The sequence below is a fragment of the Tunturiibacter gelidiferens genome (assembly GCF_014201335.1).
Taxonomy (GTDB): domain Bacteria; phylum Acidobacteriota; class Terriglobia; order Terriglobales; family Acidobacteriaceae; genus Edaphobacter; species Edaphobacter lichenicola_E.
In genome coordinates this window covers 173015-288357 of the sequence record NZ_JACHEB010000009.1, presented here as the reverse complement: position 1 = coordinate 288357, position 115343 = coordinate 173015, and the positions used below count along the sequence as shown (strand labels likewise).

Below are 115343 nucleotides of genomic sequence, written 5' to 3'. Positions count from 1 at the left end.
ATCTACCCTGCCAAGTGCCCGATAGTCTTCTGCAATGTCATACGAAGTGCACTGATGGCCGGCCTGTGAGAGTGAATACTGGAGGTGTGCCTCGCGATAGCCCTTCCAGCCGCCCTTCTCGTACGCCGAGCGCAAAAGATCAACCTGCTGCGGAGTAGCATACCGCTCCATCCCCTTGAGTTCGGCAGCGACTGACTGATCGTACTTGCCCTCAACTTCATAGATGTTGGATACCCAACCTTGAACCGCAGCCGCCCCATCCGGCGCAATTTCACTGGCGCGAACTAGCGCTGCCAACGCTTCGTCGTAGTGCCTCGCGAAATAGAGCGTGCTCCCTAGGTACCGATTCGCGAAAAATGACAGCGGATCCAACTCTACCGCCTTTCGCATGTGGGCAATGGCCTCCTCACTGCGAGCTCGCACAGTCAAATAAATTGCATAACGGATCTCGGCAAGAGCGCTGTTTGCGCTGAGCTCGATCCCGCGGCGAAGATTCCGTTCCGCCGCGTCCCAGTCCCACAGGAAGACTGTGTCGATCGTCCCTAGCGCCGTGTAGCCTTCTCCATCGTTCGGATCCAACTCGATCGCTCGTTTCGCGGCGGCGATTGCATCCGGCATCACCTCATTCACTGGAGCTCCGCCGGCCTCGTGCATCGTGATAAGTGCTTCCGCTAGTCCTGCATGAGCTGCGGCATATTCCGGATTGAGCAAAATGGCCTTGCGAAAATAAGATGCCGCTGTCTTACCGTCCCGCCTTTCGACGAAAAATCGCCCGCGTAGATAAGCATCATGAGCTTCGGGATTGATATGCTTCGGGCTCGCCAGCTGACTCTGGACCGAGGGAGTCAGGGCAGTCTTCGTCTGATATGCGATCTCGCGTGCGACGTCATCCTGTAGTGACAGAACGTCGCTCAGGTGCCCCTCGAAGCTCTGCGCCCACAGGTGTTTATCATCTCGTGCGTCGATAAGCTGCGTCGTGATCCGAACGCGATCGTCCGCGCGAACCACCGAGCCTTCAATGATCGCGTCGACACCAAGCTCTTGAGCAATCTGCCGCAACGATTTTCCGCTTCCCTTGGCTCGCATCACTGAGGTACGCGAGACCACACGCAAATTCGGTATCCGCGCCAGCTCTGTGATCAGTTCGTCGGTCATCCCGTCGGCAAAATACTCCTGCTTCGGGTCGCCCGACAGGTTTTGCAGCGGAAGGACGGCGATGGACCGGATCGGCTTAACCGCTCTGATGCGCATTTGGAGAAACCAGGCTGCAACAACAACTACTAGCGCCAGTAAGCACGCCAGAATCCCCGCCCGCATTTTGAAGTGTCCATTTCTAGCTTCCGCGGTCGGTTCCTCCGCAGACTTTGCCTCAGCTTCGGTTTCGGCTGCGCCTTTCGCCGTTTGGGGATCAGCTAGGCCCGGTTGGAGCTGCCGGTGTAGCCCTTTCCCTGTATCGCGCACCGTAAAGACGGCTGCATAGCTCCCTTTGGGGACTTCGATGTGGAGAGAATCGTCTTGGCCCTCCCCGGCATAGTATTCGCGAAGACGACTGCGCAAACGACCCGCTTCTACCCTGACCGTTGAATCAACCGTCGGGTTATACTCGGTCCCTCGCTCAAAGACATCGACTGCAATGGCATACTCTTTGGGCGGTGAATTCGCCAACGACTTCTCGACAACATACTGAAGAAAGGCCTGGCTGCGGGCTGCAGCCCCAAAGACCTTTGACTTAAGAATGCGTTCGACCTGTTCCGTAATCAGGCTTGGATCGATTTGCGTTATCTCTGGACGCATGAAAGGTAGCCGCAAGTCGTTCAAACAACGTGATGTAACGCGTGACTCACGTCACGTAACTTCCTGGGGCCCACCTCAGAACCTCAAGATCGTTGCGGATCGCCGAGATACGGCTCCCGCGAAGAGAGGATTCTGATATGCAAAAGCGTTCTGCAATCGTTGTAGCTGTAGCCTGCGCCACAGGCCTCGCCAGTATAGTACCGGCGACGTCCCACGCGCAGGTTTCCTCCAATGTCCAGGTCTACGCGTCCGGATTTAACGGGCCGCGTGGCCTCAAGTTCGGCCCTGACGGACTACTCTACGTCGCCGAAGCAGGAACCGGCGGTTCAACCTCCACCAACGGTCAGTGCACACAGGTCATCCCACCGGTCGGACCCTACACCGGCGGTCTCACTGCCACAATTTCTAAAGTCTCCAGTGCGGGGAAACGAGTGATCGTAGCCTCCGGATTTCCTTCCGCAGTCAGCAATATGCCCCCCGACTTCCTCGGCGTCGCCGACCTCGCTTTTCTTAACGGCAAGTTGTATGCCGCACTCGAAGGCGGGGGATGCTCGCACGGGAATCCAACCATTCCCAACGCCATCGTTGAGGTCGATACCGCGACCGGCAATTGGAAGATTGTCGCTGACCTTAGTGCATTCGTGAAAGCTCACCCTGCAACATACCCCAACGAAGCGGACTTTGAGCCAGATGGTGTCCCTTACAGCCTCATTGCTTATCGGGATCGCCTCTATACGGTCGAGTCGAACCATGGCCAGCTCTTCTCCATCACTGCTCAGGGCGAAGTTCGAGAGGAGATCGATATATCGGAAGCCGAGGGTCATATCGTTCCTACCTCAATCGCCGAGAGAAATGGTGACTTCTTCGTCGGCAACCTCGGCCTCTTCCCGGCCACCCCCAACTCTTCGAAGATATTGACCATCTCACGCAATAGCTGCCCGGACCCGGCACCCGGCCTCGATCCCAGCCCCGAGTTGCAAAAGCTGAGAGTAGCGGGTTCGCGCGCGGGCTTCACCACGATTGTCGCGGTTAGCTTCGGCCCCGACGGTCTGATCTATGCGCTCGAACTCTCCCCCGCGGCTGGCTTTCCTACTCTCGGCGTTGGCAAAGTCGTTCGCCTGAAAGGAAACGGCGAGATCGAAGATGTGGCTACAGGCCTCTCCGTTCCGACAGGAATGACCTTCGGCCCGGATGGTCACCTCTACGTATCAAACTTCGGAGCAGCGTCTCCGGGAGCCGGTCAAATCGTCCGCATTACGATTCCCTAACACTAGTTCTACTCGGGCCGAGACTTTAGCCTGAGAATACTGATCTCGTTCAAGGGGCGCCTGAAGATCGAGTTGCGCGCAGAGATGCAGCACGACTCCGGATGTATCTCCCGGTGTGGCCAAAGCCTCGCCTGATACACGGGTCATCCGGCGCCCCTTATTTAATATCCTGCCTGGTTCTGGTCTAGCGACGTGTCAACGTCGCTAGACCACAGCAGGCGCCGAGAAACCGACTTGTCGGACGATGGTTGCGGTCATCGCCCATTACAGCATTCTCAATGAGCCCAAAATCGCCAATGCACTCATTGATAACCGATCACGATAAGCGGTCGTGGCGGGTGCGGTGTATTGGGCCAGGTGGCGTAGCTTATTTATCTGGGTCGCCGGGCAAAACAGGCCATGGAAATGACAGAGTATGGAAAGCATGGAAAGCCATGAAGCCGGCTTCCCACCCTTCCCACACTCTTTGGAAATCCCTTCGGGATTCCCACATTCCCACGGCCTCGACGACCGGATATATGTCTTCTCGTGCCCACCTCAACTCGAACCATCGCCACCGCAAGGGGCTTGTAACGGATGTCTCAGGTCCACAGCGTAACGCATGTCCCGGTACACTCAGCCCTGAGCGAGGTTTGGCTTCCCTATTCGTGCGCATGAGTGCACGGGATTTTCAGGCTCGGGTTGCGGCAGGAACAGGCCGCAGTGGTGGGTGGCGAAAGACGCGCCAGCGTCGGCAGACAGGGAGGAGTGAAACTCCTCCCTCAAAGCGAGAGGCGCTTCAAGTTGCGAAAAGGATCTTGCCGGCGTGCAATCGTCCCCGGGCTAGGTGGACGCACGGCGAATTTGAGAGAATGCCGAGACTGACTCTTTCAAGGATCGAATGGCGAAGCCTGTATCCAACGTCGACCCAGAGAAGCTCTTGGGAGACCTGTTTCAAGTTGATGAAGGGCTGCCATGCCCCGAGGGAACACACCTTCTCCTCGCCTTTCGAAAAGCTCGTCCCTTAGACTTCGCTTTTCTGAAGGCAACAGACCTTATCAACCTTCAGAACTCTTCCTTTGCCGGTATCGAGGAGTGGGAGGCGTTCTCACGGCACTACGGCTCTTGCGAGCTGTGCAATGCGTGAATCCGGCGATCCCGTCTTACTGGCACCGGACGAACGTCGCGCATGCTTACAGAAGCAACGATAGAGACCAAGATATTTACCGACCGCATTTCCGGCTTGGTAGACTCTGAATTATCCGGTCAGCATTAGATCCTCAGTCCACGTCCTGTTCCGTTCTTTTCGCTGCCTTTGCAGCTTTCTTGGGCGAGGCGGGCCTTTCGGCTTTGACGTCTTCCTTCGTCGGAGAAACCGCTTTCCTTGCGGCCTTTACGGTGGCCGCATGTATGGATGTGGCGACGGTCTGGTCTACCAACCCTCCGCTGATGCCACTCTTGATGGCTTTCCTTACGGCTTTATCAATCGCTTTAAGGACCTTCTTCTCGGGTTCCTTCTTAGCCATTACGCAGTTCCTCAATGGGCAGCTTGTGCCGCAATTGGGAATTGTACAGGGTGCACTTCCGGTATCGGACTGCACGGAGAGACTCAACGATTACCGGGCATTAGGCGAGAGCTAAGAAGCAAGTTGCTGCCTAACCCGCCGCTGGAGTCAGCTAACTCGCTCCGTTCCTTTTTCAGAAGGAGGAGACTATGTTTCGATTCAACCACCCGAAGCAAGAAGGTCCCCGGCGGTATGCCTGACATGCCATAGCCGGCGTATTATGGCTTCCCGTAAGCCAAAAGGATTGCGCCATGAGCAAACCAGAATCCGCAAAGCTACCCGATAAGAAGACACTCCCGCTTCAGATCCTGAAGCGAAGTAAGGACGGTGGAACGGAACTCGGTCCAAGTCCGCCGCCAGTTCCTGAGCCCAAGATTCCGAAGAAGTAAGGCTTGACTCACGGTGCCGCGCGATGACGTACATCCTGCCCAGAATTGCCCTATAGCCTCCCTGCATATTTGAGACCGTAGGCTTGCCTTTGCGTGAAGACTTAGAGTGGGCAAACTCTTAGGTGTGCCATCCAGTTACGATGTCGTGTATAGCCGCGCATCCGGTGTTCTGCGCAATTTCCGGCGGCGTTTAGCACAAGCCCTCCAAAAGACGGAGGGTGGCGAGATACCTTGCCGGCCCTTATTGTCTAAGTGTGGCCCTGACACTTAGAGATCTGTCGACCTGGACCGAGCTGATCGGTCATGCGCAATCGCGTTCTTTCGTGGATGACGATGGCCATTTCTGGCTAGAACAGAATGCTGCAAAGAAGACCAAATGGGCCAAGCTAGTTCGTGATGGACATGACGTTGCCTGGGAGTTTTCCGGACGCGACGGCTCGTACACGGGGCGAATCCTGATCGATGGTGAGATGTACACACCGTCACCTGAAGAGCTACAGATAACATGACAATCCCAAAACAACGATCAACTTGCCGCTAAGCGGCGTTTCCGTATAAGCATTGGCATGCCATATCGGTTCTCATTACTTCCGAGAAGCGCATGCAATAACCTACGGCTGGTTGAGCGATGTTTTCACTTCGCGACCTGTCAGTTGGCGGATGAGATCGACCTCATGCTGTCGATATGGAGTTCCGTCCATTCGAAATACCTCGTGAAACCATATGGTTGGCTGACTGAGAACATAGGGGCGTTGCCAAGAGTCCCATGGGAGATAGGTCTGTGTTTTGCCGGCGACGAGTCCCCAATTGATCGCTGCGACTTTGTACGTCTTCGCGATGGGTAGGCTTCCGTCGAAAGTGGAACCCGCTCCTCTAGCCATGTATTCGGTGCAGATGAGTGGTCGATGAAGCGGAAGCAACTCCTTGATGCGTGCTTCGAAGCCTTCTGGCCAATCGTAGTTGTGGAAGGAGATGACGTCGGACAGAGCGAGCTGAATCCTTGTCGTTGCACTCTCTTGTGCGTGATCAGACCAGTTTCCCTGCCAAACGCCGCTCGTCAGCGGTTGCGATGGATGGGCGGAACGTGCCCACTGGAATGTCTTCGGCAGTAGTTCGTTGACTCGTTTTACCTTAGCTGAGAGATCCTGTGTCTGGTCTCCACCTTTGTTGTCGGGCTCGTTCCATATGTCCCATCCTAAGATCCGAGGATCGTTCGCGAACGCGGTTACGACTCCCACCACATACTGCTTGAGTTCGGGTTCGACGGAAGGGTCGAGGAGTCTTGACTTGCCTGGGCTCTGGACCCAACCAGAGTTATGAATACCCGGGATAGGTGGATGTTGGGGACCGAGGTGAGGATTAGTCTCCCAGCAAGAGTCGAAGAGAACCAAGAGTGGGCGGATGTGGTGTTTTGCCGCGATGGCGAGAAATGTATTAAGCCGTTTTTTGAATCCCTCCGGGTCTTCCTTCCAGAGTTGATCCTGCAGAAAGACGCGAACGGTGTTCATGCCGATCGATTCGGCGAGGCCGAGTTCGTGATCGTTGATTTTCGGGTCGAAGGTCGCTGCCTGAAACATCTCGAGTTGATTGATCGCGTTGGAAGGGATGAAGTTTGCGCCAACCAGCCATGGCTGGCTTGCATACCAATCATTGGCTTTCTGTTCTGACCAGCGCGGCTGCTCCTGAGAGCGGAGTGGTCTTGAGTTCGCAAGGATTGTCAGAATGACGGCGAAGATGAAACGGATCTTCATAGGGATTTCCTCGGGATTGCTGCAAGTGATGACGTTAGAGTTGGCAAACCATTCAGCTTATCTGCCGACGTCGTCCTGCAGCTGATATCGAGCGGTTATCTGTTGTTTTTTGGCGTTTTCTATTCTGGCTGCTTTCAATCGTTCTGTTAACTCCTGAATACTGGCGGTGTCTCCCGATCGCCTTTTCGCTTTCAGTTCCTGGAAGAGGGCTCCTTCGTCGTTGGGATCAGTGGCCAGCGCGATCTCCGCCTCCTTGATTGCAAGTTCGGGTTGCTTTGCACGTAGATACAAAGTTGCGAGTAAGTCATGTGCAAGTTCGTAGCCGGGATCTAGTTTTGTTGCGTGCTCCGCCGCAGCTACGGCCGCTTGCAGTTGAGTGTCATTATCGTCGGTTGCGCTTTGTGAGAGTTGCTCTGCCAGAAGATATTGAAGAAGGGGGTCGTCTGGATGAACCTTTGCTTGAGATTGAAAGAGTGCGAGTGATGCTGCGTTATTATGCTGCTGGCTGTTCATGATTCCCATCGCGTCGACTGCAAAGGAGAGCTTTGGGTCGAGGCGATGTGCCTGTTCGAAGTCAGACACAGCGGCATCATTTTTTGTCAGTTGGACCTCCATTACGCCGCGGGCGAGATAGAGCGGCGCGGCGCTGGGAGAACGCTGCAGTCCGACGTTCAGCATATCAATGCCGACCTGAAAGGATTTGTGGTTGAAGGCGATGTTGGAAAAATCGAGGTAGTTGTCGATCTTGTCCGGCGCGAGTTGAATGGCAGTCCTGAGCAGACTCACAGCGCGAGGAGTATCTCCGAGTTCTTCGGAGATGTGTGCAGCAAGACCGAAGGCGGGCTCGAAGCGGCCTGCAGCAAGTAGTGAAGACAGTGTTTCAAGAGCGGCCTGGCTAGCGCCCGTCTTCCATTGCAGCAGAGCGACGTCGTAGCGGGTGATGTCTGTGGGATTTGCCTGAAGAAGATCGAGATAGCGAATGAGAGCTGATTTGAAGTCGCCCACTTGCGCGAGACAGGAGGCATAGCCTTGCAGAAGATCGGGACGTGACGGGAGGAGAGAGCTACTGGCTTCGTAATGGCTGAGAGCGTCGGGGCATCGGTCGCGGACGCGCAAGGCGGAGGCGAGCATGGCCTGAGCGGTGACGTTGGCTGGTTGTATAGAAAGAATCCGGCCTAAAGTTGGCACGGCTTCGTCACTTTTTGCAGCGTACTCGATCTGCGCGGCTCCCTCGAGGGCCGGGAGATAGTCCGGGCATTGCGTAGTTGCTTTTTTGAAAGCGCCAAGCGCGTCTGTTTGTCGGTTTAGTCCGGCAAAAGCAACTGCTTCTAGTGAGAGGACTCTACAATCCTCAGGTGCTGTCGCGAGCAGCTTTTCTGCGATCGAAAGAGCTTGCTCGTTGTCTCCTTTGCGGAGCTCTTGAACGAGGGTATTTACACTTGGCGCTGACGACTGGGCTTCTGCCGGAATGTCAAACAGTAGCAGAAGGACTACCGCAGTTGCGCCGCATAGGAACGATGCAATAGGGGACACTATTACCTTATAGTCGAAGTTCTTGAAATCCTTGCAGCACATATCTAGTAGATCAATTTTGGACGAATAATTACGCACAGGGAATATGGCATGAAGGTCCTGAGAATCAGCCTCTTCATGCCAAATCGCGCTAGAAATTGATCCTTCCTCCAACCAGCATATTGCGTGGCGGATTTGTTCCAGTACTTTGCGCGAATGATCCGTCTTGAATATTTGTGTCAACACCACCACTGACGCCTGACGCGAGATAGTTCACGCGATTAAATAGATTGAAGGTGTCGAGACGAAGCTCAAAGTTCACTCGTTCTGTAATTGCGGTCACCTTTTTGAGGGTAAAGTCTACATCGGCGTAACCAGGATTGCGAAATTGGTTGGGCGTCTCATTACCTTCAGTTCCGAGTGGAGGAAGAATGAAGTTTCCGCAAGGAAGTACTCCACTGGGACAGGCTGCAAGAACACCTTTTCCGCTGTGATATTCGCCTCTCTTGTGACTTTGCTTATAGGAGATGACGCTAGGGTAGTCATTATTATCCCCGTCAGCGTTGAAATCTCCGCTACCGGGTGCAAATGCAATGTTTGAAGCGGTCGCAGGGAGGGCTGGATTAATGAGTTGTCCTGCAAAGGCGGCGCCCGTGTAAACGGTGAAAGGCGTGCCGGTTTGAAGGACTGCGAGTCCTGCCAGTGTCCAACCGCCAAGGATTCGGCGCTCGAAGGCATTTCCGATTTGCGCGCCTGGCAGTTCGTAAGAGGCACCGACTGAGAGGCGATCCCTCACGTCATAAGGAGAGCTCGCGTAGAACTGATTTATTGGATAGGCAACGGGGTAGTTTTGCCAGTTATCGAGCGAATGGCCGTGGGTGTACGAGGCGGTCAGGAATCCGCGACCGGCGAATCTGCCTCGGGCGGACAATATCAATCCGCTGTAGTTTCCAGTGGACGAGTTGAAAGCATAATTGATGTTACCGAAGCTGGTGTTGAGTCGGGTCTGCGTACCGGTGCAGACATTCTTCGTAGCTGATTCCGTGCAGCTGATGTGCTGAATGAGATCGCCGGCGAAGGCGTTGACGTCATTACCATAGGACGTATTGCCTGTATTTCCTCCGGCAGAGATCAAGTTGTTTGAGTAAGAACCGACATAGCCGATGCTGACGACGAAGCCAGGTGTTATCTGGCGGTCAACAGCGAGTGAGAAGTTGACCGTGTAAGGGCTCTTAAGGTTGCCGTCGACACCGCCGACACCGATCTGTGAGCCGGCTATTCCACCTTTTGCGTCCAGCGGCATGCCTTGGAAGGCGGGATATTGAAAGCCGAAGGGGTAAACGTTTTGTGTCCCGTACCCGAAGATTGGTGGTGCCGTGGATCCGTTGTTGAAGAACGTAGGCCGAACGAAGCCGGGTGGGTTAGCGCTCAGACCGTTCTCTGAGTTTCCTAGCGTGAAGTAATCGTGGTATAGCCCGATGCCCGCGTGGACGAGGGTTTTGTCGTCGCTGCCAGGTGAGTAGGCAAACCCGACGCGGGGACTGAAGACGTAGTTCATATCGCTCTTGTAGACGTGGGTTTGCGCTGTCATGACACCATTTGCAACTTGTTGTTGAAAGGTCGAACCGGAACCGAGATGGAAGTTCGATAGACCCGTACCTGCAAGAGACGGATAAGCGTTGCCAAAGTTGTCGTATCGGAGTCCATAGTTGATGGTGAGTTTGTGCGAGACCTTCCATGTGTCTTCGGCAAAGACACCTGCAGTGGTCTGCGCGTAGCCATAGTTGTTGGCCTTGGGCTGGCCGGTCACTGGGTCGTAGGAGAGTCCCCCTTCAGAGTATGGGTTGTCATTGATGAGATCTATGAGGCTGTTGAACTGCAGCGTGGGCTGTGCGTAGGCGCCGGCGAAGAGAGCGATGTCGTCGCCGTGCCAGCTTTCATAGCCGAACTTGAAGGAGTGAGATCCGCGTATCAGTGTGAGAACATCCCGCCAGTGATAGCTATGCTGGATATAATCACCCAAGGCGAACCCGTCGCCGAAGTTGACTCCCAATCCCGTCACATTGACTACTGGAACTGTAAAGAGACCGCTCGATGGAGCGAAGCCTTCGATCCGGTTGTAGCCGATGAAAGCTTCGTTGAGGAGATTCGGAGAGAAGGTGTGAGTCTCATTGCCCTGGAGGGAAAAGGTGTAATAGTTGTTTGTCGTTGCGAATGCGGGACGAACGGCAGGGCCACCGGTGCTGATGGTGTCGCGGTAGAAGAGTCCGTAAACACGGTCCTTGTTGAAGTATTTGTCGATTCGTACGTCATACTGCTTGGAGTTGTTATAGCTGCTTGAGTTGAAGTTCCCCTGATCGAAGACCGGCGTGCTGCAAGGAATGTTGTCGGTGGAGGGGGTGCCGCAGCCGGTGTTGTTTACGATGTTTTGCACGCCGAATGCTTGTTCTGCAGTCTGCTGTATGTTTTTGAAAGTTATGTTTGAGGGTGTGTACTTGGTGAGCAGTTGAACTTCGGGTGAGTTAGGCCGTACGGCTGTAGCAAAGCTGGTGAACGCTGCATCTTCGTAGGTTTGTAGCGATGAGCCGTTGGATGCAAGGGAAAGATAAGGTTCGTATCCGACGTAGAAGAAGAACTTGTGGTTCGGGATCACAGGGCCGCCCACACCGAAGGAAAGGTTATTGGTATGATAAGGAGCGACCCGAGTGCCGGAAGGAATGCCGTATTCGCCTCTTGCTGAGAGCTCTTGATAGGTGTAGTACTCACTGGCAAACCCGTGATAAGAGTTCGTTCCGGAGCGGGTTGTCATCGTGGTTTGTATAGAGCTGGCGCGACCGTAGTCGACGGTGTAGGTGTTGGTTTGAACTGACGCCTCCTGGATCGAGTCAGCATTCGGCGTGAGATTAACCACTCCTGGCCGAATGCTGCTCGTTACATCGAGACCGTCAACTACATATAGGTTTCCATTGGATCCACGGCCATTCGCGCTGGCGTCGACGGAGTTCTCGGGATTGAAGTTGGTCGAAGTTCCAGCGCCAAGTCCTGTAACTCCCGGTGCAAGCGTAATGAGCGCGAGCGGATTTCTTGCCGCAAGTGGAAGGTTGCCGAGTGCCTGCGTATCCAAGGTGAGCTGGTTGCGACTGTCAGAGGTATCAAGTAGTGGCTGTTGGGCAGTGACCTGAACTGTGGCGGAGATCTGTCCGACAGACAGAACCACGGGGACGTTGCGGGTCTCGTTTGTGTTCAAGACGAAGGATGTCTTCGAGGCGTTGAAGCCCGAAGCGCTTGATGACAGCTGGTAGCTTCCAGGAGCAAGGCTGGCAAAACGATAGACGCCAGTGCCGTCAGAGACGGTCGTTTGGGCAACGCCAGTGTCCGAGTTGGTGAGAGTCACTGTTGCTCCGGGAATTCCAGCTCCGGAGTGATCTTGAACTGTTCCCTGCAGACTGCTGCTGAATTGACCGAAGCATGAGGCTGAGAGGAACAGAACCGCAGCCAGAACCGTGAAGGGTGCGAAGATCCATCGCGCGAGACGCTTCGAGCTTGAGCTAAGATACCCAATCACTGCTGTTCCTATTTTCTGCTGCACTTTTGCCTCCTGAAAGTGTTGAAATGTGCAATAAGTCAAGGATCATTGGCAGTACTGGGGAGCTTTAATTCGGCTATCTCCTGACAAGGACCGTTCTGCTCGATAAGGGCGATGAGAACTCTAAGCTTCTCAATCAAAGGGCATATCACTACATCATGCGGATTTTCGGCGTTTCAATTTAGCGCTCATTGTTGACGGTGTAACAGTAGAGATGCACGGTGGAAGCTCACATGAGTTGAATGGACCATCCGCTTATAGTTCATATGAACTACGGGTGCAAACCCTTGCTGTTGGTGCTGTTCGAGGACTAGACTGCGAAGCGCAGGTCGATGGGAATCATAATGGGAGATGACCGTCGGCGACGACGATTGAGACGATACCACCGACCACTACTAGCTGGGTCGTTTGCACTGTGCGTGTTGATTGGGTGCTTCTCAAACAAACTTGGTAAGGTCGCGGTAATTCCTCGGACGTCGGGCACTATGCTTTGGGAGCCGGAGCATGGAGGGGCCGAGGCGGCTGGACGCAAGGACGATCTCTGGGTTTACTGGAATGCGCCGACTCGCGAAGACGATACGGCGGCACAGATCGCTCTGGTCGAGCGCGTCACACATGGAAACTATCAGGGTTTGGTTCTCGCGCCGGATCAAGCACTTGCGCTGATGACACCGGTGCGACGGGCAGTCGAGCGGGGGGTATGTACTGTCATCGTCGGCTCTCCGTTGTCGATTCCGGCGAGTGATCGGCTCTCCTACATCCTCAATGATGACGAGGAGGGTGGGCGAATGGCCGCTCGGCGGGTCGCGCTGTTGCTTCACGGCAAAGGGTCTGTTGGCGTTATTGGCATCAATCCGAATATCTCGGGGATTATGATTCGGGCGCGGAGTTTTGAGAGCTATCTAGCTGAGAACTACCCTGATATTCATATTGTCGAGAAGCGAATGGGCTCTTTCAATGTGCCGCATGAGCAACAGGTGGCAGAGGAGATGCTGCGGTCGAATGAAAACCTCGATGTGATTGTGGCCTTGATGTGGCCGTCTGTTCGTGGGGCTATATCGACGATCGAAAACGAGCCCGGCAAGCTTTCGACTAAGGTGATCGGCTTCGATCCCGACGCGCTCCCTTTTGAAGCGAATAGCCTTGACTCCGTCATTGTGCAAAATACGCGTGAGATGGGATATCAGGCGGTAGATATGATCGCTGCAAGACTTCATGGAACACCTATGCCGCCGTTGGTAAAGCTGGGACCGGTGCTTGTGACACGCGAGAATGTGAATTCGAAAGAGGTAGGAAATCTAACTTCCATGGATTGGAGCAAGTCGCCTTAGATGAGGGTGCTCAGTGGAAGTCGTCGAAGGCTGACCCTAGGTCTTGCTGCAGTGTGTCTCGCTATTGCAGGCGTCGCCTGGTATTTCTATCGGCATAACCCGACGTACAACCTGCCATATCACGACTCATTCGCTAACGGCAAAGCGGGAGAGTGGAAGGCATTTGGCGGGACCTGGGAAGTAGCTGATGGTGCGATGCGAAATGATTCCGATGAGCGCGGGGCGAAGCTGATCACGGGGTCTCCCTATTGGCGGAATTACTCCATCGAAGCGGATGTGAGCTTGCTTGGTGCGGATGGAGATGCAGGCGTCGTGATACGTTCGAGCGACGAAGAGCAAGGAGTCGATTCGTATTCGGGCTACTACGCAGGAATCCGCAGCCTCGACAATTCATTGGTCCTCGGTCGTGCCAATCATGGCTGGATGGAAGATGTTCTGAAACTTAGTCCGGTGAAGCCGCGGGGGCCTCTGGTGTATCACCTTAAGCTTTTGGCTTATGACTGTCAGATTGTGGCTACGGCAACAAGCGCTTCGCATAATCCTGTCACTGAATCGGTTACAGATAAAAACTGCATCACTTCGGGTAGAGCGGGCGTTCGTTCTTATGCATCAGGAGGGGTTTGGCGCAACGTTGTAATTCGCCCGTCCAGCCGGCAGGAGCTGGCTGCGATGCTGGAACAGGGGCAGCAAAATAACTCTGCCACTGCGAAGGCGCTCTTCGATCGAGACCATGAGGTACTTGGGTTCAACTCTCCGGGGCCACAGAGAGATATGGATAAATTCCACTCGAGCCTAAACACTCAACCCATATCTAGTCTTCGTCTTGTTTCCTCGGCAAAGCCTAGTAAGGCAACCGTTCGAGGTAATGTCATCCTAACCTCGCCCGTGGTTTTCATTCAGGACACCACCGGCGGAGTATCCGTTCCTAATCCAGTTGCGTCACCACTGCTTAAAGTTGGCGACCAAGTAGAGGTTACCGGTTCGGTGGACGCTGGCGACTTCAGCTCAACGCTCGACCGGGCGATGGTTCGAGTGCTTTGGGAGGGAACGCCCGTCCCACCGGTGACAGTTACCGCATCTCAGGCCGCTACCGGCGATTTCGATGCAACCTTTATTGAAGTCGAAGGGCGACTGCATGAAAAGCAGTACGGGCCTAACAATACGCTGCTATTGGACCTTGACGACGGTTCGCAGTCTTTCCGCGCCATCATGAACCAGGGCAGAGGCGATGCCCTTTTCGGTGGCCTCAAACCGGGCAGCCTGCTCCGGCTCAGAGGTGTCAGTGTTGTCGATCCCGCCTTCACACATAATCTGACACCGTTCATTCTTCTGCTGCGCTCTACTGATGATGTCGATGTGCTCGCCGGCCCTCCGTGGTGGAGTATGGGCCATCTTGCCGCACTTGCGATCGGGTTTCTGCTGCTGGCGTTGGTAGTGAACTTTCTGTACCACCGAGTTGAAAACTGGCGGCTGCGTGCGGTTCTTGAGGAGCGGGAGCGACTTGCCCACGAGATGCACGACACACTCGCACAGAGCTTTGCGGGTATTGGCTTTCAGCTTGAAGCGATTCGCAGCGGCGTACCGGAGACCTTCCCCGTAGCCCATCAGCAACTTAATCTCGCCAGTGATCTTGTTCGTCATAGCCATGAGGAGGCTCGACGAAGCATCGCGACACTTCGCCCCGATTCGCATGGCCCGTCAGATCTTCTTGGGGCTCTGGATATCTGCGCCAAGCGCATGGTAGAGGGCGGCTCGGTTGAAGTCGTCTCCGCGAGTACGGGGGACATAGTGTCGATTCCCTTGCGAATCACCGATACACTCTATCGGATTGGGCAGGAGGCGATAGCAAACTCTGTCCGCCATGCCAACGCAACGAGACTTGAGATTTCAATCGAATTCGACTCTGGCGTAGTGCGACTGAGCATCGCCGATAATGGAATCGGCTTTGTTCAATGCAGGGATCTGAGCGGGTTCGGCGTTCGCGGAATGCGAAAACGGGCTGCAAGCATCTCGGCGACAATACAGATTGTGAGTTCAGAACAGGGTGGAACTCTCGTTCAAACAACAGCGCCATTGCCTGCCAGAATCACCTTTGCCAGCTGGCCAAAACTGCTTTGGCATTATTTACGAAGGAACACATTACATGTCGAACTCGTCGGACAGCCTAACCCGCATTCTCATCGTTGATGATCATCCCGTCGTCCGCGCCGGTCTAACGAGCATGCTCGGTACGCAGGCTCAGCTGAAGGTGATCGGCTCGGTATCGAACGGGGAGGAGGCGATCGAGACTCTCCGAAAGAACGATGTTGATATTCTTCTGCTCGATTTGCGAATGCCTGGGATGAACGGCATCGACACGTTACTTGCGCTGAAGAGCAATGGCATCAATGTGCGCGCGATTATCCTGACGAGCTTCGAAACCGATGAAGACATTTATCGGGCGGTGCAGGCTGGAGCACAGGGATACCTCCTAAAGGACACACCGTTAAAGGAGATGGTCGAAGCGATTCGAACGGTTTGTGCAGGAAAGCGGTATATCCCTCGGCAGATCGCGTCGCGGCTTGCCGAGAGGATGATGCGCACTAACCTCACTGCGCGGGAGCTTGAGATTCTCGGGATGCTTGCGAAGGGACTTACGAACAGACAGATCGGTCACGCCCTGGGCATCAGCCAAAACACGGTTCGGAACCATGCTAATAGTGTGATTGAGAAGCTTGACGTCTCGGACCGTACTGAGGCTGCAACGACGGCGATTCAGAGAGGGCTGATCTCGCCAGATGACTAGGGTGCCTGCATGCGTGGCAAGCGATTTGGGGTGATGTTCTGGGCTGATGGTTCATCTGAACTATAGACCGAAGTAGTTCCGTCAAGGAAACTAGTCGGAGCGTCATGCAGCTATTTGCTTATCTAGTCGGTCGCTCAGGCTGCCTGAAAGGTTGGCCGCATGGAGCGGCGCGTCTGTTTTCGACATCGGGACTCGTAGAGTGTTGCTACTTTCACTGTACGACTTTTGTCTATTTGAAGGATTCAAAGAACGGTTCAGTGTGTTTCGGAGTTTGAGATGAAACGGGTTTACCGCAACTCTTCAAGCCGGAGGCTATTTTTAAAGCAGACAGGAGCAGCGCTGGTCGGGTCGCTTCCACTTACTGGAGGCGTTGCGTCCGCTTTGATGGGGAAGTTGAATTCGGTCGGAGAAGAGCCTTCGTCCCGGCTTCTTAAGAATCGGGCTCCGCTGACACCGAATGCTTTCTACGTTCTGCCTTTGGGTGCAGTGAAGCCTGCAGGCTGGCTCCTGGATCAGCTGAAGATTCAGGCGACTGGTTTGGGCGGGCACCTCGACGAAACCTGGGCTGACGTCGGCAGCAATAGCGGGTGGCTGGGGGGTAGCGGAGAGTCATGGGAGCGTGGTCCGTATTTCCTCGATGGGCTGATTCCCCTCGCATATTTGCTTGACGATGCTGGACTGAAAGCCAAGGCAAAAAAGTTCGTCGACTGGACGCTTACGAACCAACGACCGAACGGGATGATCGGTCCGCGCTCTAACGACGACTGGTGGCCTCGGATGGTGATGCTGAAGGCCTTGGCTCAATACCAGGAGGCGACGGGTGATCCCCGCGTGATTCCTGCGCTTTCGCGCTACTTTGCGTATCAGCTCAGCACACTTCCAACACGCCCGCTGGTGGATTGGGGAAAGTTCCGCTGGCAGGACAATGTGCTGATCGTGATCTGGCTGTATAACCGCACGGGCGATCCAAAGCTGTTAGAGCTTGCGGAGCTGCTGCACAAACAGGGATTCGACTGGCAGGCGAACTTTGCAGACTTCAAGTACACGCAGCCGATAACTCGTGAATTTATTAGGCTGGATGAAAACCAAGGTCACAGCGATTTGTCTCTTGCCACACACGGTGTAAATAACGGGCAGGCGGTGAAAGCCTCGCCGGTATGGTCTGTGGTCTCCGGAAAAGAAGAAGACCGGCGCGCTGTTCACCAGCTTCTGAATGCGCTTGATACCTATCATGGGCTGCCGAATGGCATGTTCTCGTGCGACGAACACTTTGCTGGACGAAATCCATCGCAAGGAACCGAACTCTGCACAGTTGTGGAGACGATGTTTTCGCTTGAGCAGTCTCTTGCCATCCTTGGGGATGCGCCACTCGGCGACCGGCTTGAACTGATAGCGTTCAATGCGCTTCCCGGAACGTTTACCGATGACATGTGGGCACATCAATATAACCAGGAGCCGAACCAGGTTGAGTGTAGTTTGCACCATAAGCCCTGGACGACGGACGGTCCTGAATCGAATCTCTATGGCCTTGAGCCTCATTTCGGTTGCTGCGCTGCGAACTTTCATCAGGGGTGGCCCAAGTTCGCGGCAAGTGTGTGGATGGCGTCTGACGACGATGGTTTGGTCGCTGCTTGTTATTCGCCATGCGAAGTAAATACGACTGTGGGACGGACGGATGTGCATCTTTCAGAGGTGACCGAGTATCCGTTTCGAGAGGTCGTGCGCATTACCGTCAATCCTAAGGAGCCAGTTCCCTTCCCTTTGAGACTTCGAATTCCTGCGTGGGCGGAGAACGCGGTCATCTTAATCAATGGGAAGCCTCAGCCATCGCCTGCAATCGGCGCCTTTGCGCGAATAGAGCGGACCTGGAAGGCCGGGGATATTGTTGAGCTGCGACTTCCCATGAAGCCTCGAGTCATTACTGGCTTCAGGGAATCCGTTTCGCTGGAGAGAGGTCCTATTTTGTTTTCGTATCCGATCGGAGAGAGCTGGCTGAAGCTGCGGGATCGCGGTTTGACGGCAGATTGGCAGGTCTATCCGGCGACACAGTGGAACTATGCGCTCGAAACTACAGCACTAGAGGCGGATTCGCTATCAGTGAAGGAGACTCCGATACAGGGTGGCTCCTTCAGCCTTATAGGGGCACCGATTAAGATTGAGGTGAAAGCGCGCAAGTTGGACAGCTGGCACGCGGTTGATGGCGTTGCTGACGTTGTCCCGCAAAGTCCTGTAGCCAGTGCAGCATCGACGGAGACGATTACTTTGGTTCCTTATGCTGCGGCGAAGCTGCGAATCACGTCGTTTCCGCAGGTAAACGGAGAACGCAAGACTTGAGCGACAACTACAAGAGTGAGTGAAGCGATACGCGACCGGTGTTGATGAATTGCTTATCGCGTTTTGATTTCCTGGATTCGGAGCGCGTATGACGATGCTGGAACGCCGAGACTTTCTAAAGCTCTTGGCCAGTGCAGGAGCTGCTTCAGCCTTTGAGGCCGGTTTTGCATTCGGATTTGAAGGAAAGCCGCTGACGCCCGGCACATATGCGCCCGGACGTATCCCAAATGAGTTTTCGCTCCTGCTGCCGGGGGAAAGAGAGGCTTTGAAAAATGCTCCCACGGTCAGCGCGATTGCGAACGAGGACGTAACTGCTAAGGCGGGTGGCCATACGGGACACCTGAAGCCTGGCGACGCTCTCGATGGCTGGATGCTGATTACGATTGTCGACATGAACGGTGTGGAGACGGCCGTCTTCGAAAAACACGTGACGCATCGAGGGGCGATTGCATATGTAACGGCGGAGCGCGGCACGATTGCTTGTATCCCGAAGCAGATAGGCGATCTCTCGAAGATAAGACCGAGGCCCACTAATACGCCCGACGGGGTCAAGCTTGAGCGGACAGCGCAGTACATTCCGGGACCTGACGCGGCGGGGCTTTATTTGCTTCAATCTACCGAAGACCCGTGTTATGAGAACGTCGCAGCTCTGGGAGCTGAGTACATCGGATGGACTCTCGTTGCAAACGAGCAGGGTGGGCCAAAGGCCTCGCTTTATTTGGAGCCCGATGGCAGCTCGCGGAGGCCTGCCCAGTCGGCTTCTGCAGATGAGGTTTGGGCGCCCGACGAACTGGGAGCGTACTTTGATCCGGCCGAACTGTTAGCCGGCGACGGTCCCCAGCTCTATAAGTACAAGGCTGGCTGGAGCAAGCGCACGCTGCTAGGTGGCTACCTACCCGTAGCGGATATCGGCGTGTGGAATTCGGATCACGGTTGTGGCTATGAGACGATGGTGCTTTTGCCGGCCGGTGTCGATGCTAAGCCTATGGGCCGCGTTCGATCCATGATCCCTGAGATAGAGGTCACCCGACACGCCGGCAGACGCGAACTTCTAAAGGGTACCGACGGACGGAGCTACCTTGATCGTTATTGGAATTGCTCTCCGCAATCCTTTTACGTAGCGCTGGCTGGGATTTGGAATCGATGGTCTTCTCTTTACGAAAGCACGATGCCGATCGAGATTCCGGACGAGTGGTTATTGAATGCCGCTCGCGCTGGCATTACGCTTTCGCGTTGCAGCTATCGCGGCCTCGAGCCAACTTATCAGATAGGGGAAGGCGGTTACACGAAGATTCCGGAGCGTAGTCATGCTCTCTTCCCTGTTGCTCACTACGAATTCATATGGGCTCTGCAGTTGTGGGGCTTGACTGACGACGCCGACAGTTATTTCCAAAACTACCTTGAGAAGTACGTTTTGCCAAACGGGGACTTTCTCTACAACACACAAGATCAGGTCGAGGGACCCCTGAATATCGGAATCTTTCTTGCGAACTCAGCGCGGTCGTTCGATTACAAACGGAATCTTCAGAGCCTTGAACTGCGTCTGCCAATCCTCGAACGTATGATCGGGTTTGTCCTCAAGCGATACGAGGACTCGAAGAGGCATTTTGCTTCGACAGACAGGCGGTATGGCCTGATCTATGGTTCTCCAGAGGCTGATCTGGGTGATCCCAATAATGATTTTCCTGCTTCGCACCCTTTCTACTATCAAAATTCAGTCTGCGTTTGGCGCGGCTTGAAGGAGCATGCCCGCTGTCTTAGGCTGGCTGCTGAGGCAAAGAAGTCAGATACACTTCGCGCTGCATCCGAACGGTACGAGGCGATAGCTAGCGAGATGCGCGGAAATATTCAGCGCTCGCTTGAGGCTACTCTGACTCTTCGAGCTGCGGACATGCGCGCAGCAGGCATTACGCCGTTCACGCCGGATGATATCGATCATCGGCCGACTGAGCTGTCTAGCTACGAAAATCATCGATTCATGCAGGATTGGTTTCTTGCTGATTGGGGCGACCCTGCTCTCGATATTGGCCATCTCAGGCATCGAGAACTTGCGGGTATGCAGATCGTCGGCTTGCACACTGACGGAGCCGTAGCACGGACCTCAAATTTTATGGATCACGGAAGCTTGTCGGTAAAGATCCGCCAGGAAGACTACCGTCCATTTCTGCTGAACCTGTATGCGCTCGTCTGCTATGCAGGCGACTCCGGAAACTTCTACGCTCCAGAAGATGCCTGGATACCGGGAAGTTATGCGGGAGAGGGCAGTCGGTATGGGTGGTCCGCGGTTGTCAACAGCACCTTGCAGCCGACTGTTGGTTTGCGCTGGTTGCTTTGCTATGAGGAGACGGATGTGATCCGTTGTCATCTGCAAAAAGCAGCGCCGCGGCACTGGTTCGCGAAGGGACAAAGAATCTCTGTTGCGAATTGCCCTACCAAATTCGGCTTGATCACTTGGATGACCGAGGCCGAATCAGGCGGTGGTTGGAGAGTGACGGTTGAAGTGTCGCCCGGTTTCAGCGGGGACATCGTCGTCCACATTCATTCCCCTAGTGCGAAGGAGCTTCACACCACATCCATGGGCAGCATAGAAGGAAGTGCCATCCTCTTGCCGGCGTCCAGCTTTGCGATCAATTCTAAGGTTGTTATCAATGTGACTTGAGCGAGGCGCGATGATCCGGGAGTACCGGCAGTATGAGAGTTCCTGTGCGGTCCTCGTTGCTAAGGCTGCAGTTGCCCGGCGTACCGTGCCCCCACGATATTGCTCTGAATCGCTTCCATCGCCTGTTTGGTGGGCATCCCTTTGGTCATCACGCCCTCAAAGAAATAACCCTTGGCCCAATTGCTGTTATCGCCGCCGATGCCGAGGATGATGGCACCTTCCTGTTGCGACTTTGCCGCCGATGTATCCGACTCGTGTCTTCATTACGCCGGGAAAGCTGCGTATCAGATCCTGCATCCCCCAAAAACAGCCTCCAGCAAGGACTGCGCGTTCGTTTGATCCATCCATGTCGTTACTCCTATTTCTGCTTTTCAAATAGTTCGAGATATTTACCATACCCCGCGCTCTCCAGCTCATCGAGAGGAATGAAGCGCAACGACGCCGAGTTAATGCAATAGCGCAAACCACTGGCGTCTTTGCGGAGGACTGGAGATTCCTTCAGAGCTTTCCGAGAATGCAATTGTCCGCGAAGGCTTCAGCGAATCCTGTGCAAACGTAGCCTGTTGTCCCACGTCTCGCAAAGTGAACGTGCTGTTCGTGCAACGCCACGAGGTCCACATACTTCCGCTTCTAGGGGAGTGGCAGCAGATGTTGGCGCGGCAGCACGTCATTCTGAAAGATCAAAAAACCGATGCGCTAGATAAGCTGTTAAAGCTTTCCTGCGCCGTGCCGATGGAGGGAACTCTCTCGGTTACTCGTTGAGATCAGCGTTGTCCTCGCATCGGGAGCAATGACGGTACACACGCTCTTCGTGAGGCGGCAGCGGCTCAACGCAACTCCTTCAAAAGCAGTCAAGGGTCGCAAAGCCTCATAGATTACTTAGGGGGCCGTAACGCTCGCTGAATCTTGCGCCACAGTTCTGCTCCGCGCCAGGCGCCAGGACAACGTTCTCCCTCCTCCACTTTATGCCTGTCCCTGCCGAATCCTGGTGCCTTCATAATCTACAAAGAAGAACGTTCTATCCCTGCCTCTCGTACAGGTGAGGGATGTTGACAGGACCTCCCAGACTTCCGCCGAACTGGTTGCGGTTATAGCTCCCCATGACCGCTATCATAGGTGGTGGTTGTGGTTCCAGGCGCCAACTGCGTAAGCAATGTGTAGTTGCGTCCGTTCAGCGGCAGGTTATTCATTTCGCGCTCGCTGATCGTCTGTCCAACGGAGGCCTCCTGGGTCTGGAGCGATTCTTGCCCAGTGGTGACGGAGACTGTGTTTACATCGCCTGTGACTCCTAGAGACAGATCCAACTTAAACTCCTGCTGGATCGAGATTGAGAGATGCGTTCTTTCCGTAGATTGAAATCCCGCTGCCTGTACCTTGATCGTATAGGTACCGATCTTAAGCGCCGTGCAGAGCGGCTCTTTTACTGCGAACGGGATGAACACTGTCTTCAATAACTACCTGCTCGACGGCATTACGAACAACAACATGACGGCCGATTTTGGAAACGGAAACTCATTCACGCTCAAGCCGCCTCCAGATGGCCTCTCCGAGTTCAAGGTTGAGACAGCAAACTACTCTGCGGAGTATGGGCGCTCCGGAGGTGCCGTCATCAATGCCGTCACCAAGTCTGGACAAAACAGGTTTTCGGAGATGTGTGGGAGTACAACCGCAATGCCTACCATCCGGCATCAACAATCGGTCTATTGAGCGTCGTTGTAGAAGTGCGCAAGGTCCTGCCGGAACTCCTTCAGCGCCTCTACATTCAGGTACACCATATGGCCGGCCGGATAGTAACCATAACGCACGTTTTGCAGTAGCTTGCCATTCGTGCCCATATGAGAAAGCTCCCATTCAGTCGAGCTGAAGGGTGTCGCCAAGTCATAGATGCCATTGGCTGAGAACACCATCAGGTGAGGGTTTTTGCGAATTGTGTCACCCAGATCCCCCGCCACATAAGGCCACGCCTGCGGCCAATCGTCGTCCGTCCCGCGGTGTTTCCAATCCCAGTTCTCGTACAAGCCCGGACCCCTTGTGTTGTAGGTTTCGTCGCTCGTGTATTTCAACTCACGCTGTAGATAATCGTGGAAGGATGCGACATACGCGCCCGTTACCCCAGTGCTCGACGGATCGAATCCTGGGTACTCTCCCGCATCATTCTGATCTGGGGCCTCGAAACGCGCATCGTAGCGACCCAGAATTTTGCCCTGGTCACGCAGCAGTTCTTTCCTGAAGCGTGCCGCGCTCACGCGCAGATTTGCTTCCTTTAGATACTGAACACTCAGTCCGGTGAAGGCGCTCATTTGTATAGCGGTTCTATCCAGATCCGCCGCACTCAAAGCATTGCCTTGATAGAGCGCCTTAGTGTACGCCCCCTGCGCGAACTCTCGCGCCTGCTCGATGAAGGTCATCACGTCTGCCGGCTTGTTCGCAACCTTGTTATGGTAGTAGGCGGTCGCCGCGAAGCTTGGAAGGTCAGTGATGTAGGAATTATCAAGACCGGCCGATCCTGTGTTGAAATTCAGTAGCGAAGACAGCAGCACAATTCCATTTAGCTGTACTCCTGCATTGCTGAGCGTCGCCGACAGGCCAGCCGACCGAGTTGTTCCGTAAGATTCCCCAAAGAGAAATTTCGGCGAATTCCAGCGCTGATTCACCGTAATATACCGAACGATGAACTTCGTGAAGGCGGTAAGGTCTTCGTCCACGCCTGCCACGTCTTTTATTGTTCCTTTGCCCACCGGGCGGGAGTAGCCGGTGCCCGGCGCATCGATAAACACCAGGTCCGACTTATCCAACAGGCTGTACTCGTTTGGAACTACCTTGAAGGGGGGATTGTTGGTTGGTTCGGGGCTTTGAGAAATTACGCGCACCGGTCCGACCGATCCCATCTCCAGCCAGATGCTCGCCGTGCCCGGGCCGCCGTTATAAAGAAAGGTAACTGGGCGGTTCTTCGCGTCCTCTCCGTCTTCGGTGTAGGCAACGTAGAAAACGCTGTGATAGGGCTTGTAGTTCTGGTCGTGCTCTTCCTTCGAGATCAGCAAGTCACCAACGGTCGCCGTGTAATGGATGCCTCGGCCGCCGATACTCGCCTCATGCTGGGTAACCGCAGTCGCTTCCTTCGGAATCGAGATGCCTTGATCCGATTCTTCCTTCACCTCACCCGGAGCCTTAGTCGCCTGGCAAAAAGCCGGACCCGATAAAGTTAATCCCATCGACATGCAACTAGCAAATACGCATTTCACTAAAAAATTCAAAGCCACGCCTCGTTTTCTTAAGATCGGAGTTCATAATTCAGAGGGATAACACCTCACCTGCAGGTCTGACGCGGTCGTTCCTTGTTACGAGGACGTTGCAGGGCACTGCGGCAATATTCTCTCGGGTGTAATTGCTTGACTCACCGTTTTGTCCATTGCTAGAGGATGCGAACACCTTCGAGTTAATTCCAAGAACTGTGACAAGCGCTATTGCCGCAAGTGTAGGCAAGCTGCATCGTTTCCAAAACAAAATCATGTACATAAGCCTATGTTTCCAGTTAATCTGGATTCACTGTCCCGCCTGTCTGAATGTAGGTTTGGATAAGGGCAGGCATCTAGGCGAAAACCATCAAATGCTGGTGACTCCTGCTGGAGATCAACAGTGGTGACGAGACAAGGGCCGCAAGACGACGCGCCGCCCACAGAGTTGCTCGTTCCGGTCCTTCCAGCTGACGGAACCCAGTAGGTGAAGACATTCACTCCAAGATCCCGTCTTTGCCCAGATGTTGCTCCGTCCTAAATGGTTCTCACATCCCGCGCCTGTGCCGGCGGTGCCTCTGCGAATCTATCGAGGGCGTAGGCTTTGCAGTGATGCCCGACCGGTATCCCTGTTTTGAACTCTTCCAAATGCAAGCCCAAGGTCGAACGTTCGATAACTCTGCATAGACGGTCGAGGTCTACGTCGTAGGCGAGTCTCTGACCAATGTAGATTCCTGTCGGAGAGTGCACGGCCAGATTATTCACTGAGCGGAGGAGTGCTTGAGTAAATCGTTGTTTGTTTGGATTCTTCAGAGAGCGCAGCGTTCCGCGCGTCTCGTGATTAGTCAGTGTCATGAGGACGGTTCTTCATGGAAAGCATGCGAACGAAATACTCATCGTCAAGCGGCTGAGCCTTTCCGCATGCTTCGCAGCAAGGCACAGTCACCAACTTTGGATATGGAGACGAATCTCGGTCCTGTTTCAATGTTTTAATTGGCTGAGAGAGTGGGTGAGTTGCTATACGGAAACTCTACGTGGCGAGGCTTCGAACCAAATATCCGTTACGCTTCGGCGTTGATGGTGTGCAGAAGAAACATCACACGCTAGACGCGGCGGCGCTTCAGGTAGCGGTGCGGCGGCTTCCGTCGACGTCGCGCGGAAGGTGCGGATAAACTGCGTTTCAGACACCTCCGCGACGCGCACGCGAGGTTGATGCGGGGCGGTTTCGCAAACGTGCGATCCACCAAGTTACTCGCGCGCAGCATGCAACTATTGCAATCGTCTACTCATCGCGATCGGCCCGCACAACACTCTAAACGCATAGCAATCCAGGCGGACAAACAGCTCACATGGCTGTGGGAACTCAAAAATGGTAGGAATCGTCAAATTGTGTCGGTTTTTTCCAAGACCATTTCTTCCCCTTCCTTCCAAAATAGAGTAGATGGCGAATTCGAAAGAAGGCGCTAGCTTTTGTCTAAATCGTTCAGGAGGGCAAAAAATGTCTAATAACGAGAAAGTTGCGCTCATTACAGGGGCAACCCGTGGAATTGGTCTCGAAACGGCCCGTCAGCTAGGAAAGATGGGTATTGTGATCGTCGTCGGTGGGAGAACGCAGCATGCTGCGCACGAGGCTGCCGATAAGCTTCTCGCGGAAAGCATCGAAGCTTATCCCGTAGTAGTGGACATCACCAAAGACGCAGACCGGAAGAGAGCTGCCGCCTTTGTGGCCGAGAAGTTCGGAAAGCTCGATATTCTTGTGAATAACGCCGGCGTAGGCGGTGAAGGCGGATTGTTGAATGCCCATACAATCGAGACAACACAAGAAGAGCTTCAGTCGGTCTTCAACGCAAACCTCTTTTCCGTTGTCGCAATTACACGCGAGTTTCTGCCGCTGCTGAAGAAGAGCCCTGCAGGCCGAATCGTAAATCTGGGCAGCATCGTGGGTTCGCTTACGCTACAGGCAATGCCTGGGAGCCCCATCACGCCATTCAAAGCCTTCGCATATAACGCATCGAAGACGGCGCTGAATCAATTCACCGTTCACCTAGCGGCAGAATTGCAGTCCACTAACATTAAGGTCAACTCTGCTCATCCGGGATGGGTAAAAACCGAATTGGGTACGCAGCAAGCCCAGATGGAGATTGGTGATGGGGCCAAGACCAGCGTCGAGCTTGCGCTCATCGGTCAGGACGGGCCGAGCGGAAAGTTTATCCACCTCGGAAACGAACTGCCCTGGTAGGTGCATTCAAGTGTAGGCAACCGGCGGAAAGAGAATGATCGCGCCAAGTCACGACAGCTCGCTTGTCTTAGCCTTCCTCTGGAAGTACATCTCTTGATCAGCACGCTAAGATCGTAAATCTCACAACACTTCGAATGAATGGAAGCAGCTGAGTTCGGATGTGCCCGGCTACCCCTGATAGGTAGCTGAAACTACATTTGGGCTTTGCCCTCTAACCTGGCGGTCTCGAGTCGCCTTTCTACGGAGAACACCATATGTCTTTTTTAGTCTCAGCCTTCGTAGTAGGTGTTGCGTGTGGTCTGCGCGCTCTTGTTGGTCTGGCGGCTGTTAGCTGGGCAGCCAGCAGCGGAAACTTGCCCCTCCAAGGAACATGGCTTGCATTTTTGGGTTCTAGAGCAACACCTTTCATTACCAGTCTGCTCAGCATCTTTGAACTCGTCACCGACAAGCTGCCCAAAACCCCCAGCCGGCTTGTGCCTCCGCAGTTCGGTGCCCGTATTTCGATGGGTGCACTTACTGGCGCGGCAATAGGCGTCTCGCACGGGCATCTTCTTATGGGACTTCTGTTTGGAATCGTTGGAAGCATACTCGGAACCTTGGCAGGTTCCAAAGCTCGAGGTGCTGCTGCGCGACTATTCGGGCGCGATCTGCCGGCGGCACTGCTCGAGGACGTTCTGGCCATCGCTCTACTCTTCTTGGCGCTGCGTTGAGGCAAGCTCCACCGGCTCCGATTCGACCTGCCGCTTCACCACTGAAGATTATTGCTAAGGTGGGCCGCCTTAATTCCATTGCAGGCGATGTGGAAATAAATCACCTACCGTGGGGACCATTGATCTAAGGAACACCCAGTATGCTCGTCTCTCGCTACTGAGCATGACAAGGTAAAGAACATTCGGCGCCCAATGCCGTGAGGAGAGTAAGCATGTCGGGAAAATTACCAACGCTTCGCTCTTTCAGTGGGCAGAGAGTCCAATATCAGACTGCGCGATCCTTTGACGATGTGTTATTGAGCCTACGCAAGCACGTAGGGCATACGACAGTTAGCGAAGTAAATCAGCAAGGTGCTGGTCGTGCTCCGCGAGAAGATTTCGAAAAACGAGTCGAAGCATTCGCGGGCGATAGCGGATTCATGCTCTTCCTGGAGGTTAACCACAGTGAATGGTTGCAAACCTTCGGTATCAATCGGAAGGTCCTTCGCTGGGTATTCGGTAACCCCATCATCGCTTACACGATGATCCGTCATGACATCACGGCTGCACTCTTCGCTCCCGTCGAACTACTGTTATATGAGAACGAATCGGGAGGGGGGGCAACGATCATATATGACCTGCCTTCATCTCATGGTTCTGGGGGAAAGTCCTCCATTATTAGAAGCTGCTAAGGCACTTGATCAAAAACTCGCAGATCTGATCTCGCAAATTATTTAGATGCAAAAGTCAAAAACCGTACGCTAAGGAATGCGGATCATTCCGAGGATGTTCGCAGCGTGCCAAACTCCAGATCTCTGCAGTGGAATAAAGCGGATGTTGGGGGGTCTCTTACATGTTTGGCTGAGAAACATTATTTCAGCCAACTATCGCAGATCCGTAAAGAGAGAAGAGAGAAACAACGATGAAAATTGGCTTTGTAAGTCTGCCCCTGATGGGTCACCTGAACCCCATGATCGCGCTCGCACGCAAACTGAAGGCGCGCGGACACCAAGTGATATTTCTTGGCTTTCCGGATATTGGTCCGATCGTTCGGGCGGCCGATCTTGATTTTGCCCCCTGTGCGGAGAAGGAGTATCCCGAAGGCTCGATCGACAAGCTTTACGGTCCAATTTCAAAGCTGAGTGGCCTGGAGGTGTCGCGCTGGACGATCCGCGAGGCGTCGACGGCCCATTTCACAGCGGCGGCGGAGCACTTGCGGCAAAAACTGGTAGAGAACGGTGTTGAAGCGATGGTGATCGACATCATTCACACCTTCATCGAACTTGTACCAATGAACCTGGGTATGCCTTATGTGCATATATGGAATGTGCTTCACGTTGATTTCACTGGTGCGACCCCGCCCTGTTTTTTCGATTGGCCGCATGAGACCACATCGGAAGCGCTCGCCAGGAATATCGAAGGAGTGAAAGCAGCGGGTGAGCTCTTTGCGCCGGTAAGGCCGCTTGCCATAGCTTACGCCGAGAAGATCGGTTTGCAAGTCGATTGGAGTGTTTCCGGCGCCACCGTCTCCACCTTGGCTGTGGTGACGCAAACACCGAAAGAGTTCGATTTCCCGGGCATCCCATGCCCCCCTCAGTTTCACTACGCCGGTCCTTTTCTCGATAACGAAGGACGTGATCCGGTTGCTTTTGCGTGGGATAAGTTGAATGGGAAGCCTCTGATCTACGCCTCTCTTGGGACCCTGGTGAATGGCCTGGATCATATCTATAGGACTATTCTGGAGGCAGTGAAAAGGCTTCCAGAGGTTCAGCTTGTGCTTTCAGTCGGCAACAACATCGACCTCGACGATCTGGGACCGATTCCATCGAACGCAATCGTCGTCCGCAAGGCTCCGCAGATTGAGTTGCTAAAGCATGCAGCCGTCTGCATCACGCACGCCGGATTGAACACAGCACTTGAATCACTGGCACAGGGAGTACCCATGGTTGCCGTCCCCATTGCGTATGATCAACCGGGTGTTGCTGCCAGACTTTCGTATCATGGCGTTGGCGAGTTTCTGAGAGTAGATAATCTGACGGCAGATCATCTACTGGAGTTGATTCAGAAAGTTCTGGCGAATCCCAATTACCGCGACAAAGCGCGTTATTTCCAGAAGGTGATTGCAGAGATCCAGGGACTGGACTTGGCGGCTGATGTGGTGGAGCGGGCGTTGCAAACCGCACTCAACCAGGAGCCGTCAGCACAGAGTGTCTTCTAACGCCAAATGCCTACAAGTTCTAGTCACACGGACTTTGTTAGTGGACACTGCCTGTCGACCTGCCAGCTCGGACCAATTGCAAACCTCCGGGGAATAACCGCGGGCCAAAGGTTTTCATCAACAAGGACAATATCCAATGAAGAGGTTACTGACGCTGATGCAACAATCGATTCCAAGGCCGTTCGAAACTATGCGTTTATACCGGAGGGCTCTGGCCTATCGCCAGATCCGGTTTGCCACCTTCCTTATGGGTGTTCTTGCAGTATTTTCCGTTGCAGCGAGCGCGGCGGAGCTTGGTGTGGCCGTGCCACCGCCCGGCTCCGTATTTGCGCAATGGAGCTACACGCATGAGCAACTCGAGGCGATGGTGCCCAGGGCGCGACCGGAAGATGTAGCTACGCCCGAGGCCATTGTGAGAGCACTTCACGAATCAGTGAATGGCCCTAAAGGTCCGTGGAACAGCGACCGGTTTCGCTCCTTGTATCTACCCAATGCCTTGCTCGCTGACGTTACAAAGAACAAACAGGGCGCGGTGATGATAGGTAATCATCCCTTAGTTAGCTTGCTCAAAGATGTCCAGGATGTCCACGATACTTCTGGGTGGTACGAGACGGTCACCAAAATAATACAGATATCCAAAACCGAGAAACATGGCGGCGGACTCGCTGTTGTTTACTACCACGGAGTCGCGTCAACTACACCAGGAGGCAAGGCGAAAGAGGACGGCGACTCTATGGCAATTCTGATGTGCGACGGTAAGCGCTGGTGGGTGGTCAGTGATACGTGGTGACGGTTATTTTGTTAAAATGCTCTGCAAAAAGAGCTACTGTGCTGAGTGTTGCTCTTCCGCAAAGTAATCATCGCCTTTCGAACGGTCCCGGCGTACCACTGCGATCCTTTGGGTGTCCGTAGCCCTAACCCGTTGAGCTGAGCGACAATGGCTCGGAGGGTCATGCCCACGGCTCGATGGCGGCGCATCATCTCAATCAGCTGCGGCGCGGGAGGAGTAGAGTCTTTGATCTGCCCTGCTTGGGAGATGGATCCAACCCAGCGTGGATTGCCCAGCCGGGTAGGGGGATGGCAACGATTCGGTACAAAATGGGCCATTTGGTCTTATGCGGCTGAGGTGGCCCGTCTGAGAGTGTAGCCGTAGTCTGACTGGGGCGGTTTTCGGGCGAGATTGAGGGTGTAATCGCCGAAGCGGTTGATGTGCTCGGTGAAGGTAGGGACTGATCGCGGCGATGGCGTCTTCAGGCACGGTTTCTCCCCGTTGTTCCAGGTCTTGGACAAGCCGGGTCAGTGAGCACAGGTTATGGAAGATCAGGCAGTTCGCCACCAAGTGGTTGTATTTGATGGCCTTTCGTTGCTCATCTCAATTGTTCTCTGCGATGATGCCTTCGCCGCCGAAGAAAGTCCACTTGAGGAAGTGGTTGAGGGCTTCGCTCTCATTCGTGGCACCCTGGATGGTCGACCGCAACTGCGCGTCCGAGATGTACCGAAGCAGGAAGCCGGTGCGGATGACTCGTCCAAGCTCGCAAAAGGCTTACAGAGGTGGTTCTTGCGGCTGTAGGTTCCCAGCCGGCGAAGGATCGTCGAGGCGCTGATGCGGCCGGCCTTGATGGAGAGAATGACGCGCAACATGTCGGCGAGATGCGTCTCTATTCAGGTTCCAGTCGACGTTCTCGATGAAGATAGAGCCCTCTACGCTCGCGTCTCCAGTCATGACCAGCAAACACTCCCGCTTCAGATCAAGACGATGCGGGAGTATGCTCTTCGCCGCGGTTGGCAGACTACCACCGAGATTTAGGAGATCGGCTCGGGCGCTCTGCAGCGGGCAAAGCGGGAGGAACTTCTCGCCGCCGCCCGCCTCCTTGAGAACTCATGACCGCTCAATACACCCCAGTGCAGAGAATGCCTGAGGAGCTTGTCGAGATGAGAGGCTGCCGACATCCGACTAGCTTACCTTGGCCACCAGACTATTGGTGAATATCGGCTTTCTTGAAAGTCTCGGTGTGAAGTTGAGCCAGCCACTTGCCGCCCTCCTTGACCCAAACCGTGGAGGTCAGCGCTTCGCCCGACATCGGATGGTTGTCGAGCGTGCCCTCAAACTTAACTCTGGCGACGATTAAAGCCGACTTTGACGAGATCTTTCGGACCTGTGGGTCCTGAATTTTGTAAGAGGAGAAGGTCATACCTTGAAGTTGGGCAACGTTCTCCTCGGTGGTCATAAGGACGCCTGTGGCTTCAATGCAGAGATAGCCCGGCGCAGCCAACCGCCGAAAAGCTTCGATATTGGGCCGAGTCCCGACAAACGTATCCCAAACTTTGGTCTCGTTGGCCAGTGTGTCCTTGTTTAGATCCTGCGCTTGTACGACTGAATATGCAGACAGGAATACCAGTGTGGCGGGGGCAAGTTTCAGCTTCAAAGTAAATCTCCGGTGAGGAATTTGCTTTTCTGTTCTATCTGAGGGTAGTTTCGGCCGGGGGAAGCATCTAGGCGAAAGCCTTCGCGAGTTGACCATTCATGCTGGAGATTTAGGAACCCAGCCACTCTGAGATAAGACAAGAGCGCCGCAAAGATGCGAACAATTGGATGTTTTTGCCGCGCCTACTAGCGCGCTCGCTAGTTGTGACCGATCCTTAACATGCTCAAATGTCACGACCCCTTAACTGTCGGGGCGATTCATCCAGGAGTTGTAGTGCGTCGCCACACCCCGGGAGCTACGCCGCAAATTCGTTTGAACGAACGGTTGAGCGCAGATTGATCTCCGAATCCGCACCGAATGGCTATGTCTGCAAGCGGCAGACGGGAGTCCATCATAAGTTGTTTGGCCTTATCCACGCGACGCTCAATCAACCACTTATAAGGTGGCCTGCGAAAGGTTTGTTTGAAGGCTCGAGCAAAGTGGCTTACTGATAGATCGCATACTTCTGCAACCTGTTGAAGGTCAATGTTGCCGTCGAGATTGTCTTCCAAAAAATCGGTTGCTCGTCGCATCTGCTGGGCGGAGAGTCCACCCCGAGAGGGCGGAGACGATACTCTTACACCCCCATAGGAGTAGACAAGATGACTGGTCAAAGCGTGTAAGACGTGACCCACAAAGATCTTCGAAACGTAATTGGTTTGCGCAAGCGAAGCGACGAGAGTTTGCCCGAGGTTGTATACGACAGGATCAAAATGTCCAAATGGCCAAACCAGTGGCTCCGCTCTTGGCATACGGTGCTCATAGGCGACTTCGTTGAGCGCAGCCTGGGTGACATGCAGCACTAATGTGTCGAAGGGATTTCGAAATGCAACTGCGGGCCTCTCTTGTAGGTTGAGGACACTAACGCCTCCAACGGGGTAAAAACCGCTTGATACTTTTTGGGGGCCGAGGAACTGCTCGATAAAGGGTATAGCGTTAAGCTGCAGCGTAACCATGTAATCCCTCGGACCACCCGACCCACCTGAAATTTCCGGCGGACCTTCGTCGGCCTGGACTCTTCCAAACAACGGGGAAAGTGGGGACAGGCTGAGCTTTGCTGATGGAATGTCATTGAGATACATGCCTTCGGAGATCAAATTCCAGAAGCCGGGGACTTTGGTGGCCGTATCCATGTATGCCGAATCCTAGCCTTTCCTGAATTGACTCTGGGTTAACGTCTCCTCACCCTATTTAGAGTACGTTTGTATTGTAAATTGCCAGAATTATGTCAGATGTGAGAATGCGCCTGTCGCCCGCACGGAAGCCTCCCGGGAGATCGCAGAGTTTAAGAATTAACAACACGCCTAGCGCTACGGCGTGCGATCCTCCCAGTCTACCCACTCAATGGGATAGGCCCAGAGGTAGCTGGTTACCGCTTCACCGACGGTTGCGAAGAAGGTCTGCTCGCCGAAACGGGTGAAGAGCCCAAAGCGCTTCAGCTTGCCATTGACGGGGTCCTATTGTAGAGTCAGGCATCGATTGCAGATTTCTTTTATGTAAGTGAGGGTGTATGAGTCGTGAGTACTTTAGTGCAGATCCTTCGCGGCCCTTTGCGGATGCAGTGCTGGTGGATGGAAGGACCTTGTATATCTCCGGGCGCATCGGGCTGTTTGCGGGGACGACGAAGGTGCCGGAGACGATGGAAGAGGAGGCGCACCTAGTCATGCAGGACCTGCAGCAGGTTTTGGCCATAGCCGGGATGTCGCTGGACGACCTAGTGTCGCTGCAGGTGTTTGCGAGTGACGTGTCGCTATGGGAGCGATTCAACGCGGTCTATCGAGGCTACTTCAAAGGGCAGTTGCCGCCGCGAGCGTTTCTGGGTTCGGGGACGCTGCTTTTTGGAGCGCGATTCGAACTCCAGGGAATAGCCGTCAAAGACTGATCACGCCGCCTATGAGGGTGGACGGCGTGAGCTTATCGCAGCGAGCTTGATAAAGGGTTGCGGCTCCGGTCGAGGTTTCACGGATTGGCGTGGCGGCGACAAGAATCCCTCCATTGCGCTCTAAGAGTGCCCAGAGAGTTCCTGGTTCATCACTGAGCCTACATAATGCGCCATTGCTGAAGGCCTTTATGTAGGTGGTAGTTTGGGTTTCAGCGCGGTGCGTGTCTCGCCGGACGCGTAGTCCTAGTCGCCAGAGATAGTCTCTTCGATTTGGACCTTGGCTATCGGGACAGCGGTCGGGGGATGAATGTGAGGAGCTTGTCCGCGGGGGGATCTGGCTCCGTGGCAGATTCGTCGGCCTACAGAGTTCTGGAGGTAAATCTACAGGGCGACACTTTCTCATGAATCCGAGGCTACCGAATGTGAATTACCTATCAGTCATTTTGCCCCCGTTCTAAAAGACTCTTGGACGGCCCCCTATCGTTGGTCGTCGAACGTCTAGCCATATGGCAAAAGCATATCTCCTGCATTCGGATCTTCCTCTCCCCGACATTGCGTTTAGTTCGGTTTGGGATCAGTCCGCACTGAATAAATCGTTTAGAGGAACTCTCAGAACCGAGTCCCGGTGAGTGGCTCCGCTCTAAAAGCAAGGTCTCTATTTGATGTTCCTGAATGTCCAGCAAGAATGGCCAAACTGCAATGGTTTTCACCTAGATGCTTCCCCTCGGCCGAAACTACCCTCAGATAGAACAAAACAGCGAAATGTCAGAGTGGCGCTTCGCTGAACGAGATTGGTAGTTTTCCTTTGCTATCGCTCTTTGGTAAACAACTCGCAATTCTTCCTCCCACTCGGCTATGGGTCTGTCGCTGGTTTGTTTCCTTGTCACGTCGATAGCTGACTCGTATCGCTAACTTTGCGTTGCCAAAACCTGCTCCGATTTCTCCCACTAGCTCAGAAAGGTTTTATGAAAATTCTTATAGCCTCTACGTCCGTCCCCGGACACCTCAATCCACTGCTGTCCATAGCCTCGTTGTTCCTGAAATATGGCCACGAGGTCGCCGTGCAGGTGAGCGATGACCTGCATACCGAAGTCTGGGCTGACGGCCATCGCGTCCTCCCGGAAATTACCGACGCTCAAACGTCTCTAGGCTATTTTTTTGACACTTACCCCGAGCGTATGAAGAAGTCTCCTGGCATGGAGATGATCGGTTACGATCTCGTCCACTTCTTTGCGCGAAACATTGCCGCCCAGTCCGCTAGCCTCAACATGGCGCTTTCCTACTTCAAAGCAGACCTCATCCTTGCTGACTCCATGTATTGGGGGACGCTCCCTATGCTTGTCGGACCTCGTGATAAGCGCCCCGCCATCGCACACCTCGGCGTATCCGTCGTCGATCTCGGGAGTGGGAAGAACATACCCCTGCGACCTGACGAGACTCTGGGGCAACGCACGGAAGAGGTGCTGCTTCGTGAGCGCTTCATGCTTCAGCCCGCTCAACATGCCGTCAATGCTGCCCTGGCCCGTCTCGGTTGTTCCGCGCTTTCATGTCCCATCCTCGAAGCCCTGACCCAACTATCCGACCTTTACCTCCACCCCGGCATCGAGAGTTTCGAGTATCCGAGGCGCAACTCGAAGGTGCGTTACATCGGTGCGCTGCCCACACGAGCCGGCCAGCCCAAGTTGCCCGGTTGGTGGCAGCAACTCGAGTCCACGAAGCGCCTGGTCCTGGTGACGCAGGGCACCATCGCCAACCGTGACTTCGGCCAGGTTATCGCGCCGGCGCTCGTCGAGCTCGGTGGCAGGGACGACGTGAACATCATCGTAACTACAGGCGGACAGCCAGTCGAGTCCATTCCAGTTGCTATCCCCTCAAACGCCCGAATCGCATCCTTTCTGCCCTACGCGCAGATCATGCCAGAGACCGACCTACTTATCACCAATGGGGGCTATGGGACCGTCAATATGGCGATCTCCCACGGCATTCCGGTCATCTCCGCGGGCCTTACCGAAGATAAGGAGGAGGTTTCCGCACACGTTCAGTGGTCTGGAGCAGGGATTGATCTGCGCGTCAATCAGGCAAGCCCTGAGGCTATTAGGCATGCCGTCGACGATATCTTTACTCACTCTGGATACCGTGAACGCGCAAAGCAACTCTCGATCGAATTCGCCAGCCATAACGTCGAAGCTGAACTACTCAGCCTCATAGAGCAATGCGTCCCCCACAATGTCAACGCGTAGCTTAGCGCCAGATGTGGCTTCTCCTCGTCGAACGGAAGATGCGCACACAGCTTGAGGTTGCTCTGAGAGCCGGTGTAAACCGCACTAAGTGCGAATAATACCCATTTCTGACGCCAATCCGCATTTCGCTATTCTGTTCTGTCTGAGGGTAGTTTCGGCCGTGAAGAAGCATCTAGGCGAAAGCAGTCGCAAGTTGACCATTCATGCTAAATATTTAGGAACCCAGTCATCTTGAGATAAGACAAGAGCGCGACAAAGATGCGAACAATTTAAATGCTTTTTCTCTACTTACGAACGCGCTGGCTAGTTTTACCCGAATCGTAAGATGCTCAAACGTCACGACCCCTTAACTGTGGGGGCGATTCATCCAGGAGTTGTAGTGCGTCGCCACACCCCCGGAGCTACGCCGCAAATTCGTTTGAACGAACGGTTGAGTGCAGATTGATCTCCGAATCCGCATCGAATGGCTATGTCTGCAAGAGACAGACGGGAGTCCATCATAAGTTGTTTGGCCTTATCCACGCGACGCTCAATCAACCACTTATAAGGTGGCCTGCGAAAGGTTTGTTTGAAGGCTCGAGCAAAGTGGCTTACTGATAGATCGCATACTTCTGCAACCTGTTGAAGGCCAATGTTGCCGTCGAGATGGTCTTCCAAAAAATCGGTTGCTCTTCGCATCTGCTGGGCGGAGAGTCCACCCCGAGAGGGCGGAGACGACACTCTTACACCGCCATAGGAGTAGACAAAATGACTGTTCAAAGCGTGTAAGACGTGGTCCACAAAGATCTTCGAAACGTAATTGGTTTGCGCCAGCGAAGCGAGAAGAGTTTGTCCGAGGTTGTATACGACAGAATCAAAATGTCCAAAGGGCCAAACCAGTGGCTCCGCTCGTGGCACGCGATGCTCATAGGCGACTTCGTTGAGAGCAGCCTGGGTGACATGCAGCACTAATGTGTCGAAGGGATTTCGAAATGCAACTGCGGGCCTCTCTTGTAGGTTGAGGACACTAACGCCTCCAACAGGGTAAAAACCGCTCGACACTTTTTTGGCGCCGAGGAACTGCTCAGCAAATAGTATCGCTCTTAGCTGCAGCGTAACCGTGTAGTCACTCGGACCACCAGACCCACGTGAAATTTCCGGCACACCTTCGTCGGCCTGGACTCTTCCAAACAACGGGGAAAGTGGGGACAGGCTGAGCTTTGCCGATGGAATGTCCTTGAGATTTAGTTTTTTCGAGAACATATCCCAGAAGACGGGGACTCTGGTGGCCTTATCCATGTATGCCGAATCCTAGCCTTTCTTTTGACTCTGGGTCAACGTCTCTTCACCCTTAGCTAGAGTACGTTTCTATTATAAATTGCTAGAATTATGTCGGATGTAAATTGCGCCTGTCGGTGATGACGCCTTCCACACCGAAAAGCTGCAAGCGATGATGTCATAGCCGTGCAAAGCTAAAGTGTCGCTGCCCCACTTTGGAATCCAGCCGCTGCTGTGCAGGTATCGAGATGGTGGTGGAGCTGGTCTGGCAGCATTTCCACGACTTTGGTCCAGCGCTTACTGCCGAGGCCTTGCTCAAGCGACATGGTGTTGAGCTCTCATGTGAGACACTGCGCAAGTAGATGGTCGCCGATGGTATATGGCTGTCGCGCAAGCAACCAGCCGCAGCTGAGACATGAAGCTGTAAATCTGGGCTGCGGGGAACACATGGGCTCCTTCTACTAACCCAAGAGATGAGTTTCATTCGAGCGAACGGCGAGTAACGTCCGGGCTCCTTCAGGTTGCCTCCCGCGAGTTTAACCTTAACATTTACAGAGTCTGGAGGTACGCCGACGGGTCGCTGCGATCTTGCGAAGACAGGTCGGTCGCCGCTCCTGGAATATTGTCCTCGCGTCCGTGTTTTTTGAATGCAGTGACATTCAGATTTCCTAAACGATGATTCAACGAAACAACCAACGGTAAACAAGCCTTTGTGAAAAATTTTGCTCCTGGAACCCACTAAGTCAATTCATGAATAGCGCGTGTCTTTCGTTGACATTGATGGGTAACCGTACTCAATTCGCTATCTTGAGGTTAAGTTAATATGACGCCACTTACTATGGATCCTGTGGTTACGCGCCGCATCCGCAAGGCATGGCAGTCGCTGTCGCCCGCGCATCAAGCGCAAAGCCACCATCGCAATCGTGATTTGGTTGTTCGTGGATTCTCTGCGGCCGGTAGCGATGACCCCCTCCTAAATATCCAGCATGAATGGTCAACTTGCGAAGGTTTTCGCCTAGATGCTTCCCCTTGGCCTAAACTACCCTCAGATAAAACAGAAGAGCGAAATGTGAGATTGGCTACAAGAAATGGTTCTGTTTCTTCCTTTCGCTCTGGAGTCATCAAATAAGAGAGAGACTTTGCCCTTCGTTACCACTAAGAAGGAAAAGAACATTGCGCATTTTTGGACAAATTATTTTGCACTAGCATTTAATATTGCTCTGGTTTTCCGAGTCATATTTTGTAGGACTTGTTTGTCGTCGCTGAGATTCGTTTCGATCGCGGCGGCAGTGTACGCAGCCTGATGGCTTAGATAAGGAAGTGCATGTCTAATTTTGTTTGGTTCATGGTGGATGGCGCGGCGGATGGATTTGGAAGCGGGTTGCTCAGTTGCTTCGTAAGGAGGGCCACGAGATCTACGTTCCAACGCTCACCGGTTTGGCGGATCGCAGTCATCTCCTCCACGCGAATATCAGTCTTTCTACCCATATTTAGGAAATCATCAACCTAATCAAGTTTGAAGAGCTCAACGATGTCGTCCTCTGTGGTCATTCTTATTCCGGAATGGTGATCAGCGGCGCTGCCGATCAGATAACTGCAAACATCTCTTCACTTGTCTATCTCGACGCCTGGTATCCCAAAGATGGAGATTCAATCATGACGCTCTCTCCCGAGGCGTATCAACTGATGCATATTAGGGATTCTGGTCAGCATGGAGGGATCGCGTGTTCGCCCATCCAAGCAGCGATGCTCCACGTAAACGAGAAGGAGCGCGCCTGGGTCGATGCGATGTCCACGCCTCATCCACTTGCGACCATGACCGAAGCGATTCAGTTGCAGGGCAATCATCTCAACGTAACGAAGAAGATATACGCTCTGGCGTCTGCGTGAGAGCCCAACCCATTTAAACAGTTCTACGAACGCTTACGGGGAGACTCTACGTGGATAACGAGGACAATTGAGTCCGGCCATGACGCTATGCTGGACAATCCAAAGGATGTCGCGAACCTTCTTCGCACAGCGACCTCCATCTAGCTTACCTAACCTGCAAGGAACATATGAATCTGAATCATCGCGTCGGGTTTGTGTCTGACCCCTTCGCAGTTTATTTTGAATGTCTGACACCAGACGGGTCGCAGCAACATCCGAAAGTGGTAATGGTGCATGGAGGAAACCACACCGGCAGTTGTTATATGAATACTCTGGAGGACAAACCCGGTTGGGCATACCGTTTTGCCGAACACGGTTATGAGGTGCTGATTCCAGACTGGCCCGGCCATGGGCTCAGCGGCGTACTTGATCTAAAAACTCTTACCAGCGAACAGACCTGCGAAGCTTTGGCGGCACTTATTTCAACAGTCGATGGACCGGTAGTGCTCCTGGCCCATTCCATGGGTGTTGCCTTTGGCTGGCGGATCGCTGAGCTGTGCGGAAATAAGATTGTTGCCATTGTGGGTATCGCACCAGCTCCACCCGGTAATATCCAGCCCGAACCTGAGATTCTTTCCGAAAGTGAAGAAGGGCTTGTCCTTCGTACCCAGTTCCGCACTTTGACGTTACGCAATGAAGGCGCTGTCCTAGCCACCTCGTCGTTCGTTAAAGATAAATTAGTGGGAAACAGCACACAGTTCCCGCTCGACAGGCTAGACGCTTATACCAAATTGCTCACATATACAGGGTCGCGGCTAATATACGAGCGGCTTAACGTGCGAGGATCGCAGGTACGGGTGCAAGAGCCTGCCTGTTTCAGGGGTGAACCGGTGATGATTGTGACAGGCGGTGAAGATCTAGAGCACCCTCGCCACGTCGACGAGGAAGTGGCCGATTGGCTGTTGGCACAAGGGGCTACGACTACGTTCGTCTGGCTACCTGATCAGAGGATAATCGGCAATGGCCACATGATGATGGAACGCAACAGTGATCAGGTTGCTGATCTCATCCTGAATTGGCTGGATCAGCAGAAGGCATCGACAAAGCAGTAACTGCGAGGCACGTGGCGGGCGCAGTAGGCGCGCACGAGAAAAGCGGTCAACGGGATGAAGTATGTACTTTCGTAGCACGCTATAACGATCTAAAACGGAGAAGCAAACGGCGATGAACGAACCACGGATGGATCAAATCATGCAGACAGGTCTTGGCTTTTGGGCCTCGAAGACCTTGCTCAGTGCAGTCGAATTAGAGCTCTTCACCGAGTTGGCACAAGCCCCCGGAACCCTGCCCAAACTCAGAGACCGGCTTCGCCTGCATCCGCGCTCTGCACACGACTTCCTCGACGCCCTCGTCGCCCTCAACTTTCTCGAGCGCCGCGACGGCACCTACTACAACACGCCCTCAACAGACCTCTATCTCGACAAGCGCAAGCCCTCCTACATCGGCGGCATACTCGAGATGGCCAACAACCGCCTCTACCAATTCTGGAGCGGCCTTACAGCAGCCCTCCGCACCGGCGAGCCGCAAAGCGAAATCCTGACAGGGGAGCAGGGCTTCTTTGAGCTCATCTCCACTGACCCGGAAAAACTCGGCGGCTACCTTCAGGCCATGACGGGCCTCAGCCGTGGCTCCAACATCGCCATCTCCCAGAGGTTCCCCTGGTCTGAATTCAAGACCGCCGTCGACGTCGGCACCGCACAAGGCGACCTCATCACCCAGGTCGCCCTCGCCAACCCGCACATCGCCGGAATCGGTTTCGACCTGCCCCAGGTTCGCCCCGTTTTCGAGGACTACATCACAGGCAACGGCCTCTCAGGCCGCGTCCACTTTCTCCCCGGCAGCTTCTTCGACTCACCCATCCCCAGCGCCGACGTCGTCATGATGGGCCACATTCTCCACGACTGGAACCTCGAAGAGAAGAAGATGCTCATTCGCAAAGCCTACGAAGCGCTCCCATCCGGCGGCGCCCTTATCGTCTACGAGAGCATCATCGACGACGACCGATCCAAGAACGTCTTCGGCCTCCTCATGAGCCTCAACATGCTCATCGAACATCCCGGCGGCTTCGACTACACAGGCGCCGATTGCATCGGCTGGATGAAAGAAGCCGGCTTCACCAGCACCCGCGTCGAGCACCTCGTCGGCCCCGACTCCATGGTCGTCGGCATCAAGTAATCCTCACGCAAGGCTCGCATCTGTATTAGGAGAGTTATGCCGGCGCCCGCTGGAGCGAGCGGTTGCATAATGATGATTTTGCGCCTTCTGCGTGAGAAGCGAGTCCACATCGGGGACAGTAATCGTGTTAAGGGCCCGTTCTCCCTCAAGCATCTGCTCAAGGAACGGTCGAACGGAGTTGCAACGGTACTGAATGGTCGTTGGAGAGAGCCCTCGATCATTGTCATAAAGCTGCTAAATTCGGCTAACATTTTGTCACAGACAGTTACCTGTTTAGGTATAGTTCGGAGGCGATTGAGAAGCCGCAGCCAATCAAGCGCTCGGTTTATGAATTGCGCTCTCGACAATCTTGCACACGAACTCTTTGATGAAGGATGGTTCTGGATTGACCACCGATTTGCCGCTTTCTCGATTTCTGGAAGAGCGATTCTTCCGTAGGGTCGTTCAGCCAGCCTCAGGTGCTTCGTGATTGACACAAGAAGTCGAGCTTTCACTCGTAGGGTGCGCCGAGTGATCCCCTGCGCTGCACATTGAGCTAGATATTGCCTACGCTCGTCAACTAACGGTGCCGAAAGCTGACAAGCTAAAGCATCAGATCGAAAAAATAATTGTTCGAGCATTGAGTCGGACTCCTTTGTGTGGAGGACGGGAAGGCGATCCAACTATACATCGTCACCTCGCCACCAGGTACGGTGAAAGGGCGCCTCAGCACCCGTCCAAAAAACGCATCCTTCGTTGTCCGGGCTATTTTTGGTACATTCGATCTGCCAATGCAAGTGGGTACGAATTACGATCCGGCGACCGGAATTGTTGTAATTTCTCGCCGCCCCCACTATAAGTTCTGCAACCTGATCGTGGTTTTTTTCTCTGAGCAGCCGTATAGGGACACGATCGCCGAATTCAGGGTTGACTCCTATCAACCAGGCTTGCGCTACCTCCGGTGCATCTTTGATCCTAAGCGTCATCACGATATGATAGGTAAAGCGCAGACGCTTCTCCGCATCGCTGGTTAATGCTCACCTGCCATCCAACTCTCCATAATCTCGATATCGTCCATACCGGCAACGAATGCTGTTAGCTTCTTGCCGATATTTGATATCAGAGTGCGAAGCAGTTTCTGGCATCGGCAGCATCAACTGCTTTTGGGGGGCCTTACTATATCGAGCGCGAGTCCTCCGCAAATTCCTCCACTGTGCGCTGTGTAAAAACGAGACTCCCAGTTCTGGCGGTAATGATCGAACGTCGGGTCGATATGGCAAAGACATATCTCCTGCATTCAGATCTTCCACTTGCTGACATTGCGGTTCGTTGCGGTTTTGGCGAACAGTCCGCACTGAATGAAGTGTTTAGGGGACTATCAAAGCAGGGCTGTAGTGAGTGGTGTGCTCTAAAAAGCGAGGTCTCTAATTGGTGGTTCTAAATATCCAGCATGAAATGGCCAAGTGGCGATGGTTTTCGCCTAGATGCTTCCCCTCGACCGAAACTACCCTCGATAGAACAGAACAGCGAAATGTGAGATTGGCGTCAGAAATGAGTCTTATTCGCATTTAGCACGGTTTGCACGGGCTCTCAGAGAAACCTCAAGCTGTGTGCGGATCCTGTTCGACAAGGAGAAGATAATGCAAGTATTCAAGTTTATTCGAAATCTGATGGCGACGTGCGCTACGCTTCTAGCGATCCTCGCTCCTGCCATCAGGGCGACAGCGCAAATAGCCCCCACAGGGGTCAAAACGGTACTCCTCGTCCATGGGGCATGGGCAGACGGCTCGAGCTGGTCGAAGGTCTCACCACTACTGGAGGCGAAGGGGCTGCATGTTGTGGCCGTTCAAATTCCGCTGACATCATTCGCAGACGATGTTTCTGCTACGCAGCGGGCCATAGATCTTGAGGACGGTCCTGTGTTGCTCGTCGGACATTCCTACGGAGGGGCAGTCATCACCGAAGTAGGAAATGATCCCAAGGTAGCCGGACTCGTCTACGTGTCGGCAGTGGCCCCGGATAAAGGGGAATCTGCTTTCGGCCTCATTACAAGTGTTCCTACACCAATCGGCACCGAACTACGTCCCGACAAAAGCGGTTTCATCAAGTTGACTCCGAAGGGGATTGCAGAGGATTTTGCTCAAGATCTTTCCCCTAAAGAGATTTCGATTCTGACTGCATCGCAGGTTCCCACAAGCGTAGCCGCAATGAAGGGTGAGATCACTGTTCCAGCCTGGAAGTCGAAGCCATCGTGGTACATCATTGCTGCGAATGACCGGACGATTTCTCCCGACCTCGAAGCATCCCAGGCGAAGAAAATTGATGCGACGACAACGACAGTTTCCTCCAGCCATGTAGTTATGCTGGCTCATCCATCCAAGGTTGCCAGTGTGATTTTCGAGGCACTGTCAAAAGCCGGTTCAAAGTAGAGCTCGCAATCACTTCCCTTGAGAGGTGTGCGGGACGAGACCTGCCGCATCTTGCCAGAGCGGGTGCGATAGGTCTCGTTTACTTGATGTCCTTAGCCTAAGAGATACGTGAGACAAACTGTTTCACGTTCGTTCGAACGATTGGGAGCGTCTGGAAGGATCTTTGTGTCTACAATTCACGCGATCCGCCGAGAGGCAATACGCGTGTCACAACGGACAACTTTTTATGGAAATTGTGGCAGGAATCGTTGGCAACATCGTCGGAACACTGGCACGTTACAAGGCGCGTGTGGACATAGCGCGGCCGTTCTGGCGCGCTATGCCTGCAGCATTACTTGAGAACATTGCAGGTCTACTTAGAGTCATGCTTCGCTGAAAGAGATTCTGGCGGTTCTCCTTGCTAACTCTCTTTCGTAAACACTCAATTCTTTTCAACCTGGGACTCAGGTCGCTAATCCACAAACCGCTAAAGTCCTTGTTGTTATTCAGACGCGGAAAAGCAACGGCCTTCCCGCACGTCTATATTGCCTCAACTTCGGCGGTCGATATTTCGCTCACAACGCAAACCTATGATGTTTGGTGATGGCTGAACGATCGAAGCGTAGCTGACTTCGTCATCGAACTGTCCAAAACAAAGATTGGCCAACTGCACAAGGAACAATCCCCCACAAGATCTATGACTACTATTATTCCAATCTCTGAAATGACGACAACTAACCCCTCCGAACCAGCTCCTCGTCCACGCGGGTGTACCTTTACCGAAACCGACTGGAGAACGCTGGCACCCTTCTGGTATCCGGTCGCATTCTCCCACGAAATTACAAGTAAACCCTACGCCGCGACTCTCCTCGATGTACGTGTGGTTGTCTATCGACTTTCTGACGGTTCGCTCGCTGCAGCAAGGGACATCTGCTATCACCGAGGGGTCCCGCTCAGCTTGGGACACGTCGAAGGCGATGAGATCATCTGCAAATATCATGGCTTGCGGTACGATCGAGACGGCCGTTGCACCTGTATACCTGCTCATCCCAATGGAAGCATTTCTCCGAAGCTGCGACTAGATGTTTTTGCCGTGACGGAACAATACGGACTCGTGTGGGTCCGCTTAGTCGATGATGGCCCTCGCCCTTTCCCCGTGTTGGAGGAGTGGGGTTCCTCTGACTACCTGAATGTGCTGCCTGACAGCGTAACAATTAACGCCGCTGCGGGCCGTCAGGTGGAAGGATTTCTAGACGTAAGCCATTTTGCCTTTGTCCACGCTGAAAGCTTTGGAGAGGCCGACAATCCCGTCGTCCCCGACTACCCCGTCACAAAGACTGCTGCAGGATTTATCGCTGACTATGTCAGCACTGTCAGCAACTATTCCCATGAGTATAAGCACCTCAATCCTCCAGGATTTCTATGGCGTAGGCGCTTCGAGGTGTACCTGCCTTTCAACGCTAAATTAACCGTCTTCTTTCCCGAGGGGGGACAGCTTCAAATTCTGAATGCTGCATCACCGGTCTCTGCCCGCAAGACAAGACTCTTTGTACCCGTCTGTCGGAACTTTGACAAAGACGCACCGCTCCAAACCACACTCGACTTCAATCACCAAGTGTTCGCTGAGGATATTGCAATCGTGGAACAGCAATTTCCAGAAGATTTACCAATAGACCTCCACGCCGAAGCGCATTTCGGTGCAGACAGGAGCTCTATAGCTTATAGAAAGGGGCTGGCAGCTTTGGGACTAGGACAAAATTACACGACATAAGTACCAAGCCCAATGTGGGGATAACCAATCAATTTTGTATTCAGAAGTATGACAATCCAATTAACTTGGCAGCACGTTTATGTCAGGAAAGCTCATTAGCGAGAGCGCGTTTCGATGAACAGAATCAAGCTCAATATGTGGAAATCCACCCTTTTTATGCACACTAACCAGTTAGTCTCTGTCCTGACTAGGCGTCTGATGTGTCAATGACGGTAGGCGTTCCTTGTAGGGAACCTTATCCGCTCCATTCCACTTGTCGCCTGCTCAATATGAGACAAGCATTCACATTGCGATGGGAACTAGGTGTGAGCCTGATTCATACATTTTGATTTGGCTCGCAACTAACACTCACTGCAGGACACTCCATGAAAATGCTATCTTCTACGCTCCGCAATATGTTTACCTTGAAATTACCACTAATAGTAGGCCTTGCTTTACTCGATGGCCTCGTGTGTGGCCGTACAGTTCGCGCAGCTACCAGCGTCCGGACGGTCTCGAGTGTATCTGGCAAAAAACAGGCAATTCCTCGCAATTGTCATGAGCAATCTAAGTTCTTAGATGAGAACTTGCTATTGCACCCGCAGCCGAGCAGTTGGACTTACATAGTTGTCTGCGATGATGCCGCTTGGAAAGCTACCGTGGCAAATCTTTCCATCGATGCTCCCCAGGCCGATGTGGATTTGGAGACTGCCATCGACATAAAGCACCGTACAAGTTACTTCCGCGCATCTCCTTATTTGGAGCCCGCGTCGCTGATTCGGCTGCTGAACAGATCCTTGCTGATCCAATGATCTGGATTGCGCTTCGATATAAAGATCGTAGTAACTGGCAATTGAAGAGATTCCAAGTGCAAAGTTGATATGGATACGAATCTCAGTGCTGTTTCAACGTTTTCATTGGCTGAGAGAGTGGGTGAGCTGCTATACGGTAACTCTACGTGGCGAAGCGCTTCGAACCAAATATCCGTTACGCTTCGGCGTTTGATGGTGTGCAGAAGAAACATCACATGCTTGACGCGCCGGCGCTTCAGGTAGCGGTGCGGGGCTTCCGTCAACGTCACACGGAAGGTGCGGATGAAGTTCGTTTCAGACGCCTCCGCGACGCGCACGCGAGGCTGATGCGGGCTGGTTTTGCAAACATCCGATCCACCAGGTTACTTGCGCGCAGCATGCAACTGTTGCAATCGTCTACTCATCGCGATCGGCCCGTACCATACTCTAAACGCATAGCAATCTAGGCGGACGAACGGGCCCCACGGCCGTGGGAACTCAAAAATGATAGGAATCGTCAAGTTCGTATCTGTTTTTGCCAAGACCATTTCTTCACCTTGCTTCAAAAATAGAGTAGATGGCGAGTTCGAAAGAGGGCGCTAGCTTTTGTCTAAATCGTTCAGTAAGGCAGAAAATGTCTAATAACAAGTTTGGAATATGTGGTGGCCTGCTGTTGCTGGCCGGTCTTGAGCTTTGTTGCGGGATGGCGCAAAGCCAACACGCCTCTGCCCCGCTTTCCGCCGAAATGAAGGCTCTGCTGCGAATGGACGCGCCTGTTGTTCTGCTGCGACACGTCACTCTGTTCGATGGAACTGGAACTCCGGCCAAGCACGATCAGTCGATCTTAATCGACCATGGCCGCATCGCGAGCGTGGGACCGGATGCGTCCTTACGTGCTCCTGACACTGCGACTGTTCTGGATGGGACGGGCAAGACCTTGCTGCCGGGACTCGTGGGCATGCATGAGCATCTTTTCTTCCCTAAGACCGGCGCCGGCATGATTCTCGGCACAGTTCTTGGCAAATCCGCGCCACGCATGTACTTGGCCGCCGGCGTCACTACGGCGCGCACAACCGGCTCTATCGAACCATAACCGACCTGGCCATCAAGCGGCTGATCGAAAAGGGTCAGCAGGCCGGTCCGGATCTTGAACTGACCGGTCCGTACCTAGACGGGCCCGGTACCAATTTTCTGACAAACCAGGCCATCACCAATGCCGAGGACGCACGGGAAACCGTCGATTACTGGAGCAAGCGCGGCATTACCTCTTTTAAGGCGTACAAATACATTGAACCGGACACGCTCCGGGCGGTCATCACTGCGGCTCATGCGCACGGTCTTAAACTGACCGGACACCTTTGCAGCGTAGGTTTCCGGGAAGCGATTGCGATGGGGATCGACAATCTTGAACATGGCCTTATCACTGGCACCGACCTCGTTTCGACCGGGGAGCGTGGCGTGTGCCCCTCCAGACACGAGGTGGGGGTCGCTATCGCAGCAGTCGACATGCAAGGGCCCCAGATACAGTCCCTCATTCATGAGTTGATCCAACACGATGTCGCGATTACCTCGACACTGGCAGTCGTTGTGGATGCGGCTGACGATCAGCCTTCCCTGGAAAGCCTCAACTCCACTAAAGCAGCTATGAGCCCATGCGCCTGGAATGACTATCTCGCGATTCGCAAACGCATGGAAAAGTCACCTGACAAGCAGCTAAGCAAAATCCAAATACATAAGGAGATGGAGTTTGAGCGGGAGTTTTTCCGGCAAGGCGGGCTGCTCATGGCCGGAGCCGACACTACAGGCATCGGCGATACGATAGCCGGGATCGCCGATCAGCATGAGATGGAACTCTTGATCGAAGCTGGTTTCTCAGCATCCGAAGCCGTTCGAATCTTCTCTTTGGATGGAGCTCGCTACCTCGGGCGGGACAAGGAGATAGGAACGATCGAGAAAGGCAAGCGCGCCGACCTTCTGCTCCTCGACGGGGATTTCGAACACGATCCTCATGCCATCGAGAAGCCGGAGACAGTCTTCAAAAATGGTGTGGCCTGGGATTCGGCAAAGCTCTTTGCCTCGGTGGCAGGATTGGCCGGTGAGGAATGAGCGCTCACGCAGGCACTTCCCCCCCGACAATGTATGGCCCGCCGCGTGACTGAAAGGATTAGTTTGATCGAGAATAAAAGTCTGCGGCAATGTGTTTCGACCTTTGATGGAGCCGCGCGCACCGTTGTGGCCAAGGAATTGACGTGCGATTGAGAGCCTTGTTGAGCTAGTCGGCTGTATAACTAATTCACTGCCACCAGGAAGTCCGGGAACGTTCGACTGTCTCCCCACTGAACGCGGAGAGACTGAGGTCAGGAATCTCTGTCCAATTGGCTGTTGTTGCGTTGTCGCTGATGATAGGTGCAATTACTAGGATAAACGCTATCTACCTTGGCTCTAGGGCCGACTCACCGTAGTGCTTTTCGAGTGCCGCTAGCGAGCTCGCAGCATTGGGCATAGTTGTTTCCGAAGTGTTTGATTGGTTATATGCAAATGCCATGTTGGTCTCCATTGCTGCTGTAGGATTCGTTACCCACGAACCGATCTCCCGCCTCCCCTGCAGCACTGCCAGGTAAACGAGGGTAACTCTCGTCCATGTATCTACGACAAGTGTCTAACTCGGTCAAATTGCGATTCAACGCCTCGGGTGAGCACGGTAGGATCACGGCACAGGCGAATTGGTTTTGCAAATCTTGGACTCCTCCGCAGGCTGGAACAGCTCGTGACCGTTCGAGAACCGTCGCACGCCCCGGCTCTCGACAGGTGAGATCGGAATCGACATGGGGAGTGGATGATCTGCGCCGACAGCGGCATCGGGTTTTTGTGCTAATTTGTGCTAGCACCCAGCAAATCATGCCATTTCTGCCAAATATGCATCTTTTAGAATGTGCATCTTACACAAACACAAGACCGTACACTGGGTTCGATCCCTACCGCGTCCACCATCCCCTTCAACTTCTTCAAAACCGAAACGCCTCCACTACAACATTTAGAAGCTCTTGACGATTGCTCTTGGTCATTAGCTCATGCCCTGCACCGGCGATCTCGAGAAGTTCGGTTCGTGCCGGAATGAGCCTCAACGCTGCAATCACTTCGTCCGTGGAACCAAACCCATCCCGAGTGCCGTGAACAAACAACGCGGGAGTCTTGAGCTCCGGAAAATGCCCGGTACGCAACTCATCGGGCCGTCGCGGTGGGTGAAGCGGGTACGAGAGCAGCAGGAGCCGATCTATCAGACCGGGCTCAGCTGCAGCAAGCATCGACGCCTGCCTTCCTCCGTAGGAATGACCGCCCAGAAACAAACGACCTGAAGTTTGTTGTCGCATCGTCGCAACGGCCTCTCGAATTCCCTGTTGATCACGTTCCGCACTGCCACGTGGTGGTGGCCCATGCGACCGCAACTGGCGAAAGGGGAGATCGAAGCGGAGGACTGTCATCCCCGAGGCGCAAAACGCGTCTGCCAAAGCTATGAGAAGCGGGGTGTCGCAGTTTGCGCCAGCACCGTGCGTCAAGATGAGGCAATCGCTACCGGGATCGGTCGGGATGTGCAAGTGGCTATTCATACGCCAAGATTATTGCAGCATACCCCGGATCACCTTCCCTGTATCGCCCAACGAAAAAAGCGCGATAGAATCGTAAATTCATTCAAAGGAGGATGCCCCGTGGACAACCTTGACGATCTGCTGCAGCTCGTCACATCCCCGGCATATTTCTTTGACAGGGACTCACACCAGATCATCGCCTGCAATCAACAATTCGCCACTCTGATGCAGTACGAGATCAAGGATCTCCTCACCATGTCCGTCGAGCAGTTGAGACCACCTGAGGAAATTCCCCTCCTCGCCAGGGCAATTGCCGCCTCCCCTCCCGAAGGCGCTGTCGAATGGCGTTACCGAACGCGCTCAGGCACCATCTTGTTCGTCCAACTCATCTATCGCAACAGCATGTACATCGACAAAGCCAGCGGCCTCAATCGCGAAGTCAGGATGGTCGTCATCTCAAAGTGGGACACGACCCCCGTCAAATCCGCCGAAGACCTGTTCGGCTCATAGACGCGACAACGTCACACGTTTCCCCGGCTTCCAATGAGTTGTCGATAAAGACGAATCGTCTGATCGGCGATTGCAGACCACGCGAAAGTCTCCTCCACACGTTTACGTCCCGCCTCCCCAAATCGTTTTGCCTTCTCAGGATCAGCCAGCAGCGCTGAAATTTTCTCCGCAAGATCCCGCGAAAACTTCTCAGGGTTCGAAGGGAACGTCGTCACTGGGTCCTGTTCGAACGGCACGAGATAGCCCGTCTCGCCATCCACAACAACTTCCAGAATCCCCCCAATCGCGCTCGCCACTACCGGAGCCCGGCAAGCCATCGCCTCCAGATTAATGATCCCGAACGGTTCATACACCGACGGACAACAAAACACACTCGCGTTGCTGTAGAGCTGAATCGCCTCCGGCTTCGTCACCATCTTTTCGATCCACACTACGCGCGGATTTGTCTTGCTCGCCTGCTCCACCTTCTCGCGCATCTCAGCCGCAATCTCGGGCGTATCCGGAGCCCCCGCACACAACACCACCTGCGTTCCCTTCGGAAGATGAGGAATCGCCTCCACCAGATGCGTCACACCCTTCTGCCGTGTGATCCGGCCAACAAACAAAACATACGGCACCGTCGGATCAATCCCATACTTGATCAGCGCCGAGTTCTCCGCGGTCTTCTGATACTCATTCAGATCAATTCCGTTATAAATAACGTGAATGCGCTCCGCCTTGATCTCTGGGTAAGCGCGCAGAATATCCTCTTTCGTTCCCTTCGACACCGCGATCACAGCATCTGCGTCCAGAATCGCAGTCCGCTCCATCCACGAGCTCATCGAATAGCCGCTGCCCAGTTGTTCCGCCTTCCACGCACGTAGCGGTTCCAGGCTATGCGTCGTCAACACAAACGGCACATTGAACAGCTTCTTCGCAAGGAATCCCGCCATCGCCACATACCACGTATGCGTATGCACAATGTCGATCGCCGCAAGAGACTTCATCTGCGCAAGATTCAGACTTAACGTCTCGAGCGCTGTCTTGTACTTCTCACTCGTGCCCTCGGTGATCTCGGACCATGGCTCAGCACCGCGCACATGCAGATTTCCTTCGTCGAGAAACTGCTTCCCCCAGCAATGGACCTCCACCTCAATCGACTTCGCCAACTCCCGGCTGAGATATTCAACGTGAACGCCAGCGCCCCCGTAAACATTGGGGGGATACTCTCGTGTCATCAGACCAACTCGCAAGCAAAGCCTCCTCGTCCGATCTCAAATCATCGCGCAACCGAACAGAGACACATCATACGCAACTGCACTCTCCATCACGAAATCACCGTCGCGCAACATCCAGCATCATCACATCCGAGCGCTCCTGCTCGCGTTCAAGAACAACTTCTCGTCCATCCGGCGAGATATCAAAGTCGCGAAGGTCGAAGTCAGCAGGAAGATTGGTCAACTGCCGCTCGGCCCCCGTCTCCAGATCAATGAGCCACAAATTCTTGTGTTGAATCTCTCCCCGCATCAGCACAAGTCCTCGCCCCCCGGGCAGCAGCGCAAGGTGTCGAGCACCTCGCGTCAGCGTCAAGCCCGGCAGTGGATGCGCGCCACCTTCAGCAGTAACCGCCTTCACCGAAAATGTAGTGCCGATATCCGGTCCCGAATATACAACGAAACTCCCGTCAGACGCCCACGCAGGCTCGACCGAGTATTCCTGCACAAAAGCAGCAGGCGGACGGCCATCAAGCGGCACACGAAACAGATGCGTGACGCCATGATCGTCCGCTGCCGAAGTAATCGATCGCCCATCCGGGTTCCATGCCGGAGAGCCCTGCAAGGCAAGCGTATCGGTCACGATGCGTGCGTTTGTTCCATCGGCCTGCATCACATACAACAGCGTCTGACCACCTTGCCGCACCGAGAACGCAACCCTCTGTCCATCCGGCGAGATCGCCGGTCCGCCAATGACTCGCGCTCGCTGTCCACTCCACAACTCCGTGCCAGCCCCCGTGCCAGCCCCGTTGACGAGCTTCCAGATGCTCTCGCCCGCACCCGTCGCAGAAACATACAAAAGGTAGCCTGGACACAGGCGTGGAGCGAACCCTACGCCGTTCGTCAGCGCAACCGGAACAGCCGCCGACACCTCTGCAGGCGAGTCCGCTATCCGCAACCTCCACAGTGTTCTCTTCGGACTCGCAAGCGTGACCACCAACCTCTGCCCATCGGCGCTGGCCGCCAGCGACGTATACCGGTCCAGCCCAAACGTTAGCCTATGAGGAATGCGTCGCTCGACGTCCACGCTATAAAGCCACGGGCCCGAGCCATCCGGATCGCTCGCAAGGTACATCAGAGTCCGCCGATCCAAAAACACCGGATACGTCACGCGCCCATTATGCGAAGTGATTCGTTCAGCTGTTCCCCCGCCCGAAGCTATTCGCCAGATGTCCAATCGATCCGGCAGCAAGCCCTGGACGAAATAAATGTAGTTCGCATCAGGCGACCACAACGGAAAGTGGGAGTGAAGCCCGGCGGCCGCCGTGAAGATGGGCCGAGCTCCCGATCGAATATTGCCATCCGATACGAAGAGCGGATCGCCAGGCCCAGGCGTGTGATACGCCAGTCGTGAGACATCCCGCGACCAGTCGAACTCGGCCACGCCTTCAAGGTAGGTCTTCGGCTCTCCGCCCAGCGTCGGCACCGCCCATACGCTGATGTCCCCGTCCTGTCTTCGAGCCCAGTACGTAACGAAAGAACTATCAGGCGAGAACCCGAGGCTGCGAATCGACGGATTGCCCAATCCCTTCACGCTCCCGTTGGTCAAGTTACGGAGTTGCCCCGAGCCTATCTGCTTAATCCAAACATCCGTCTGCCCATCGCGGTCCGACAAAAATGCCACAAGATTTCCGTCCCGCGACACAGCCGCAGCCTGCTCCACTCCTCCGAAGTCCGTGACCGCCTGAACTCGCGCATCAGCAACGGGATTTTGCCAGAAGTACTCCGTCCCCCGAAACCAAAGCACCGCACCAACCACCGCCGCCACTCCCACCGCAACCATCAGCGGCAAAACAAATCCCCGACCGGCACGCGGCTGCTCTATAACCGGCTGCTCCTCCGGCACAGGGTCAGCCGCCGCAACACCACTCCCGTTCTCAGGCGCCGCTCGAAGATTCCGCCCCAGCGCCCACGCATCCAGCTCCGCCCGAGACGCATACACCGACCCCATCCTGTCGTGCAGATGCCGATGAACCGGCATCCCCTCCCGCTTTTCCCACCGCTGCACCGTCGTCACATCGCGGTTGAGATAAACCGCGATCTCCTTCCACGAGTCCAGCCGATCTCCCACCGGTCGCTCAGATGGCGGTGCACCAACGGATGTTTCGTCCATTGCGTCTCCTGGTCGATCCGCACTCGTGACAAATTGTACCCCCGCCCCGCAAAGGCACGGCAAACAGCCGCATTCAGCAGCAAATCGCAGAACCAAAGCACTTCCGCGCCTTACTGCTTGAACTCCTCCCCAACGTGTCAGAGGGTATCCGTGTATCCCAAATCAATCTCGAAATCGCAAACAGGAGTTCTCTCATGAAAAGCAAAACCCCAACTTCGGCGGCGCGTGTGCTCTCGTTGCTTCTGCTGGTCTCAGGCACCTGTGCTTTGGCCCAAGGACGCTCGCCACAGCACCTCAGCGGCCTCATCAACGACTACACCCCTCAGCTCGCGACCGTCAAAGGCAGCCCGTATGAGATGCACGGTCAATGGTCCATGGACATCCATCCGGAGTGGGCATCAGCCGACTTCATAGCCGACATGACCATGTCCAGCTATGGAAGAACTGCGGCAGGTGCAGTAGACCCCACGCAGCCCCTCGTGAACCCTCACACCCACCACATCAAGCTAACCAACATGAGGATCAAATGGGACATGACCGGCTGCCCCCCATGGGGCACCCCCACACTCCAGGGTTTTCAGTTGAATGGCACAGTCAGTCTGGCGACTGGGAATGGAAGCAACGGCGCCTTCGAGACGGATCCTCCTACCTCGACACTCCAGGTCTGCATTACCGGCGGAGACGATATCAAGTTCTCGGTCACCAATTCGAACATCACGATGGTCTTCGGTGGCCCTGCGACGATGCACTTCGGACCGCAGGCAATCCACGGCGTCGTACGTAAACCGGCAAGCGACACAATCGGAAAAGATCGATAACTCCGTCAGCCCTGCGTCAACCAAAGACCAGCCAGGCGGACTCCTGCACTCAGCTCAGGTCTCCGCCTTGCCGCTTGAACTTGCCGTTTGAACTACCGCACGAACTGGAAGACGACCGCCAGCGTGCGATATGCGTACGCGCACTCCGCACGACAATTAAAAAACGAGGAAGTCTGCATGCCAAGGAGACTCCAACATCTGCTGTTTTTGACTGCCGTCATCGCCCTGGTTCTCTCTCAACCTCTAAGCGTTCCGGCAACAACGCCTGAGGGATACAAAAGCACCTTGCTCGCCGTAGGACGCTTCGGCGAAATCAACGTCTCCGGCTACTTTCCGCGCGGGCCGGCGAAAGAGAGGAACGAACAACTCTGGACGTCTCTCCAGCAGACCAAAGGCCCGTCCGACCTATACATCCAGAACAACATCTGGCAACCCGGAGGAACCACCGGCTGGCACACCCACCCCGGCCACAGCCTGATCATCGTCACAGAAGGAACCGTGACCGAATACGGAAGCGACGACCCCGAGTGCAGACCCCACATCTACACCCAGGGCATGGGATTCGTCGATCACGGCGGAGACCACATCCACCTCATCCGAAACGAAAGCACCGTCCAGGCCAGTACCATCGCCCTCCAACTAATCCCCCAGGGCACTGAACGCCGCATCGACGCCCCACCCCCACAAAACTGCCACTTCTAAAAGAGGACTGCACGATCCGCCTCCAGCACTCTAGAGGAAGTGGCATTACCAATCCACATCTGTGATGGTCTTGAGGGGAACTTGCTTATGCATAGGAGAGCCCTTCAGTGCCGTCGTGCCAGCGGTTGTGTAACTGGTGGCGAAGTAAGAGGCGGCAGATCTTTAACGCTGTCGACGGGGATTTCGACAGCACCGTCGTGATCAGCGACATCGTCGTGGACTCCGATACGGAGGTAGAACTCTCCTTTGACAGGCACACTGATCTCCTGATGGAAGAAGAGACCAGTGTGAAGGGCGCGATGGTAGAGTGCAGGCGTGAGGTCTGAATCGTCGATCCTGTTGGAGGCGTTGATGAGCCTGCCGTCTCTCGAATAGACATAGGTGCGGAAGAGGAGGCTGGCGTGATGGTTGCCGTCGGCAGCCGGGGTGAAGACGATCGCGCTGGGATCCGCGGCGATGGTGACGTCATAACGGCGGTACGGGCCGGTGATGTTTCTGGAGGCAATATTACCCGGAGCGAGGCTGTCCTCCGGATGGCCGGCAGCGGGAACGACGAGGACCTTGAGGGTGATCTGGGTTGGGGCGGGAGAGCCGAAGATCATCGCGTTGCGCATGGGGTCGGCTAGGGGGGCCGTAGGCACGGCTGCGAGTGGGACGAAGTGAAGAGCGGCGTTGGAGACTGTGACCGGCGCAGGAGCGGGGGCGTGAGCGGGAGCATCGGCGTAGTAGCCGCGACGGTATGCGAGTGTGTATCCGTCGCGTCGAAGTTTGAGCTGGATTCTGCGAAATTTACCGTCGTTGGTGGTGTCGGTTGGGGTGTAAGTGAGGGTGTAGTAGTTGGATCCGGCTTCGATGGACCGAGCGACAGCATCTGCGAGACCGTTGGTGTTGATATAGGCATGGCCACCGGTTTGTTCGGCCATCTGGAGCATAGTGGAGTTGTCGTCGGCGTTCTGACGAATGGAATCGTTGAGATGGTTCGTAAAGACGTCCTGGTTGCGACCTCCATTGGGGTCGAGCTTGGGGTCGTACTGCACGCCTGAGCTTTCGACGGAGTACACGGACGGGCCAGCGAGGCCGCGAGCGTCGATCGGATAGACAGCAACCTGGCTCCTGGCGAGCAGGTCCGTAGTCTGGCGAAATTCATCCGAGGAGTCTGCGGTAATCGCGAAGGGGTTGAGGATATTGTCGTCGGGCAGGATACTGATGGGAAACGAGCCGGAGAACCAGATGAGATTTTTTCTCCCAGGTAGACCGGCGAGGTAGCGTGCCATCTGATTCAGAGCGTTGAGTGTGTATCGCGTCCGGAGTTGGAGGTTATCGGAGGTCTGCTCGGCTTCGAACTGCTGCATGCGTTGGACGATATACGGAGGCGTATGCGCTATCGACATCTCTAGAGAGAAGGTGTCGGATTTATCGCCCGTGGCTGCGTTGTCCATCAGCGGAGAGGTCCTCGGAGTCTTGTGATCAACCGCGGCCTGAAGCAGGCGGGGATCTGCGGTGAACGGCTGCAAAAGCCAGAGGTGTGTGCTGAGACCGAAGATTGCCAGGGGGACGTTCGGCGGAGATCTTTTGAGGAAAAGGCGAATCTGATTGCGGACATAAATCTGGGCGTCGTTGGGTGTGTTTAGAGTGTCGAGGAGGAGGATGTTGAGGGGGGCATCGGCAGGGACGTTTGTGTAGTTGGTGAAGTTGCCGGGTGGTAGAACGAGGGGTGGCTCGGACTTGGCGGCATTTGCGGTCGAGTGCTCCTCGAAGCTCTTGATGTGCTCGGGAACGTTGTTCTCAAGCACGGTGAAATCCGAGGCGGTGAGATTGTGAACAGGGTTCTGTTTGTTGTCTGTGACTACCACGTCCACGATGACGAGTTGTGTTCGGGCCTTCAACGAAGGCGTAGATGTTTGGGACAGAGCCGGTTGAAAGGTTACAGCGAGGAGTATTGCGAACAATGTAAGACGGAGCGACATTGGATACCCGGTGAGACGTCACTCATTTCAACATAGTTGCGGAATCTTGATTCATTTACGAGGTTTTGGAAAAGTATCGACGAGTTGCCATCTCGTCAGATTGGCCGCCGAGAGTTTCGTAGACGCTCGATTCAGCCCGCCCGAAAATCTTGTCAAGCCCCCAATCGCATAAAACCCTCGCCAATCCTGAAGATTCGCGTGGCGTATGAGTTATGCACGATTCGCTATACTGGATAGACAGAGAACGAAAGCCCCGGAACCCACCGGGGCCTTTGCTTTGTAAGGCTTATAACGAAGCCATAAACCCTTTATTTGGACGAATTTGGACGCAACCCATTTAGAATGAATAATTTGAGAGATGCTACCGCTCGCAAGTCGTTGATTCAAAGGAGTTTACACGAAGCATATAGGGGGGGGGACCCCTCTAGAGAAAGGAGACAAAGAAGGGCGGTTAGAAGGTAAACGACAGTCCAGCCTGCATCGTCCGAGGCGACTGTGCAAGGAAAAGAGTCTGTCCATCCGCCGACAGGAACGGCCGATAACCCTGAGCCAGCAGGTTCGTGATATCAACTGTAGCTTCAAGCCCGGGCGGCAGCAGACGCCCCAATCGCAACGACTGCCGCAGATAGCAGCTCAGGTACGCCTGATCGCTGAAAGGAGCATAAGGATCCACAGCCGTCACCAACCGTGTCGGCTGCCAGCGATACGCTGCGCGAAGCGCCGTCCCACTGCGCAGAACCCGTCCCTTCAAAGCAAGGGTCGCAGTCCGCGCAGACACTGGCGCCAGATCCGATCCAGCATTCGGAAGCGACATGACAACGCCATCCTTCGCCGCGAGCCCCGCCCCCGTGCCATACTCGACCGCAAGCCACAGATTCGTGGTCAACGGCTCGGTCATCGTGACACTCAAACCCTGAGTCTTATACCCAGCACTCAAAAACCGGAAGTTCCCTGTCGTTGAATCGGCAACGATCCCATTCGCGCCACTCTGCCCCGTCGCCGCGATATCTGCCGAAGTCAACCCACCACCACCTGAGACAGCGACCCGATCCAGCGAATCAGCGTAATACGCAACCTGAACCATTCCGCGGCCAGTCTTCCGGCCAACACTCAACTCCTGGTGCAACCCACCGTCGGTTTGCAGTCTGCCTTGATAAATCGTCGCAACCGGCAACTCCCGCCGCATCGTATCGAGCCCCGAGAACGACTGCAGGTCTTGCGCCGTCGCCATCCGATACCCGACGCTCCAGTTCTCGGTCGGATGCGCCGTAACCTTCAGGAACGGGCGCGATCCGGACGCGTACCCAGAGGTCCGAACCACATAGATCGTCCCTCCCGCCTCGACATCCGCGAAATCCCCAATCTGTATCTTCTGCCCACTTGCAAGCTGCATCACACCCAGCCCTGGTGTCCCATCCGACGCCAGCATCTCAGGATGCATCTGGTAGCTCAACACAGTCCGCGCCGCGCCACCATACCCCAGCTGCATCCCATACCCGGTCGCAACCTCAACAGACTGACCGACATTAGGTGCCCCCGGCTGTGTCCCAATATCCGCATGCAGCGTCAGACCGGCCCCATCATCGAGCACTCGATCGAACCCAAAAACATTGTGAACCCCGCTGCTCCCGAAGCCGCCGTCACCAGCCGTAACCTCAGCGCGTACTCTTTCAGCACGCTTTGGAGTCTCCCGAACACTCGAAGAGACCAGAATCACATCCCCATCTTCGGCAAACCGAAGGATCGGACGATTCGCCACCGACCGCAACGTCCACTTCCAGTCGTCACCTGGCTCGTCCGCCTTCCGCCGCTCCGCAGGAAGCCATGCAGTCGACTCGAACAGCGTACTCAACGTGAGATTGACAACCGCCTGAGCTCCGGACGCGAGCTGCAAATTCCCCCGCATCGCTGGAACAAACAGCGCCGCACTCGCTCTCACCTCATATTGTCCAGGAAGCAGGTGAGCAATGAAGTATCGCCCATGAAGATCGGTGAACGCAGTTCCAGCCATCGCCGAATCTGCCGCAATCACCTGAACCAGAGCACCCAGTTGCGCCACACCCTGCGCATCGCGAACCACTCCAGAAACTGCCGCACCTTGGGCGACGGCAACGCGAGATGCTGCAATCAGCAGCATCAGCGACAGAAACGCGATCTTCCCCTGGGGTCCTAGCACAGTAAAACCGTCCTGCGCGTCGAATGGCTATCCGAAATCATCCCGCACCTAGAAAATTAGGGGCGTCTTACAGAGTGCGATGTGACTGGTTATCGCGAATTGGCGTCTGCATAACCATGTACTCTTCTAAAGCACCTGTCTAATCTACGATAAACGGCGCAGATTCTGCGATCTGCTGCTTCGTGATTCCATCGTTCACTTTGATATTCACCTGATACTTGCCAGGCTGAAGACTTGCCAGCGGCAAACTCTTTTCAATCGTAACCTGATCCGCATTGGGGTTGGTCTTCGAGGTCAACTCCTGCGTCTCAAGAACGGCCTTATTGGTCCCTACGTCGAGAATTTCATACTCGATCGTCGCGCCATTCTGTTTACTCTTCTCATCAATTCCTAAGTTGTACACCTGCATCCAGAAGTTCAGATTCTGTCCCCTGTGAAACGTCACAGGAACTCCAATTCCAGTTGGAACGCGTGGAGTAATGTGAGTATCGCCAATAATAAAATTCCCGGCACCAATATCTTTCGACGGGACTCTCTCCATCGAAGATGCCAGAATCAGCGAAGAAGAAGCGAGTCGATCATCGTCGTAGGCCGGGACGTTCAAACTTCGTTGCCATCTTCCGATATGGTCAGGATTATTGACATCCTTGATCACAATGTCAACCTTGTACAAACCGGGACGCAGCGGCAATGATTTCCAATAGACCGACTGATCAGCTCGTTTGCGCGCCAGCAGTTCACTCGGCACCTGAACACTGACCGTATCTTCGAAGGTTTGAATCGCCTTGTGATTCAGGTTCGAGACACGCCCTAGGATGTTCACCGTACCCATCGCAACGCCATCTTTATTCGTGAACGTGATGTCTTGGTTTCTGATCTGCAGCGTCACTGGCACCAGAATCGTATCGTTTGTAACCTTGACGTAGTCCGTCCGGACATCAAACAGGAACGGAGGTCCGGTCAGAATCTTCGAAGTCGTCATAAACGACTCCAGATCCTTGAACTTGATCTCAGGAGGAGCCATCAACTTCGCATATCGATCGAGCCTGTCGAACTGCTTGCTCTGATTCGCGGAGGACATAGGTCCTGCGCCAAGTTGTTCCAATCCACCTGAAAAGCGGTCTGCCTGCTTCGACTGTCCCGACTGCTCATACAACGTCTGGCCCGCACCCGGGACATGCTTGAGCGCGTCCTTCTCGGAGCGATCAATCGTCATGTGGTAATCGCCGCACATGCAGGTATCGACAAACTCGATATCGACGTTATCCCCGATACCCTCCAGATAGCGATAGTGCCAAATCTCGAACGGAAACGTAGAGGTACTTCCACCACCCTCTTCCATCGGACGGTCGTAGCTGCCACCGCTCGGATGCGAATCGATATTGTCCGGCTTTCCGTAAGCAATGTAGATATGACCGCGATCGGTTCTCCAGCCAGGCTTGCCCGCCGCGAAGTGGTCATTCGAGTATGCAATGCGCGCGTAGTGTTCCTCGCGAAACTCATTCTCGGGCGAATCTGGATTCGGATTGCGCCGCAGCCAGAAATTCTCGATGAACTGGTCGCGCTCTTCGTCATTGCTCAGGCTCTTGAACGCCTGCAACTCCTGATCCGTAATAATCCAGCGAACGTCCTCATCCACCCACTTCTTGTAGACGCCCTTTAACTCCGCCTTCAGCGCCTTCTGCTGGTCACGCTTCTCTTTGTCGCTGAGCGGCCGCTTCAAAGGATCTGGCTTCTCCACCGTCACCGGACCCTTGGTCACGCCATCAGTCTGGTCAGAGCCGCCGGTCGCTTCCTGGGCAGCCAAAACATGCCCCCCCATAAAGATCATCACCAATAGGGTCGTGCAGGATACCAAGCGCCGAGAAATTTTCATAGAGAAGGGGTGCACTCCTGTTACCAACCAACATTGTAGAGCCGTTACATCTCCGTTACAAGAGGAGACTCAATGCTTCCCCTGATATCATCGCTCGTGTTCCCGCGAAAGCCTACAAGTCCCGTCTAGCGAAGAGTTGCAGGGCTTTGCACAGTTGCTCGTAGAGTAATCCAACTTAGCTTTTGGAATGAGGACGGAACGCAATTTCCTCTGCTTCCGTACTAGCGTTTAGCAAGCACCGACTCCCAGGCATCTCCGATCCTTCGCGGAGATGCAATAGAAAGCGGCAATGAGCATAAAGAAAATTATCCTGATCGTGGTTGTTGTCTTGGTTCTGGCAGGCATTGTCGTGGGTACGATCCTTCACGGACAGGCCAGCGTCACCAAAGTGGCCACTGGCAAAGCCGTCCACCAGGATTTGATCGCCGTCGTCAACGGTACCGGCCAGATCAAGCCGAAGACCTACGTTAACATCGGCGCCACAGCCTTTGGACGCATCACCCACCTCTACGTGAAAGAGGGCGATCATGTGAAGTCCGGCGCTACCCTCGCTACCGTCGAGAGCGTTCAACCCCAGGCCACTGTCGAAGCCCAGCGAGCCACGATCGCCTCCTCCCAGACCGATATCACCAGCTATGTCGCTGCAGAGAAAACCGCCGAGGCCAACATCGCCCAGGGGAAGGCCGACCTCGAACAGAAAAAACTCGACTATGGACGTGCTGAGTCCCTCTACAACGAAAAGCTGATCGCCAAGCAGGACTACGACGCCAAGAAAGCCGCATTCGATATGGCGGTCGCAACTTTGGCCCAGCGACAGGCAGCACTTGCACAAGCGACAGCTCAGACGGACTCCCAGCGCGGCCACATGAATCAGGCAGTCGCCAGCCAGCGCGCAAACTTCGATGCCCTCGATAAGACCGTAAGCCGCGCTCCCTTCAATGGCCTCGTCACCAACGTTCCCGTCCGCGAAGGCGAGACCGTCGTCCTCGGCATTCAGAATGCCCAGGGGTCCACACTCATGACCCTTGCCGACATGTCCGTCATCACTGCCGAAGTCAAGGTCGACGAGACAGACATCGTCAACATCTCTCTCAACCAGACCGCCGACGTCACGGTCGACGCTCTGCCCGGCCGTGTTTTCAAAGGCCACGTCACCGAGGTCGGCGATCAGGCTCTCCTGCGCACGACAGGAGTCGCCACCAGCCAGAGCACCACGGGCACCGAGGAGGCGAAGGACTTCAAAGTCGTCGTCACCCTCGATCAAGTAACTGACGAACTACGGCCCGGTCTCTCGGCAACGGCAAAGATCACAACCGCCCACAAGCCAAACGCGCTCATCATACCCATCCAGGCTCTGGTTCAGCGGGACCCTGCCGTCGAAAAAGCACTCGCAGCGAACGCAGGCAAGGCAAGCGTAGTCTCCGCATCGACTTCCAGCACTCCCGCACACAAGCCCCAACCAGTCCAGGGAGTCTACGTGCTCCAGACCGACCACAAAAAGACTCGCGCCAACTTCGTTCCTATCACCACCGGAGTTACAGGAGCCACTGACATCGAAGTCCTCAGTGGCCTCAAAGACGGCGACGAAATTGTTACCGGCCGCTATCGAATCCTGCGCACCCTTAAGAGCGGAACTGCAGTCAAAATAGACAACAGCGTGGAGGCATCCACCGACGCCGACAAATCGTAAGAAAAAATCGAAGCACGAAGAAAAGCCTTAAAATTGTTATTCTCGGAGTGACTGACTCAATACCGCGGAACCATCCCACCACCCCAAACGTACTATCCTGAATCACAGAGCACGGAGAACCGGATGGCTATCGAAACTGCAGTCGAATCCAACCTCAGCACCAGCAACGCACATGGCCCAACGCCGGGAGACGTCATCGTCACCGACAATCTCTGGAAGACCTACGAGATGGGCGATCAGCAGGTGCATGCCCTCCGCGGTGTCAATCTCCGCATCCGCCACAATGAGTACGTAGCCATCATGGGTCCTTCAGGCTCAGGCAAATCAACCTTGATGAATCTCATCGGTTGCCTCGACTCCCCATCCCAGGGCCGCTACTGGCTCAACGGCCACGACGTCTCCGAGCTAAACGACGACGAGCTCGCCCGCATTCGCAACAAGGAAATCGGCTTCGTCTTCCAGACCTTCAACCTCCTCGCCCGCGCCACCTCGCTTCACAACGTAGAGTTGCCCCTCATCTATAACGGCACACCCGCGGCCGCTCGCACCGAGCGAGCAAAGAGCGTTCTTGAATCCGTCGGCCTCGGCAGCCGCATGATGCACAAGCCCAACGAGCTCTCCGGCGGCCAACGTCAGCGCGTCGCCATAGCCCGAGCGCTCGTCAACAAGCCCTCCATCATCCTCGCCGACGAACCCACCGGCAATCTCGACTCCAAGACCGGTGACGAGATCATGGCCCTCTTCGATGAGCTCCACTCAAACGGCAACACCATTGTCCTCGTCACGCACGAGCCCGACATCGCCGAGTACGCCCACCGGATCATCACGATTCGCGACGGTGTCGTCGCAGGCGATCATCTCTCCTCACGCATCCGCAAGTAGCAGCAAACATTCAACGTTCTAAGCAACATCCGAACCCATCCCGTTCCGTCTAAAATGGAATGATGGCAAAAGTGTTTCGCCGTTTGCGCCTCGCTGGAACTCTCGCTGCCGCCCTCCTGGGTAGCCCCCTGCTCCACGCCGCCGACGCCGCGCGCTTTGATCTCGCAGGCCCCAAGGTCGATGTTCACGTCACACGCGCAGGCAAAACCCTGCCCATCGCCCAGGTTCCCAATCTCCAGCCAGGCGACAAAATCTGGCTCCGCGCCGAACTGCCCCCCACGCAATCCGTTCACTACCTCCTCGTCTGCGCCTTCCTGCGCGGCACCACCAACCCGCCCCCCGACAACTGGTTCTCCGAGATCCAGACCTGGAACAAAAAAGTTCGCGAAGAGGGCGTCACCATCACCGTCCCCGCCGAGGCCCAGCAGGTCATCCTCTTCCTCGCACCTGAAACGGGCGGCGACTTCAGCACCCTCCGCTCTGCCGTCCGCGGACGCCCCGGCATCTTCGTTCGCGCCTCACAAGACCTGCTCGAATCCGGCTTCGAGCAGGCCCGTATCGAGACCTACCTCGCCGCCATCCGTCGCGTCCCACCCGAAGACTCCAAAGCACTCGCCGAGCACTCCGACCTCCTCTCCCGAACCCTCAACCTCAAGCCCAACGGCGACTGCTTCAAACGCCCCGTCGACACTCAATCCACCTGCCTCACTCAGGCTGGAAATCAGAGCCTCCTCGACGACGGCCACGGCCAGTCCGTCGCCGACGCACTCAACGACGGCTCCAACTCCGACCTCATCAACCAGGCCAGCTACACCAGGCTTGCCGGCGGCGGAAACTACAGCCCCTACGTCGGCGCCATCGTCGACCTCATCCGCATCACCAGCACCCTCCACACCGCCAAATACCAGTACATCCCGGCCATCGCCTTCCCGGACGGCGACGCCCTCAACCTCCGCCTCAACACCCCGCCCTCCTTCAACAATCCCAAATCCGTCATCGTCATAGGTCTCCCCGCGATTCAGGCCGCAGTCCCCCCGCCTCTGCGCTCAACCAATCCCGATGCCATCTCCTGCCTGCTAAAACCCGCCGTCGTCCTTCCCGTCGAAGGCGCACCTCTGGTCTACGCAACGGCTCTGGCGCACGATCTCGTCCTCCACATCGACGGCCCCAACGGCGGTTCCGATATTCCCGTCACTCCAGACGCCTATCAAGGCGGCCTCGTCCTCGCTCACCTTCCCGCCCGTAAGCCTCTACCCATCGACCCAAGCCCAGACCCGGCTGCAGACTCTGACACGAAACCAAACACGAACCCCGGCCCAGCCCCCGAATCCAAGCCCGCAGCAACAGCACCGCATCCAGGCACAAACACCATCACCGGCACCATCACCGGCTTCTGGGGCTTCGACGCCTTCAAAGGTCCCACCCTTCAGCTCCAGGACACGCCAGGCAAAGACTGGAAGCTCGCCGACGATGACGTCCTCATCGCGGGCCGTGAAAACCACCTCATGCTCAGCTCCACCGGCACCGCCTGCCTCGACACCGTCTCTCTCGACACCAGCGCAGGCAAACTCGTCGAAGCCAGGTGGAAGCCTGCCGACAGACCCGCTGCGGTCGATGTCACCGTCTCTCTCAAATCCATTGACCCCGGCTCCCTCCACCTCGCGATCAAGCAGTTCGGCGACGACAAAGCCGACACCGTCGCAGCCAAAACCTACTCCGAACCCGCCCGCCTCACCGCACTCGAACTTCACGCTGGCGACACCACCGCCGATCTCACCGGCACCAGCCTCGATCAGGTCCAGCAACTCACCATCGACAAGCTTGTCTTCACTCCCGCTCCGGTCAATATCCCATCCAACCAGGACACCGCAACCCCCATACCCGCTCCATCAAACTCCGACACTCAACTCCGCCTCACTCTTCCCCCAAACAGTCAAGCGCCAAAACTCAAGGTCGGCGAGCATCTGACAGCCCGCTTCTCACTCAATGACGGTCGCACCCTCACCCTTCCCGTCACCGTTGCACCCCCCCGTCCCGCCGTCACACTCATCAGTAAAAACATAGGCCAGGCTACCCCGACCCCCATCCATCTAGCCGGTGACGACGACCTACCCTCCGACGAGCAACTCACCTTCTCACTCAAATCCGTTGCGCCATTTCCCCGCACCGGCAAGATTGAGATATCAAACGCCGACGACAGCCTGCGCACCACGCTCAGCGTCTCTGCCGGCAATCTAGTTCTCCAGAACCCCCACACCCTCCTCGCTACTCTCGATCCGATCAAAGACTTCGGAACCTCCGCCTTCGGCCCACTCCGGCTCCGTCCTGTCGCCCCCGACGGAACCACAGGCGACTGGATCCCCCTCGTCACCCTCGTTCGCCTGCCGACCTTCAAGGATCTGCGCTGCCCCCCAGAAACAAGTCTGCCTTGCACCATCACCGGCTCAAGCCTCTACCTCGTAGACTCCATCTCAACTGATCCGGCCTTCACCAGCCCCACCACGGTCCCTGAGGGCTTCGTCGGCACCACCCTGACGCTCCCCCGTCCAGCAAGAGCCGGCTTCTTCCTCCGCCTACGCGACGACCCCACCGCCACCAACACAGTCACTCTGCCCATCCTGCCCCAGTCCTCAGCCGGAGTGACGACCCCCGCCACCACAGCAGCTGTACCCAAAAGCCTCCCCAAAAATCAGTGAACTAATTTGTCTTTGGGCATCGAGATGACCGCCTAGACCGCCGGTGAGTGGGAAGACAGTTCTGTCGAAAGTAAACGCCTGAAGTCGTCCACGCAAAGCGGCGGTCGCAGCTGTAAAAACACGTAATATGTCCGCGTGGACACCATCGACTGGCTGCTCGATTCGGACCCTGCAATAAGCTGGCAGGCAATGCGCGATCTAACAGACGCCTCCCCCGCGGCGATCGCCGCGGAGCGCGCCCGCGTCGCACGGGAAGGGGTCGGCGCCGAAATTCTCGCCTGCCAGGGCTCCGACGGCTCATGGCACCGAGTCGATGCCCCTGACTGGCTGCCGACTCTGTTCACGATGCTCCTTCTACGCGCGACCGGCGTCGACCATAGCGACCCCGCCGTCGAGTCGGCGATAGCTCGTCTCGAGGCGGGCTACCAATGGGTTGAGGAGTTCCGCGACAAGCCGTTCAAGACGTTCTTCGAAGGAGAGGTGGAACCGTGCATCAACGGCGGCATCCTCGCTCTCGGCGCCTACTTTGGACGACCGACAGAGAGCCTCGCACGCCGTCTCGTCAGCGAGCAGCTCGATGACGGCGGCTGGAACTGCGAAGCCCCCGAGAGCACACGTTCATCGTTCCATACCACCATCTGCGTGCTGGAGGGACTGCTCGAGTACGAGCGTGCCGTCGGCTCCGCGCCGGAGATCGCCGCAGCCAGGCGCCGAGGCGAGGAGTACCTGCTCAAGCGTGCTCTCTATCGTCGTCTTTCGACCGGCGACGTCGCCCATCCGGCATTCCTGAAATTCGCATTCCCAACCCGCTACCACTACGACGTTCTCCGTGCGCTCGACTACTTCGGAGACACCGGCCTTCCACCCGACGGGCGCGTCGCAGATGCTATGCACCTCGTCGAAACCAAGCGGCAGACCAATGGTCGCTGGCTCCTCGACGACGCGCACGACGAAGCGCTAGCCCTCCCATTCAGCGAATCGGTAGGTCAGCCAAGCAGATGGAACACGCTCCGTGCGCTGCGAGTGCTCCGCTGGGACAAGACACGAAGGCTCCAACCGACGGGCACTTCATAGGCAAAAGTTGCTGAAGGGCAGCCGTGCAAGGCAATCCGTCGTGCCTTTTTTTCTTGTTGTCATCCCCGAAGGGGATCTGCGGTTGTCCTTGCCACTGCCTCTTCCTTCCAAACCAAAAATCGTCATCTCGACCGAAGCCTCATGCCACATAAATCCTGTCAAGCCCCAAAACCACCCAAACCCAATCCCCACAATAACATCCACGTGGCGTATGAGTTCCACCCAACCCGCTATACTAATTACAGAGCACAAGAAAAAGCCCCGGGCCACCCGGGGCTTTTCTAATTAACATTCATAACCCTTTTGTTTGGACGAATTTGGCCGTAACCCATTTATTTAGACGAATTTACAAGGAGCCACGAAGCGTAAATGTATGACTATAAACAACTTATACGCGGGCAATAGGGGGGGTCCCTATTCCCTACTTGCCCTCAGCCCTCAATGCCTGCTGCACCTTGCTGTGTTTGACGCTGTACGTGAAGTAAATCACCAGCCCAAACGCGAGCCAACCCAACACCACCACCTTGGTCAGCGTCGGCAAAGTCCACACCAGGTAAAGCGCACTGACAATACCCAGGAACGGCACCAGCGGAACCAACGGTGTCTTGAACGGCCGATGCAGAGTCGGATTTCGCCTGCGCAGAATCCAGACTCCCGCGCAGACAATCGCAAACGCCAGCAGCGTTCCCATGTTGACCAGCTCACTCAGCCTGCTGATCGGCAGCAGAGCCGGCATAAACGCGACGATCGCGCCCACCACCATATTCGAGATCCACGGCGTACGGAACCGGGGATGGATCACCCCCGCCCACTTCCACAGCAGACCGTCCCGCGACATCGAGTAAAACACTCGCGACTGCCCCAGCAACATCACCAGCATCACCGTAGACAGACCGAACACAGCACCAATCTTCACCAGAATGCTGCCCCACCGGACGCCCGTCACATCGATGCCGACGGCAACCGGATCGCCAACATTCAAAGCCTTGTAGTTCACCAACCCGGTCAGTACGCCCGACACCACGATGTACAGCAGCGTGCAGATCACCAGCGACCCCAGGATGCCGATCGGCATATCGCGCTTCGGATTCTTCGCCTCCTGCGCCGCCGTCGACACCGCGTCGAAGCCGATATACGCAAAGAAGATCGAAGCAGCACCAGCCGTGATCCCCCCGATCCCAAAGGCCCCCGGCCCCTCGCTCGGCGGAATGAAAGGAGTCCAGTTCGCATGGGCCTCCGCAGGATGCTTCAGGATGTACCCGATCCCCAGCACCAGGAAGACTCCGACAACACCCAGCTTCACGATCACAATCGCGGTATTCAGATTCGCCGATTCCTGAATTCCGATGATCAGAATCGTCGTGATCACCGTGATGATCAGAAACGCCACAAGGTTAAATACGCCGGTAACATGCGGCAGCGCCGAAGCATTGATTCCAGCCGGAAGCGCCGTCAGCGCCTGCCAGCGATCGTGATACAGATAAAGCACATTTCCCGGAGTAGTCGTCAGTTGAGGAGGAATATGGATATGGAAGTCCTGCAACAACCCGACAAAGTATCCGCTCCACCCCGAAGCCACCGTCGCCGCGCCGAACGCATACTCAAGCACCAGATCCCAGCCAATGATCCAGGCCACAAACTCGCCCAGCGTGGCATATCCATAGGTATAAGCGGAACCAGCGATAGGGATCAGCGAAGCAAACTCTGCATAGCAGAGCCCGGCAAAAGCGCAGGTAATACCAGCTACGACGAAGCTAAGCATCACCGCCGGCCCCGCGTGTTTCGCAGCAGCCTGCCCGGTCAGAACAAATATTCCCGCGCCAATGATCGCCCCGATTCCGAGCGTGATCAGATTCAGTGGGCCCAGGGTACGTTTGAGTCCGCTTTCGCCCTCATTCTCCGCCTCCTGCAGCAGACGCGAGAGAGGTTTGATTGCCAGCAACTTCGCCATTGATTCCAGTTCTCTACTTTCCTGAAACTTTCACTACTCTTCGTTTGCCGTCATCTCAATCGGCTGAGACCGTTGCATCCGAGTCCATACCAGATAAACAGGTATCCCCAGCAGAACGAGCACAAGACCTGGCCACGTATATTGAGGTTTGTAACGCAATAGTACTGCACAAATCCACACTGCCATCACGATGTAGAGCGCCGGCAGTACCGGATATCCAAACGCCTTATAGGGTCGCACCACATTTGGCCGTGTTCGCCGAAGCACAAACAAGCCCGCAATCGTCATCACATAGAAGACCAGCACGGCAAAGATCACATAGTCCAGTAACTGCCCATAACTCCCCGATAGACACAGCAGGCACGTCCACGCCCACTGCACCCATAGCGAGTTCACCGGTGTCTTAGACCTCTCACTCAACCTGCCGACTGATTTGAAAAACAATCCATCGCGGCTCATCGCGTAATACACTCGCGCACCAGCCAACAACATCCCATTCACGCATCCAAACGTCGAGACCAGAATTGCCGCAGCCATCAGCTTCGCGCCATATCCGGCAAAGGCCCGCTCCATCACCGCGGTCGCAACCCTATCTTCCGACGCAAACTGAATCCCACGCCCAGCAATCGTCGTAGCCGCAGGATCACCCATCATCGGCAGCACACTCAGGTAGACGAAGTTGCACAGCACATACAGCAGCAACACAACGGCTGTGCCAATCGCCAGCGACAACGGCAGATTCCGCTTAGGATTTCTAATCTCCCCCGCCGTGAACGTGACGTTGTTCCAAGCGTCCGAGCTGAACAGCGATCCCACCTGCACCACCGCGACCATCGTCAACAAGCCCACATAAGCAGTTGGTCCACCCACCCCTACCTGTACCGCATGGACCGTGTGCCACTCCGCACCTGCCCAGAAGTTGTGCCATCCCGCACCAAAGTTCGCAGCAACAGCAACCGAATTTTTCGCGAATACGCCGACCAGGACCACCGCCGCCAGCGCCAGCACCTTCGCAGAGGTGAAGACGTTCTGCACTGCCGCGCCCATCTTCACACCAAACGTGTTAAGCAGCGTCAGTAACGTAATGACCACAATCGCTGAGAGGTTCGCCGTATTCAGCCCGATATCCATGTTGCCCAGCACCATCGGACCCACGTGCCACGCGGGAACATGCCCAATATGGACGATCCAGTTCTGTGCACTCACACTCGGAAAGAAAACACCAAGAAATTTCCCGAACGCAACCCCCACCGCGGCAATGGTCCCTGTCTGAATAACCAGGAACAACGTCCACCCATAAAGAAAACCCCACAGCGGTCCAAGCGCCTCGCGCAGATAAACATACTGTCCTCCGGCCTTCGGCATCATCGCCGCCAGCTCTCCATAGCTCAGCGCACCGATAATCGTCATCGCCGCTGTCACCAGCCACGCCACAATCAGTAGCGCCGGCGACCCTAATCCACGCGACATATCCGCCGAAACGATGAAGATGCCAGACCCGATCATCGAGCCCATCACGATCGCGGTCGCCGAAAACAATCCCATCCCCTGCACAAATTGAGGAGCCGATGACGTTCCTTCGCGACCCACCGGCTGCAATAGTGGTTCGTCCAGTTCAGTTTTTTTCACAAGATTCACGTTCGTCTGTTCTACCGTAAAACATCGAGAAAGTCTCTCGCCACTTTTTCGACTGATCTCCCGTCGTCAATCAACGCGCCGATCACTGCAACCGAATCCGCTCCAGCCTCGAGCACACTTCGTGCATTTGCCCTGGTAACTCCACCAATCGCAACCAGCGGCTTCTTCGTCAGCGCCCGCGCCAGCGCTACACCTGCCAATCCGATCACCGGCTCCGCGTCACGCTTCGTCCCGGTAGTGAACACCGGCCCCACTGCAACATAATCGGCACAACTCGCCTCTGCCACCCGAACCTGCTCTTCAGTATGCGTCGACACCCCAACCCAACGCGCCGGTCCTACAACCCTGCGTGCATCCTCCGGCAATAGATCCCCTTGCCCAACGTGAACTCCATCCCACCCAGCAATCACCGCCAGATCTGCACGATCGTTCATTATCAGCGAGCACCCGCTCCCTGCGAAGATGTCACGAATAATCTCTGCGGTGCGGAGAATCGTCTGTGGAGCAGCTTCTTTGTCACGATATTGAATCAACTGCACACCCGCGTCGCGGATTGCACGAGCAAAATCGCTCAGGTCGACGCCTCGTTTCATCAACACGCCGGAGTCGATGATGGCGTAGAACCCAGGAAGAGAACCCCGCACTTGGCCCATAGCTAAGACTGCGTGCGGTGATAGTGAATTTCGAACAGCTTCACCCACGCATCCTTTTGCGAAGCGAATAGCGACCACGTATAGTCGTCAGCTCCGTTCTGAATCGTATGGACCTGGTAATGACCCACACTTCCGTTTGAGTCGGTCATCTGAAAGTCCCAAAGCAACGAGCCGCCCCTGCTCTCGACCGTGCCATTTGCTAGACCACCATCTGCGCTCGGGTACGAAAACAAAATAGCTTTCTTGGCAGCGTCGTATGCGAAGAACCCCTGATACTGCATTACGCCGTTGAAGCTACTGCTAAAGCTTAACGCCTTACCGTTCAGAATTGGTTCAACATGCGTTTCGATCTTGGTGGTCTTGCCATCTGCCCCTTTAACCACCCCACGCCACACGCCGCCCGCCATCCACGCAATCGGAGCGAGTGGATCTGGCGCAGCGGGAGGAGCTATCGTCTGCGCACCCAAGCTAATGGAACCTGCCAGCATGAACGCCATGAGCTGTTTCAAACTCTCCACGTCCCTTCCACCGACTAGCTGTCCTTCTGCCGTTCGAAGAATCGTTCCATAAACTTCGTATCGAACTGGCCTGAGCGAAACTCTTTGTCCGCGAAGATCTTCTCGTGCAGCGGAATCGTCGTATGAATCCCCTGCACCACAAACTGGCTCAGCGCCCGCTGCATCTTGTTCATTGCCTCTTCGCGATCAGCCCCATGACATATCAGCTTCGCGATCAACGAATCATAATACGGTGGCACAAAACCCTCAGCATACTGCGCCGTATCTACCCGAACCCCATTGCCCCCCGGCAAATTGAACGCTGTAATCTTCCCCGCGCTCGGCGTGAACTTCTCAGGATGTTCCGCATTGATCCGGCACTCGATTGCGTGACCACGAATCTCTACCGGTCTCGTGATGATCGAGGTCAGCTTCTCTCCCGACGCGATTCGCAGCTGTGCTTTGACCAAATCAATTCCTGTAACCATCTCGGTGACACAATGCTCCACCTGGATCCGTGTATTCATCTCGATGAAGTAAATCTTGCCATCCTCATCCATCAAAAACTCAATCGTCCCAGCGTTCCAATACCCGATATTCTCCAGAGCGCGCTTGATCGTCTTACCTAGCTCTTCGCGCAACTTCGGAGTCACCATCAGACTTGGCGCTTCTTCAATCAGCTTCTGATGGCGCCTCTGGATCGAACACTCCCGCTCGCCGAGGCTCATCACATTGCCATGCTCATCCGCCAGCACCTGAAACTCGATATGCCGGGGCCGCTCGATGAACTTCTCCATGTACATATCGCCGTTGCCGAACGCATTCGCCGCTTCGGTCGAGGCCTGCTGGTACATCCCCGGCAGTTCTTCTTTATTCCGACAGATACGCATCCCACGACCGCCTCCGCCGGCGACAGCCTTCAGAATCACTGGGTATCCAACGCTCCTGGCCCACTCCAGTGCCTCATTTTCGTCCGCGATCACTCCGTCTGAACCCGGTAGAATCGGCACCTTCGCCTTTTTCATTGTCTGCCGCGCCGTAGACTTCTCGCCCATCATCCGGGTTACTTCTGGCGGAGGGCCAATGAACTTGATATTTGAAGCCCGGCACACCTCAGCGAAGTTTGCATTCTCGCTCAGGAGCCCATACCCGGGATGAATCGCATCAACGTCGGCAATCTCGGCCGCCGAGATCACCGCCGGCACATTTAGATAACTATCTGCAGAACGCGGAGGCCCAATGCAGATCGCCTCGTCAGCAAACCGCACATGCAGCGAATTCCGATCCGCCTCGCTATACACCGCAACCGTGCGGATACCCATCTCTTTGCAAGCGCTGATTACGCGCAATGCAATCTCCCCACGATTGGCAATCAATACCTTACGAAACATAAACTCCAGATGCCTTCCATCGAACTTTGCTGATGAATCGCTACAGTCTCTTACCGCGCCTTGATGGCAAACAGCGGCTGTCCATACTCCACCGGCTGTCCACTCGATGCAATTCGCTTCACGACTTCACCGGCCACATCGGACTCAATCTCGTTCATCAGCTTCATGGCCTCGACAATGCAGAGCACCTGCCCGACCTCAACCTGGTCCCCCACTTTCACAAACGCCGGCGCGCCGGGAGATGGAGACTCGTAGAACGTTCCCACAATCGGTGACTTGACCTCATGCAGCTTCTCTTCCGCTTCTGCAGCAGGAGCAGCAGCTGTCGGCGTCGCGGGAGCGGCCGCAGCAACTGGCGCTGAAGCAGCTGCAGGCACAGAGGCCATCAACCGACTCAACTGCGCCATATCGAATCCGCCAGCGGGAGCAGCCGCAGGCTCACCGGCAAATTTAATCCGCACCTTCAAGTCGTCCTGCTCCATATCGAACTCAGCGATCTCATTCGCCTTCAGAAACTCGACCAGTTCGCGCAGCTCATTCAACTTATTTCCGTCCATCATGTCTCTTCCCGTGCCTCTTGCGGCACCATCTCGTTTTTTTAGAGCTCAACCCAGGCCTTCACGCTCGGCGTCAAGACCTCCCCGCCATTGGCCGTCACCAAAACCATATCTTCAATGCGCAACCCAAACCGTCCCGGCATATAAACGCCGGGTTCGATTGTAATCACCATTCCCTGCTGTAACACCTGCGTTTGCTTCGCTGCAAGCCTCGGTCCTTCGTGAATCTCCAACCCAACACCGTGCCCGGTAGAATGGCTGAAGTATTTATCCAGCTTCACCCTCCGCAAAACGCTCCGGGCCGCCTCATCCACCTCTCCGGCAGTCACTCCCGGGGCCACAGCGGCGACTGCAGCCTCCTGCGCTTCCAGCACAGAATCATACACGTCTCGTTCATCCGGCGATGCCTTGCCCAGGTGAACAGTACGAGTCATATCGCTGCAATATCCGTCGAGAATAACACCGAAGTCCAATGTCACGAACCCTTGCTTCGGTAGTTTCGCCCGCGTGGCTCGCCCGTGCGGCAAGGCAGATCGCTCTCCACTCGCAACGATCGTATCGAACGACATTCCCTCGGCACCCGCGAGCCTCGCCGCATATTCCAGCGTCGCCGCGACCTCAGTTTCAGTCAGTCCCGCCTCCAGATACGTCAGCATTCCATCAAACAAATCGCACCCGACCAAAGCAGCGGTCCGTATCAGATTTATCTCGTCAGCGTCTTTCACCTCTCGCAGTCCGGCCACAATCGACCCTACCGCCACAAACATTCCCCGCCGCACCTTCGCTGACACTGCCTTCCGCATGGTCTCCAGAGACGCCACCGTCGTATGCGCCGAATCAAACCCACAGCGCTTCATCCCACCGGCCTCCATCCACTCACATGCCGCAATCACCGCTCCCTTCCTAGTAATTACGACCTTAGTTCCAGTTGCCTCTGCACGCGCCTGTATTGTGTATCGCCCGTCGGTAAACAGTGTCGCTCGCCCACCCATCAATACCAGCACCGCGTTCGAGCCTGTAAAGCCGCACAGGTAACGAACATCCGGCAGATGCGTGATCAACATCCCATCGACGCCAACTGCCTTCGCTGCAGCGCTGGCTCTTCTCTTTCTCAAGCTGAAATTCATCACCTTTGATTCTACCCAAGTCTCTGGTCGCCAACCGCCTTTGGCCTATCCCCTCTTCACCCGGTATCATGAAGTATGCCCGGCTCTCAATCCGTTCAGCCGTCGCGCTTTACTCGACGCAACTTTCTCATCGGCTCCGGAACTACTGCCGCAGCTTTGGCCCTTTACTCTGGGGAGATCGCTCGCCACGAAGTGGACATCGTCCACCGACCCATCGCCATCACGAATCTCCCCGCCGCCTTCAACGGCTACCGAATCGTTCAGCTCAGCGACATCCATCTCGACGAGTACACTGAACCCTTCTTCCTCGAGCGGATCATCAGCAAGGTCAACACCCTGAATCCCGACCTCGTGCTCCTTACCGGCGATTTCGTCACTCACGGTTCTATCACCTTCATAGCCGGAAAATACGCTGCGCACCGATGCGCCGAGATTATCGCCACACTCACCGCGCCTCTACGCTTCGGCATCCTCGGCAACCATGACGTAGCCGTCGACGCTCCTATGGTGGTCGAGGCGCTCTCCAGCCGCGGCACACCAGTTCTCGTCAACCGGTACCTTCCCATTGAGCGCAACGGGGATCGTCTCTGGCTCTGCGGCGTCGATGATCCCGGCCAGAGCACTCCCGACCTCGATCTCGCCCTCCCCACGAAACCGGACGGTCCAGTAATCCTCATGGCGCACGAGCCCGACTACGCCGACACCGTCATGGCCCACCCCCGCGGCCACCTCGTTGATCTCATGCTCTCCGGCCACTCCCACGGCGGCCAGATTCGTCTGCCCTTTCTTGGCCCGCTCATCCTACCTCCACTCGGGGAAAAATATCCTGAAGGGCACTACCGCTTCAATCGAATGCAGCTCTACGTCAACCGCGGTATCGGCACCGTGGGGCTCCCTTTGCGCCTCAACTGTCCCCCCGAAATTACGGTCATCACCCTACAATCGGCCTAGCCCTATCGGCCCACCGAATAGTGGCCGCGCAACCTTCGCGGAACGCGCCGGCAATCACTGCCACTCAACTCCCGAAGGCAGTAAAGAAAATCATTACCACTCCCAACCCAAGCAAGACCAGCGCACCCACCAGCCGCCCCACCACGCTGTACCACGGTTTCCTGGCTACCGACCAGAAAAGCTTGATCGCGAACCAGAACGCCGCAACAGCAACGGCTCCAAACAGGACAATGTACCCATTAAGTTGCAGTGCCAGCAGTGTAGTCAACCCGTTTACCGCGCCCGTGCAACCGGTTTTCTCTGCTTGGGCATCACTGCGATCGGAGCAGGCGGCTTTACACCCGACTTCTCATCCATCCACGCATCCAGCAGCGTCTTCTTGAACCGCCATCGGTTCCCCAACTTGAACGCCGGAATGAATCCCTCCGAAGCATATCGGTACAACGTGTCCCCACTGATGCCCAGATACTCCGAGGCCTGCCTGATATCCATGACCTCACGCACCGTTGCCTGTACTGACACAGCCATCACAAGTCTCCGTTCGACCTAAAGCAGTGCAGAATGGATGCCGAGTGTAGAGCAACACCCGGCATCCTCTTTGTACCCCCTTTTGTCGACCGGCACAACAAAAATCGCCTTTCGTTAACTGGAAGCTAACGGCTGTAACCCCTTCATTACCGCGAGTAAGTCCTCCCCGACCGTCCTGTTCTTGGCGATTGCCTCTGCCAGCGGAATATCCGTGATCGTGGTTCCCTTCAGCACCACCAGCCGGCCAAACTTACCCGCATGCACCAGGTCGATCGCCGCAACGCCATACCGCGTAGCCAGCATCCTGTCATAGGCTGAAGGAGTTCCTCCCCGCTGCGTGTGGCCAAGATTCACACTCCGCGTCTCATACCCGGTCCGCTTTTCAATCTCCTCCGCCAACGCCTGACCAATCCCACTCAGACGAGCATGCCCGAACGAATCGACTGCCGTTCCGTGAGTCGCCTGTCCAGACTCCGGAAATTGCGCCCCCTCGGCCGCGACCACAATCGAAAACTTCTTGCCATGTTCACGCCGATACTTCACCAACCGGCAAACCTCTTCGATATCGATCGGCACCTCAGGCACGAGAATCACATCCGCACCCCCGGCGATGCCTGCCGTGATGGCAATCCATCCCGCATCTCGACCCATCACCTCGCACACGATCACCCGGTTATGTGCCTCCGCGGTCGAGTGCAACCGATCCACCGCCTCCGTCGCAATACTCACCGCCGTATCGAACCCGAAACAGACATCTGTCCCGTTCAAATCGTTATCGATGGTCTTCGGCACGCCAACGCACTTCACACCCTTCTCGCTCAACGCGAGACTGATCGACTGTGTATCGTCTCCACCCAGAGCGATCAACGCATCCAGCTTGTGCTTTCCCAATACCTCAACGCACTTCTCAAATCCACCGGGGATCTTCTTCACATTCGTTCTCGAAGACCGCAGAATGGTCCCACCACGATGCAGAATCCCTGACGTTGTCTCGAGCGTGAGCGGCATCGTCACATCATCGAGCACACCACGCCATCCCTCCATAAACCCGACAAACTCGTCCCCATGATGCAAGATCCCTTTACGCACTGCAGCTCGAATCACCGCATTCAACCCAGGACAATCCCCACCACCGGTCAACATTCCAATCCTCATTAATCTCTCCTTTTGACATCAGCGAAATCATACTCTGCTCTCTTCAAATCATCACCTTCGGCATTCAACTGTTCAGTGACGGTGTGGCACCGTCAAGATCGAAGACGAGTTGAAGATCGGCTTTCAATCAAAACGAAATAGCAATGATGCGCGTACGAAGCAAAAGCCTGAGGAGTTCGTTGTGAAGAATCTGTGTCAAGCATCGCAACGTCATCGCCACCAGTCCGACCGCACCTCAACTCCACCCACTACGTCAGTCGGCCGTCCCGGCTCCGGAGCCCACAGTTTAGTCCCTCTTTCGTCGGCCAATTCCACAATCTTTGTAATCGGCTGTCGCCACGCATGCAGGGCCAGGTCGAACAGTCCCCAATGAATCGGCATCATCAACCCTCTACCACCAAGTGCCTCGAACGCCCGCGCGGCGCCATCCGGCCCAAGGTGTATCCCATCCCACAGCGCATCGAACGCTCCGATCTCCAGCATCGTCAAATCAAACGGTCCATAGGTAGCGCCGATCTCCGCAAAACCCTCCCACCAACCCGAGTCTGCCCCAAAGTAAACCGTATGCTTTGGTCCCTTCAACACAAATGCCGACCACAGTGTCTGAAATCGATTGAACAGACTTCTCCCGGAAAAATGCCGAGTAGGCACAGCCGTAATCTCCAACCCGCCGATAGTCAAACTCTCCGTCCAATCTATCTCCGTGATCCGTGCCGCCTCAACGCCAAACTGTTGCAACACCTTGCCCACTCCCAACGAGGTCACCCACTTCGCGCTGCGCATCGACTCGAGCCCCGCAAGCCCTCGAATCGAGGCCTCTCCCAAGTGGTCATAGTGATCGTGCGACACCAGCACCACGTCCACAGGCGGCAGATCCTCCAGTCGCATCGTCGGAGCAAAAAAGCGTTTTGGCCCAGCCCACCGCGTCGGTGATGCCCGCTCGTCCCACATCGGATCGATCAGCAACCGCACCCCATCGATCTCCACCAACAGCGACGAGTGTCCCATCCAGGTCACTCTCAGTCCGCTCTCTGGAGCCTTTGCATAAATCGAAACATCCGTGCTGAAGGGCCCCAACAGCCGTGGCGGCGCCGTCTCTGCCTTATTCGTCAAATAGTGCGGCAGCAGCTTGAAGATCGTACCCAACCCACCGATCACCGTAGGCACTGGATTGGAAAATTTCCGCCCCACCTTACTGGCTCGCCGCAACATCGTCCTATCGCTCGATACTAAAGTCCCCAATTCAAGCCCCTCTCCAAACCCTTAAGGCAAATAATAAAAGGGATTCGGCAGTTTAACGCTAATCTCCGCCCTGGGCTCACCATTCAAGTCACTCCATTGGTCCCCAACATTCATAACAATTCGATACCCCGCATCCACGACCTTCTTCCGCTCCTCGCTCTTATACTCGACCGTTGCCATCGTCTTCTCAGCCCCTTCTCGCAGAGCAAGCCCCTTCCATCCCTTATACCCTGCGGCCTCCAGATTCCTCGCCGTAGCAGCTTTTTGTTCTCCCGGCCGACCCGTAATAAAGAAAACCTCTACTCCCTCTGCCCTAGCCTCATTGAACAGACGCAGCGTCCCTGGTATCGCCATATCCGCCGCTGACGAAACGGCCCACTCATTGAATGGCACAGAGATGAAACCATAATCCTCTCGCTTCATCTCGCAATAGTTCGTCAGCGAAGTCTCGTCAATATCCAGTACCAGCGCCAGCTTCTCGTCTGCCTTCCGGGTAGCAATCAACTGCCTCAGCTCAGCCTCTGCTCTCTTCGCCTGCGCATCCAAATCCGCCCAATAGCATCCACCCGTCCCCACACAGTCAGCGTAGTCCTCCAGCCGGTACCGTGCCACGCCAAAGTTCTCCATCGGCTCCGCCGCCACCACCACGGTCGGATCAGACGCGGCAATCTCAGCCGTAGCCACCGCTGCAGCCACAGTCGGACGTGGCCCCACCCGCGGTCGCAAACTCGCAACTTGTTTCCCCGCCGGAGCCGCACACGCTGGCGGCCCCACCTGCGCGAGACAAACCTCACATGCCAACGCCGCCACACACAACACTCGCAAAACCTTCACGCTCAACAAGCCCAGATCACACTTTCGATGCAGTTGCCTCATCCGCATAGAAGTCTCCGATCTCCTTCGCATACTTCTTCTCCACTACCCGGCGCTTAAGCTTTAAGCTCGGCGTAAGCGTCCCTTCCTCCACACTCCACTCCTCCGGAACGAGACTCATTCGCTTCATGCTCTCAAAGTTCGCAAGCCCCATGTTCACCTTATCTACGATGTCCTGATAGGCCCTCACCACCTTCGCATCCTTTACTAGAGCCGCGTGGTCTCCCGCAGCAATCCCCTGCCCCTTTGCCCATCCTTCAAGTGCAGCAAAGTTCGGAGAGATCAACACACATGCAAACTTGTGTTTATCACCCACCAGAGCTGCATGAGCCACCAGAACATTCGCCTTTAGCTTATTTTCAATCGGCTGCGGAGCAATCAACTTTCCTCCACTGGTCTTCAGCAGCTCCTTCTTGCGATCCGTAATCGACAGATACCCGTCCTTATCGATATTCCCTATATCCCCGGTCTTGAACCACCCATCCGCAGTGAAGACCTCAGCGGTCTCCTTCTCTTTCTTCCAGTACCCGAGGAACACCGAAGGCCCCTTCACCTCAAGCTCCCCATCCTCAGCAAATCTGCACTGCACATTCCCTAGCGCCTTGCCAACGGTCCCGATCCGATGAGCCTCCGGATAGTTCACCGCGATCACCGGCGAAGTCTCCGTCAACCCATACCCCTCAAAGATCCGAATCCCCACATCCGCAAACCACCCCGCTGAATCCATCCCTAGCGGCGCGCCTCCCGAGATAAACACCTCCGCTCGCCCGCCGAACGCCTCGCGAATCTTCGAATACACCAGCTTGTTCGCAATCTTCCAACCAGGCGAACTCGGCGTCTTGCCCACCAGTATCTCTGCCCGATGCTTCTTCCCGACACCCAGCGCCCAGCGGAGAATCTTCAGCTTCGCCGGCGACGCCGCCGACTTCCCCTCCACCGCCTGACGAATCTTTTCATACACGCGCGGCACCGCCAGAAATACTGTCGGCCTCACCACCTTCATTGCCGCCGCCAACTGATCAAACTTCGCGCAATAAGCCAGCCTCACCCCATAACACAGCAGCGCGTAGTCCGTGTGCCGTGCTGTCACATGCGACAGTGGCAAAAATGAGATGCAGCTATCCTTCTCCGAAAATCCCATCTTCCCCGTCGAGAAGTTCACATTGCTTGTCAGGTTCCCATGCGTCAGCATCACGCCCTTCGGCTCACCCGTCGTGCCCGACGTGTAGATAATCGTTGCCAGATCCTCCGGCTTCACTGTCTTGAGCATCCCATCAAACCCAACATCCTTCTGCTGCCTTGCCTTCGCACCGCCCATCAACGCGCCGAAACTCTCTGCATTCGCAAACTCGCCCGCATCCATCACCACCACATGCTCAAGCTCCGGCACGTCCCCCGCAGCCGCCAGCTTGTCATACTGCTCCCGCGACGACAGCACCGCCACCTTCGCCCCGGAGTCCCGCAACATATACCCAATCTGCTCCGGCGTCAGCGTCGGATAAAGCGGCACATCCACCGCTCCAATCGCCATCGTCGCGAAGTCCGTTACCGGCCATTCCCACCGGTTCTCCGAGAGAATCGCTACTCGATCGCCCTTCCCCACTCCCCATCCGCGAAACACATCCGCCAGTGCCCGCACCCGACCATAAAGCTCATCAGAACTAATCGGCTTCCAAGTCCCATCCGCCTCCTGCCCCATCATTACTGCCGTACTTCCACGCCCCGTAGCCCGATCCAGAACATCACTCAAAGTCACAAAATCAAACATCGTCTCTCCCTAAATCCGACCCGCAGTCGCTGCTGCTTGCTTTCATAATGTCCATGAGTCGCACAATCGAACGGACTGTTCGCTGTCTTCTCCCCACAAATCATCTCGCCTGAATCCCACTCAGCAGCACATCCATCACTTGGGCAGCCGTCGCCTTCGAATCATAAACCCGCCCGGTAAACACCGCTGAGCTCAGCAACTCGTCAATTGCTCCGAACATGCAGTGCGCCACCACGCCATCGGAGACATCGCGGCGAAAGATTCCCTCCTGCTGCCCCCTCCGCACAACCTCGCGCACCACCTGGATGTATTTCACCAGATGATGATGAGAAAACTCCGCGATAAACTTCGCGCTCTGTCGCACCTCGGTCTGCATCAACACAGCCATGCTGCGATTCACCGCATGGCTCTCAAGATGAACCTGTGCGATATATTCCAACTGTTCACGCGGACCATGCAGAGTCTTGAACTCCTCCTCCACCTGCCGGTGAAATTTATCGAAGGTCGAATCGATCGCCGTCCGCAGCACATCATCTTTACTTTTGAAGTAGAGATAGATCGTTCCGTCCGCCACCCCGGCCCGCTTCGCAATCGCACTCACTGGCGAGCTGAAATAACCATGCTCCGCGATAACCTCCACCGCTGCATCCAGAATGCGTTGGTACTTTTCGCTTCCAGGCCCCGTTGCGGGCGCATCTGCCTTAATAGACTCAGGCCTCGTCTTCTTCGCTAATCGTTTCAGTCCAAGCCTCAAACCGGAAATCTCCGGTGCCGCCACTCTAATGAATCAAAGCGACTTTGCCAAGAATGAATTGCGGTTCATTCTTGGTCAATGAATCTTTATGCAATTCCTGTTTGTCTATCCGGCGCCCATGAGCAAAACAGCATATCTGCCCACGTCAGTGCCAGAAACACGCCATCTTTGAGTCGCTATGACCATCGATGGGCGCGCAGGCTTACGCCTGCGGTCGCGGAGTCAATCGAACAAACCGTGCTGACTTATTCGCCCAGTCAGCCAGCATCGCCTGTCCAAGCCCGCTGCCCGACTCCTTTACGTGCTCCTCAATCAAAGCCTTCAGACTCGCCTGCGAATCATCGTCGATAGAGGTAAATGACTCGGCCTCAATAAATTCAGGATGATACCTCAGCCCCGACACGAAGGATCCGTCTGCGTCCAGAACCCACGCAAGACCGCCTGTCATCCCAGCGCCAAAGTTCATCCCAACACGGCCGAGAATCGCAACGACTCCACCCGTCATGTACTCGCATCCATGGTCTCCAACGCCTTCAACCACAGCAACTGCACCGGAGTTCCGAACCGCGAACCGCTCTCCAGCCCGACCTGCCGCAAACAGCTTTCCAGCGGTCGCGCCATACAAAGCCACGTTACCGAGAATAACGTGCCTTCCGCTATCCTTCGCCGCAAGCCCGCGCGCTTTGATCACAAGCTCGCCACCCGACAATCCCTTCCCGACGAAATCGTTCGCCTGTCCATCGAGCACCAGCTTCATCCCATCCACCGTGAACGCGCCAAACGACTGCCCAGCCGTTCCGGTCAGATTGAACGTGACATCCGCAACAAGCTCACCCTGCGCACGACGAAGCGCAAGCTCTCCCGCGAGCCGCGAACCAACGGCCCGGTCACAGTTGGCGATCTTCGAATCAACAACAAACGCCTTCCCCGCATCGATCGCCGCCATCGCAGGCGCAATCCAAGCCTCATCGAGCGGCGGCCCCGACATCGGCTGATTATTCCGCACGCCCATAAACCGGCTCGGCCCATCCGAGATTCTCGCCAACATAGGCTGCAGATCCAGATTCCCATCGAACCTGACCTGCTCCAACAAATCGGACCGTCCAATAGCCGCCTCAATCGAAGGCAATCCGTACCGAGCTAGCAAATGCTGCAGATCCGCCGAAAGCTGTTCGAAGAACCGCACCACATGCTCCGGTTTGCCGCGGAACTTCGCACGCAACTCCGGCTTCTGCGTGGCGATTCCCGTAGGACAAGTGTTCAGGTGACACTGGCGTGCCATGTCGCAGCCAAGCACCACCAACACCGCCGTCCCAAACGCATACTCATCCGCGCCCAGGAGCGCCGCGATCAAGATGTCACGTGCGGTAGCAAGTCCACCATCGGTTCGCAACCTCACACGACCGCGCATTCCATTCTGCATCAGAACCTGCTGCGCCTCGGCGAGTCCAAGCTCCCACGGATTCCCGGCATACTTGATACTCGACAGCGCGGCCGCCCCCGTCCCACCAGTGTTTCCTGCGATCACAATGTAATCCGCATACGCCTTTGCCACACCGGCAGCCACGGTGCCGACGCCGCAACCAGACACCAGCTTGACCCCAATCGCAGCCCGCGGATTTACTCGCTTCAGGTCGTAGATCAACTGCGCCAAGTCCTCAATCGAGTAAATATCGTGATGCGGAGGCGGCGAGATCAACGACACCCCAGGCTGCGCATGCCGCAAGCGAGCAATTAGCCCGCTTACCTTATGCCCCGGCAACTGTCCACCCTCGCCAGGCTTTGCGCCCTGTGCCACCTTGATTTCGATCTCCTCAGCATGCGCCAGGTACTCCGCCGTCACGCCAAACCTTCCCGACGCAATCTGCTTGATCTTGTTATTCAACGACACATGCACCGCAGGCGCTTCAACCGCAGCCTCCGCGACAGCAACACCTCCGCCAGACCGAGCCGCAAGGCTCAATCCCCCATCCGAATCAACCTTGTCTGCGCCCGCAGGATGCAGCCGATACACTGCCGAGTCCTCGCCGCCCTCCCCAGTATTCGACCGGCCACCCAACATATTCATCGCAGCCGTAATCGTCTGATGAGCCTCCGGGCTCAGCGATCCCAACGACATCGCACTCGCCACAAATCGCTTGCACAGATTAGCCGGCGTCTCCACGTCATTCAATGCGAGTTCAGGTCCTGCCGGACGAATCTCCAGCAGATCCCGCAACACAGCGGGATCACGCGCAATGACGTCCCGCGTATAGATCGCAAACGCACCCGCAGGATCGGTAGGCTGTGGCACATTTCGCGCACTCCCCACGACGGACTGCAGCGCCTTCACCGTCGGCGGCTGCCACGCATGCGGCTCCGAAACATCCGCCTTCCGGAATCGAACCCATCCATAATCCGGCAAATCCGTCGAAGCTGAAGCAGTAGCCTCACTCGGCGTCCAAGTCTGTCGCAACTGCCGTTCTACCTCGGCGAATCCAATCCCCGAAAGCGGAGCCGGCGTCCCAAAGAAACATCGCGCCACCACACTCGAGTGCAGGCCAAGAATGTCGAACAGATGCGCCCCCCGATAGCTATCCACCACCGAAATCCCCATCTTCGACATCACCTTCGCCAGACCCGCATCAAGCGACTTCATCATCTTCCGCTCAGCATCTGCCGGATCAGTACCAGCAGGCGCCAAACTCATTCCGGTTTCGAGAGCGAGCCACGGGCACACTGCTCCCGCTCCATATCCAATCAACACCGCAGCGTGATGAATATCTCTGCAATCTCCCGCCTCCACAGCCAGCCCCGCAAGCGTCCTCAGTCCAGCAGACACGAGTGCCTGATGCACCGCTCCTGTAGCCATCGCCATCGGAATTGGCAGCTTCTCGGCACTCGCACTCCGATCAGAAAGCAACAGAATCCGCGCTCCCTCGCGCACCAGCTTGATCGCCTGCATGCAGACATCATCGAGCCCCTGCGTCAGCGTCTTCTCGACACCAAATACCGCTTGTAACTCAGCCAGCTTCAGCTCCGGCCTATGCGGATAGTCACCCTTCCGCAATGCTTCCACATGCCCCAACGAAAGAAACGGAGAAGGCAGCGATAGTCCAGGCAACGGCGCATTCTTATCCAGCATGTGAGGCCACGGTCCAAGCCGCGTATGCAGCGACACAACACACGCCTCGCGCAGCGGATCGATCGCCGGATTCGTCACCTGCGCAAACCGTTGTCGAAAGTACGCGTAAACAGGCCGCGGAGACCGCGCAAGAAAAGCCAGCGGTGTATCGTCGCCCATCGACCAGACAGCGTCCTTCCCTTCAACCGCCATCGGCTGCAGGATCATCTTCACATCTTCCCGTGTGTAACCAAATCCCCTCTGTGCCGCGTTCAAAGCAGCCGAATCAACAGCCGGCGCTCCCACTGCCACGAGCGGCGTATCCTCAACCAGCTTCGCGTACGTCGCCCCCGCATCAAACAGCTGCAGCAGCTCCTCATCCTCGTAAACTTTGTGGTTCTCTAAATCAACCACCAGCATCTGCCCCGGCCCCAGCCGCCCGCTATGGGTCACCTCCTCCGGATCGAGATCCACCAATCCCGCCTCCGACCCTGCAACCACAAGCCCTTTGCTCGTAATCGCAAATCGACAAGGCCGCAGTCCATTCCGATCCAACGCCGCACCGACAACACGTCCATCGCTGAACGCAAGCGCAGCCGGACCATCCCACGGCTCTGCGCAATCCGTGTGGTATCGCAGGAACGAAGATTCATGATGGCCATCAGTCGCAGGCGGCAGCAGCATGCGAATCGCCTCAGCCAGCGTCCTCCCGTTCTGCGACAGCAACTCCACGGCCTCATCCAGACTCGTCGAGTCCGTCCCATCCTTCGTCAAAACCGGCTTACACTCTACCGGCAGGGTTGAATCGCGAGCGTCCATCCTCGCGCGGTTTCCCCACACCGTATTGATCTCACCGTTATGCCCCAGCTTCCGTCCTGGCTGCGCGCGATGCCAGGTAGGCAGCGTGTTCGTCGCATACCGCTGATGAAACACCGCGAACGGCGTAACGTAATCCTCCGAAGCCAGGTCCGGGTAAAAATCACGCAGGAAACTCCCCGTACACATTGCCTTATAAACAATCGTCTGCGCCGACAACGAGCACACGTACCCCGTCACATCTCCCCGTTCGTGCGCCCTCTCAAACTGCTTCCGCGCAAGATACAGCCGTCGCTCCATCGTCTCGGGCTCTGCTTCCGCCGAGTCGACAATCAACACCTGCCGAATCTTCGGCATCGTCTCCAACGCCATCCGTCCCAGAAACTCCGTATTCACCGGAACATCGCGCCAACACAAAATCTCAAAATCATGCGACAGCAGACAACGCTGAAGAACATCCTCAGCACGGGTCTCCTCCACGGGGATCAAAAGCATCCCCACACCCAGCAGTTGAGTGTCTCCGATTGAAAGACTCGCAGCTTTCACTAGCAGCGACCGCGGAATCGCAGTCATCACGCCAACACCATCGCTGCTCTTGCCATCAGCAGCCGTCGCCCCACGATGGGCCAGCCGGCTCAGCGCCGTCAGCGCTTGCTTCAAAATCAAGTGCGAAGGCGAAGCATCGACCGAGGCAACAAAACCCACACCACACGAATCATGGTCAAAACGCTCGTCAATCAGCGACGGCGAAATTGCCAAAGACACACCCGCATCTCGGCGAGTTGGGTTCAAACGAACTGCCAGGGACCGTTCCATGCTTCACTATACGTCGCACCCGGCACAAAAGAGCCGGCTGCAACCCTTCCTTTTTTTGTAAAGCTTCCATCAATCGAATATATTGAGGAAATGCGTGTGTATAAATATACACAATAAATGTATATTTATACAGACTGACTTCATCTATCTAAATTGAGCCGTCGTTGACGACTTAAATACAAGAAGGCGAGTACAACAAATTCATGAAACAACAGCGTCACGCAGCAATTCGAGATCTCCTGGTGAAGACCGCGGTCACCAGCCAGGACGAGTTGCGCCGAAAATTAGCCGGGCGCGGTTTTCATGTCACTCAGGCAACATTATCGCGCGATATTCACGAATTGCGATTAAATAAAGGACCAACCGGCTACTCTCTTCCCGGCGGCAACGGCTCCGACGAAGACGCGCTGCCGGGAATTCGCGAAGTCCTCGAAAGCTTCGGCCTCGAGGTCCGTCAGGCAATCAACCTCCTCGTCCTCGTTACGACCACCGGAAGCGCCCAACCCATCGCTGCCGGCATCGACTACGAGGACTGGCCCGAAGTCGTAGGAACCATCGCCGGCGACGACACGGTCCTCATCATCTGTCCGGACGAAAAACAAGCAAGTCTCTTGAAGACACGAATCGAAGGCTATCTTGGCTAACACCGTAACGACGAACGTACTTGAACAAATCGCCTCACGCACCACCGCGCCCAGAACGGCAATCGCCGGTATCTCCGGCTACGCGGGCGGCGAACTTGCGCGCCTGCTCCTGCATCATCCCAGGTTCCGCGAAACAGCACCCACATTTCTCGGACGCGCCGGAGAATCCGACACCAACGCCACGCTCCACCTCGAAGACATCCACCCGCAACTCGCCCTCGCAGGCAGCCAGACTCACGAGATCGTCCCCTTCACCTGGGAGCGCATCGTCGACACCGGAATCGAGATCTTGTTCCTCGCCACTCCCCACGAGCAGTCCCGTGAGTGGGTTCCGGAAGCCATCGAGCGGGGCATCAAGGTCATCGATCTCAGCGGCGCATGGCGGCTCCAACATGCGGCAAACCGACAGGTCTACAAGCTCAAAGACGCCAACGCCGAGCACGCTGCCCTCCTCCAGTCCCAAGCCGTCTACGGCTGCCCCGAACTGCATCGCGACGAGATCAAAACCGCACGCCTCGTAGCCAACCCCGGCTGCTACGGCACCTCGATCATCCTCGCCCTGGCTCCCCTCATTCAAGCCGGCCTCGTTGACCTCGACCACGGCATTATCTGCGACGCCAAGTCCGGAGTCAGTGGCGCAGGCAAAGCACCGACGCCCAAAACCCACTTCATGTACGCCGCTGACAACCTCTCCACCTACGCGGTCTTCGGCCACCGCCACACCGGCGAGCTGCTCGAGCAGCTTCACATCACCTCGGACCAGATTCAGTTCACTCCGCATCTACTGCCCATACCACGCGGAATTCTGTCCACCATCTACCTTCGGCTGAAGAATAAAATTGAACCGGCAGCTATCACCGAAGTGCTCCATAATTTTTATCAACACAGTCCGCTGGTCCGGCTGCGCTCCACGCCGCACCTGCCGGAGATACAACACATCGTACGCACTAACTTCTGCGATCTCGGCTTCGCACTCGCTCCCGACGGAAGGCGCCTGATCATGGTCTCCTGCCTCGACAATCTGTTGAAGGGAGCCTCCGGCCAGGCAGTACAAAATCTCAACCTGATGTGCGGATGGAACGAAGAGGAGGGCTTGCTGTGAGATTCGTCGTCAAACTAGGCGGTGCCGCTCTTGAGGACAAGAAGATCCTCCACGCCTGCGGCAAAGCCATCGCCGACCTGGTCGCCGATGGCAATCAGGTAGCCGTCGTCCACGGTGGTGGCGTGCAACTCACGCGTACCCTGGCCCTCATGGGCAAGAAGAGCGAGTTTATCTCGGGCCTGCGAATCACCGACGCCGAAACCCGCGATGCCGCGCTCATGGTCCTCGCTGGCCGAGTCAACAAATCCCTCGTCGCCTCCATCGGCTCTCACGGGCAATCGGCAGTCGGCCTCTCCGGCGGCGACGGTCACGTCTTCCGTGCTCGCAAGAAAAAAACCAACCCTGACCTCGGCTTCGTAGGCGAGATCGCCGCCATGGATCCCAAGTGGCTCGAGGCCATCTGGACCATGGGCGCAGTTCCCGTCATCTCCTCCATCGCCCTCGGCTTCGACGGTGAGTACTACAACATCAACGCCGACGAGATGGCCGCAGCCTGCGCCATCGGCACCAAGGCCGACACCCTCGTCTTCCTCACCGACGTTCCCGGCGTCAAAGGCGCCGATGGCAATGTAATGCGTTGGCTCACACTCGCTCAGATCCCCGCCATGGAGCAAGCGCAGGTCGTCTCCGGCGGCATGCTTCCCAAACTGAACGCCTGCCGGGAAGCTCTTACTCACGGCGTCAAACGCGTAAGAATTCTTCCCGCGGAAGCGGCATCTCTATTACCCGACCTCGTCTCAACGCGGGTCAACGACGGAACGGAGGTCATGGTCGCATGAACGCAACACCTAACTTGCAATCCATTCAGGCAGCCGAAAAGAAGCTGCTTCTCAACACCTACGAGCGCAACCCCATCCTCTTCGTCAGCGGACAGGGCGTCCACCTGCGCGACGAAAACGGAAACGACTACCTCGATCTCCTCAGCGGTATCGGCGTCTCCGGACTCGGCTACGCACACCCCGCGGTCGAAGAAGCCATCGCGAAACAATCGAAGCGCCTCATCCACACCTCCAATCTCTTCTTCCACGAACACACAGCCGAACTAGCCCTCCGCCTCACGGAAATCTCCGGCCTCGACCGCGTCTTCTTCACCAACAGCGGCACCGAAGCCTGGGAGGCAGCCCTCAAGCTCTCACGCGCCAACGCCGGCCGCCTCCGCGCTCAAGGCCGCACCATCGGTACAAAGTTCCTCGCTCTTCACCACAGCTTCCACGGCCGCACCATGGGCTCCGTTGCCACAACCGCGAAGGAAAAATACCGCGAGCCCTTCATGCCCGTCATGCCCGGCGTCGACTTCGTCAACGACGTAGCCGACCTCCGCTCAAAATTCTCATCTGAAGTCTGCGCCATCTGCATCGAACCGATCCAAGGCGAAGGCGGCATCCACCCTATCTCTGAAGAATTTTTCCGCGAAGCCCGAGCCCTCTGCGACTCCACCGGCGCACTCCTTATCGCCGACGAGATCCAATCCGGCATGGGCCGCACCGGCAAATGGTTTGCCTACCAGCACTACGACATCCTCCCCGACGTCACCACCCTCGCCAAGCCCATCGCCAACGGCATCCCCATGGGCGCCATGCTCTGTACCAACGCAGCCGCCGAATCCATCACCCCCGGCATGCATGGCACCACGTTCGGCGGTAACCCACTCGCCTGCGCCGTAGCCATCGCCGTCATCGACACCATCAAGCGCGACAACATCCTCGCCCACACCAACGAGACGGGCGCGTACTTCCACGATCAACTCACTCAACTCGCCAAACGCCACGACTGCGTCACCGAAGTCCGCGGCAAAGGCCTCATGCTCGGCATCGAAATCAACTCCGCCGACCTCGCCCAACGCATTGCCGCCCAGATGATGGAGCGCCGCATCATCATCAACCGCACCAGCGAGACAGTCCTTCGCCTGCTCCCGCCCTTCCTTCTCGAGCGTCAACACGTCGACACCGCAATCAAAGCCTTCGACGAAGTCTTCACCGCAGCACTCGCCGGCGCAGCACCGGCAGGAGGCAAAGCCAATGGGTAGCAAAACGGTCACCATGAACTCGAAGTCCGAAGCCGAAGACTTCCACCCAGCACGCTCACGCGCCACCCTCGGCATCCAGTCCGACACCGCCTTCAGCGAAGCCTCCAAACGCCTCAGCGGCCGCGACCTCTGCTCCATCGCCGACCTCACCGTCGAGGAGATGGCCGCCCTCATGGAGCTCGCCCACGCCGTCAAAGCCAACCCCGAAGACTTCCGTCACGCCCTCGACGCGCGCCAGATGGTCATGTTCTTCGAGAAGGCCTCCCTCCGCACCCGCCTCACCTTCGAGACCGCCATCAACACCCTCGGCGGCAACGCCATCTTCGTCGACCAGACCCAATCACCGCTCGGAGAGCGCGAATCCCTCTCCGACATGGCCCACAACATCGAGCGCTGGATGGCCATCATGGTCCTCCGCACCTACGCCCACGACACCATCACCGAGATCGCCGCCTGCTCCAAGATCCCCGTCATCAACGCCCTCTCCGATCTCGAGCACCCCTGCCAGGCCATCGCCGACTTCTTCACCCTCGAAGAGCGCTTCGGCTCCGCGGAGGGCCTCCACTTCACCTACGTCGGCGACGGCAACAACGTCTGCCACTCCCTCATGCTCACCGCCGCGCAACTCGGCTCCCACTGCACCGTAGCCACGCCTAAGGGCTTCGCCCCCAAGCTCGAAATCATCCACAAAGCCATCGAGATCGCCGAAACCACCGGCGGCAGCATCACCCTCATGCACGACCCCGTCAAAGCCGTCACCGGAGCCGACGCCGTCTACACCGACGTCTGCACCTCCATGGGCTTCGAGCACGAGGCAACCAAACGCGCCCCCATCTTCAAGCCCTACCAGGTCAACGAAGGCCTCATGGCCCACGCGCAAGCCGACGCCGTCTTCATGCACTGCCTCCCCGCCCACCGCAACGCCGAAGTCACCGACGCCGTCCTCGACGGCCCCCAATCCCTCGTCTTCGACCAAGCCGAAAACCGCATGCACGCCCAAAAAGCCATCCTGCTCATGCTCCTCGGCGGAGCCAAGCGCACCACCAACAGCCGCAACCGCGGAACCCAACCCCGGAAGAGAAGTTAACTGGAATTGTCAGCCTTAGCTAAAAATACATTTCTGCAAGCGATGAGCACGGCATATTCCAAGATGAGGATCGGATACCACGCAGGTTTGAATACACGGGCGCGATATGCAATCCACCAAAAGCACATGGAGTGCACGACAAATAGCAATCCGGCAAGCGACCAAAACAGCGGCTTTTTCCACCAACGCCGACTGCTTTCAACGAAGAATCCGAAAAGTGGAAGCGTGAAGAATGCAAACCCAGTTCCGTTCATAAAGGTTCTTCGGTCGACTCCAAGCTCGATCACAACTACAAGCAAAGCGATGATAGCTCCGCTAATCAGCACATAAAGAAACAGGTCTTTCGCGCGGCTTTTTCGATTCACCCGACGGCCCCTCATTCGTGAGCAATATTTTCTAAGCTGAGTTTACTTCCAGTCCACCGCGTTATAGAGGTCCTAAATTAATGTCCGTAATTCTCGAAACTCTCCCCCTAGGCCAAAAAGTAGGCATAGCCTTCTCCGGCGGCCTCGACACCAGCGCCGCGCTCCACTGGATGAAGCAGAAGGGCGCCCTCCCCTACGCCTACACCGCCAACCTCGGCCAGCCCGACGAAGCCGACTACGACGAGATCCCCCGCAAAGCCCTCGAGTACGGCGCCGAAAAAGCCCGCCTCATCGACTGCCGCGCCCCCCTCGTCCGCGAAGGCATCGCCGCCCTCCAATCCGGAGCCTTCCACATCACCACCGCCGGCGTCACGTACTTCAACACCACCCCCATCGGCCGGGCTGTAACTGGGACAATGTTAGTGACGGCGATGAAGGAAGACGACGTCAACATCTGGGGCGACGGCTCCACGTTCAAAGGCAACGACATCGAGCGCTTCTACCGCTACGGCCTCCTCGTCAACCCCGACCTCAAGGTCTACAAGCCCTGGCTCGACCCCACCTTCATCGACGAGCTAGGCGGCCGCGCCGAGATGTCCGCCTTCATGACCAAGGCCGGCTTCGGCTACAAGATGTCCGCCGAAAAAGCCTACTCCACCGACTCCAACATCCTCGGCGCAACCCACGAAGCCAAGGACCTCGAACTCCTCACCACCAGTATGAAGATCGTCGCCCCCATCATGGGCTCCGCCTTCTGGCGCGACGACGTCGCCATCAAACCCGAAGAGATCACCATACGCTTCGAAGAAGGCTTCCCCGTAGCCCTCAATGGCAAAGAGCTCTCCGACCCCGTAGCCCTAATGCTCGAAGCCAACAGGATCGGCGGCCGCCACGGCCTCGGCATGAGCGACCAGATCGAAAACCGCATCATCGAAGCCAAGAGCCGCGGCATCTACGAGTCACCCGGCCTCGCTCTCCTCTTCATCGCCTACGAGCGCCTCATCACCGGCATCCACAACGAGGACACCATCGAGCAGTACCGCGAAAGCGGCCGCAAACTAGGCCGTCTCCTCTACCAGGGCCGCTGGTTCGACCCCCAGGCCATCATGCTCCGCGAAGCCGCCCAGCGCTGGGTCGCCAAACCTGTAACCGGAGAGGTTACAATCGAACTCCGTCGCGGCAACGACTACTCCATCCTCAACACCACCTCCCCCAACCTCACCTTCCACCCCGAGCGCCTCACCATGGAAAAGGGCGAATCCACGTTCTCTCCCCGCGATCGCATCGGCCAACTCACCATGCGCAACCTCGACATCACCGACACCCGCGCCAAGCTAATCACCTACGCCCAATCCGGCCTAATCACCCTAAGCAAAGGCTCCGAAATGCCCCAACTCACTACCACTGTGAAACCGAAGGAATAGCCACCACCCTTTCACCCAGCCTTTGTATTTTTGTTGTCATTCCCGAAGGGAATCTGCGTTTCGCTAGTCAAGCCACCCCCTTTACCGGAAAGCCACAATGCCAGGACGCGAATATCAATTCTGGGTCTACATTCTCTCCAACCGCTCCCACATTCTCTACATCGGAGTCACAAATAGTCTGCGCAAACGAGTCTCCGAGCATCGCAAGCAAACGCCAGACAGCTTTACCGCTCGCTACAAAATCACGCGGCTCGTCTACTTCGAGCGCTACCAATACATCAACAGTGCTATCGCTCGCGAAAAGGAGCTTAAACACTGGACACGGGCACAAAAGATCGCGTTGATTGAATCGATGAATCCAACTTGGGAAGAGTTGATGCCTGACGAACTCATACCAGCACAGACACCCGCAGAAGCAGATTCCCTTCGTGAATGACAAAGCAAGAGAGACATCGGTTGCCCCCTTTGTTGTCATTCCCGAAGGGAATCTGCGTTTGCATTTGCCGTTGCTTCTTCTCCTTCACAGCGGCACAATCCGTTAAGGGCACGGCTTCTGCCGTGCCGCAACCGCCACCAAATGTTCCCGGGCTTTAGCCCCTGGGGGTATGCTTCGCAGAATGTCCATTGGCTCGAAGGCACAATCGGCGAAAGGAGAGACCGAATGAACAACCAACTATCTAGAGTCTGTCTGGTTCTTCTCGCCTGTTTCAGCTTATTCCAAACTGTATCTGCTGAAACCATTCGCATTCGAGTCCTCAACGTCCACAACGGCAGGCCCGTCGCTCACGAAAAGGTAAGTCTCTACATTCGAGGTGAGAAAGGTGCTTTGGATTACATCACCGACATCGACGGCGCGTTCACTGTCGACCTTAATCCATCTACGGCATTACTGCCGTCCACAGAGTGGTGGATAACCTGTAGGACGGTAAACCCTACTGCACCGCATCTTTTTTCTGTCGATTTGATTCACAATGAAGGCGCAACTGATGAAAACACCTGCGGCAAGGCAAAGAGCGAAGTTATTCGTGGAACTCTGACGAGAGTTGCGCGAAAAGCCTCGCTCTTCGAAAACATGGCTCGATAATGCAACAGCACTAGAGGTTCAATAAGAACGAAATGTCCAACCAACCAAACCTCGCCAAAATGTGGTCCGGCCGCTTCCGCGAACCACTCGACCCCACCTTCGAATCCTGGCAGCGCTCCTTCCCCTTCGACTGGCGCCTGGTCCCCTACGAAGTAGAAGCCAGCATAGCCCACGCACGCGCCATCGAAGCCGCCGGCATCCTCACCAGCGAAGAGCTCCTGCAAATGGAAGAAGGCCTCCGCGCCGTAGCCAAACAGCAATCCGAACAAGGCGAAGCCATCGTCACCGCCAACCCCCAGGCCGAAGACGTCCACCACTACGTCGAGCTCGAACTAACCAAACAAATCGGAGACCTAGCCCTCAAGCTTCACACCGGCCGCAGCCGCAACGAGCAGATCGCCACCGACATGCGCCTCTTCGTCCGCGAAGCCATCGACAACACCTTAGCGGGCCTCCCCGCATGGCGCAAAGCCTTAGTCGAACTAGCCGAGCAAGCAGGCGAAGCCAGCATGCCCTCTTACACCCACCTCCAGCGTGCCGAGCCCGTCCTGGTAGCCCATTGGCTCCTCGCCTACGTCAGCATGATCGAGCGCGACGTCAGTCGCCTCACCGACGCCCGCAAGCGCATGAACCTCTGCCCCCTCGGCTCCGGCGCAGTAGCGGGCGCAACCCTCGCCCTCGACCGCACCATCGCCGCCCGCGCCCTCAACTTCGACGCCCCCACGCCCAACAGCATGGACGCAACCAGCGACCGCGACTTCGCACTAGAGTTCACCCAAGCCATTGCCACCCTAGGCATCCACATCTCCCGCTTCGCCGAAGAACTAACCCTCTACTCCACCGCAGAGTTCGGTTTCCTCGACCTACCCGAGCGCTTCTCCACAGGCTCCAGTGCCATGCCGCAGAAGAAAAACCCCGACTTCACCGAACTGATCCGAGGCAAATCCGGCCGCCTGCTGGGCGCAGCCACAACACTAGCCACCCTCATAAAAGGCCTCCCCCTCGCCTACAACAAAGATCTGCAGGAAGGCCAGGAGCCAGTCTTCGACGCAGCCGACACCATCGCCGGTATCCTCAGCGTCCTACCAGCCTTCACCGCATCGCTCAAATTTCGCTTCGAAACCATGAAGGACGCCGCCCACAACGGCTATCTCAACGCAATGGCCGCCGCAACTTACCTCACCGACAAGGGCATCCCCTTCCGCAAAGCCCACGAGCATATCGGCAACGCCGTCCGCCTCGGCCTCGAAACCCAACGCGAACTCCAGCAACTCACCCTCGACGAACTCCGCACCATCTGCCCCCAATTTGGCGAAGACTTCTTCTCCGCCATCACCCTCGAAGCCACACTAGACTGTCACGACGTCATCGGAGGCACCGCCCGCCCCCGCGTCAAGACCGCCCTCGCCGAAGCGAAAGCCCGCCTAAACATAACTCAATCAATCTATCGAAGCTTTCCAGCCAGAAAAGCATAAAGGCATACCACCAAAGCAAGAACGACGGCTATCAACACGAATCCGGTGATGACATCAGATACAGGTGTTGCAAGCTCCTTCTCTTCGGACCGCCGTTGCCGGAAAAACAGAAGAAAGGGGTGTTCGGATTTACCTTCTTTGACAACCCTCGTCGTGGCAGAAAGGATTCCCATGAGGAAATGCTACCGAGTCGGGCATAAAGAAGGCATAAGTCCCAAACCAAAAACATCGCAAACATCGCATTCGAGGCTCCACAGCTCCCGTACCGCACTCCTCAACACTCGCACCAAACCACATCTTCAAATCATCCAATACTCTGCGAAAATAAAAGAAGGAGTTTAAACGCAGTTGCCCACCACCCCTTTGATGACCGTGAGTGAATCCACCTCCTCATCGCGCCCGCGCGTCGGCGGAGCCACCGTGCGCAAAGCCAAACTCCCCGATGCCGTCAACATCTTCGACCTCGTCAACTCCCTCTCGGGCGACGGCACCCTCCTCCGCCGCAACTACGCCGAGATCTGCGAAAACATCCGCGACTTCGCCGTAGCCGAATCTCCCGTCGAAGGAGACTCAGGCGGCGTCTTCCTGGGCTGCGGCGCTCTCCACCTCTACGGCCCTCACCTCGCCGAAGTCCGTTCCATCGTGGTCAAGCCCGAAGCCAAGGGCCAGGGCGCAGGCGGCCGTCTCCTCCGTGCGCTCCTCGAAGAAGCCGAAGAGCAAAAAGTCACCGCCGTCTGTCTCTTCACCCGCATCCCCGACTTCTTCTTCCACTTCGGCTTCCGCGTAGTCGACCGTACCACCCTACCCGACAAGATCTACAAAGACTGCCAGACCTGCCCGCGCCTGTACGCCTGCGACGAAGTCGCGATGGTCCGCGGCCCCCTACCCAAAATCGCAGTCCTCGGTCCCAGCCGCATCGCCCAACCCGAGCTAGTCAAACTCCAGACCGGCGTAATCTCTCACACCGACTGAAAAGAGTACACAAGTCACGAAGTGACCGCTCCACGCGCGGTGGGCCGTCCGGCAGGACACATCACCAAGCGTGATAAAAACCATCCCTCTCCGAAAGCTGCACCCCAGTCTTAAACAACTCACTCAGCCTCTCCGCAGTGAGCAGCTCCTCCTTCGACCCATCCGCAATAATTCGCCCCTCCCGCATCATCAAAATTCGGTCGATCTCTGGCGGAATATCCGCAATATGGTGCGTGATCAGCATGATCCCAGTCCCCTGCTGCGCGAGCTTTCGCATCAATCCCCTCAACTCCGCCTGCGCCGCCAAATCCAGTGCATTTGAAGGCTCATCCAGCAGCAACATCCCCGCAGACCCCACCAGAGCCCGCCCAATCATGATCCGCCGTTGCTGCCCCGCCGACATCTCCCCCACCATCTTCTCCGCAAACCCCACCGCATCAATCTGCCCCAAGACCTCCTCCGCATGCACCCGCATCGCGCCGGTTACCACAAGGTTCGGCCACAGCGTACTACTCGAAAAGAAGCCAGTAATCACTGCATCTCGCCCCGTAGTCTGGAGCGTCTGCTTCCCCGGCAACTCCGCCGAAACAACACCCAGCCGCTTCTTCAACTCCGTTAGATCCCATCGCTCGCGCCCGAAGATCCTCACCTTCGTCTCCGGCTGCACCATCGGATAGCACTCACACGTAATCGTCTTGATCAACGTCGACTTCCCGCAACCATTCGGCCCCAGAATAGCGATATGCTCTCCCGCATTCACCGAGAGATTGATATCGTGAAGAACGACATTGTCGCCACGCGCTACATTGACATGAGCAAGATGAAGAAATGGTTCTGTTGCTGTCCCGTGCATCACTTAAGAATACAGAGGCTCGCGTCCTGCTTATGCAAATCGCGACCACCCCTTATGCACCAGCAGGCCCACCTGAAGCAGGCATCACACAAGACACGAACACCGAGAGCGGAGAAACAATGGTAGACGAACCAAAGCTTCGTAATGAACAACTGGGCTATGCCTTACTCCGCGCAGTCGTCGGTGTAAATCTCATGATGCACGGCATAAGCCGCATGATCACAGGCCCCGGAGAGTTCGCAGCAAAGCTGGTCATGCAATTCGAACACGCTCCACTCCCCGCGTGGAGCGTTTGGGTATTCGGCTTGATGTTGCCGGCGATTGAAGGCCTTCTAGGGGTATTGATTCTTGTCGGCCTCAGAACTCGCGCAGCACTCGTCGCGGCGAGCCTCCTCATCATGCTGCTCACCTTCGGCTCCTCACTCTTACAAGATTGGAATCTCACCGGAATTCAACTTACTTACGCCCTGGTGTACTCCATCTTGATCTTTCTTCATCAATACGATGGTTGGTCCATCGACGCTTGGATCAAGCGACACTAATTGCGCCGCTCGACAAGAAGTGGAACTCCAAACTTCGGTCGAAGACTGATCGAAGGGTTGAGCGCAATCTCCGCGCCCGCTCCAGGCGGAGAGGTCAGCCGCCAGGCTCGCGCTATCGTGGCCACAGACAATACTCCCTCCATCCACGCCAGTCCTTCACCTATGCACTGGCGGCTGCCTGCGGCAAACGGAAAAAACGCAAATCGAGGTCGCAACCTGGCGTCTTCCTTCGCAAATCGCTCAGGATCAAAACGGAGTGGTTCAGGATAAAAGCGCGAGTCGCGATGCACAACGAACTGCGATGCCAGCAGAATAGCGCCCTTAGGAATCGCATAGCCTGCAATTTCATAAGGCTGAAAGCAGGTCCGAGCGATCACCCAGACCGGCGGATACAGCCGCAAGGTCTCCGAGAACAGTTGCGTCGCATACGGCAAACGAGCGTAGTCATCAGCCGTAGCCGCACGATCACCCAGCACCTCGCGCGCCTCCTCATGCACACGCGTCTGCATCTCCGGATGCTTCGCCATCAGCCAAAGTGCAAAGCTCAACGCATTCGCAGTGGTCTCATGTCCAGCCAGCATGATCGTCAAACACTCATCGTGCACCTGTTGGTCCGACATGCGTCCAGTCGATCCCTCAGTGTCCACCGCCTCCAGCAACATCGAAAGAAGATCGCCCCGATCCCCCGGCACCCGGCGCCGCTCCGCAATCATCCCGTAGATCATCGCATCAAGATCCGCCTGCCCCTTACGGATCCGTTTCATCGCCGGCAGCGGCAGTCGCTGAATCTGTTCAGAGAACGGCAGGATGGCAAGAGGAAGAAATCCCATAAACGCATCAACCGCCGCCGAAACCTTCTTCACCTCTTGTTGCGATTGCACATCAAGATCGAACAGACACTTCCCTACGATCCGCAGCGCCAGCTCAAGCATGTCTCCATGCACATCATGGACCGACCCCGATCTCCAACTCTGCGAGATCGCAGCCGCGTTCTTCCCGATCACCTCACCATAGGCTTCAATACGTTGTCGCAAAAACGCAGGCTGCGCAAGTCGTCGCTGGCGCATATGCAGAGGCTCCTCGCTAGTCAGCAAACCCTCGCCGAGAACGATCTTTGCCCGCTGCATCACAATCCCTCGGTGATGCTTGTTCGCATCCTTCAGGAGCAGGTCTTCGATCAGCTCCGGATGATTCAACTGATAAATATGCCGCCCGAAGATGGTGTAATGCACCAAGTCGCCATAGAGTCGCGCCGATTCACCCATCGACTCAATCGCGTTCTGACGAAACATCCGGCCGGAAAAAAACCGCGACAAAGTCGAAGGCCCTGCAGGATATCCCCCTGACCGCCCAGCGCGAATATCAAGAGCAACTGCGGTCATTCAAGCCTCTGATTTGAGTGTAGATGCACTTAGCCTGGATCGCAGCGCCAAGACGCAAGTGACTTTGATTCGCTAGACAAAAGGACTTTACGGCTTTCTTATCCTCTCCATGATCAACTGATAGAGAAGCTCCATTAGTCTTTCACGCGTATAAAATGAGCCGCATCGCCACTGTCCTGATTCTGCTTGCCGCCGCCGCTCTCGAAGCTGGAGGCGATGCTCTCATTCGTGCAGGCCTTCACACTAACGCAGCGCGGTCTCGTTACCTCATGTTCGGAGCCGCCGCAATCATTCTGTTCGCCTACGGGTGGACGGTCAATGCGCCCCCATGGGAGTTTGGAAGACTGCTCGGCTTGTACGTTGTCTTCTTCTTCGTCATTGCCCAACTTCTTTCCTGGCTTGTCTTCAAACAGCCTCTTTCAGCAACGATCCTCGTCGGTGGGATGTTGATCGTTGCCGGAGGAATAGTCGTCTCTCTCGCAAAGTCATAGCAGGAGCATCTCAAACAATCGCGGAACAAGGTGCGGGAATAGCAAAATTGATCAAGACTACATTCCCTTCAGAATGGAGCCGACAATACCACCAACAACCCCGCCCTCGGCCGCCTGCTGCGCGCGCTCCTTCGGGAGATACTCTTGAATCTGGTGGGCAAGGCGCGAAATAGGTAGGGTCTGCAGCCAAACGCGACCAGGACCAGTTAGTGCCGCAAGAAAGACTCCATCGCCACCAAAGATCATATTCTTGATGCCCGGAACGCGTTGGATCTGAAATGCAACAGTCCCCTGGAAAGCACCCACGTGGCCGGGATGAACACGAAGAGTCTCGCCCGGGGCAAGATCCTTAATAACAACCTCTCCCGATAGCTCAAGCCACGCAATCCCCTGCCCGCTGATCTTTTGCAGTAGAAATCCATCCCCGCCGAAGATACCCGCGCCCAACGACTGCTGAAATCCAACTCCCAACGAGATAGCGGCAGTCGCGCAAAGAAAGCCATGACGATGAACCATATATTCATGCCCCGGGCCAACCTCCACCGGCACGATATGACCAGGAACGCGCGTAGCAAACGCCACCTCGCCCGGCCCTCCTATTGCGCGATATTCCGTCATAAAGAGCGATCCTCCACCCGCCACTCGCGCGATAGCACCGAAGAAGCCTCCACCGCCAGCGTGCTGCGTGTGCGTAGTCATCTGGACAGTCGCTGTCATCCACGAAAGCTCCCCCGCCTCAGAGATGACCGCGTCATCTGCGCCGAGGGCAAACTCTAGAACAGGCATAGTGGTGCCAACAATACGGCTTTGCATATCTTTCTCCCGGATAGATTTAACGCGACAAGTATACGATGCTCAACCTGGCCCACGAGAAAGGCCGGTGCGAAACAATACCTCAAGAATTCGCACTGCAGCTTTCACGCTACCCCTCACATCACCCGAAACCTTGGAGACTCCAGCCACCCGCCTGCGATAGTCGACCGGCATCTCTAGAATTCGCAGCTTCTTCTGCGCTGCACGAATCTGCATCTCCAGATTCCATCCGTAGGTCAGTTCTGACATATGTAACGATTCCAGTGACGTTCTCCGTATCGCTCGAAAAGGCCCCATGTCGGTATAGTGAACGCCCTGAAAAATACGTAGAAGAGTGCCTACCAGGTGAGCAGCGAAGATCTGAGACCCGAGCATGGATCCCGCCTCACGGTTGCCACGAATGCGCGAGCCTATAACAAAATCCGCATCCCCGGACTCTATCGGAGCCACCAGCCGTGGCAGGTCAACGATCACGTCGGAACCATCCCCATCCATGTATACGAGAATCGTACTCGTAGGCAGTGCAGCCTCGCTGCCCGCTTTACAGGCGGCCCCGTAACCGCGAGCCGACCGAATCACACGCGCTCCCGCAGCCTCCGCAACGGCACCGGTCCCATCGCTGCTACCGTTATCCACGACAATGCATTCGGCAATCAGCTGCCACGGCATCTCAGAGACAACGAAACCGATAGATTCAGCTTCATTCAGCGCGGGGATGATGACAGAAATTGGCAGGGGCATAATCAGCAAAAGTTTGTTTAGCGAAGACCGACGTGCACTTCGATCTGCGCCTTCTCCGGATCGGCCGCACGCTGGTCGTAGATCTCGTAGTCAGCCCGAAATGATCGAATCCCTCCCAATTCCACTACCGGCATGGAGCAGATTCGCCCCCATGTCTCCGGAACAATCCGCTTGATCGGCCCTCGCTCCGACGTAACAATAGAGTAGCGGCCACCGGGAATATATTTCGCAACAAAATTCGCGGGAACATTCAGAATGGATGAGACCGGCAGCCCAAGAAGATAGGTGTAGTGGCCGTCAAGACCACCCTCATAGTCCGTGTACAGAGCCGTCAGATTGATGCCGGTCTTATTCGGAATCTTCGACGCAAGATTGTCCCGCAGCAGATTGTGCCAGATCTCGCCGATCTTACCTTTACCGTTTCGTTCAACCGAATTCTGGGTACGGGCTGCTATGCCTACCACGTAAAATCCTGCGTGGCGTTGGATATTCATCGCATCCTCTCTCTGTTTCGCAGGTGCGATTATAAGGGGTCGCCGCAAAGCTGCAAATGCGTGTATCGATCTCAAAGGCTCCAGCGAAGTCCACAATTAGCACAGGCGGGCGGCGGTGCGCTGGTCAGAAGACCCTCGCGAAAACGCTGGTACTCAGCACCGTTCCATATGTCACGAAGGCTTGCCTGCGTGGCATCCCCCAAAGTAAAGCTGTCATAACCCTTCATGCTGAAAGGAGCAATGCAACATGGCAGCACGCGGCCGTTGGCCGTGACATACATCAGCGACCACGGCCGGCGACAGAGAGACCAGGGGCTATCGGACCGCTGCATCTTGATCGACTCACCAGGATCAACAGCACCCGACGCCGAAAACATCACCCCTAACTGGCGCGCAACTGATTCAGCTTCACCAATGAGCGCCTCTTCCCGTTCGGTAGTATGTTCGAACAACGCCGACTCTGCCCGCGCGAGAGAGTGTTCATCCATCGGAACATCAAAAAACACCAGTCGCTGCAAATAAACTTCCATGACGCCGACGGAGTACGCCAGGCGAACGAAGTTCGGAAGCTGATCGACCGTCTCCCGCAGACCTGTCAGCCACAACGACACCCGCGGCTTCGGAGCGTCCAGCTCCCGCTGCAGTCGCGTGAAGTTCTTGACGTTCGCGACGATCTTATCGAAGAAGTCTTTGCCGCGAACCATCTGAAACACCTCTGATTCCGCAGCGTCAAGCGACACCCTAAGCTCGTCAAGACCAGCCTCAATCAAAGCCCGACCGTTTGCCTCCGTCAATAAAGTCCCATTCGTATTGAACAACACATAGATATTTCGGTCTTTCAGATACTTCACACGCTGCGCAATATCTTTCACCAGCATAGGCTCGCCAATGCCATGCAGCACGACACGCGCAATAGTCGGATATTGGTCGATGAGCGATGTGAAAAGCTCCCACGGCATATCCGCCTCGGGCTCCAGATCTTCGTAGGTGCGCGGACAAGTCGTGCATAACAGGTTGCATCGGTTCGTAGTCTCGAGATACAGACAGACGGGCTCCTGAGCCGCGACCGGAGCAAGATGTGCATCAGCCTCCGGCTTCTCGAAGTACCGGCGCATGCGATTCTTCTCCTCCTCAGCCCGCTGCGCCGCCGGGCTAAGACCCTCCTTCTCACGGAGTAGGTCATCGGGAGGAATGATCGGAAGCAATGTACTCATAGGGACTCACTCGTTACCGCCCGTTGCACAAACATAGACCGATGAATCGGCCAACGCTTTAGAGCTAATTGAATTATGAGCGCCGCGAAGACAGAAGCGTAGAGAATTTTGTTTGCGAGAAACATCTTAGGGCCTGGCTCTGCCAACGCAGTCGTGTACAGATAAAAGAAACCAAGCACATACGTCAGAATTGGCAGATTCGGCATCAGCGTAAGAAATGGAATCAACCAGAGGATGTACCAGGCGTAGTGTGGCGAAAAAAGAAACATCAACGTCGCCGCAAGCGCAAAGGCAGGCGGAACAAACGAAGCGACGGCATCAAAATCAAATGGCCTCTGATAGTGGCCCCCTTCAAAACCGGCGACGCGCCAGCACCACCAGATAATTCCTAGGAATACCGCCGCACAAAAGCCAAAATAGGTCGCGGTCGAAATATTGTGAAGACTCGGAATCTGTTGCGCGACCTCAAGCAGAAAATAGCGCGCACCAGTTGCCAGGCCCTCCTCTTTTACATACCCTCCAAGAAACCCGAAGACCAAAAGGCCAACGCTGGAATAAGCCGCATAGCCCAACCCAACCACACCCGCGACCATAGCAGGCATCTTAAAATCCCCGCGGCGATAAAGGGCAGGAAGCAGCACAAGCGGATAAAGTTTCAGCAGAACAGCGACACCGAGAAAAAGCCCCGTCAATACTGGCTGCCTTCGATAGCGAGCCAGCAAAGCCAGCGCGATGAAAGCCATCGCTGCAGAGTCAAGATGGCCCGAGCCGGCAATCTCCCACACAACCACCGGGCACCATGCATAGAGCAACGTCTGCTCGCGCCGGATGCCAAGAGAGCGAAGCAAGCCGACCAGCTCATACATCGTGACCGCTTCAAACAACACCATCACCGCCTTCATGAAGGTGATCGTCGGAGAGATCCACGTAATCAGGTAAAACAGCGCTTGCGCCGCCGGCGGATAGATAGTATGCGCATAGTCGCGTCGGTTGATCTTCTCGAAGATGCTCTCATGCGACCCGCGCAGGAAAGCAAGCGCTGCGTCCCCAGGAACATACCGGTAAGGGCTGATGTGCGCATGCTGCACCACGCCATCCCACACATACCGATAGATGTCGCTCGAAAGATACGGAGCAGCGGGCAATGCAACCAGGCGGCACGCAACTGCAACCAGAAGAATGATTGGAAATGTAAATCTATCAACCGGCTGCGTCAAAACAATGAACGCCGCGCCAAGATAAAGAATGCAAGACCAACCAGACACGCCGGAAAATCCAATGGTGAAGTGATCGTATTCACTGATGAGTTGTCGCGTAAGGAAGAACAACCCCAATCCAATCAGGACCAGAGCAGCATTCGTCTCCCAGGCGCGAGCAACCAACCAGTGCTTGCCAGCAGGAGATTCAATCCGCGTACTGGCGGGTGAGCTTCCAGCCAAGTTGGTAGTGGCGATCATCAACGGTCACTCCCCTGCTCGCTAAGCTCAATGAGGTATGCCCGAGTATATTCGGCACGATATCCGGAGAGCGTAACAAATGGTGGCGGCACGTCCTTAAGCAGTTCAGCGGTTAGCAGAGCGAGTGTCTCGCCATCGTCCACGTCATACCACAGAGGAAGAACAACGACCTCAATACCGGCAGCCTTGGCAGCTGCAACTGTCTCCGCAAAAACTGACGAGGTGCTCCACGCGATATCAGCGAAGAGTTCGGCATGAGCGTGCTTCAAACCAATCAAGTAGTAGCCCCCATCCTGCGATGGCCCAATGACAACGCGATCGCCTGCCTTTTGCAATTCGGCGATCGCCAGCTCGAAGGCGACAGCCGGAACCGTGGGCGAATCGGAGTCAACAAGGCAAACGCTTCCAAAACCGCAAGACAGAAGGTCTTGCACGGTCGCAAGAAGGCGCTCACCGAAACCATCGCCGCGCTGCGGGATCAAAGCAAAATCACTCGGCAGGAGATTATCGAAAAAATCTTCATCGCCCACCGGCGTATAAGAGATCACACCGGCTGCACAACCCGACGAAGCGACCGCGCCAATATTCGCAGCAGTATCTCGGAGAAAACAGGCGTTAAGTCTCGCCGCCTGGTCGAGGGTCAGCGGCGGAGCGAGCCTCGTCTTGACCCTGCCGGGGCGCGGCGCCTTGGCCATCACCGCAAGTGCGCATTCGCTCGCTCGCTTGGCAAGCGGATTCGCCGGATCAAGAATCGTGTAGAACGTCGTAGAAGGAGTCATAACAACGCCTCACATGCGACAGCTTGCGACCGCCCTTCCGGCACACTGTCGCGATCTTTCTCGCAAACAGCATACTGGTACCAACCGTCGTACTGCAGTTCGACCCCTCCCCACGGTTGCGAGTGAATCAACGCCGAAAAATCCGTCGAACTCATCACATCGGCCTGTCTCGGCTCGCGATATTTTCCAGCCGGGCTGCTGCTCAACTTCGAAAGTAGCCACATGCAGCCAAGCGGTATCTGGGTGCGAAAACCAGACGTTGGTTCGGCAATAAAACATCGGCCGCCCGGCCGCAGAATCCGAAAGATCTCGCTCAGCACCGCCTCCCGCTTCGCCACAATCAGAAAAAGTCTCGAAACGATCACGGCATCGATCGAATTCGAAGCATCAGGCAAAGAGTGCGCATCCCCGTGAGTAAAGGTGCAGTTCTGAAGACTTCGCCGGGCCGCCCGGGATTCGGCTCTTGCAAGCAGGCGTCGCGAGAGATCGACGCCGGTTGTGTGAATCTGCGGGTACTCCTCCGAGAGGCGGCATGCATAAAACCCCGGCCCGCAACCAAGCTCAAGGATACGCATACCCGGTGCCGGCCCCTCCGGAGGAAACAGCGCTCGACTGATCTCCGGGGTGTGGTCGCGAAACAGGTACTCACGGCAAAGAGAATAAAACCACGAGCAGCTTTCGAAGAGAGACTCCGGCGGATGCGCAGCGGGATGCGGAACGGTTCGGCCGGACATTTCGCAGTCGCTTGTCTCCACTCTTAGCCCTATCAGAATTTGAACGTGCGCTTCGGTTGAAAAGCCTGGGTTGCAGTGAATCAGATAATAGGCGCTTACTCGTCTGAAATGTTCAACTTTCTGTCACCGCACAGTTTGACGCAAATCTCTAACTAAGGTTACAGAGCAGCCCGCCCCGTAGCCCAGACCACGCAATCGAAAATTATGCGAAATTTGTTGATCGCCAAGACAAAAATCATCGCCGCAGATCCTAACCGCTCCTGCGGAGGACCCTCCGCCAGCCAAAGAAAATCCACCACCGCCTGTCCGCTAAAACCTGGAGCAACGCCGTGGTGGATGTCACATCCTGTGTCTGACACAACTCAATCCGGCTCAAACAACCTAAGCAACGTCGCTCCAGTCGAGTATCACCTTCCCCGAGTTCCCCGAGCGCATCGCCGAAAATCCATCTTCATAGTCCCGCCAGTTCATCCGGTGCGTAACGACACCCGAGATATCCAACCCACTCTGAAGCATCACGGTCATCTTGTACCAGGTCTCATACATCTCCCGCCCGTAGATCCCGCGAATCGTCAGCTGGTTGAACACCACCTGGTTCCAATTAATCGAAATATCCTCCGACGGAATTCCCAACATCGCGATCTTCGCTCCATGGCTCATATTCGCCAGCATGTCGCGAAACGCATTTGGATTACCCGACATCTCCAACCCAACATCGAATCCCTCCTGCATCCGCAACTTCTGCTGAACCTCCTTCAGCGGAGTCGCGCGAGGATCCACCGCAAGCGTCACCCCCACCTTCTCCGCCAACGCCCTGCGATATTCATTCGGATCCGAGATCACCACATGGCGAGCCCCCGCATGCCGAGCCACTGCAGCCGCCATAATCCCAATCGGCCCCGCTCCCGTCACCAGCACATCTTCGCCAAGCACCGGAAACGCCAGCGCCGTATGAACCGCATTGCCCAGCGGATCGAAGATCGCTGCGATCTCATGCGGCACCCCAGCGCTATGAATCCAGATGTTCGACATCGGCAGCACAACAAACTCCGCGAACGCCCCATTACGATTCACGCCCACACCCAGCGTATGAGCGCAAAGATGACGCCGCCCCGCAAGACAGTTCCTGCAGCGCCCACAAACCACGTGGCCCTCTCCACTCACAAGCTGGCCAATCGGAATGTCGGTTACGTTCGAGCCCACGGCCACCACTTCGCCCACGAACTCATGCCCAATCGTCAAACCCTTCTTGATCGTCGAACGAGCCCACGCATCCCACTCGTAGATATGTAGGTCGGTCCCGCAGATACCCGTAGCCAGAACACGAATCTTGACGTCGTTGATGCCCATCTCAGGCTCCGGAACATCTTCGAGCCAAAGGCCGCGTTCTTCGCGGCTTTTTACCAATGCCTTCACGTGGAGAACCTTTCCTGTTGCGTCGTGCACTCAATCGCGGCCCATTTGAAATTGGGCCGCAGTCACCATTCTATTAGCACCGAGCCCGCCGCTACCCAACCACCAACCCCGAGGCTATAAGATGAAGTGATATTCAAAGTTTCACCAGCCTCACAGCGGAATGCCGCTTCATCTGATCAAAGCAAGCGAGACCCATGCTCTTTCCCACCGATGACCTTCGCATTACCTGGACAAAAGTCGTCCTCCCGCCCGTCGCTCTCGAAGAAGAACTCCCCATCACCGAAGCCGCCTCCGCGACTGTCCATAAAGCCCGCACCGAAATCATCAAAATCATCCACGGCGAAGACCCTCGTCTGCTGGTAGTCGTAGGCCCCTGCTCCATCCACGACACCGACGCCGCCCGCGAGTACGCCGACCTCCTCAAAACCGCAATCGCCGAACACTCGCGCGATCTCTGCATCATCATGCGCGTCTACTTCGAAAAACCCCGCACTACCCTCGGCTGGAAGGGTCTCATCAACGACCCGTACCTCGACGAGTCCTTCCAGATCAACGACGGCCTCCGGCAGGCCCGCCATCTCCTCCTCGACCTCGCCGAAATAGGCGTTCCCGCCGGCACCGAATTCCTCGACATGATCTCCCCCCAGTACGTCTCCTCCCTTGTCAGCTGGGGAGCCATCGGCGCCCGCACGACCGAAAGCCAGGTCCACCGCGAACTTGTCTCCGGTCTCTCCTGCCCCGTCGGCTTCAAAAACGGCACGTCCGGCAACGTGCAGATCGCCATCGAAGCCATCCTCTCCGCCGGTCAGGCGCACAACTTCCTCGGCCACACCAAGCATGGCCAGACCGCCATCTTCGTCACCAAGGGGAACCGCGACTGCCACATCATCCTTCGCGGAGGCCGAAACACCACCAACTACGACGCCGCTGCCGTCGAAGAGACCTGCAAGCAAATGGAGAAAGCCGGAATCCTCCCACAGGTCATGATCGACTGCAGCCACGCCAACAGCCACAAAGACCACACTCAACAGTCAGCGGTCGCCCGCAACGTGGCCACCCAGATCGCCGCAGGCGACAAGCGCATCATCGGCGTCATGCTCGAAAGCAACCTCGTCGCAGGCGCGCAAAAACTCGTCCCCGGCCAGCCCCTCGTCTACGGCCAATCCATCACCGACGCCTGCATCGACTGGCCTGAAACCAAAGCCGCCCTCGCCGAACTAGCCGCCGCCGTACGCACCGCTCGCAACTCCTGAGTACCGCCTGCGTTCACTCGCAAGCCAAATTCACTGAGTCGGTCTGCCCTGGGGGAGCACACGAATGATAGCCATCATTCCGCTATCTTCATGCCCCAGGATGTGACAGTGGTACACGAAGTCTCCGATGTCGGGCCCACGGAAGTCCATCCTTAGTTTCACGCTCGGGTAGGATCCACTTCCGCTCCAGAAGGGTACGTTGATCATGTCGCGATACTCCCCTTCGACCGGCTTGCCGTCACGTTCGAGAACAAGAAAATGAATCTGGTGAATATGAAACTCGTGGTTTTCAAGAGCACGGTTCTCAATCGTCCAGTCTTCGACTGACCCCTGGGTCGTAATGATCGCAGGCGGGTTGTCGGGATCGAAAAGCGTTGGTGTCGCTCCATCCACGGTAATGAAAAAATTAGTTGGGCTGTTAGGATCGGTCGGATCGGTGAGCACCTCGGAGAAGTAAAGTTTCCTCTGCTTCACAGGCTTCGCTTCCGACAATCCCTGAAAACGCATATGCAGTGGTGGTGGTGCCGAGACCGCGCCAACAGCAAGCGAAGGATTTTTCGCCGCGTCGCTAACCTTGATCGCCGCGAGCGGCCGTTGCGGGTCGTTATCTCCGTCCGGCCCCGTATCGACATTCAAGGTAAGCAGAGTGGCATTTTTCACACTCTTAGGTGGCGCTCTCAGGATGAACTCAACACGAGCTGCTGGTGCAAGAAGAAAATGCTTCCTGGATAGTGTTCTTCCTCCAGATCTTCCATCCTGCGACCCGGTCGGAACGCCATCAATCGCGACGATCTCAAGGTCTTGCGCTACACCGTCGTACTGGACCTGCAGATCAAGGATCGTGTCTGCCGCCGCGTTTACCACCCGCCAGAACTGCTTCTGCATTGGCTTGGCTGGAATTACTGCGGGTTGGTACTCCGGGTAAACCACCGGGATATAGTTGAGCGAAAGATCCCACGCCGGCACATCATCGGCATTAGGAGCCCCAGGGACCAGGTTGTCTCGAACAATCAGGGTGCGCTCCGGCAATGCTGCCACATCATGATTAATATTTTCAATGCCCTCGACGATGATGGCGCCTGAGGCACCTCCCTGGACCGCTGCCTCGGAGATTCCGTGAACGTGCGGATGATACCAGTAGAGTCCCGGAGGCTCATCAAGAGGAAAATGCACATCGTACTGAAATGTCTCCCCTGCATTGATAAGCGTTTTAATCACTTCATCCTGATGACAGATCGGCGGTGTATTCGTCCCGTGATAGTGAAGATTCGTGGATGTGTCCGTCATGACCATTCCACCGCAGTTTGGAGACGCCTCATGAGACTGCCCTGAGATGCTGAATTCAGGGAGCGTGCTCATGCCCGCCATTGCATGCTTTTGATAAGAAGGCGTAGTAGATGGCGGCAGCGCGTTCTTGAGCTTCACCAGCAACTCATCGCCCGGGCGAACGTGCAGAGTGGGTGACTGGCTTCCGTCCTCGCTCATGAAGCAGTACAAGACATTTCCGTACTGATCGACGCGGGTTTCGTAAGTAAAGCTCACCTGCAAAATTCCATGACTGCTGAATAGATCTTTGGGCTCAACCAAACTACTACCCGCAGGATAACGAGGACAGATTGTACGATTCGAAGTCTCAGACCCTGCAGCATAAGCCCCAGGCACTGAAACAATGGCCGCCAGACACAGTAACGCTACGCTAACAAATAGGCTCTTTCGCTTCATTGTCGGAATCCTCAAAATAATTTGGAACAGCAAGGGCCCGACGATCAGCGATCGTTGTCACCAGAACACAATAAAAAAAGGAATTTACACAGCGAAATTCGAGTGCCAGCAGGACTGGAGCCCGCTGGCACTCGAAGATACTTAAACAAGTTGCTCTATAAAGCGAACCGGCGCTTAACCGCCCCACAGAAACCTACAAGCCCTGTTCCAAGCAAAACCAGCGTACTCGGTTCAGGCACCGCGGGGGCTGGGGGTGTCACAACTACCTGAGACGGAACCAGCGCTTCCTCAAGAGAGAAAAATGTATTTCCTCCGCCAGCAGCAAGCGGCGTAACGAAATCCACCGTCCCAGCCGTTGCAGAGGGATTAATCCCCGAGTAGAAGCTGTCCGGACCACCATAGCCGCTTGTATCTTTCGAGTTGCCGGTAACACCAAAGGTGTCGATGCCATCGCCATCGAAACCGAAGATGTCAGTGTTTGAACTGAGGCTGATCGAGCTTAGAGCACTGGTTGAGTTATTGATGATTCCGATGAGCGTGTCATCAGAGCCATCATAGGTTCCACCGGCAAGCGCAAAGCTCGGTCCAGTCGCTACCGTCGTTCCGCTGTTCGTAACAGTGATGACCAGATCGCAACCGGCGGTTGCGTCGCCAACTGCAGGGCAAAGGGAGGCTGCGTGAAGTGCGCAAGGGACAAAAAGTCCAACCGCAGCCACGGCGGCGATTTGCAAAATCTTCATAGTGATTCTCCTAATATGCGATTTTTGAAGCCGGGGCCTACGTGCATTGGAGACACATCAAGATCGTTCTAATTGATGGGGAGTTCGCTCGAGCGCTAAGTTGAGGAGCAACCACAGTTATGCAAGTTAATCACCAAAGTCGCGTGCTCAAAATAAAAGAGATTTTGCACGGTAATTCTGCGAATATGCAAGACCTTGCATCTCTACCAGGGGGGATCTGCTCACTGATACGGGAAATACCTTGCTCAAACCCAATCGAAAACGCCTTCGTCACTAAATCGAAGGTGCAGCCGCCATCCCTCCGCGTCGCTCAGCTTAGGATCAGTTTCACGATCAAACAAGATCAGGTACCCTCGTTAAAATCATGTGCTCTTCCCAAATGAATCTCTCAGCCCTCGTAATCCTGACCGCCCTCGCCACCTCCCTCCCCGCGCAACAGCCAGCGGCTCCAAAACACCAGGACACAGAAGTCTATGAGCCGGTGCCCCCAATCGTCACACCCGGCGCCACTGACGCCGCCCCTCCCTCCGACGCAATCGTCTTATTCGACGGTAAAAATCTCGACCAATGGGTCTCCACCAAAGACAAGTCCCCCGCCAAATGGACTGTAGCCGACGGCATACTCACCGTCAGCAAAGCCCCAGGCACTGGCAACATCGAGACCAAACAAGCCTTCAAGAACTACCAGCTCCACATCGAGTGGAGAATCCCCGAAAACATCACCGGCACCGATCAGGCACGCGGCAACAGCGGCGTCTTTCTCGCCTCCACCGGCCCCGGCGACGACGGATACGAGCTCCAGGTCCTCGACTCCTACAACAACAAGACCTACGTCAACGGTCAGGCCGGAAGCATCTACAAGCAAGGCATCCCACTCGCGAACCCAAACCGCAAACCCGGCGAATGGCAGACCTACAACGTGATCTGGACCGCACCAACCTTCAACTCAGACGGCACCCTCAAGACTCCCGCCTATGCCACAGTCTTCTTCAACGGCGTCCTGGTCCAAAATCACTTCGAGCTAAAAGGCCAGACGCTCTACATAGGTCAGCCCTTCTACAAACCGTACGACACGGCCCCAATCAAGCTCCAGGCCCACGGAGACAAGAGCGAACCCATCAGCTTCCGCAACATCTGGGTCCGCGAAATCAAGTAGCAATCAGCCCGCAGCGATCCCTCACATCGCCCCGGAGATCACAAGCGCGAACAGGCATTGACGCGACGCCACGCCGACCGAACACCCAGGCCAGCCAAGCACATGCCTCGGGACAGCTCCCTCTGCTAGCATTAACTCTTGGCCTTTATGACGAATAGCACTAGCACCACCGAAGCCCCCATCCGCGTCCGCATCGCTCCTTCCCCCACCGGCGACCCCCACGTAGGCACCGCCTACATCGGCCTCATCAACTACCTCTACGCCCGCCAGCGCAACGGAAAATTCGTCCTCCGCATCGAGGACACCGACCGCGCCCGCTTCGTCGCCACCTCCGAGCAGGAGATCTTCAACTCCCTCCGCTGGCTCGGCCTCACATGGGACGAAGGCCCCGACCTCGGCGGCCCCTACGGCCCCTATCGCCAGTCCGAGCGCACCGAAATCTACCGCGAGCACGTCGAGCTCCTCCTCACCAACGGCACCGCCTACCGCTCCTTCGAAACTCCCGAAGAGCTCGAAGCCCTCCGCCAGCGACAGATCGCGGCCAAGCTCCCCCCACGCTACGACGGCGCCCACCGCGAACTCTCACAGGCACAAATCGACGCCTACCTCGCCGAAGGCCGCGCCTACACCGTCCGCCTCAAAGTCCCCGCCGGCGACCCCGCCTTCACCGAGTTCCGCGACGAACTCCGCGGCGTCATCCGCTTCGAGCACTCCAACGTCGACGACCAGGTCCTCATGAAGTCCGACGGCTTCCCCACCTACCACCTCGCCAACGTCGTCGACGACCACCTCATGCGCATCACCGACGTCATCCGCGCCGAAGAGTGGATCTCCTCCACCCCCAAGCACGTCCTGCTATACAAAGCCTTCGGCTGGGAGATCCCCCGCTTCTGGCACATGCCTCTCCTGCGCAATCTCGACAAATCCAAAATCTCCAAGCGCAAAAATCCCGTCTCCCTCATCTACTACCGCCAGGCCGGCTTTCTCCCCGAAGCCATGATCAACTTCCTGGGCCTCATGGGCGGCGGCATGCCCGCGCCCACCACTGAATCCACGCTCGCGCAGCCCGCCGCCAAGCAAAGCGAGACCGACATCTTCACCCTTCCCGACATGGTCGCCCGCTTCGACGTCAAAAACATTCGCCTCGGCGGCCCCGTCTTCGACCTCACCAAACTAAAGTGGCTCAACGGCGAATACATTCGCGCCCTCACCCCCGAGTCCTTCTACGCAGCCCTGCGCGAAACCATCCTCAGCGACGCGTACCTGCAACAAATAGCCCCACTAGTCCAAACCCGCATCGAAACCCTCGGCGAGTTCGGCAACCTCACCCACTTCCTCTTCGCCGACGACATCATGCCGCCAGCCGAAGTCTTCGTCCCCAAAAAAAGCACCCCCGAAGAAACCCTGGCCTTCGCCGCCGAGCAGCTCACCGTCCTAGAAGCCACCGACTGGACCCACGAAGCCCTCGAGCCCGCCCTAAAAAAACTAGGCGAAGAAAAGCAGTGGTCGGTCAAAGAAAACTTCATGCTCCTCCGCGCGATCCTAACCGGCAGCACCATGTCCCCGCCACTCCTCGAAAGCATGGTAGTCTTCGGCAAATCCCGCACCCTCGACCGCGTCCGCCGCTTCCTCGAAACCCAAAAGAAGTTAGCTCAGACGAAAAAGTAGCGACAGGTCGTACATCCCGCCAGGAGTCGCAACTTCGATTCTTGATTTAAAGCCCTTCCCTAAATTCGGGAATAAAACACAAGCGCGATTGTTGTATAGACACGAGTGTTCGTCGTGCTGTTCACACCATGCCTGATGCTGGTTTGAAACGACAATCATACTCGCACAAGATCGCGCTTGAACGAGGGCTATACATTGACATCGATTGCGACATCTGCCTCCACACTGGATTCCTATTCCCCTGTCGGCACAGAAGAAGAGCTTGCTGGACCTCCCCATGCCGTGGCCCCCGTCCAACGGGCAGAACGCATCTCCAGCGTCGACACATTACGCGGAT

At 55.9% G+C, this 115343-nt stretch carries 101 protein-coding genes and 2 pseudogenes (2 of these 103 running past the window's edge); 50 read left to right on the top strand and 53 right to left on the bottom strand.

Translation table 11 applies throughout. From position 1 onward, the window contains the following. Positions 1-1794, bottom strand: partial view of a hypothetical protein gene (locus tag HDF14_RS18695; protein WP_183979622.1) — the 5' portion only. Its footprint begins 141 nt before the window's first position; 1794 of the gene's 1935 nt are visible here — the first part of the coding sequence; the start codon lies at positions 1792-1794; the stop codon falls past the left edge of the window. A gap of 137 nt (positions 1795-1931) precedes the next feature. Between HDF14_RS18695 and HDF14_RS18690 the strand changes: the two genes are divergently transcribed. Next, on the top strand, positions 1932-3062 hold the full coding sequence (locus tag HDF14_RS18690; RefSeq protein WP_183979620.1) for a ScyD/ScyE family protein: 1131 nt from the start codon (positions 1932-1934) through the stop codon (positions 3060-3062). A gap of 1259 nt (positions 3063-4321) precedes the next feature. On the opposite strand, the gene HDF14_RS18685 is transcribed toward HDF14_RS18690, so the two are convergent. Beyond that, on the bottom strand, positions 4322-4567 hold the full coding sequence (locus tag HDF14_RS18685) for a hypothetical protein (protein ID WP_183979618.1): 246 nt from the start codon (positions 4565-4567) through the stop codon (positions 4322-4324). A 290-nt stretch (positions 4568-4857) separates the two neighbouring features. Between HDF14_RS18685 and HDF14_RS18680 the strand changes: the two genes are divergently transcribed. After that, entirely contained in the window at positions 4858-4995 is a 138-nt protein-coding gene (locus HDF14_RS18680; protein WP_183979616.1) for a hypothetical protein, read from the top strand. Between the two features lie 611 nt (positions 4996-5606). Here the strand turns inward: HDF14_RS18680 and HDF14_RS18675 are convergent. The 3 genes from HDF14_RS18675 to HDF14_RS18665 form a co-directional block, all read right to left on the bottom strand. After that, positions 5607-6746 (bottom strand): cellulase family glycosylhydrolase, encoded by a 1140-nt coding sequence (locus tag HDF14_RS18675; RefSeq protein ID WP_183979614.1) that lies wholly within the window; start codon positions 6744-6746, stop codon positions 5607-5609. Between the two features lie 57 nt (positions 6747-6803). Next, the gene (locus HDF14_RS18670; protein WP_183979612.1) at positions 6804-8279 is read right to left on the bottom strand and encodes a tetratricopeptide repeat protein; all 1476 of its coding nucleotides are present in this window, start codon (positions 8277-8279) and stop codon (positions 6804-6806) included. A 130-nt stretch (positions 8280-8409) separates the two neighbouring features. Next, positions 8410-11847, bottom strand: coding sequence for a TonB-dependent receptor (locus HDF14_RS18665; RefSeq protein WP_313899624.1), 3438 nt, complete (start codon positions 11845-11847; stop codon positions 8410-8412). 329 nt (positions 11848-12176) lie between these two features. Here HDF14_RS18665 and HDF14_RS18660 point away from each other — a divergent pair, with 329 nt between their 5' ends. The 5 genes from HDF14_RS18660 (at position 12177) to HDF14_RS18640 (ending at position 20953) form a co-directional block, all read left to right on the top strand. Continuing rightward, positions 12177-13175: a substrate-binding domain-containing protein gene (locus HDF14_RS18660; RefSeq protein ID WP_313899623.1), complete on the top strand. Its 999-nt coding sequence runs from the start codon at positions 12177-12179 to the stop codon at positions 13173-13175. Next, positions 13176-15362: a histidine kinase gene (locus tag HDF14_RS18655; RefSeq protein ID WP_183979608.1), complete on the top strand. Its 2187-nt coding sequence runs from the start codon at positions 13176-13178 to the stop codon at positions 15360-15362. It begins immediately after the preceding gene. Continuing rightward, positions 15319-15960 carry a response regulator gene (locus HDF14_RS18650; RefSeq protein WP_183979606.1) on the top strand — a complete coding sequence of 214 codons (642 nt, stop codon included), beginning with the start codon at positions 15319-15321 and terminating at the stop codon, positions 15958-15960. Before HDF14_RS18655 ends, HDF14_RS18650 begins: the two co-directional genes overlap by 44 nt. 276 nt (positions 15961-16236) lie before the next feature. Then, complete coding sequence (locus HDF14_RS18645; RefSeq protein ID WP_183979604.1) at positions 16237-18294, top strand: beta-L-arabinofuranosidase domain-containing protein; 2058 nt, start codon at positions 16237-16239, stop codon at positions 18292-18294. Positions 18295-18382: 88 nt separating this feature from the next. After that, positions 18383-20953, top strand: coding sequence for a hypothetical protein (locus tag HDF14_RS18640; protein WP_260698382.1), 2571 nt, complete (start codon positions 18383-18385; stop codon positions 20951-20953). A gap of 59 nt (positions 20954-21012) precedes the next feature. Here HDF14_RS18640 and HDF14_RS18635 read toward each other — a convergent pair whose 3' ends face one another. From HDF14_RS18635 to HDF14_RS18625, 3 genes and pseudogenes are all read right to left on the bottom strand, one after another. Further along, positions 21013-21153 carry an arabinofuranosidase catalytic domain-containing protein gene (locus tag HDF14_RS18635; protein WP_313899627.1) on the bottom strand — a complete coding sequence of 47 codons (141 nt, stop codon included), beginning with the start codon at positions 21151-21153 and terminating at the stop codon, positions 21013-21015. Positions 21154-21163: 10 nt separating this feature from the next. Then, positions 21164-21301: pseudogene (locus HDF14_RS18630) on the bottom strand (peptide-methionine (S)-S-oxide reductase); the annotation flags it as partial. A gap of 740 nt (positions 21302-22041) precedes the next feature. Next, positions 22042-22404 carry a carboxypeptidase-like regulatory domain-containing protein gene (locus tag HDF14_RS18625; protein WP_183979603.1) on the bottom strand — a complete coding sequence of 121 codons (363 nt, stop codon included), beginning with the start codon at positions 22402-22404 and terminating at the stop codon, positions 22042-22044. Between HDF14_RS18625 and HDF14_RS18620 the strand changes: the two genes are divergently transcribed. Continuing rightward, the gene (locus HDF14_RS18620; protein WP_260698381.1) at positions 22388-22660 is read left to right on the top strand and encodes a hypothetical protein; all 273 of its coding nucleotides are present in this window, start codon (positions 22388-22390) and stop codon (positions 22658-22660) included. The two genes, HDF14_RS18625 and HDF14_RS18620, sit on opposite strands and share 17 nt — an antisense overlap. On the opposite strand, the gene HDF14_RS18615 is transcribed toward HDF14_RS18620, so the two are convergent. Together HDF14_RS18615 and HDF14_RS18610 are read right to left on the bottom strand one after the other, a co-directional pair. Continuing rightward, entirely contained in the window at positions 22654-24165 is a 1512-nt protein-coding gene (locus HDF14_RS18615) for a S10 family peptidase (RefSeq protein WP_260698380.1), read from the bottom strand. The two genes, HDF14_RS18620 and HDF14_RS18615, sit on opposite strands and share 7 nt — an antisense overlap. A 558-nt stretch (positions 24166-24723) precedes the next feature. Further along, positions 24724-25041, bottom strand: a complete 318-nt coding sequence (locus HDF14_RS18610) for a hypothetical protein (RefSeq protein ID WP_183979599.1) — start codon at positions 25039-25041, stop codon at positions 24724-24726. 643 nt (positions 25042-25684) lie between these two features. On the opposite strand from HDF14_RS18610, the gene HDF14_RS18605 reads away from it, so the two are divergent. After that, positions 25685-26425 (top strand): SDR family oxidoreductase, encoded by a 741-nt coding sequence (locus HDF14_RS18605; protein ID WP_183979597.1) that lies wholly within the window; start codon positions 25685-25687, stop codon positions 26423-26425. 254 nt (positions 26426-26679) lie between these two features. Continuing rightward, complete coding sequence (locus tag HDF14_RS18600; RefSeq protein ID WP_183979595.1) at positions 26680-27135, top strand: DUF4126 family protein; 456 nt, start codon at positions 26680-26682, stop codon at positions 27133-27135. Between the two features lie 302 nt (positions 27136-27437). Here HDF14_RS18600 and HDF14_RS26780 read toward each other — a convergent pair whose 3' ends face one another. Further along, a complete protein-coding gene (locus HDF14_RS26780) occupies positions 27438-27668 on the bottom strand; it encodes a hypothetical protein (protein WP_260698379.1) in 231 nt (76 codons plus the stop codon). Between HDF14_RS26780 and HDF14_RS27650 the strand changes: the two genes are divergently transcribed. The 3 genes from HDF14_RS27650 (at position 27588) to HDF14_RS18585 (ending at position 30122) form a co-directional block, all read left to right on the top strand. Continuing rightward, positions 27588-27806, top strand: coding sequence for a DUF302 domain-containing protein (locus HDF14_RS27650; RefSeq protein ID WP_406707240.1), 219 nt, complete (start codon positions 27588-27590; stop codon positions 27804-27806). The genes HDF14_RS26780 and HDF14_RS27650 overlap by 81 nt on opposite strands. Positions 27807-28036: 230 nt before the next feature. Further along, complete coding sequence (locus HDF14_RS18590) at positions 28037-29332, top strand: glycosyltransferase (protein ID WP_183979591.1); 1296 nt, start codon at positions 28037-28039, stop codon at positions 29330-29332. 136 nt (positions 29333-29468) lie between these two features. Continuing rightward, positions 29469-30122 (top strand): hypothetical protein, encoded by a 654-nt coding sequence (locus HDF14_RS18585; protein WP_183979589.1) that lies wholly within the window; start codon positions 29469-29471, stop codon positions 30120-30122. Positions 30123-30133: 11 nt separating this feature from the next. Here the strand turns inward: HDF14_RS18585 and HDF14_RS27645 are convergent, their stop codons facing one another. Next, a complete protein-coding gene (locus HDF14_RS27645; protein WP_406707239.1) occupies positions 30134-30310 on the bottom strand; it encodes a recombinase family protein in 177 nt (58 codons plus the stop codon). 4 nt (positions 30311-30314) lie between these two features. After that, positions 30315-30668 (bottom strand): Tn3 family transposase, encoded by a 354-nt coding sequence (locus tag HDF14_RS27860; protein ID WP_183979585.1) that lies wholly within the window; start codon positions 30666-30668, stop codon positions 30315-30317. On the opposite strand from HDF14_RS27860, the gene HDF14_RS27855 reads away from it, so the two are divergent. Beyond that, complete coding sequence (locus HDF14_RS27855; RefSeq protein ID WP_423247787.1) at positions 30645-30902, top strand: hypothetical protein; 258 nt, start codon at positions 30645-30647, stop codon at positions 30900-30902. The two genes, HDF14_RS27860 and HDF14_RS27855, sit on opposite strands and share 24 nt — an antisense overlap. A gap of 14 nt (positions 30903-30916) precedes the next feature. Here the strand turns inward: HDF14_RS27855 and HDF14_RS27850 are convergent. After that, a pseudogene (locus HDF14_RS27850) lies at positions 30917-30973 on the bottom strand (hypothetical protein); the annotation flags it as partial. On the opposite strand from HDF14_RS27850, the gene HDF14_RS27640 reads away from it, so the two are divergent. Then, entirely contained in the window at positions 30960-31139 is a 180-nt protein-coding gene (locus HDF14_RS27640) for a recombinase family protein (RefSeq protein WP_183979581.1), read from the top strand. The pseudogene HDF14_RS27850 and the gene HDF14_RS27640 sit on opposite strands and share 14 nt — an antisense overlap. 169 nt (positions 31140-31308) lie before the next feature. Here HDF14_RS27640 and HDF14_RS18560 read toward each other — a convergent pair whose 3' ends face one another. Both HDF14_RS18560 and HDF14_RS18555 read right to left on the bottom strand, forming a co-directional pair. After that, the gene (locus HDF14_RS18560) at positions 31309-31758 is read right to left on the bottom strand and encodes a nuclear transport factor 2 family protein (protein ID WP_183979579.1); all 450 of its coding nucleotides are present in this window, start codon (positions 31756-31758) and stop codon (positions 31309-31311) included. 257 nt (positions 31759-32015) lie between these two features. Further along, a complete protein-coding gene (locus HDF14_RS18555; RefSeq protein ID WP_183979577.1) occupies positions 32016-32930 on the bottom strand; it encodes a helix-turn-helix domain-containing protein in 915 nt (304 codons plus the stop codon). 377 nt (positions 32931-33307) lie between these two features. On the opposite strand from HDF14_RS18555, the gene HDF14_RS18550 reads away from it, so the two are divergent. Both HDF14_RS18550 and HDF14_RS18545 read left to right on the top strand, forming a co-directional pair. Beyond that, the gene (locus tag HDF14_RS18550) at positions 33308-33679 is read left to right on the top strand and encodes a RidA family protein (RefSeq protein ID WP_183979575.1); all 372 of its coding nucleotides are present in this window, start codon (positions 33308-33310) and stop codon (positions 33677-33679) included. Positions 33680-34644: 965 nt separating this feature from the next. After that, positions 34645-35919, top strand: coding sequence for a glycosyltransferase (locus tag HDF14_RS18545; protein ID WP_183979573.1), 1275 nt, complete (start codon positions 34645-34647; stop codon positions 35917-35919). A 363-nt stretch (positions 35920-36282) separates the two neighbouring features. Here the strand turns inward: HDF14_RS18545 and HDF14_RS18540 are convergent, their stop codons facing one another. Both HDF14_RS18540 and HDF14_RS18535 read right to left on the bottom strand, forming a co-directional pair. After that, complete coding sequence (locus HDF14_RS18540; protein WP_183979571.1) at positions 36283-37197, bottom strand: helix-turn-helix domain-containing protein; 915 nt, start codon at positions 37195-37197, stop codon at positions 36283-36285. A gap of 1287 nt (positions 37198-38484) precedes the next feature. Further along, a complete protein-coding gene (locus HDF14_RS18535; RefSeq protein ID WP_183979569.1) occupies positions 38485-38664 on the bottom strand; it encodes a hypothetical protein in 180 nt (59 codons plus the stop codon). Positions 38665-38832: 168 nt separating this feature from the next. Between HDF14_RS18535 and HDF14_RS18530 the strand changes: the two genes are divergently transcribed. The 9 genes from HDF14_RS18530 to HDF14_RS18490 all read left to right on the top strand — a co-directional run bounded on the left by HDF14_RS18530 (position 38833) and on the right by HDF14_RS18490 (position 48314). Continuing rightward, positions 38833-39066, top strand: a complete 234-nt coding sequence (locus tag HDF14_RS18530) for a hypothetical protein (protein WP_183979567.1) — start codon at positions 38833-38835, stop codon at positions 39064-39066. Between the two features lie 167 nt (positions 39067-39233). Then, positions 39234-40157, top strand: a complete 924-nt coding sequence (locus HDF14_RS18525; protein ID WP_183979565.1) for an alpha/beta fold hydrolase — start codon at positions 39234-39236, stop codon at positions 40155-40157. A gap of 112 nt (positions 40158-40269) precedes the next feature. Then, the gene (locus tag HDF14_RS18520; protein WP_183979563.1) at positions 40270-41280 is read left to right on the top strand and encodes a methyltransferase; all 1011 of its coding nucleotides are present in this window, start codon (positions 40270-40272) and stop codon (positions 41278-41280) included. 1192 nt (positions 41281-42472) lie between these two features. Next, a complete protein-coding gene (locus HDF14_RS18515; protein ID WP_313899622.1) occupies positions 42473-42700 on the top strand; it encodes a helix-turn-helix domain-containing protein in 228 nt (75 codons plus the stop codon). A gap of 199 nt (positions 42701-42899) precedes the next feature. Beyond that, entirely contained in the window at positions 42900-43688 is a 789-nt protein-coding gene (locus HDF14_RS18510) for an alpha/beta hydrolase (protein WP_183979559.1), read from the top strand. Positions 43689-44364: 676 nt separating this feature from the next. Then, entirely contained in the window at positions 44365-45438 is a 1074-nt protein-coding gene (locus HDF14_RS18505; RefSeq protein ID WP_260698378.1) for an aromatic ring-hydroxylating dioxygenase subunit alpha, read from the top strand. Between the two features lie 638 nt (positions 45439-46076). Beyond that, positions 46077-46229, top strand: a complete 153-nt coding sequence (locus tag HDF14_RS18500; protein WP_183979558.1) for a hypothetical protein — start codon at positions 46077-46079, stop codon at positions 46227-46229. A 613-nt stretch (positions 46230-46842) separates the two neighbouring features. Then, the gene (locus tag HDF14_RS18495) at positions 46843-47301 is read left to right on the top strand and encodes an amidohydrolase family protein (RefSeq protein WP_183979556.1); all 459 of its coding nucleotides are present in this window, start codon (positions 46843-46845) and stop codon (positions 47299-47301) included. Beyond that, a complete protein-coding gene (locus tag HDF14_RS18490) occupies positions 47232-48314 on the top strand; it encodes an amidohydrolase family protein (protein WP_183979690.1) in 1083 nt (360 codons plus the stop codon). The genes HDF14_RS18495 and HDF14_RS18490 overlap by 70 nt, the downstream gene beginning before the upstream one ends. An 899-nt stretch (positions 48315-49213) precedes the next feature. On the opposite strand, the gene HDF14_RS18485 is transcribed toward HDF14_RS18490, so the two are convergent. Further along, positions 49214-49816 carry an alpha/beta fold hydrolase gene (locus tag HDF14_RS18485; RefSeq protein ID WP_183979554.1) on the bottom strand — a complete coding sequence of 201 codons (603 nt, stop codon included), beginning with the start codon at positions 49814-49816 and terminating at the stop codon, positions 49214-49216. A gap of 99 nt (positions 49817-49915) precedes the next feature. Between HDF14_RS18485 and HDF14_RS18480 the strand changes: the two genes are divergently transcribed. Then, positions 49916-50305, top strand: a complete 390-nt coding sequence (locus HDF14_RS18480) for a PAS domain-containing protein (protein ID WP_183979553.1) — start codon at positions 49916-49918, stop codon at positions 50303-50305. 11 nt (positions 50306-50316) lie between these two features. On the opposite strand, the gene HDF14_RS18475 is transcribed toward HDF14_RS18480, so the two are convergent. Beyond that, the gene (locus HDF14_RS18475) at positions 50317-51537 is read right to left on the bottom strand and encodes a glycosyltransferase family 4 protein (protein ID WP_260698376.1); all 1221 of its coding nucleotides are present in this window, start codon (positions 51535-51537) and stop codon (positions 50317-50319) included. An 82-nt stretch (positions 51538-51619) separates the two neighbouring features. Beyond that, positions 51620-53671, bottom strand: coding sequence for a PD40 domain-containing protein (locus tag HDF14_RS18470; RefSeq protein ID WP_183979551.1), 2052 nt, complete (start codon positions 53669-53671; stop codon positions 51620-51622). Between the two features lie 194 nt (positions 53672-53865). Between HDF14_RS18470 and HDF14_RS18465 the strand changes: the two genes are divergently transcribed. Together HDF14_RS18465 and HDF14_RS18460 are read left to right on the top strand one after the other, a co-directional pair. Further along, the gene (locus HDF14_RS18465) at positions 53866-54489 is read left to right on the top strand and encodes a hypothetical protein (RefSeq protein WP_183979548.1); all 624 of its coding nucleotides are present in this window, start codon (positions 53866-53868) and stop codon (positions 54487-54489) included. A 177-nt stretch (positions 54490-54666) separates the two neighbouring features. Next, on the top strand, positions 54667-55191 hold the full coding sequence (locus HDF14_RS18460; protein WP_183979546.1) for a cupin domain-containing protein: 525 nt from the start codon (positions 54667-54669) through the stop codon (positions 55189-55191). 104 nt (positions 55192-55295) lie between these two features. Here HDF14_RS18460 and HDF14_RS18455 read toward each other — a convergent pair whose 3' ends face one another. From HDF14_RS18455 to HDF14_RS18445, 3 genes are all read right to left on the bottom strand, one after another. Next, positions 55296-57158 carry a VWA domain-containing protein gene (locus tag HDF14_RS18455; RefSeq protein WP_183979544.1) on the bottom strand — a complete coding sequence of 621 codons (1863 nt, stop codon included), beginning with the start codon at positions 57156-57158 and terminating at the stop codon, positions 55296-55298. Positions 57159-57609: 451 nt separating this feature from the next. After that, a complete protein-coding gene (locus tag HDF14_RS18450; RefSeq protein ID WP_183979543.1) occupies positions 57610-59334 on the bottom strand; it encodes a carboxypeptidase-like regulatory domain-containing protein in 1725 nt (574 codons plus the stop codon). A gap of 139 nt (positions 59335-59473) precedes the next feature. After that, positions 59474-61210, bottom strand: coding sequence for a GWxTD domain-containing protein (locus HDF14_RS18445; RefSeq protein WP_183979541.1), 1737 nt, complete (start codon positions 61208-61210; stop codon positions 59474-59476). Positions 61211-61499: 289 nt separating this feature from the next. Between HDF14_RS18445 and HDF14_RS18440 the strand changes: the two genes are divergently transcribed. From HDF14_RS18440 to HDF14_RS18425, 4 genes are all read left to right on the top strand, one after another. Next, positions 61500-62900, top strand: coding sequence for an efflux RND transporter periplasmic adaptor subunit (locus HDF14_RS18440; protein WP_183979539.1), 1401 nt, complete (start codon positions 61500-61502; stop codon positions 62898-62900). Positions 62901-63023: 123 nt separating this feature from the next. Beyond that, the gene (locus HDF14_RS18435) at positions 63024-63782 is read left to right on the top strand and encodes an ABC transporter ATP-binding protein (protein WP_313899621.1); all 759 of its coding nucleotides are present in this window, start codon (positions 63024-63026) and stop codon (positions 63780-63782) included. A gap of 71 nt (positions 63783-63853) precedes the next feature. Next, positions 63854-66478 (top strand): hypothetical protein, encoded by a 2625-nt coding sequence (locus HDF14_RS18430; RefSeq protein ID WP_183979537.1) that lies wholly within the window; start codon positions 63854-63856, stop codon positions 66476-66478. A gap of 189 nt (positions 66479-66667) precedes the next feature. After that, positions 66668-67552: a hypothetical protein gene (locus HDF14_RS18425; protein ID WP_221304763.1), complete on the top strand. Its 885-nt coding sequence runs from the start codon at positions 66668-66670 to the stop codon at positions 67550-67552. A 421-nt stretch (positions 67553-67973) separates the two neighbouring features. Here HDF14_RS18425 and HDF14_RS18420 read toward each other — a convergent pair whose 3' ends face one another. The 7 genes from HDF14_RS18420 to HDF14_RS18390 all read right to left on the bottom strand — a co-directional run bounded on the left by HDF14_RS18420 (position 67974) and on the right by HDF14_RS18390 (position 75354). Beyond that, the gene (locus HDF14_RS18420) at positions 67974-69503 is read right to left on the bottom strand and encodes an amino acid permease (protein ID WP_183979533.1); all 1530 of its coding nucleotides are present in this window, start codon (positions 69501-69503) and stop codon (positions 67974-67976) included. A gap of 33 nt (positions 69504-69536) precedes the next feature. Continuing rightward, positions 69537-71048: an APC family permease gene (locus HDF14_RS18415; protein ID WP_183979676.1), complete on the bottom strand. Its 1512-nt coding sequence runs from the start codon at positions 71046-71048 to the stop codon at positions 69537-69539. Between the two features lie 104 nt (positions 71049-71152). Beyond that, complete coding sequence (thiE, locus tag HDF14_RS18410; RefSeq protein WP_183979532.1) at positions 71153-71794, bottom strand: thiamine phosphate synthase; 642 nt, start codon at positions 71792-71794, stop codon at positions 71153-71155. Between the two features lie 2 nt (positions 71795-71796). After that, positions 71797-72312, bottom strand: a complete 516-nt coding sequence (locus HDF14_RS18405; RefSeq protein WP_183979530.1) for a hypothetical protein — start codon at positions 72310-72312, stop codon at positions 71797-71799. Between the two features lie 14 nt (positions 72313-72326). Further along, the gene (gene accC / locus HDF14_RS18400) at positions 72327-73682 is read right to left on the bottom strand and encodes an acetyl-CoA carboxylase biotin carboxylase subunit (RefSeq protein ID WP_183979528.1); all 1356 of its coding nucleotides are present in this window, start codon (positions 73680-73682) and stop codon (positions 72327-72329) included. A 50-nt stretch (positions 73683-73732) separates the two neighbouring features. After that, positions 73733-74239, bottom strand: coding sequence for an acetyl-CoA carboxylase biotin carboxyl carrier protein (accB, locus tag HDF14_RS18395; protein ID WP_183979674.1), 507 nt, complete (start codon positions 74237-74239; stop codon positions 73733-73735). A 41-nt stretch (positions 74240-74280) separates the two neighbouring features. Next, entirely contained in the window at positions 74281-75354 is a 1074-nt protein-coding gene (locus tag HDF14_RS18390; RefSeq protein ID WP_260698375.1) for a M24 family metallopeptidase, read from the bottom strand. An 87-nt stretch (positions 75355-75441) separates the two neighbouring features. Between HDF14_RS18390 and HDF14_RS18385 the strand changes: the two genes are divergently transcribed. Further along, positions 75442-76317 (top strand): metallophosphoesterase, encoded by an 876-nt coding sequence (locus HDF14_RS18385; RefSeq protein WP_183979523.1) that lies wholly within the window; start codon positions 75442-75444, stop codon positions 76315-76317. 64 nt (positions 76318-76381) lie between these two features. Here HDF14_RS18385 and HDF14_RS18380 read toward each other — a convergent pair whose 3' ends face one another. The 8 genes from HDF14_RS18380 to HDF14_RS18345 all read right to left on the bottom strand — a co-directional run bounded on the left by HDF14_RS18380 (position 76382) and on the right by HDF14_RS18345 (position 87372). Further along, positions 76382-76585, bottom strand: a complete 204-nt coding sequence (locus tag HDF14_RS18380; RefSeq protein WP_183979521.1) for a hypothetical protein — start codon at positions 76583-76585, stop codon at positions 76382-76384. A 5-nt stretch (positions 76586-76590) separates the two neighbouring features. Beyond that, positions 76591-76845: a helix-turn-helix domain-containing protein gene (locus HDF14_RS18375; RefSeq protein ID WP_183979519.1), complete on the bottom strand. Its 255-nt coding sequence runs from the start codon at positions 76843-76845 to the stop codon at positions 76591-76593. A 114-nt stretch (positions 76846-76959) separates the two neighbouring features. Continuing rightward, the gene (locus HDF14_RS18370) at positions 76960-78000 is read right to left on the bottom strand and encodes a 6-phosphofructokinase (protein WP_183979517.1); all 1041 of its coding nucleotides are present in this window, start codon (positions 77998-78000) and stop codon (positions 76960-76962) included. A gap of 210 nt (positions 78001-78210) precedes the next feature. Beyond that, positions 78211-79242, bottom strand: coding sequence for an MBL fold metallo-hydrolase (locus HDF14_RS18365; RefSeq protein ID WP_260698374.1), 1032 nt, complete (start codon positions 79240-79242; stop codon positions 78211-78213). 21 nt (positions 79243-79263) lie between these two features. Continuing rightward, positions 79264-80124, bottom strand: coding sequence for an HAD family acid phosphatase (locus tag HDF14_RS18360; RefSeq protein WP_260698373.1), 861 nt, complete (start codon positions 80122-80124; stop codon positions 79264-79266). Continuing rightward, the gene (locus tag HDF14_RS18355; RefSeq protein WP_183979515.1) at positions 80093-81883 is read right to left on the bottom strand and encodes an AMP-dependent synthetase/ligase; all 1791 of its coding nucleotides are present in this window, start codon (positions 81881-81883) and stop codon (positions 80093-80095) included. The genes HDF14_RS18360 and HDF14_RS18355 overlap by 32 nt, the downstream gene beginning before the upstream one ends. Positions 81884-81983: 100 nt before the next feature. Beyond that, on the bottom strand, positions 81984-82637 hold the full coding sequence (locus HDF14_RS18350) for a TetR/AcrR family transcriptional regulator (RefSeq protein WP_183979513.1): 654 nt from the start codon (positions 82635-82637) through the stop codon (positions 81984-81986). A gap of 202 nt (positions 82638-82839) precedes the next feature. Beyond that, a complete protein-coding gene (locus HDF14_RS18345; RefSeq protein ID WP_183979511.1) occupies positions 82840-87372 on the bottom strand; it encodes a glutamate synthase-related protein in 4533 nt (1510 codons plus the stop codon). A 203-nt stretch (positions 87373-87575) separates the two neighbouring features. On the opposite strand from HDF14_RS18345, the gene HDF14_RS18340 reads away from it, so the two are divergent. From HDF14_RS18340 to argF, 5 genes are read left to right on the top strand one after another with little or no spacing between them, the layout of a single operon-like run. Beyond that, a complete protein-coding gene (locus HDF14_RS18340) occupies positions 87576-88016 on the top strand; it encodes an arginine repressor (RefSeq protein WP_183979509.1) in 441 nt (146 codons plus the stop codon). Beyond that, a complete protein-coding gene (gene argC, locus HDF14_RS18335; RefSeq protein WP_183979507.1) occupies positions 88009-89118 on the top strand; it encodes an N-acetyl-gamma-glutamyl-phosphate reductase in 1110 nt (369 codons plus the stop codon). The genes HDF14_RS18340 and argC overlap by 8 nt, the downstream gene beginning before the upstream one ends. Continuing rightward, entirely contained in the window at positions 89115-89897 is a 783-nt protein-coding gene (gene argB, locus HDF14_RS18330; protein ID WP_183979505.1) for an acetylglutamate kinase, read from the top strand. Before argC ends, argB begins: the two co-directional genes overlap by 4 nt. Then, positions 89894-91144 (top strand): aspartate aminotransferase family protein, encoded by a 1251-nt coding sequence (locus HDF14_RS18325; protein WP_183979503.1) that lies wholly within the window; start codon positions 89894-89896, stop codon positions 91142-91144. The genes argB and HDF14_RS18325 overlap by 4 nt, the downstream gene beginning before the upstream one ends. Next, positions 91137-92231: an ornithine carbamoyltransferase gene (gene argF, locus HDF14_RS18320; protein WP_183979502.1), complete on the top strand. Its 1095-nt coding sequence runs from the start codon at positions 91137-91139 to the stop codon at positions 92229-92231. The genes HDF14_RS18325 and argF overlap by 8 nt, the downstream gene beginning before the upstream one ends. On the opposite strand, the gene HDF14_RS18315 is transcribed toward argF, so the two are convergent. Then, positions 92228-92596, bottom strand: a complete 369-nt coding sequence (locus HDF14_RS18315) for a hypothetical protein (protein WP_183979500.1) — start codon at positions 92594-92596, stop codon at positions 92228-92230. The two genes, argF and HDF14_RS18315, sit on opposite strands and share 4 nt — an antisense overlap. A gap of 80 nt (positions 92597-92676) precedes the next feature. Between HDF14_RS18315 and argG the strand changes: the two genes are divergently transcribed. From argG to HDF14_RS18290, 5 genes are all read left to right on the top strand, one after another. Beyond that, positions 92677-94020, top strand: coding sequence for an argininosuccinate synthase (gene argG, locus HDF14_RS18310; protein WP_183979498.1), 1344 nt, complete (start codon positions 92677-92679; stop codon positions 94018-94020). A 97-nt stretch (positions 94021-94117) separates the two neighbouring features. Then, entirely contained in the window at positions 94118-94456 is a 339-nt protein-coding gene (locus tag HDF14_RS18305; protein WP_183979496.1) for a GIY-YIG nuclease family protein, read from the top strand. 225 nt (positions 94457-94681) lie between these two features. Then, complete coding sequence (locus tag HDF14_RS18300; protein WP_183979494.1) at positions 94682-95104, top strand: hypothetical protein; 423 nt, start codon at positions 94682-94684, stop codon at positions 95102-95104. Positions 95105-95136: 32 nt separating this feature from the next. Continuing rightward, positions 95137-96579 (top strand): argininosuccinate lyase, encoded by a 1443-nt coding sequence (gene argH, locus HDF14_RS18295; protein WP_183979492.1) that lies wholly within the window; start codon positions 95137-95139, stop codon positions 96577-96579. 366 nt (positions 96580-96945) lie between these two features. Then, positions 96946-97551 (top strand): GNAT family N-acetyltransferase, encoded by a 606-nt coding sequence (locus HDF14_RS18290; RefSeq protein ID WP_183979669.1) that lies wholly within the window; start codon positions 96946-96948, stop codon positions 97549-97551. 61 nt (positions 97552-97612) lie between these two features. Here the strand turns inward: HDF14_RS18290 and HDF14_RS18285 are convergent, their stop codons facing one another. Next, a complete protein-coding gene (locus HDF14_RS18285; protein WP_183979490.1) occupies positions 97613-98404 on the bottom strand; it encodes an ABC transporter ATP-binding protein in 792 nt (263 codons plus the stop codon). A 119-nt stretch (positions 98405-98523) separates the two neighbouring features. Here HDF14_RS18285 and HDF14_RS18280 point away from each other — a divergent pair, with 119 nt between their 5' ends. After that, the gene (locus HDF14_RS18280; protein WP_183979480.1) at positions 98524-98946 is read left to right on the top strand and encodes a MauE/DoxX family redox-associated membrane protein; all 423 of its coding nucleotides are present in this window, start codon (positions 98524-98526) and stop codon (positions 98944-98946) included. Here HDF14_RS18280 and HDF14_RS18275 read toward each other — a convergent pair. After that, positions 98943-100328, bottom strand: a complete 1386-nt coding sequence (locus tag HDF14_RS18275) for a cytochrome P450 (protein WP_183979478.1) — start codon at positions 100326-100328, stop codon at positions 98943-98945. The genes HDF14_RS18280 and HDF14_RS18275 overlap by 4 nt on opposite strands. Positions 100329-100483: 155 nt before the next feature. Between HDF14_RS18275 and HDF14_RS18270 the strand changes: the two genes are divergently transcribed. After that, the gene (locus tag HDF14_RS18270; protein WP_183979476.1) at positions 100484-100819 is read left to right on the top strand and encodes a hypothetical protein; all 336 of its coding nucleotides are present in this window, start codon (positions 100484-100486) and stop codon (positions 100817-100819) included. 57 nt (positions 100820-100876) lie between these two features. On the opposite strand, the gene HDF14_RS18265 is transcribed toward HDF14_RS18270, so the two are convergent. The 9 genes from HDF14_RS18265 to tdh form a co-directional block, all read right to left on the bottom strand. Then, complete coding sequence (locus tag HDF14_RS18265) at positions 100877-101632, bottom strand: AIM24 family protein (protein WP_183979474.1); 756 nt, start codon at positions 101630-101632, stop codon at positions 100877-100879. 42 nt (positions 101633-101674) lie between these two features. Next, positions 101675-102373, bottom strand: coding sequence for a glycosyltransferase family 2 protein (locus HDF14_RS18260; RefSeq protein ID WP_183979472.1), 699 nt, complete (start codon positions 102371-102373; stop codon positions 101675-101677). Positions 102374-102390: 17 nt separating this feature from the next. Further along, the gene (locus HDF14_RS18255) at positions 102391-102867 is read right to left on the bottom strand and encodes a GyrI-like domain-containing protein (protein ID WP_183979470.1); all 477 of its coding nucleotides are present in this window, start codon (positions 102865-102867) and stop codon (positions 102391-102393) included. Positions 102868-102938: 71 nt separating this feature from the next. Beyond that, positions 102939-104081: a radical SAM protein gene (locus HDF14_RS18250; protein WP_183979468.1), complete on the bottom strand. Its 1143-nt coding sequence runs from the start codon at positions 104079-104081 to the stop codon at positions 102939-102941. Further along, positions 104078-105538, bottom strand: a complete 1461-nt coding sequence (locus HDF14_RS18245) for a glycosyltransferase 87 family protein (protein WP_183979466.1) — start codon at positions 105536-105538, stop codon at positions 104078-104080. The genes HDF14_RS18250 and HDF14_RS18245 overlap by 4 nt, the downstream gene beginning before the upstream one ends. Continuing rightward, positions 105538-106317 carry a TIGR04282 family arsenosugar biosynthesis glycosyltransferase gene (locus HDF14_RS18240; protein ID WP_183979464.1) on the bottom strand — a complete coding sequence of 260 codons (780 nt, stop codon included), beginning with the start codon at positions 106315-106317 and terminating at the stop codon, positions 105538-105540. The genes HDF14_RS18245 and HDF14_RS18240 overlap by 1 nt, the downstream gene beginning before the upstream one ends. Further along, the gene (locus HDF14_RS18235) at positions 106314-107051 is read right to left on the bottom strand and encodes a class I SAM-dependent methyltransferase (protein ID WP_221304761.1); all 738 of its coding nucleotides are present in this window, start codon (positions 107049-107051) and stop codon (positions 106314-106316) included. Before HDF14_RS18235 ends, HDF14_RS18240 begins: the two co-directional genes overlap by 4 nt. A gap of 158 nt (positions 107052-107209) precedes the next feature. Then, positions 107210-107410 carry a hypothetical protein gene (locus HDF14_RS18230; RefSeq protein WP_183979460.1) on the bottom strand — a complete coding sequence of 67 codons (201 nt, stop codon included), beginning with the start codon at positions 107408-107410 and terminating at the stop codon, positions 107210-107212. Between the two features lie 22 nt (positions 107411-107432). Next, positions 107433-108467 (bottom strand): L-threonine 3-dehydrogenase, encoded by a 1035-nt coding sequence (gene tdh, locus HDF14_RS18225; protein WP_183979458.1) that lies wholly within the window; start codon positions 108465-108467, stop codon positions 107433-107435. Positions 108468-108661: 194 nt separating this feature from the next. Here tdh and HDF14_RS18220 point away from each other — a divergent pair, with 194 nt between their 5' ends. Continuing rightward, positions 108662-109720, top strand: coding sequence for a 3-deoxy-7-phosphoheptulonate synthase (locus HDF14_RS18220; protein WP_183979456.1), 1059 nt, complete (start codon positions 108662-108664; stop codon positions 109718-109720). 30 nt (positions 109721-109750) lie between these two features. Here the strand turns inward: HDF14_RS18220 and HDF14_RS18215 are convergent, their stop codons facing one another. Both HDF14_RS18215 and HDF14_RS18210 read right to left on the bottom strand, forming a co-directional pair. Beyond that, positions 109751-111442, bottom strand: coding sequence for a multicopper oxidase family protein (locus tag HDF14_RS18215; protein ID WP_183979453.1), 1692 nt, complete (start codon positions 111440-111442; stop codon positions 109751-109753). Between the two features lie 155 nt (positions 111443-111597). Continuing rightward, positions 111598-112182, bottom strand: a complete 585-nt coding sequence (locus tag HDF14_RS18210; RefSeq protein WP_183979446.1) for a PEP-CTERM sorting domain-containing protein — start codon at positions 112180-112182, stop codon at positions 111598-111600. A gap of 379 nt (positions 112183-112561) precedes the next feature. Between HDF14_RS18210 and HDF14_RS18205 the strand changes: the two genes are divergently transcribed. From HDF14_RS18205 to HDF14_RS18195, 3 genes are all read left to right on the top strand, one after another. Then, complete coding sequence (locus HDF14_RS18205; protein WP_183979444.1) at positions 112562-113338, top strand: 3-keto-disaccharide hydrolase; 777 nt, start codon at positions 112562-112564, stop codon at positions 113336-113338. Positions 113339-113485: 147 nt separating this feature from the next. After that, the gene (gltX, locus tag HDF14_RS18200; RefSeq protein ID WP_183979442.1) at positions 113486-115006 is read left to right on the top strand and encodes a glutamate--tRNA ligase; all 1521 of its coding nucleotides are present in this window, start codon (positions 113486-113488) and stop codon (positions 115004-115006) included. Between the two features lie 195 nt (positions 115007-115201). Continuing rightward, positions 115202-115343, top strand: the 5' end (the start) of a protein-coding gene (locus HDF14_RS18195; protein WP_183979440.1) for a DUF418 domain-containing protein. 1259 nt of this gene lie beyond the right edge of the window; 142 of the gene's 1401 nt are visible here — the first part of the coding sequence; its start codon is at positions 115202-115204; the stop codon falls past the right edge of the window.

Coding starts and splice junctions, on each gene's coding strand:
- HDF14_RS18690 (WP_183979620.1), top strand. CDS start 1,932: ATGCAAAAGCGTTCTGCAATCGTTGTAGCTGTAGCCTGCGCCACAGGC.
- HDF14_RS18685 (WP_183979618.1), bottom strand. CDS start 4,567: ATGGCTAAGAAGGAACCCGAGAAGAAGGTCCTTAAAGCGATTGATAAA.
- HDF14_RS18680 (WP_183979616.1), top strand. CDS start 4,858: ATGAGCAAACCAGAATCCGCAAAGCTACCCGATAAGAAGACACTCCCG.
- HDF14_RS18675 (WP_183979614.1), bottom strand. CDS start 6,746: ATGAAGATCCGTTTCATCTTCGCCGTCATTCTGACAATCCTTGCGAAC.
- HDF14_RS18660 (WP_313899623.1), top strand. CDS start 12,177: ATGGGAATCATAATGGGAGATGACCGTCGGCGACGACGATTGAGACGA.
- HDF14_RS18655 (WP_183979608.1), top strand. CDS start 13,176: ATGAGGGTGCTCAGTGGAAGTCGTCGAAGGCTGACCCTAGGTCTTGCT.
- HDF14_RS18650 (WP_183979606.1), top strand. CDS start 15,319: ATGTCGAACTCGTCGGACAGCCTAACCCGCATTCTCATCGTTGATGAT.
- HDF14_RS18645 (WP_183979604.1), top strand. CDS start 16,237: ATGAAACGGGTTTACCGCAACTCTTCAAGCCGGAGGCTATTTTTAAAG.
- HDF14_RS18640 (WP_260698382.1), top strand. CDS start 18,383: ATGACGATGCTGGAACGCCGAGACTTTCTAAAGCTCTTGGCCAGTGCA.
- HDF14_RS18620 (WP_260698381.1), top strand. CDS start 22,388: ATGAACACTGTCTTCAATAACTACCTGCTCGACGGCATTACGAACAAC.
- HDF14_RS18615 (WP_260698380.1), bottom strand. CDS start 24,165: ATGGGATTAACTTTATCGGGTCCGGCTTTTTGCCAGGCGACTAAGGCT.
- HDF14_RS18610 (WP_183979599.1), bottom strand. CDS start 25,041: ATGACACTGACTAATCACGAGACGCGCGGAACGCTGCGCTCTCTGAAG.
- HDF14_RS18605 (WP_183979597.1), top strand. CDS start 25,685: ATGTCTAATAACGAGAAAGTTGCGCTCATTACAGGGGCAACCCGTGGA.
- HDF14_RS18600 (WP_183979595.1), top strand. CDS start 26,680: ATGTCTTTTTTAGTCTCAGCCTTCGTAGTAGGTGTTGCGTGTGGTCTG.
- HDF14_RS26780 (WP_260698379.1), bottom strand. CDS start 27,668: ATGACGGATCATCGTGTAAGCGATGATGGGGTTACCGAATACCCAGCG.
- HDF14_RS18590 (WP_183979591.1), top strand. CDS start 28,037: ATGAAAATTGGCTTTGTAAGTCTGCCCCTGATGGGTCACCTGAACCCC.
- HDF14_RS18585 (WP_183979589.1), top strand. CDS start 29,469: ATGAAGAGGTTACTGACGCTGATGCAACAATCGATTCCAAGGCCGTTC.
- HDF14_RS27645 (WP_406707239.1), bottom strand. CDS start 30,310: ATGCGCCGCCATCGAGCCGTGGGCATGACCCTCCGAGCCATTGTCGCT.
- HDF14_RS27855 (WP_423247787.1), top strand. CDS start 30,645: ATGGAAGATCAGGCAGTTCGCCACCAAGTGGTTGTATTTGATGGCCTT.
- HDF14_RS27640 (WP_183979581.1), top strand. CDS start 30,960: ATGACGCGCAACATGTCGGCGAGATGCGTCTCTATTCAGGTTCCAGTC.
- HDF14_RS18555 (WP_183979577.1), bottom strand. CDS start 32,930: ATGGATACGGCCACCAAAGTCCCCGGCTTCTGGAATTTGATCTCCGAA.
- HDF14_RS18550 (WP_183979575.1), top strand. CDS start 33,308: ATGAGTCGTGAGTACTTTAGTGCAGATCCTTCGCGGCCCTTTGCGGAT.
- HDF14_RS18545 (WP_183979573.1), top strand. CDS start 34,645: ATGAAAATTCTTATAGCCTCTACGTCCGTCCCCGGACACCTCAATCCA.
- HDF14_RS18540 (WP_183979571.1), bottom strand. CDS start 37,197: ATGGATAAGGCCACCAGAGTCCCCGTCTTCTGGGATATGTTCTCGAAA.
- HDF14_RS18535 (WP_183979569.1), bottom strand. CDS start 38,664: ATGGGTAGAAAGACTGATATTCGCGTGGAGGAGATGACTGCGATCCGC.
- HDF14_RS18530 (WP_183979567.1), top strand. CDS start 38,833: ATGACGCTCTCTCCCGAGGCGTATCAACTGATGCATATTAGGGATTCT.
- HDF14_RS18525 (WP_183979565.1), top strand. CDS start 39,234: ATGAATCTGAATCATCGCGTCGGGTTTGTGTCTGACCCCTTCGCAGTT.
- HDF14_RS18520 (WP_183979563.1), top strand. CDS start 40,270: ATGAACGAACCACGGATGGATCAAATCATGCAGACAGGTCTTGGCTTT.
- HDF14_RS18510 (WP_183979559.1), top strand. CDS start 42,900: ATGCAAGTATTCAAGTTTATTCGAAATCTGATGGCGACGTGCGCTACG.
- HDF14_RS18505 (WP_260698378.1), top strand. CDS start 44,365: ATGACTACTATTATTCCAATCTCTGAAATGACGACAACTAACCCCTCC.
- HDF14_RS18495 (WP_183979556.1), top strand. CDS start 46,843: ATGTCTAATAACAAGTTTGGAATATGTGGTGGCCTGCTGTTGCTGGCC.
- HDF14_RS18485 (WP_183979554.1), bottom strand. CDS start 49,816: ATGAATAGCCACTTGCACATCCCGACCGATCCCGGTAGCGATTGCCTC.
- HDF14_RS18470 (WP_183979551.1), bottom strand. CDS start 53,671: ATGGACGAAACATCCGTTGGTGCACCGCCATCTGAGCGACCGGTGGGA.
- HDF14_RS18465 (WP_183979548.1), top strand. CDS start 53,866: ATGAAAAGCAAAACCCCAACTTCGGCGGCGCGTGTGCTCTCGTTGCTT.
- HDF14_RS18460 (WP_183979546.1), top strand. CDS start 54,667: ATGCCAAGGAGACTCCAACATCTGCTGTTTTTGACTGCCGTCATCGCC.
- HDF14_RS18455 (WP_183979544.1), bottom strand. CDS start 57,158: ATGTCGCTCCGTCTTACATTGTTCGCAATACTCCTCGCTGTAACCTTT.
- HDF14_RS18445 (WP_183979541.1), bottom strand. CDS start 61,210: ATGAAAATTTCTCGGCGCTTGGTATCCTGCACGACCCTATTGGTGATG.
- HDF14_RS18440 (WP_183979539.1), top strand. CDS start 61,500: ATGAGCATAAAGAAAATTATCCTGATCGTGGTTGTTGTCTTGGTTCTG.
- HDF14_RS18435 (WP_313899621.1), top strand. CDS start 63,024: ATGGCTATCGAAACTGCAGTCGAATCCAACCTCAGCACCAGCAACGCA.
- HDF14_RS18425 (WP_221304763.1), top strand. CDS start 66,668: ATGCGCGATCTAACAGACGCCTCCCCCGCGGCGATCGCCGCGGAGCGC.
- HDF14_RS18420 (WP_183979533.1), bottom strand. CDS start 69,503: ATGGCGAAGTTGCTGGCAATCAAACCTCTCTCGCGTCTGCTGCAGGAG.
- HDF14_RS18415 (WP_183979676.1), bottom strand. CDS start 71,048: ATGGGATTGTTTTCGGCGACCGCGATCGTGATGGGCTCGATGATCGGG.
- thiE (WP_183979532.1), bottom strand. CDS start 71,794: ATGGGCCAAGTGCGGGGTTCTCTTCCTGGGTTCTACGCCATCATCGAC.
- accC (WP_183979528.1), bottom strand. CDS start 73,682: ATGTTTCGTAAGGTATTGATTGCCAATCGTGGGGAGATTGCATTGCGC.
- accB (WP_183979674.1), bottom strand. CDS start 74,239: ATGGACGGAAATAAGTTGAATGAGCTGCGCGAACTGGTCGAGTTTCTG.
- HDF14_RS18385 (WP_183979523.1), top strand. CDS start 75,442: ATGCCCGGCTCTCAATCCGTTCAGCCGTCGCGCTTTACTCGACGCAAC.
- HDF14_RS18375 (WP_183979519.1), bottom strand. CDS start 76,845: ATGGCTGTGTCAGTACAGGCAACGGTGCGTGAGGTCATGGATATCAGG.
- HDF14_RS18370 (WP_183979517.1), bottom strand. CDS start 78,000: ATGAGGATTGGAATGTTGACCGGTGGTGGGGATTGTCCTGGGTTGAAT.
- HDF14_RS18360 (WP_260698373.1), bottom strand. CDS start 80,124: ATGCGGATGAGGCAACTGCATCGAAAGTGTGATCTGGGCTTGTTGAGC.
- HDF14_RS18355 (WP_183979515.1), bottom strand. CDS start 81,883: ATGTTTGATTTTGTGACTTTGAGTGATGTTCTGGATCGGGCTACGGGG.
- HDF14_RS18345 (WP_183979511.1), bottom strand. CDS start 87,372: ATGGAACGGTCCCTGGCAGTTCGTTTGAACCCAACTCGCCGAGATGCG.
- HDF14_RS18340 (WP_183979509.1), top strand. CDS start 87,576: ATGAAACAACAGCGTCACGCAGCAATTCGAGATCTCCTGGTGAAGACC.
- HDF14_RS18325 (WP_183979503.1), top strand. CDS start 89,894: ATGAACGCAACACCTAACTTGCAATCCATTCAGGCAGCCGAAAAGAAG.
- argF (WP_183979502.1), top strand. CDS start 91,137: ATGGGTAGCAAAACGGTCACCATGAACTCGAAGTCCGAAGCCGAAGAC.
- argG (WP_183979498.1), top strand. CDS start 92,677: ATGTCCGTAATTCTCGAAACTCTCCCCCTAGGCCAAAAAGTAGGCATA.
- HDF14_RS18305 (WP_183979496.1), top strand. CDS start 94,118: ATGCCAGGACGCGAATATCAATTCTGGGTCTACATTCTCTCCAACCGC.
- HDF14_RS18300 (WP_183979494.1), top strand. CDS start 94,682: ATGAACAACCAACTATCTAGAGTCTGTCTGGTTCTTCTCGCCTGTTTC.
- argH (WP_183979492.1), top strand. CDS start 95,137: ATGTCCAACCAACCAAACCTCGCCAAAATGTGGTCCGGCCGCTTCCGC.
- HDF14_RS18290 (WP_183979669.1), top strand. CDS start 96,946: ATGACCGTGAGTGAATCCACCTCCTCATCGCGCCCGCGCGTCGGCGGA.
- HDF14_RS18285 (WP_183979490.1), bottom strand. CDS start 98,404: ATGCACGGGACAGCAACAGAACCATTTCTTCATCTTGCTCATGTCAAT.
- HDF14_RS18280 (WP_183979480.1), top strand. CDS start 98,524: ATGGTAGACGAACCAAAGCTTCGTAATGAACAACTGGGCTATGCCTTA.
- HDF14_RS18275 (WP_183979478.1), bottom strand. CDS start 100,328: ATGACCGCAGTTGCTCTTGATATTCGCGCTGGGCGGTCAGGGGGATAT.
- HDF14_RS18270 (WP_183979476.1), top strand. CDS start 100,484: ATGAGCCGCATCGCCACTGTCCTGATTCTGCTTGCCGCCGCCGCTCTC.
- HDF14_RS18265 (WP_183979474.1), bottom strand. CDS start 101,632: ATGCAAAGCCGTATTGTTGGCACCACTATGCCTGTTCTAGAGTTTGCC.
- HDF14_RS18260 (WP_183979472.1), bottom strand. CDS start 102,373: ATGCCCCTGCCAATTTCTGTCATCATCCCCGCGCTGAATGAAGCTGAA.
- HDF14_RS18255 (WP_183979470.1), bottom strand. CDS start 102,867: ATGAATATCCAACGCCACGCAGGATTTTACGTGGTAGGCATAGCAGCC.
- HDF14_RS18250 (WP_183979468.1), bottom strand. CDS start 104,081: ATGAGTACATTGCTTCCGATCATTCCTCCCGATGACCTACTCCGTGAG.
- HDF14_RS18245 (WP_183979466.1), bottom strand. CDS start 105,538: ATGATCGCCACTACCAACTTGGCTGGAAGCTCACCCGCCAGTACGCGG.
- HDF14_RS18240 (WP_183979464.1), bottom strand. CDS start 106,317: ATGACTCCTTCTACGACGTTCTACACGATTCTTGATCCGGCGAATCCG.
- HDF14_RS18235 (WP_221304761.1), bottom strand. CDS start 107,051: ATGTCCGGCCGAACCGTTCCGCATCCCGCTGCGCATCCGCCGGAGTCT.
- HDF14_RS18220 (WP_183979456.1), top strand. CDS start 108,662: ATGCTCTTTCCCACCGATGACCTTCGCATTACCTGGACAAAAGTCGTC.
- HDF14_RS18215 (WP_183979453.1), bottom strand. CDS start 111,442: ATGAAGCGAAAGAGCCTATTTGTTAGCGTAGCGTTACTGTGTCTGGCG.
- HDF14_RS18210 (WP_183979446.1), bottom strand. CDS start 112,182: ATGAAGATTTTGCAAATCGCCGCCGTGGCTGCGGTTGGACTTTTTGTC.
- HDF14_RS18205 (WP_183979444.1), top strand. CDS start 112,562: ATGAATCTCTCAGCCCTCGTAATCCTGACCGCCCTCGCCACCTCCCTC.
- gltX (WP_183979442.1), top strand. CDS start 113,486: ATGACGAATAGCACTAGCACCACCGAAGCCCCCATCCGCGTCCGCATC.